The sequence below is a fragment of the Shinella curvata genome (genome assembly GCF_022899935.1).
GTDB lineage: Bacteria > Pseudomonadota > Alphaproteobacteria > Rhizobiales > Rhizobiaceae > Shinella > Shinella curvata.
The window spans coordinates 353720-466596 of sequence record NZ_JALJCJ010000003.1 but is presented as its reverse complement, the minus strand read 5'-3'; the positions used below and the strand labels follow the sequence as shown (position 1 = coordinate 466596).

Genomic DNA, 112877 nt, shown 5'->3' with positions numbered 1-112877 from the left:
GCGGGCGAGGGTGGCAAGGCATTTCGCCTGCACAATGCCGTGATCCCCGCCCGGCCGCTGGAATCGGCGCTCTATCTGGTCGCCACCCCCATCGGCAATCTCGCCGACATCACGCTGCGGGCGCTGGAAACCTTGGCCGGCGCCGACGTGCTGGCCTGCGAGGACACCCGCGTCACCCGCGTGCTGCTCGACCGCTACGGCATCGTCAACCGGCCCTACGCCTATCACGAGCACAATGCCGACGAGGCCGGTCCGCGCCTGATCGCAGCACTTGAGGCCGGCAAATCCGTGGCGCTGGTCTCTGATGCGGGCACGCCGCTCGTCTCCGACCCCGGCTATCGCCTGGCATTGCTGGCCATCGAAGCCGGCTATCGTGTCGTGCCGATCCCCGGCGCCTCCGCACCGCTCGCCGCGCTCGTCGGCTCCGGTCTGCCGAACGATGCCTTCTTCTTTGCCGGCTTCCTTCCGACCAAGGACAAGGCAAAGCGCGACCGTCTCGCCGAACTGGCAAGCGTGCCCGCGACGTTGCTGTTCTTCGAATCGCCGCACCGCATTGCCGCGACTGTTGCCGCCGCCGCTGACGTGCTGGGCGAAGGGCGTGCGGCCTGCGTCAGCCGCGAGCTGACCAAAACCTTCGAGGAGTTCCGCCGCGGCACGCTCGGCGAACTCGCATCCCACTATGGCGACGGCCACACCGTGAAGGGCGAGATCGTCTTTGTCATCGGACCGCCCGGCGAGGCGGCCGCGCCCGAGGCAGAGGATGTCGACCGCCTGCTGACCGCCCTGGTGAAGGACATGTCGGCCGGCAAGGCGGCGACGGAAGCCGCGCGCCAGACGGGCCTGCCGCGCCGCGACCTCTACCAGCGCCTCATCGATCTCAAGGGTGGCGATGCGGAATAGAGCGGCGGACCCCGACAGGCTGAAAGCCTTCCGCCGGGGGCACGTCTCCGAATATCTCGCCGCGCTCTATCTGCTCGCCAAGGGCTACCGCATCCGTGCGATCCGCTACCGCACGAAACTCGGCGAGATCGACATCATCGCGCGGCGCGGCGATCTCGTCGTCTGCGTCGAGGTCAAGGCCCGCCGCGACGTCGACAGCGCCGTCTTCGCCGTTACCGGAACCGCGCAGCACCGCATCCGCGCGGCCAGCGACATCTGGCTTTCCCGCCAGCCGGACGCCCACCGCCTGTCGTTACGATATGATATCGTTGCGGTCTTGCCGTGGCGGCTTCCAAAGCACTTTGTGGATGCGTTTTGAGCAAAAGGAAAATGTAACGAAACTGACATGAAAGCGTAACGCGCCTGTCACGGTCGCTGCTTAGTGCACGCCTCACACCAAGTCCGGTGAAGAGGAGCTCCCATGTTCAAGCCGCTTTCCCTCGCAGGTTTCGCACTCGCTTTTTCCGCCACGGCATCGATGGCCGCCACCAACATTACCTGGTGGCACGGCATGGCCGGCCGCAATGGCGAAGTCATCAACGAAGTCGCCAAGAAGTTCAACGACGCCCAGTCGGCCTGCGCGATCACGCCGGTTTCCAAGGGCACCTATGAAGAGGCGCTCGCTTCGGGCATCGCAGCGTTCCGCGCCGGCGAACAGCCGAACATCCTGCAGGTCTTCGATGCCGGTGCGGCGACGATCATCAATGCGCCGGGCGCCGTCATTGCGGCCGAAGACCTGATCACCCAGGCCGGCTACACATTCGACCGCGAAGCCTTCATCGAAGGCGTTCGTTATTTCTACGCCGCCCCGGATGGCAAGTTCGTCGGCATGCCGTTCAACTCCTCGGCGCCGATCATGTATGTCAACACCGAAGCCCTCGAAAAGGCCGGCGTCGAAGCGCCGAAGACCTGGGAAGACTTCGAGACGATCGCTCCGAAGCTCAAGGAAGCCGGCTACCTGCCGCTCGTCCAGTCGCAGCTGACCTGGCAGTTCACCGAAAACTTCTTCTCGCGCCACAACATCCAGTTCGCGACGAACAACAACGGCTACGACTCGGTCGTCGACACCAAGATCAACATGACGGACCCGAACCTCGTCATGATGTTTACCAAGCTCAAGGCCTGGGCTGACGAAGGCTACTTCGGCTATTACGGCGCCGGCTGGAACGACAACCAGAAGCTCTTCGAAGACGGCAAGGCTGCTTTCTGGATCGGCTCCTCGGGTTCGTTCGGCGGCCTCCAGAAGACCGCGCAGAAGCCGTTCTCGGCAACCTTCCTGCCCTATTGGGGCAGCATCCAGGGTGCCGGCACCAACACCTTCATCGGTGGTGCGGCGCTGTTCGCCATGTCCGGCAAGCCGGAGGCCGAAAACAAGTGCACGGCCGACTTCTTCCAGTTCCTGACCTCGCCGGAAGTGCAGAAGTTCTACCACGAAGCCACCGGCTACGTGGCCATCACCAAGGCAGCTTACGAACTCGCCAAGTCCGAAGGCTACTACAAGGAAAAGCCGGCTGCCGAAGTCGGCATCCAGCAGCTGATGCTCAAGTCCGGTGACTGGTCGAAGGGCTACCGCCTCGGCTTCTACCCGCAGATCCGTGAAATCATGGAACGCGAATATGGCCGTATCTTCGCCGGTGAAACGACTGTCGAAGAGGCTCTGAAGACGATCGAGACCGAAGCGAACGAGCTGCTCGCCCGCTTCGCCAAGACCGCCGGCTGATCCGTCGCTTCTCTGAAATCCGTGCCGGGGGCCAAGGCTCCCGGCACGCCGCTATGAAGGTGGCCCCATGAAGCGCGTGCAGTTTTCCTCGCCCTTTCTGCCCTATCTCTTTATCGCGCCGCAGATGGCGATCATCTTCGTCTTCTTCTACTGGCCGTCCGTACAGGCGATCCAGTCGTCGTTCTTTCTGGAAGACCCGTTCGGCTTCGGCTCGACCTTCGTCGGCCTCTCCAACTATGCCGATGCGCTGGGCTCGGCCCAGTACCAGGCGATTGCCCGCTTCACCGTGGTCTTCACGGCACTGGTGACGTTTCTGTCGCTCGGCATCGGCATGCTGCTTGCCGTGAAGGCCGATGCGGTGCTGAAGGGCAGTTCCACCTACAAGACGCTGCTGATCTGGGTCTATGCCATCGCACCGCCGGTCGCCGGCCTGATGGGCATGATGTTCTTCGACCAGCATATCGGTCCGCTGGTGAAATTCGCCGCGCTCTTCGGCTGGGACATGAAGGTCGGCCTGAACTATTACGACACCGCCTTTGCGATGATCGCCGTCTCGGTCTGGAAGCAGATCCCCTACAATTTCATCTTCATCCTCTCGGGCTTGCAGAGCATTCCCGTCTCGGTGCGTGAGGCTGCCGCCATCGACTGCCGCTCGGGCGTTCGCCGCTTCTGGACGATGACGCTGCCGCTGCTTGCGCCCACCGCCTTCTTCCTGCTCATCATCAACATGACCTATGCGCTGTTCGACACGTTCGGCGTCATCGACGTGATGGTGAAGGACAAGGCCGCCAACAACCCGATCACGCTGGTCTACAAGGTGTATATGGACGGCTTCCGCGGCAACGACCTCGGCGGCTCCTCGGCCCAGTCCGTCATCCTGATGATCGTCGTCTTCGTGCTCACCATCTTCCAGTTCCGCTTCATCGAGCGGCGCGTGCACTACAATTGAGAGGGCGAGACCCATGACCCGCATCCGCCTTTTCGATCATCTCGTGCTCATGCTCGGCGTCTTCATCATGGTGGCGCCCGTCGTGGTCGCCTTCATGACCTCGACGCACGAGGCGGCCGACATCCACCGCAACGGCCTGTCGCTGACCTGGGGTGGCCATTTCACCGAGACCTACGACACGGTCCTGACCCGCAAGGGCGGCTTTACCGGCGAGATCACCGGCGCGCGCATGATCTGGAATTCGCTGATCCTCGGCATCGGCTTCGCCGCCGGCAAGATCGTCCTGTCGATGCTTGCCGCCTATGCCATCGTCTATTTCCGCTTCCGGCTCGGCACGCTGTTCTTCTGGATGATCTTCACCACGCTGCTGCTGCCGCTCGAGGTGCGCATTGTTCCCTCCTACGAGGTGATGAACAAGCTTTCACTCACCAACACCTATACCGGCCTCATCGTGCCGCTTCTGGCATCGGCCACCGGCACCTTCTTCTTCCGTCAGTTCTTCAAGTCCGTGCCGGAGGAACTGCTGGAGGCCGCCCGCATCGACGGGGCGGGGCCGTTCAAGTTCTTCATCGACGTTCTGGTGCCGCTCTCGCGCACCATGATCGCGGCGATCTTCATCATCATGTTCGTCTATGGCTGGAACCAGTATCTCTGGCCGACGCTTATGACGACCGACGAACGCTTCTTCACGCTGGTGCGCGGCATCAAGCAGATCCTGCTCGTCTGGGTCGGTTCCAACATTCCCGATTACAACGAAGCCTTTGCACTGGCGATCCTCGCCATGCTGCCGCCGGTCATGATCGTGCTGATCTTCCAGCGGTGGTTCATCAAGGGCCTCACCGAAAGCGACAAATAAGGAGACAGTCCGATGGCATCGATCGGCATTCGTGACGTATCCAAGATCTACAATGGCGGCGTGACCGCGGTCAGCTCCGTCAATATCGACATTGCCGATGGCGAGTTCATCGTGCTCGTCGGCCCCTCCGGCTGCGGGAAGTCGACGCTGCTGCGCATGGTCGCCGGGCTGGAGACGATCAGCGAGGGGCAGGTGACGATCGGCGGGCGCACCGTCAACGATGTTGATCCGGCCGACCGCGACATCGCCATGGTCTTCCAGAACTATGCGCTCTATCCGCATATGACGGTCTATGAAAACCTCGCCTATGGCCTGAAGAACCGCGGCACGCCGAGATCCGAGATCGACGCGCGGGTGGCGGAAGCCGCCCGCATGCTGGAACTCCAGCCCTATCTGGAGCGCAAGCCGCGGGCTCTCTCGGGCGGCCAGCGCCAGCGTGTCGCCATGGGCCGTGCCATCGTGCGCAAGCCGTCGGCCTTCCTGTTCGACGAGCCGCTGTCCAACCTCGATGCGAAGCTGCGCGTCTCCATGCGCGGCGAGATCAAGCGCCTGCAGCGCCGCGTCGGCACGACCTCGATCTACGTCACCCACGACCAGCTGGAAGCCATGACGCTCGCCGACCGGCTCGTCGTGCTCTCCGGCGGCCGGATCGAGCAGATCGGCCGTCCGCTCGATGTGTATCACCGCCCGGCAACGACCTTCGTCGCGAGCTTCATCGGCTCGCCGGCCATGAACCTTGTCAGCGGCGAGCTGCATGGCAGCAAGCTGGCGCTCGGCCCCGCCCTGATTGATCTCGGCGCCACGGTGCCGACGCAGGGTGCCGTCACGGTCGGCCTGCGCGCCGAAGATCTGCGCCTGCATGAAGGCGCCGGGGGCAGCCTGCCGTTCCGCATCGACTACGTCGAAGAGCTCGGTTCCCAGCGGCTCGTGCATGGCATGGTCGGCGATCAGGCCATGGTCGCAGCCCTCTCATCCGAAATTCCGCTGCCCGAACCGGCCTCGCTCTCGATTGCCCCGTCGCGGCTGCATTTCTTCGACACCGCCAGCGGTCAGCGCATCGACTGGTCGGGCGAGGCTGCGGGGCAGGGCGCCTTGGCCGCTGTTCCGGAGGCCGTCGCATGATGATCCTGACCACCATCGACCGGCTCGCCGCACCAAGCCAGGAGGATCGCGCGGCGATCGCCATGCTGGAGAAATCTATCGCCGCGCATGATGGCCGCATGGCCGAGCTTGCCTGCATGAATGCGGTGGAAGCGGGTGGCCGCGCCGAACGGGCCGAGCCGCTGCCGTTCCCCTTCACCGTGGCCGCCTGGAACCTCGAACGCTGCCTGTTCCCCAAGCCGAGCGCCGAACATCTGGGAATGACAGGCGCGGAGATCGTGCTGCTCTCCGAAATGGACGACGGCATGGCCCGCACGCGTCAGGCACACACCACGGCCGAACTCGCCGACGAACTCGGCATGGCCTATCTCTACGGCGTCGAATTCATCGAGCTCGGCCTCGGTTCCGAAACGGAGCTGGAATTCTGCAAGGACGATTTCAACGGGCGCGGACTGCACGGCAACGGCCTGCTTTCCACCGTGCCGCTGCACCAGCCCTTCCTGCTGCGCCTTGAAGGCGAACGCCTGTGGTTCATGGGGGAGGTCGATCAGCCGCGACTTGGCGAGCGCATGGCGATCGGTGCCGTCATCAACACAGAAGCCGGCCCGCTCGTGCTCGTCTCCACCCATCTGGAAAGCGCCACGACGGCCGCCTATCGCGAGCGGCAGGTGGTTGGTCTGATCGATGCGCTCGACGCCGCCTTCCCCGGTCTGCCCGTTCTCATCGGCGGCGATCTCAACACCGGCAACCATGCCGGCGGCGATTTCGAGGCCGAGGGTCTTTTCGCCCGCGCGGCCGAGCGTGGCTTCACCCGTCACGGTGGCCCGCTGGATATCATGACGACACGCCCGAGCCTCATCACCCGCTGGCCGGAGCGCGCCATGAAGCTCGACTGGTTTCTGTCGCGCGGTCTGGCCGTATCGGAGACGATCATCGTCTCCTCGCTTTCGCCCTCCGGCCGTCCGCTGTCCGATCACGACCTCATCACTTGCCGGATCGATGGTTTCGCCTGAAAGATGGCGGATACTTAAAATGCGACCGATTGCTTGAACGGCACCGTTACGCGTTTCCGGTAGTCTTCCCCCAAGATGTAAGGGGAAAGAAATGGTCTTCAAACTCATGTTTGTCGCGGTGGTCGGCGCCGCCATGCGTTCGCGTTCGACCGAGGAGAAGATGCCTCGGCCGTTGATCGCGGCTTCGCTGGACGATTTGGAAATGGCGCCGAAGCCCATCGAGCCGTCGTGGATTCTGGCGGGAAACCCCGAAGCCCGGCTGTCACTGCATTCGCGGGCCTATGACGAGCAGGCGACGACGGCGATCTGGGATTGCACCGCGGGTACCTTCCGCTGGTATTTCGGTTGGGACGAGACGGTGTTGATCCTCGAGGGCGAGGTCCATATCACCGCCGAGGACGGCAGCCAGCGCACGCTGAGGGCCGGCGACATCGCCTATTTCCCCGGCAAGAGCTGGGCGACCTGGCACATCGATACCTATGTGCGCAAGATCGCCTTCTGCCGCAAGGAGTTCCCGGCGCCCGTCAACATGGCGCTGAAGTGGCGTGACCGGCTGCGCCGTAGCGGTCCTGCCTCGGGCGGGCTGGCGGCCTGACGCCTTTCTGTGCAACCCCATAAATCCGGTATTGCATATTGTCGGCTGCGCTGTAATCCATGCTTACTCAACCCCGGAGAGTGACCCATGGTGATGCAATGGCTCGGTCGGTTGGCAATGGTGCTGCCGTTTTGCGTAGGGCTTTCCGCCCGTGCCGATGATTTCGATCCGGCCCGAATCGCCTCCGACAGCGAATGGCGCGTCATCGTCAGCCCCTATGTCTGGGCCGCCTCGCTGAAGGGGGACGCGACGCTTGCCGGCCGCACCACGGATGTCGATGTGCCCTTCAGCGATGTCCTCGGTCATCTCGATTTTGCCGTGATGGGCAATATCGAGGCGACGAACGGTCAATGGGGTGTCTATTTCGACGGCCAGCATGTCGTCACCAGTCAGGATGAGGAGGTGTTTCACCGCCAGCTCGGCCTCGATATCCAGACGACCATTCTTTCGGCCGGCGCCTTCTACAAGGTTTATGAGGAGCAGCTTGGCGGCGTCACCGTGTTCGGCCAGCCGCGCCGCTTCTCCGTCGAGCCGACCGCCGGCGTGCGGTGGACCCGCCTCAAGGCGACGGTCGATGCCGGTTTCCTGGGAACGACGAAGCGGGCCGACTGGACCGATCCGTTCGTCGGTCTGCGCGTGAACGCCGACCTCGACGACCGCTGGACACTCAATGCCGAGGCGGATGTCGGCGGTTTCGGCATCGGTTCGAAGCTCAGCGTCAATGCCCAGGCCTATCTCGGCTATCGCACCCATATGGGAAGCCTGCCGACCATCCTCCGCGTCGGCTACCGCATGCTGTCGCAGGATTACGAAGGCGACGATTTCACCGGCAACACGTTCAAATGGAACGTGACCCAGCATGGACCGGTCGTCGGCCTGTCCATTCGCTTCTGAGGCAGGGAGAAAACCATGCGACGCACGACACTTCTGAAAACCAAGACGGTCCTCCTGGCGCTCGCCGCGTCCTGCATGGCGCTTGCGCCGGTCGCCGAGGCCTGCACGCGCTTCGTCTATCACGGACCGAACGACAACGTCATCACCGCGCGCTCGATGGACTGGAAGCTGGACGTCGCGACGAACCTCTGGGCCTTTCCGCGCGGCATGGAGCGCAATGGCGAAACCGGCCCGAATTCCCTGAAATGGACCTCGAAATACGGCAGCGTGATCGCAACCGGCTATGACGTCTCGACGACCGACGGCATGAACGAGCGCGGTCTGGTCGTCAATCTGCTCTGGCTGGTGGAATCGAAATATCCGAAATTCGATCAGAATAAGCCCGGCATGTCGATCGCGCTCTGGGGGCAGTACGTGCTCGACAATTTCGCGACGGTGGAGGAGGCGGTTGCCGATCTGCGCACGGAGCCCTTCACGATCGTTTCGGACAGCGTACCCGGCGAGGAACGCCTCACGACGCTGCACCTGTCCATTTCGGATTCCACCGGCGACAGCGCCATCATCGAATATATCGATGGCAAGCAGGTCATCCACCACGACCGCACCTATCAGGTGATGACCAATTCGCCGACCTTCGACCAGCAGCTGGCGCTCAACAGCTATTGGAAGCAGATCGGCGGCACGGTCATGCTGCCGGGTACCAACCGCGCCTCCGACCGTTTTGCCCGCGCCTCCTTCTATGTGAATGCCATCCCAAAGGCCGAGGATCCGAACCGCGCGCTGGCCAGCGTCTTCAGCGTGATCCGCAATGTGTCCGTGCCCTTCGGCATCACGACACCGGACGAGCCGAACATTTCCTCGACGCGCTGGCGCACTGTCGCCGATCACAAGCGCGGCCTCTATTTCTTCGAATCCGCGCTGACGCCCAACACGTTCTGGGTCGATCTGAAGAAGATCGATTTCGCGCCGGAGAGCGGCAAGGTGCTGAAGCTCGATCTCGGCAAGGATCAGGACCACACCTATTCCGGCGACGCCACGGCGGATTTCGTCCGCGCCGAGCCCTTCCGTTTCCTCGGCCTGCAGCCCTGACCCTCTCGCCGGATTGCCGGAGAGGCGCCGATTTCGCTGCTTCGGCGTTGTCTTCGCGCTTGCGGCATCCTAAATGTGTCGGGCATTCCTGAGGGGACTTTCATGGCAAAGATCAAGAACGTCGCGGTCCAGATGGACCACGTGTCGACCATCAACATCGCGGGCGATTCCACCTTCGCCATGAGCCTCGAGGCGCAAAGCCGCGGCTACAAGCTGTTCCACTATACGCCCGATCGCCTGAGCCTGCGCGACGGCAGGGTTTACGCGACCGTCGAGCCGATGGAACTGCGTGACGTCAAGGGCGATCACTATACGCTTGGTGCGCCCGAGCGGGTCGATCTCTCCACGATGGATGTGGTGCTGCTTCGCCAGGATCCGCCCTTCGACATGTCCTATATCACCTCCACACATCTCCTGGAGCGCATCCATCCGAAGACCCTCGTGGTCAACGATCCGGCCTGGGTGCGCAATTCGCCGGAAAAGATCTTCGTCACCGAATTCACCGACCTGATGCCGAAGACGCTGATCACCCGCGATCCCGCCGAAATCCGCCGCTTCCGCGACGAGATGGGCGACATGATCCTGAAGCCGCTCTACGGCAATGGCGGCGCCGGCGTCTTCCATTCCACCAAGGACGACCGCAACCTCTCCTCGCTTCTGGAAATGTTCGGCCAGATGTTCCGCGAGCCCTTCATCGCGCAGCAGTACCTGCCGGATGTGCGCAAGGGCGACAAGCGCATCCTGCTGGTCGATGGTGACCCGGTCGGCGCCATCAACCGGGTGCCGGCGGAACACGATGCGCGCTCGAACATGCATGCCGGCGGCCGGCCCGAGCCGACGGAACTGACGGCGCGCGAAAAGGAAATCTGCGCCCGCATCGGCCCGGCCCTGCGCGAACGCGGTTTCCTGCTCGTCGGCATCGATGTCATCGGCGACTATATGACGGAAATCAACGTGACCTCGCCGACCGGCCTGCGCGAAGTCAGGAAATTCGGCGGTGCCGACATCGCCGCACTTCTGTGGGACGCGATCGAGCGCAAGCGCTGAGCAAACACGCGCACGTGGAAGCCACCCTGCAATGTCCTTGAATTTTGGACATTGCAGGGTGGCTTTTGTGTCTGAGGACGTTTTTGCCGGGCGTTTCGTTCGCAGCCGTCCCGGCTTCGTTCCCGAAATACAACTCAATGCAACCAAGGCGCGGAAATTTCCCGGCAAGTTCCGTCATTGTTCTTGTTTTATTCCAGATTTCATGTCAGGTTTTCAGCTGCAACCCAGAGGCGGGTTGGCGAGCTGTTTTCTGTTTGAAGGTGTTGCAGCGTCATCGCGCTCCACGGCGCTCCGCTGCGGGACAGGCGGGGCAACCATGGTGGCACGGGTCGGTACGATTGCGTTTCAGGGCATCGAGGGCGTCCCCGTCGACGTGCAGGTCATGGTGGCGCCCGGCAAGGTGGGCATGCAGATCGTCGGCCTGCCGGACAAGGCCGTCGCCGAAAGTCGCGAGCGGGTGCAGGCCGCGCTCCATGCCTCCGGCCTCTCGCTGCCACCCAAGCGCGTGACGGTCAATCTCGCGCCGGCCGATCTGCCCAAGGAGGGCAGTCATTACGATCTGGCCATCGCGCTCGGCCTCATGGTGGCGCTCGGCGCCGTGCCGGGCGATGCGCTGGAGGACTTTCTCGTCATCGGCGAGCTCAATCTCGACGGCACGATTTCGCCCGTCGCCGGTGCCCTTCCCGCCGCCATGGGCGCCAATGCGCTCGGCAAGGGCCTCATCTGTCCGGCGGAGAACGGCGCGGAGGCGGCCTGGGCGGGCGGCGGGCTCGATATCCTCGCCCCGCGCAGCCTCATCGCGCTCGCCAACCACTTCAAGGGAACCCAGGCTCTCGGCCGCCCGACGCCGGCGATCCGCGCCGCTCCCGGCGATCTGCCCGATCTTGCGGATATCCGCGGTCAGGAAAGCGCCAAGCGCGCATTGGAGGTGGCGGCGGCCGGCAGCCACAATCTCCTGATGGTCGGGCCGCCCGGCTCGGGAAAATCCATGCTCGCCGCACGGCTCGCCGCCATCCTGCCGCCACTCGCCCCGGCCGAACTGCTGGAAGTGTCGATGATCCATTCCATCGCCGGGCAGCTTTCAGGCGGGCGCCTGTCGGACCGTCGCCCCTTCCGCGCGCCGCACCATTCCGCCACCATGGCGGCGCTGGTGGGCGGTGGCCCGCGGGCACGGCCGGGTGAGGTCTCGCTCGCGCACAATGGCGTGCTCTTCCTCGACGAGCTGCCGGAGTTCACGCCGCAGGCGCTCGATGCCCTGCGTCAGCCGCTCGAAACCGGGGAATGCATCATTGCCCGCGCCAATCACCGTGTCAGCTATCCCGCCGCCGTCCAGCTGGTCGCGGCGATGAATCCCTGCCGCTGCGGCATGGCGGGGGAGCCTGGCCGCAGCTGCGCCCGCGGCCCGCGCTGCATGAGCGACTATCAGGCCCGCGTCTCCGGTCCGCTGATGGATCGCATCGATATCCGCATCGACGTGCCCGCCGTTTCGGCATCCGACCTGATCCGGCCCATGGCCGGAGAATCGAGCGCTGTGGTGGCAAAGCGCGTTGCCCACGCCCGCGCCCTGCAGACCGATCGCTTCGCCCGTCTCGGCATGGCGTCGGTGACGAGCAATGCGCGCGCCTCGACTGCATTGGTGGAGAAAGTGGCCGAACCAGACCCCGCCGGCCTCCAGCTCTTGCGCGATGCCGCGGAGAAGATGCGTTTTTCGGCCCGCGGCTACCACCGCGTCCTCAAGGTCGCCCGTACTCTCGCCGATCTGGACCAGGTCGCAATCGTCGGCCGCATCCATCTGGCGGAGGCGATTTCCTATCGCATTGCAGGTGAGCGGCTTGTAACGGTCTGATTTCTTCACGTCGTCGCTTTAGGACGCAGGCTCGGGCCATTGACAGGCGACGTGCTCTTATTGGGAGATCTGAGCATCCGAGGTGAAGAGAAACGCGCGTGCCACCCGGCCAGGAGTTGCGGGCGGGTGGAGGCAATCATGATCTGTAAAACCATAGATACGGAATAGCAGAGATTGGTAGAACGCCCAGCGTTTATGCTTGGCTTGATGGTCTTGGGAAACCCGCTATCTTGCGGCCATTTGCGGAAAGCCGAAGTGCGGTAACAGTAGCCGTCATCGAAATGTACATTCCAGATTATGTCCTGAAAGACGCTTACGCGCATTCGTCTTGCCATTGGGGCGAACTCTATCACAGCGCGGTCTGTGGCTGCTTTTACTGCTGCGAAACTTTCAGCTTCAATGAGATAGAAGAATGGGTCGATAACGGCGTTACAGCCCTGTGCCCAGAGTGCGGCATCGATTCCGTTATAGGAGATGCGTCAGGCTATCCCATTGAAGAAAGACATTTCCTCAATGCCATGCACGACTATTGGTTTTCCTAAGCAGATCGAGCGCCTGCCATGGCGTTCTCAAATGCCAGCGGCAGGATTCAGGCTTACCATGCAACTGATATTCGAACAGGCCGGACCAGATGCGTGTGTAGGCGAGCGGCGGCGTAGAAGGCAGCTGCACGGTTGATGTCGCGAGCGCCGAGGGAGAAATGATGAAGCATGACGGAGAGGATAATAGCCTGTTTGGCGGTGATCGCCGCATGGCCAAGCCATGCGGCGATCTTGTCATGTAGCCTTTAAGCCGAAGCGCGTTCGGATGATGCGGTAAAGCAAAACGCTTGGCCAAATCCGGCGAGCCAGAGCTTGCCGAGAAGGCCTTAGCTTGCGAGCCCCTCGAAGAGCGCGGTCGAGAGATAGCGCTCGGCAAAGGACGGGATGATGACGACGATGGTTTTTCCGGCGTTTTCCGGGCGGCTGCCCACCTTCGCGGCGGCGGCGAGTGCAGCCCCCGAGGAAATGCCGACCGGCACACCTTCGAGCCTTGCGACAAGACGGGCATTGGCGAAGGCTTCGTCATTGCCGACGGTCACGACCTCGTCATAGACGTCCCGGTCGAGAATGGCGGGCGCGAACCCCGCGCCGATGCCCTGGATCTTGTGCGGGCCGGGATTGCCGCCCGAGAGCACGGGGCTGTCGGCGGGCTCGACGGCCACCACCTTGAAACCGGGTTTTCTGGCCTTCAGCACCTGGCCCGCGCCGGTGATCGTGCCGCCCGTGCCGATGCCCGACACGAGAATATCGACGGCACCGTCGGTGTCGTTCCAGATCTCCTCGGCCGTCGTCTTGCGGTGGATCTCCGGGTTTGCCGGGTTTTCGAACTGCTGGGGGATGACGGCGCCGGGAATGGTGCCGGCCAGCTCCTCGGCCATGGCAATGGCGCCCTTCATGCCCTTCGGCCCCTCGGTCAGCACCAGCTCGGCGCCGAGCAGGGCGAGCATCTTGCGCCGTTCGACCGACATGGTCTCCGGCATGGTCAGGATGAGGCGATAGCCCTTGGCGGCGGCTGCGAAGGCGAGCGCGATGCCGGTGTTGCCGGAGGTCGGCTCGACCAGCGTCGATTTGCCGGGTGTGATCTTGCCCTGGGCTTCCAGCGCTTCGATCATCGCCACCCCGATGCGGTCCTTCACCGAAGCGATCGGATTGAAGAATTCGAGTTTGGCGAGAAGATTGGCGACGACGCCCTTTTCCTTGGCAAACTTGTCGAGCCGCACGATCGGCGTGTCGCCGATGGTCTCGGTGATGGAAGCGTAAATCCGGCCCCGGCCGGGTTTGCGTGTGTCGCTCATCGGGTACTCCCTCGTTTCTCGTCAAGGGAAGATAGGAAGGAATAGGGCGCGAGACGAGTCCGGATTTCGCGACAAAACCGCTTCAGGCGGAATATTCGGTTTGTTCAACGGGAAAAGACGGCGAAACCGTCATGCCGCGCGGGTGGCGATATAGGCTGCGGTGCCCGCAAGAATGCCCGCGGCGACGCGGTTCAGCCGTTGCAGAGCCCTCGGCTGCTTGAGCAGAACGCGGGCGCGCGAGGCGAGCGCGATATAGGGCACGACCACGATGAGCAGAACGACGAAGGTGGCGGCCAGCAGCACGCCGTAATCCTTGAGGCCGATCGCGCCGAGATCGACCAGTGTCGGCACGAGCGCGACATAGAACAGCATGGTTTTCGGATTGCCGAGCGTCACGAACAGGCCGGACAGAAAGGACATGGTGATGCTGGTGGAGCGCTGCTCCTCGATATTCTGCGGCAGTAATCCGCCCGTCCAGAGCTTCCAGGCGATATAGCCGAGATAGAGCGCACCGGCGATCTTGATTATCATGAAGGCGGTCGTGAAGGTCTGGGCGATGAAGGCGAGGCCCAGAATGACCGCGGTCAGATAGACCATGTCGCCGAGAATGAGGCCAAGCCCCATGAAGAAGGTGGGGCGGAAGCCGGAGCCGAGCGCACGGGCGACGATCGCCGTGATGCCGGGACCCGGAATAATGGCGGCAATGAACAGCGCGCCGCTATAGGCGATGAGGACGGCGAGGGTCATGGGGGGCTCCTTGAAGCTTGCCTTTTACGCCCGGCGGCGGCTTCCGGCAATGGCCGCCTTGCACGCGTCAAAAGGAAAAAGGACACGTCCACTGCGGGCAAAGATCCCTCTTGTCACCGGGACAAGTGCCATCCTTGCGACGACAGCGAGTGAAGGATACTCCCTTGTTGTCCATCCAGGGGAGATGATCCGTGCCCGAACCGACCAGCCTTGCCGCCTTCGCCCTCATCGCGCTCGGCATGGTGCTGACGCCGGGGCCGAACATGCTCTATCTCGTCTCCCGCTCGATCTGCCAGGGTCCTGCGGCGGGGCTCGTCTCGCTCGGCGGTGTGGCGCTCGGTTTCGTCTTCTACCTGCTGTCCGCCGCGCTCGGCATCACCGCGCTGCTGATGGCGGTGCCCTATGCCTATGATGCGCTGCGTCTTGCCGGCGCGCTCTATCTCGCCTGGCTTGCCTGGCAGGCGCTGCGTCCCGGCGGGCGCTCGGCCTTCGAAGTGAAAGCCTTGCCGCGTGACAGCAATCGCAAGCTCTTCTTCATGGGGCTTTTGACCAATCTGCTGAACCCCAAGATCGCGGTGCTCTATCTGTCGCTGCTGCCGCAGTTCATCGATCCGGCAAAGGGCGACGTCTTTCTCCAGGCCCTCGTGCTTGGCGGCACGCAGGTCGGCATCAGCGTCAGTGTCAATGCGCTGATCGCCGTTTCCGCCGGCTCGATCGCCGCCCTTCTCGCCGAACGTCCACGCTGGGTGCTGGTGCAGCGCTGGCTGATGGGCACGGTGCTGGCGGGACTGGCGCTGCGCATGGCGACGGAAGCCCGCCGCTGATCAGAATTCCGCCATCGGCGACAATGCGAAGGGCTTTTGCGGTAGCAGGCCTTCTGAACCCCGCAGCATGAGCACCATATCGCCCGCGTCAGCGACGGCTTCAGCACCCCAATCCAGATGGTCGGGCGCAAAATGCACCCGGATTTTGGGCGGGTCGATCTGCAGGCTTGCCAGGATATCGGCGAGAGCAGGTATCCGTGCGCCGGCCACGTCGTACAGCTCGAAGGTTCCGTCCTCGCCCCATTGCCAGGCAATGACGGCGGCGGCTTCTTCCAGGAGGTCGAGCCGGATATCCGCCATCAGCGCGGCGTTGAACAGGAACATCTCGACCTGCCGCAGCGGCGCGAAACGGTCGGAAACCGGTCGGCGGGCGTTCAATAGCCGGCGAAGGAACGTCACATCCGAATCGCTTGCCATATCGAGGCGCCGCGTCGTGCTCATCCGGCCGCCTGTTGGTGGCGAGCCTTCGAAACGATGCTGCGGCAGAACTCTGAAACCATACCGCTCGTAGAGCGCCGGCTTGTCGGTCAGCAGCACCACGGCTTCAAAACCCTCGCTGTCGCAATAGTCGAGGGCGGATTCCATGACGGAGCGGAACAGGCCTTGCCCGCGATATTCTGGTCGCACCGCGCCCGATTGCAGCCCTGCGGCGCGTGTGAAAAGGCCGTTGATGACCAGCGGTATCGAGAAGGCGCTGATATTGGCGATGCAGGTGCCGGATGCGTCGAACCACGCGAAGGGCACGCCGGTCGGGTCCGGCCCGCCAAGCCGGTCGAGGATCGTCACATCGATGCCGAACGTGTCGTCGAGCAGGGCGGCAAGCGCTTGCGAGGCGGCCGGATCGCCGAAATAGTTCGCACGGAAAACGAGCGCGGGGTGGCCCGTCATCGTCTCAGCGCACGCCGGTCGAGCCGAAGCCGCCGGCGCCGCGTGCGGTTTCGCTGGCTTCCGCCGCCTCTTGTACCGCGACCTGCGTGACGGGGGCGATCACCATCTGGGCGATGCGCATGCCGCGCTCGATGACGAAGGGTTCTTCGCCGAGATTGACGAGCAGCACCTTCACCTCGCCGCGATAATCGCTGTCGATGGTGCCGGGCGTGTTGAGGCAGGTAATGCCGTTCTTGAAAGCGAGGCCGGAGCGCGGGCGGATCTGCGCCTCGTAGCCGAAGGGCACTTCGAAGACGAAGCCGGTCGGCACCAGCGTGCGCTTGCCCGGCGCGAGCGTCAGCGGCGCATCGGCTTCGACGGCGGCGCGCAGGTCCATGCCGGCGGCGCCCGGCGTCTCATAGGCGGGAAGCTCGATCCCCGCGCCATGCGGCAGGCGGACGAGCAAGAGCTGGGCTGGAGCGTGTGCGTTCATGCGGCCATAAGCCGGCCGTGGCGGCAGCGCGTCAATTGCATCTTCCCGGCGGAGCCTGTAAAGACGCCGGCAACTCACAGGATATTGCAGAAAAATGGCTGAAACCCTCGCCGAGGCGGTCTCCCGCCGCCGCACCTTCGCGATCATCGCGCACCCGGACGCCGGTAAAACCACGCTCACCGAAAAGCTGCTGCTGTTCGGCGGCGCCATCCAGCTCGCCGGCGAAGTCAAGGCGAAGAAGGACCGCATCCAGACCCGGTCGGACTGGATGAAGATCGAGCGCGAGCGCGGCATCTCCGTCGTGACCTCGGTCATGACCTTCGAATATGACGGCAACGTCTTCAACATCCTCGATACGCCCGGCCACGAAGACTTCGCCGACGATACCTACCGCACGCTGACGGCGGTCGATGCGGCCATCATGGTCATCGACGCCGCCAAGGGTATCGAGCCGCGGACGCTGAAACTCTTCGAAGTCTGCCGCCTGCGCGATATTCCGATCATCACCTTCGTCAACAAGATGGACCGCGAAAGCCGCGATCCGTTCGAAATCCTCGACGAGGTGGAAGAGAAGCTGGCGCTCGATACCGCGCCGGTCACCTGGCCGGTCGGCCGTTCGAAGTCCTTCTGCGGCTCCTATCATCTCGCTGACCGTACCTATCGTGGTTCGGATACGCAGGTGCAGCCGACGAAGATGGACGACATCGCCGAAGTCGCCAAAAACCTGCCGGAAAACGAGCGCGATGCCTTCACCGAGGAACTGGAACTGGCCCGCGAGGCGTGCCGTCCGTTCGACCGCGAAGCCTTCCTCGAGGGACATCTGACGCCGGTATTCTTCGGTTCGGCATTGCGCAATTTCGGTGTGCGTGACCTCATCAACGCGCTTGGCGCCTTCGCACCGCCGCCGCGCGACCAGATTGCCGATGTGCGCAAGGTCCATGCCGCCGAAGACAAGATGACGGCCTTCGTCTTCAAGATTCAGGCCAATATGGACCCGAACCATCGCGACCGCATCGCGTTTGCCCGCGTCTGCTCCGGCATGCTGGAGCGCGGCATGAAGGTGCGCCTTGCCCGCACCGGCAAGACCATCGGCCTCTCGGCGCCGCAGTTCTTCTTCGCCTCGCAGCGCCAGCTGGCTGATACGGCCTATGCCGGCGACGTGGTGGGTATCCCCAACCACGGCACGCTCCGCATCGGCGATACGCTGACGGAAGGCGAGGCGCTGGTCTTCGAGGGCGTGCCGAACTTCGCGCCGGAAATTCTCCGCCGCGTGCGCCTGGAAGACGCGATGAAGGCCAAGAAGCTGAAGGAAGCCCTGCAGCAGATGGCAGAAGAGGGTGTCGTGCAGCTCTTCTCGCCCGAGGACGGGTCGCCCGCTATCGTCGGCGTCGTCGGCGCACTGCAGCTCGACGTTCTGAAGGAACGGCTTCAGGGGGAATACGGCCTGCCCGTCTCCTTCGAAATGTCGCGCTTCTCGGTCTGCCGCTGGGTTTCCTCGGACAGCGCCGCGGAACTCGACAAGTTCGTTACCCAGCGCCGCGGCGATATTGCCCGCGACCTCGATGGCGACCCGGTGTTCCTGGCGCAGGACAGTTTCTCGCTGCGCTACGAGGCGGAGCGCTATCCGGCGATCAAGATGGTCGCCATCAAGGAATACCACGTCACTAAGGCGTAACGCACGCCTGCCATTTTGCCGCCTGTCACTTTCAAGATGACAGGCGGCTTTTCTTTTGCGAAACGTAGCGCCTGGACAGGGGCGTCCGCCGCAAGGCGGGCTGAGAAGCACCCTTTGAACCTGAACCGGATCATGCCGGCGGAGGGAGTCGAACGGGCGCCGTATCGTTGCGCGTCCCAAGGCCGCCTCCGTCGCAAGGAGGCTCCATGGCCGAGACGACCATCGCAAACATCCTCTCCATCGCGGGCTCGGACCCCTCGGGCGGCGCCGGCATCCAGGCCGATCTCAAGACCTTCGCGGCGCGCGGCACCTATGGCATGGCGGTGCTGACGGCGCTGACGGCGCAGAACACGCAAGGCGTGTCCGGCGTGCATCTCGTGCCGGCGGACTTCGTCGCGACGCAGATCAGGGATGTGTTTGCCGATGTGCGGGTTCATGCGGTGAAGATCGGCATGATCGCTTCCGCGGACATCGTCGAGGCGGTGGCCAATGCGCTTGCCACCCATCGGAGCACCCCGCTGGTGCTCGACCCCGTCATGGTCGCCAAGGGCGGCGCCTCGCTTCTGGCGCGCGAGGCGGTCGATGCCCTGACGCGCCGCCTGCTACCGCTTGCCACGGTGCTCACGCCGAACCTTCCGGAAGCGGCCGCCCTGCTGGGCGAGGCAGAGGCAACGGACCGCGACGCGATGGCGGACCAGGCAAGCCGCCTGCTGGCGCTCGGCCCCAGGGCTGTCCTTCTGAAGGGCGGGCATCTGCCTGGCAACCAGAGTCCGGATGTGCTGGCGACGCGCGATCGCCTGCGCTGGTTCGAGGGCGTGCGCGTCCTGACGCGCAACACCCACGGCACCGGCTGCTCGCTGTCGAGCGCCATTGCGGCGGAACTCGGCAAGGGCAGGACGCTGCCGGATGCCGTTGCAGCTGCGAAGAGCTACATCGCCGGCGCCGTGCGCGGGTCGGATGCGCTGGCCGTCGGCTCCGGCCACGGCCCACTGCACCATTTCCATGCGATCTGGAGCTAGCGGTCGGCAAGCGCCAATCGCAGCCCCATCAAACCGAGCGCGGCGGCGAAGCTGCGCTGGGTCCAGACCATGATCCTCGGCCGGCTCAGCACCTGCTGGCGCAGGCCTGCGGCAAGTGCTGCATAGAGCGCGAAGACGAGGAAGGTCATGACCATGAAGACCGCCCCAAGGACGAGCATGCGCGCGGTGACGTCAGGAGCCTGCGCCGGCACGAATTGTGGCAGGAAGGCCAGGAAGAACAGCGACAGTTTCGGGTTGAAGATATTGGTGAGGATGCCTTTCCGCACGATGCGCGGCGCCCGTTCCGCCGGTTGATCCGGCCCGAGATCGAGCGCACTCGAATCCTTCAGGAGGCTCCAGGCGATGAAGAGCAGATAGGCGACGCCGACATAGCGCAGCACTTCGAAGGCGAGCGCACTGGCATGCAGCACCGCGGCAAGGCCGACGACGCTGGCGAGGATATGCGGGATGATGCCGAGCGTGCAGCCGAAGGCAGCAAGCAGCCCAGCGCGAAAGCCGCCGCTGATGCCGAGCGCCAGCGTATAGATGACGCCCGTACCGGGCAGCAGGATGACGACGAGCGAGGTGATGAGGAATTCGGTGGTCATGTGGTGTTCCCATACTCTGAGGAGCGGGCAGGAAACACCGGAGCGGCCAGCGTGGTCTTGAACGAAATTGCAGCCAAGCAATTCCAGCAAAAGTGCGGAGCGGTTTTGCGTCCGGAATTGCGAAAAGTCGCTAGGCGAGGGCGGCGTGATACGCGCCGGGCGTATAGCCGTAGCGGCGGGCGAAATTGCGCGTCATATGGCTCTGGTCGGCAAAGCCTGCTTGCGCCGCGGCTTCGGCGAGCGGCGTTCCCGTGGCGATCAGCCGGCGGGCCAGCTCGGTGCGGCGCTGGATGAGATAGGCATGCGGCGTCAACCCCGTCACGCGGGCGAAGTCGCGCAACAGACGGAAACGGCCAAGCCCGCTTTCCGCTGCAAGGTCTTCGAGTGTGATGGCAGCGGCCGGCGTGCTGTCGAGTTTTTCGCGGGCACGATGAATGGCCGACGCGGCGATGCCGGAGCGTCTTGCCGGTTGTTCGCGCAGCACGGCCGCCAGTAGCAGTAGCAGCCGTTCCTCGTGGCCAAGCGGTGCGGCCTGCGCGTCCAGCAAGGCTGAAAGGGCCGCGGATGCAAGAGCGCCGACGCGCCCATCCGCCAGAACCGGCGCATAAAACTCCTCGCGCGGGCTGCCTTCGAATATGTCTTGCGCCGCCGTCGTGACGATCTCCGGCCGCAGATACAGCATGCGCCAGGCGCGCGGGGCATCACCGAAGGGCACGCCGTCATGCACTTCGCCGGGATTGACGGTGATGGTATTGCCGGCCTCAGCCTCGACCCGGCCGCGCCCACTTGCCGAGGTCTGCGCGCCGCGTTCGATCATGCCGATGCCATAGGTGTCGTGGCTGTGGCGTGCGAAGGTGTGGCTGCTGTCGGCGATGACGGCCTCGATGCCGTCGATGGCGGTGCGCAGGATCTGGAAGCGCCCGGCGGCCATGCTTTACTCCCGCGGCGTGCCGGGAAGGGCGGCGGTCTCGCCGAACCAGTCGGTGGCGGACGCGCACCAGATCTGCCGAACCGGCTTCAGCTCCGCGCGCTGGTTGATGCTGCCCCAGCGGATGCCCCAGGTCGATGCGGCCTCTCCCGTTCCCGTCGAGAAAAGCGGCGTGCCGCATTCGGGGCAGAAGGACAGCAGGCGTGGGCGACCGCTTCCGGCGATCTTGGTGTAGATTTTCGGCGGATTGCCGGTCAGGCGCACGGCCTCGCGCGCTGCACGCACGGTGACGCGGTAGGGCGAGCCCGTCAGCCGCTGGCAATCCGTGCAATGACAGATCGTGACCGCATCGGGGTCGATCTCGGCCTCGTAGCTCACGAAGCCGCAATGGCATTGCCCGTCGATGCGCATGAACAATCCTCCCGCCGTGCGATACGGCGGGAGGATAGAGTTTCACAGACAGGCGTCAATGCGCCGGCTTGATGAAGGTGCCGTTGCGCAGCTCGCGCATCGCCTGTTCCAGCTCGGCCTGCGTGTTCATCACGATCGGGCCGTGCCAGGCGACAGGCTCCTGGATCGGCTTGCCCGAGACGAGCAGGAAGCGGATGCCCTTTTCACCCGCCTGCACCGTCACTTCGTTGCCGGTGTCGAACACGACCAGCGTGCGGTTGCCGGAAAGGTCGCGGATGTTCAGCTCCTCGCCCTGGAACTCCTTCTCCACCTTCACGCCGAACGGCTTGGAGGCATCGCGGAACGTGCCGGAACCGGCGAAGATATAGGCGAAGGCCGAGCGGTAGGTATCGACCGGCAGGCGCTTGGTCTGGCCCGGCGGTACGGAGATGTCGAGATAGACGGGTTCGGCGGCGATGCCGTCGACCGGGCCGGTCTTGCCCCAGAAACTGCCGGCGATGATGCGGGCCACCGTGCCGTCGTCATCGACGACGACGGGGATGTCGCCGGACTTGATGTCCTGGTAGCGCGGCGCGGTCATTTTCAGCGACGAGGGCAGGTTGGCCCAGAGCTGGAAGCCGTGCATCTTGCCGGCGAAATCGCCGCGCGGCATTTCCTGATGCAGGATGCCGCTGCCGGCGGTCATCCACTGCACGTCGCCGGCGCCCATCACGCCGTGATTGCCGAGGCTGTCGCCGTGTTCGACGGAGCCGGCAAGCACATAGGTGATGGTCTCGATGCCGCGATGCGGATGCCAGGGAAAGCCGCGAATGTAGTCCTCAGGATCGTCGTTGCGGAAATCGTCCATCATCAGGAAGGGGTCGGTCATTGACGGATCGCCGAAACCGAAGACGCGGTGCAGCTTCACGCCGGCGCCTTCCATGGCGGGGCGGGCGATGCTTTCGTGTTTGACGGGGCGTATGGACATGGGGAAGTCCTTTCGTTTGGAGTGTTGGAGCCCTTATACGCTCCGCCCATCGTTCACGAAATCTGGCCGCCGCAGAACGGACTGTTCACAAAATCCTGTTCCGCCGGAAACTGCCCGTTGCATCCCCTGTCATCAGAATGACACGCATGGTGTCGTCCCGTTTACATTCGTTAACGCATTTTTACCCATTTGCGTTGAAAATCCGGGCAATGCCATGGTTAATGCGTCGGGGTCTAGCACCGGTTCGCGCCGGTCCAAACAAGCGGGAAGTGTCATGTGCCGTTGGGCAGCCTATCGCGGAGAGCCGCTTTTCCTTGAGGAACTGGTATCCTCGCCCGCGCACTCGCTGATCGAGCAATCCCACTGCGCCACCCGCGCCAAGACGGCCACCAATGGTGACGGTTTCGGCATCGCCTGGTATAGCGAGCGCCCGGAACCTGGGCGCTACCGCGATATTCTGCCCGCCTGGTCGGATTGCAATCTCAGGAGCATTGCAAGCCAGGTCCGCTCACCGTTGTTCCTCGCCCATGTGCGCGCGGCGACCGGCGGCGGCACGCGGCGCGACAATTGCCATCCCTTCGTGCACGGCATCTGGTCGTTCATGCACAATGGCCAGATTGCCGATTTCGAGCATCTGCGCCGGCCGCTTGAGACCATGCTCGACAACGACCTCTACCACGCCCGCACCGGCTCGACGGATTCCGAACTGCTGTTCCTGCTGGCGCTGCAATTCGGTCTGGCGCGCGATCCGCTCGGCGCAATGGCCGAGACCATCGCCTTCGTCGAGCGCCTCGCCGCCCATCTGGAACGCCAGGTGCTGGTGCGCTTCACCGCCGCCTTCACGGATGGCCAGCAGCTCTATGCCGTGCGCTACGCGACGGATTACAAGGCCCCGACGCTCTATGCCGCGCCGATGGGCGAGACGGGTGGTTACTGCCTGGTCTCCGAGCCCTTGAACGACGATACGGAAGCCTGGGTGGAAATCCCCGATGGCAGCGCCGTGGTGCTCGGCGAAAACGGCGTGGACGTGCGCATCTTCTCGCCCGCCGGCCGCCCGGCCAGCGCCATGGACGCGAAGCTCAGCCTCGTCAAGTAAGCCGCGTGGCGATCCAGCCGGCGAGGCGATCCGCTACATCCTCCTTGGAGAGGTCTGGCCAGGCCTCGATACCCTCGGCCGTGATCAGCTTCACGCTGTTGCGCGTGCCGCCCATGATGCCGGTTTCCGGCGAGACGTCATTGGCGACGATCAGATCCGCGCCCTTCTTCTGAAGCTTGACGCGGCCGTTGCTTTCCACGTCCTGCGTCTCAGCGGCAAAGCCGACGACGACCGTCGGGCGCTTGTCGCTGTGGCCGACGGTCTTCAGGATATCGGGGTTTTCCGTCAGCATCAGCGGCGGCGGGCCTTCGCCCGGCTGTTTCTTGATCTTTTCCGTGTTGAGTGTCGCCACGCGCCAGTCGGCGACGGCGGCGACCATCACGGCGATATCGGCGGGCAGCCGGGCCAGCACGGCGTCCAGCATCTCGGCCGCCTGCTCGACATGGATGACTTTCACGCCCTTGGGGTCGGGGATCGTGACAGGGCCGGACACGAGCGTCACATCAGCACCGAGTCGCGCGAGGGCGGCGGCAATGGCATGGCCTTGCCGGCCGGAGGAGCGGTTGGCGATGTAGCGCACGGGGTCGATCGGCTCATGGGTCGGGCCTGACGTCACCACGGCCGTGCGGCCGGCCAGCGGCTTTGCACCGCCGTCGAGCAGGGCCTCGACGGCCGCGACGATCTCCAGCGGTTCGGCCATGCGCCCGAAACCGGCCTCGCCGCTTTCCGCCATCTCGCCGGCATTGGGGCCGATGAAGGTGATGTCGTCATTACGCAGCGTTTCGACATTGCGGCGGGTTGCGGCATGCGCCCACATTTTCGGGTTCATGGCCGGCGCCACCAGCACCGGGCGGTCGGTGGCGAGCAGCACGGTGGAGGCCAGATCGTCGGCAAGGCCATTCGCCATCTTGGCCATCAGATCGGCCGTAGCAGGCGCGACGACGATCAGATCGCAGTCGCGCGCTAGCCGGATATGCCCGACATCCTGCTCGTCTTCGCGGGAAAAGAGGTCCGTATAGACATGGCCCGATGACAGCGCGCCGACGGCCAGCGGTGTGACGAATTGCTGCGCACCCGCCGTCATGACCGGCCGCACCTCCGCGCCGCGTTCGCGCAGGCGGCGGATGAGGTCGAGGCTCTTATAGGCGGCGATGCCCCCTGATATGACGAGAAGAATGCGTTTTTCTGCAAGCGGCATGGCTAGTCCCGGGCTCGAGAGGCGCAAGACCGACCCCGGATAGGACGGTCATCCCGTCCTATCCCGTTGCAGCGGCATTTCCAAGCCTCGGCCGGTGCGGTTGCCTCAGTGGCAGACCTTCACCTTCTTGATGACGAGGTTGCCGTAATAGTCGTATTTCTTGATCTTCTTCCAAAAGCACTTGGGCTTGTGCCCGTAATAATGGGTCACGAATTCCACGGCACCCGGCGAGCGGATACCGGTCGCATCCGGCATCATGCCGGCAAGCGCCGACGCGGACAGGGTACAGAAGGACAAGGCTGCGATGGCGGAAACAAGCATGATCCTGCGCATGGGACGGCTCCCCTTTGGCCCTTGGAGAATACGGTCTTGCATTGCAATGCACCGGTTGATCCGGCTTTGCTAAAGTAACATCTTCGCGCATTGCCGCAAGCGGGCCTCACTGGCAGGGACAAGGGTATTCTTGTATTCAGGCGCCTTCATCGGGAATGTTCAGCACATGGCCGCAGGCCTTGCAGTGCACGGCATCCGCGTCATGCCGCGAAAGGCCGCATTCAGGGCAGGGAAACGTCACTTTGTACGGTCGCACGATTGCCTGTGCGAGACGCACGAAAAGCGAGATGCCAACGATCATGGTGACGATGGAGGTGAGTTTTCCCAGCGTGCCGGGCAGGGTGATGTCGCCGAAGCCCGTCGTCGTGACCGTCGCGACGGAGAAGTAGAGCGCATCGACGAACCCCTCGAAACCTTCGGCGCCATAGAAGAAGTTGCTGTAGACGAAGCCGGTGACGAGGAAGAGGAAGACCAGAAAATTCACGCATGCCTGGATGATGTCTTCCAGATAGCCATAGCCGATGCGTCGCAGCGTCAGGGTCACGAGCTTGCTCTGGCTGATCGCCCAGATCCGCAGGACGCGAAGGAAGGCGAAATTGTGCAGCTGATTGGGAAAGAGCAGCGTACCGAGGATGACGATGTCCACCCAGGTCATCGGCCTGAGCGCCCAGTAGCGCAGGTTCGGCGCAATCAGCGCCCGCGCGGCAAGCTCGAAGGCGATGACCGCCGCAATCGCATAATCGACGATGACATAGGCAGGGCCGGTGCGCAGATACGGTCCGGCGATGAAGAAGACGAGCACGGCGACGTCGATGAACAGCATCGCCAGCTGAAACCGCAGCGCCTCCCGGTCCCGCCCGAAATAGAGCCCGCGCAACTGCCGGCGCGTTCGTTCGAGAAACGGTTGCGGATCGGTCACGCTTGCCTGTTTGTCGGTCATGCCGGAAGACTAGCGCCCGAACGATGGCGGTCAAGTCAGCCTTAGAACCGTGCGGTAATACTCGCGAGGACGGTGCGTCCGGGAGCGGGCAGGCCATCGGCCATATCGATGTCGTTGTTGAAAATGTTGAGCACGCGCAGTCCGGCTTCCAGATGGCCGCTTTCCGATTTCCAGCCGATTGCGGCATCCGTCGTCGAGTAGGGCTTCAACTCGATCCCGACCGGTGCGCCATTTTCGTAGAATTGCGCCCCGATACGGGAGCCGACGATGCTGTGGGCGATCGTCGCCGATATCCGTGACGGGTGGACATAGGTCAGGCCGAACTGGGCCACATAGTCGGGAATGAGCGGCACGCGCAGGGAGGGGTCCCAGAAGTCGGTCGTGTCCTTGCTCTCGTTCCAGGTAAAGGAGCCGAAAGCCCCGAGCCCGTCGCCCAGCAAGTAGTTCACGCTGAAATTCAGACGATCGATGGTCCCTGACCATGTCAGGAAGTCTGCCAGCATATCTTCCGGCGTGAGAGCGAGGCCGTGGAAACGCATATGCTGATATTCGACGGCGGTAAAAAGACGCTCGTTCCACTCGGCATCCCAGCGTACCGCGGTCGTTTCGGTCTGCGTGCCGCCGTAGGACGGAAGCTGCATCGGGGCGAGCCCGACCGTCGATACGGGCGATAGCGTGAAACTGCCCGGAAATTGCGTGTCCTGGCGGTAGTAGGCGCGCAGCCAGTGGTTCTCGTCTGGAGCCCATGATACCCCCACGCGCGTGTCGACCGGCCCCCATTCCGGCGCCTCCCCGTCGAAACGCAGGGAATAAAGGCCGGCCTGGAGCTTGAGATCGGTGGAGATGTCCAGAAGGCCGTCGGCATAAATCCGTGTTGCCGAATTGTCGCCGGAAAGGCTTCCCAGGTAGAAGGTTTCGCCGGTCGAAAGATCCGTGGCGGTTTTCGAGACCGTGAAGCTCGTTTCTGCGGCTTCCGCGCCGTAGCGAAGGGTCACGGGGCCGAGGCCAACGAGGTGACTGAGGCCGTAGACGAAGCTCCGCTGCTCGGATGCCTCGTTGGAACGGTAGACGGTTGGGTCGAGCTCGTCACCGAATTCGCGGTATTGCTGATCCAGATCGGTATCGCTGGCGACCGCAAAGGCCTGCACGATGTTGCGGTCCGAGATGATGTGGCTCCATGCGCCGCCAATCTCGCGCACATATGTTTCCGTTTCGGTGAACGGTGCCGGCGTCCACAGCTGGCCGGGATAGCCTGTCTCCTGTCGGAACGTGTTGCCGAAAATGTAGACATTGTCGGCAAGCGTTGGCCGAAGGCCGATCTCGAACAGACCTCCTTCGAGATTGCTCTCCGAATTCTCGCGTTCCGTGTGCGAGCGGGAGATATCCGCCTGGATATGGTAGCTGAACGGCACCGCCGCATAGGACATGCCTTCGACATTGATGTCGCTCGACCAGCCCAGTTCGCCGTTCTGGTCGAGCAGCGAGCTGCCGATGGTGGTCTCTATGAAATTCCGGTTCTCCAGCGCATTCCGCCCGGCCTCTGATGCGATGGAGAACGGGGAAAGCATGCGGGCTTGCAGTTGCGATGCGTCGAAATTCGATCCGGGCGCAAAGCCGTCGAGCGCTGAAAGCGGCCTGCCGACAAACGGTATGATCCGCCCTTCCGAACTCTCGTCAACGTAGCTCGACGCGACGAAGGGGTCGAAGGCCTTGTCGGCATAGAACCGTCCCCACTCGCGCAGGCCGACATTCTCAAGCGTCAGGCCGAGATAGGACAGCACCTGCTGATTGGCATCGTAGCCGGTATAGTACCCGCCCCTGGCCTGCCGGCGTCGCAGCGCTTCGCGCGCCTGCTGTATGGCATCGTTGGCGCGGTACTCGTCCATCGCTATGCCGGCCCGCATGAGGGAGATGGACGGATTGTCCCGATCAAACCGGTCGGCATTGTCAAGCGCCTGGGCGGCTCCCACGGAAGAGCCGCTCTGATAGTTGGCGATGGCAAGGCCGATCAATGCATCACCATAGGTCGGGTTGACTGCCGCAGCATCCTGCAGGACCTTCTCGCCCTCGGCCGTCTTGCCGAGCCGCAGGAGATAACGCCCCTTTGCGGCGAGCACCGCGTAGGACGTCGGATCGAGAGCTTCGGCTGCGTCGAGTTCCCTCTTCGCCGCGGCCATCTGGTCATTGTCCATCAGGAAACGTGCGTAGTTGGCGCGAACGGCCACGTTTTCCGGATTGAGGCTGGCGGCTCGCCTGTGGGCCGCGTCGGCCTCGATCGGGGCGTTGCGGTCGCTCTGGACGAGACCGATCTCGTCCCAGGCAGCGTCGTCGCCGGGGGCGATCTCGACGGCACGCTTCAGGTCGGCGAGCGCTCCATCGAGGTCGCTCGACATGACGGAGCGGTAGCGGGCATTCGTCGTCAGATAGGCGACGTCGTCGGGATCGATCGATCGGGCACGGTCCAGTGCGGCGCGTGCCTCCTCGCGCCGGTCGAGCTGGAGGGCAAGGCTCGCGCGCATGGCCGGCAGGCCGGCATCGTCCGGAAACCGTCGCTCGGCCTCCTGCAGAAGGGCGATTGCCTCGGTCTGTCCCCGCAGATGCGCGACGACCGAGGCCTGCACGGCGGCTTCGCCGGGCGTGGCGGGCGTGCGGGCGAGATAGGCCGGCACCGTCTTCTTGTCGGGATACGCGAGAGACGAGGCGATCCATTCGCCATAGTCGGCCATCACGCGTCGCTCGCCGGAGAGCTTGGGCCTTGCCTCTCGGAAGAGCCGGATCGCCTCGTCATACTGCAGCGCGTTGCCGGCGATCAGGGCCTCGACCAGAACGGCGCGGGCCTCCAGTGCGCCAGGAAGGGGGCGCGGCAGACGCGACAGCGCGTCTTGCGCCACCCTGCGGCCATCGGCGCCCAGCGCAAGTTCGGCGAGCTTCAGCCAGTCTTCCCGGCTGCGCGAGGCCTCCGGCCTCTCGAGGAGCCGCCGACGCTCGCCCCGTGCATCGACCGTGCTTTCATCCGAGACGGGCAGGGTGATGAAAATGTCGCGGATTTCGCCATAGAGCAGGATCTGCTCGCGTTCTTCGAGATTGACGAGCACATACTTGCGCGGAGCCTCGCCAAGGGTCGCCACGGCCCCTTCGCCCTGGTTGACGACAATGCTGCCATGGGCGTTGCGCAGTTCGACCGTACCTTCCAGCACGGTGAGCGTCGTGCGGTTGCCGGTGGTGTTGAGCGACCAGTCGGTGCCGCGAATGGCTGCCGCCGCCGCCGGCGTGTCGATGACGATGCCGCTGCCGCCGCGTTCGGCGCGGCCCCAGATCGTGCCGCCCTCGAGGTTCAACAGGCTGTCGGAGGTGCCGTCGATCTTGCGCACGCGCAGCACGGTCTCGCGCGCCATGCGCACCAGCGTTTTGTCGGCAAAACGGATGGCGAGGCTGCCCAAAGCATTGGTGCGCAGCGTGTCGCCAGCCAGAAGGTCCTGATTGACCTCGACGCCCTGCCAATCTCTGGTCTCGACGAACTGGACCTCTTCACCGCTTTTGCGCTCGATGACGGCGCCATCTGCTGTGGAGGCGCGCGGAAGCACGTCGGCAAAAGCCGGCACGACACCCCCAACGAACGCCATGGCGGCAACGCCCAGTCTCACAACACGCATGGAATGTTTTATCGTTCACCCTCGAAGGCGACGATATGGATGCAATTGTTCCGCGCTGTCAACGACTGGCGACAACCGGATCAGCCAACCTTCCAGGCGATGTAGACGAGTGTTGCAGCAATGACCCAGAGGGCGATTCGTCCAGAGCGGCCATGACGGGCTTCCGAACGGCCGATGGCTTCGGCGGTTTCCGCATCGAAACGCAGGCCTTTTTCGGCCATGGCGGTCAGGTCCTGCGAGAGTTTTTCCGCTTTGGCAGCGATTTCCGGGGCGGCTTCGGCAAGCCTGAGTGCAGCGTGGGCCCCGTCGCGCAGGTCCGTCAAGAGGCGCTTCGGCCCGAGATTGTCCCGGATCCAGTCGCCGACGACGCCTTCGGAGGCCTTCCACATGTTGAAGCGCGGGTTCAGCGTGCGTGACACGCCTTCCACCACCACCATGGTCTTCTGCAGCATGACGAGTTCGGTGCGGGTCTCCATGTCGAAGAGCTCCGTCACCTCGAAGAGCAGGGTGAGGAGCTTGGCCATGGAGATCGTCTCGGCCGGCTGGCCGTGGATCGGCTCGCCGATGGCGCGGATCGCCTGGGCGAAGCTGGCCGTATCGTGGTGCGAGGGCACGTAGCCGGCCTCGAAATGCACATCGGCGACGCGCTGGTAGTCACGCGTGATGAAGCCGTAGAGGATTTCGGCGAGGAAGCGGCGCTCCTTCTTGCCGAGCCGCCCGACAATGCCCATGTCGACCGCGACGATGACGCCTTGCGGATCGACGAAGAGATTGCCCTGATGCATGTCGGCATGGAAGAAGCCGTCGCGCAGCGTGTGGCGCAGGAACGACTGGATCAGCGTGTCGGCGAGCTTGTCGAGGTCGAGGCCGGCGGCGCGCAGGCCCTCGACATCCGACATCTTGATGCCGTCGATCCATTCCATGGTGACGACGTCGCGTCCGGTGCGCTCCCAGTCGACCTTGGGCACCCGGAAGCCGGGATCGTCATCGGTGTTTTCGCCGAGTTCCGAAAGGGCTGCCGCCTCCAGGCGCAAATCCATCTCGACCTTCGTCGTCTGCTCCAGTGTGCGCGTCACTTCGACGGGCTTGAGGCGGCGCGTGTTGGGCAGGATGGTTTCCTGGAGATGCGCTGCCGCATACATCGCTTCGAGATCATGCGCGAAACGCTGGCGCACACCGGGGCGGATAACCTTCACCGCGACCTTGCGCTCGCCATTGGCATCGCGCACCGTCGCGGGATGGACCTGGGCGATGGACGCAGCGGCAACGGGATCGCCGAACTCCACATAGAGATCGTCGAGCGTGCGGCCGAGCGAGCCCTCGACCGTGGCGACGGCCGCGTCCCGCGGGAAGGTGGCCATGCGGTCCTGCAAGGCGGAAAGCTCCACCGCGATCTCCGCACCCACCACGTCCGGGCGTGTCGCCAGGAACTGGCCCATCTTCACATAGGAGGGGCCGAGGCGCTCGATGGCGCGGGCAAGCCGGTCGCCGCGGTCTTCGCGCGAGGCCTTGCGGCGCTCCAGCAGGCCGGCAAAGGCGTGTGCGGTGCGGGCAAGCGGCGGCATGCCCTCGGTGGGCAGCGCCGAGACGACGCCCTCGCGCACGAGGACCCAGCCCACGCGGGCAAGGCGAAGATAGGCGCCGATCATACTCATGCGGAACGATGCTGTCTGGAGGAGAGGCGGGCCATGCTCAGAGCTTCCAGCCCGAATGCAGCGCGGCGATGCCGCCTGTGTAATTGGTGTAGCTCACGCGCAAAAAACCGGCGGTGCGGATCATCGCGGCGAAATCCTCCTGGTTGGGGAACTTGCGGATCGATTCCACGAGATACTGGTAGGGCTCGGCATCGCCGGTGATCATCTTGCCGAACTGCGGGATCGCGTTGAACGACCAGGCGTCATAGACCTTGTCGAGCAGCGGCATCTCCACCTCGGAGAATTCCAGCACCAGAAGGCGCCCGCCGCGCTTCAGCACGCGATAGGCCTCCGACAGGGCGACATCGATGCGCGGCACGTTACGGATGCCGAAGGCGATCGTATAGGCGTCGAAGCTGTTGGCCTCGAAGGGCAGATCTTCTGCATTGGCCTCGACGAAATCGAGATTGGCGGACAGGCCCTTCTTCGCCGCCCGGTCGGCGCCGACACCCAGCATCGAGCCGTTGATGTCGAGCACCGTGGAGTGGGCCAGGCGATCGGAGGCCTCGATGATGCGGAAGGCGATATCGCCGGTGCCGCCGGCAACGTCGAGCGTCCTGTAGGCGGCATCCTTGCGCGGGTTGAGGCTCGCGATCATCGCGTCCTTCCAGGCCCGGTGCAGGCCGGCGGACATGACGTCGTTCATGATGTCGTAGCGCTTGGCAACCTTGTGGAAGACGTCGTTGACCAGCGCCTGCTTCTCACCCTCGCGAACCTCGCGAAAGCCGTAGGAGGTTGCCATGCCGCCGTCTGCGGATGTGCGCTGTTCCGTCATCGTCGTCTCCATGGGCCGGTCTGTCGCAGCTCTATCGCCACTTAGACCATAGCGATTTGGCTTTGGCCGCGCTATCTGAACGCTTCGCCGGGTATATAGGACATAGATTGCCGAGAGGGAAATGCCGGAGCGCGGCAAATGCGCCCAAGGTTAAATCCCGTTCAAGGAGACGAACATGCCGGAACTGCCGGAAGTGGAAACGGTCAAGCGCGGCCTCGCCCCCGTCATGGAAGGGTCGAGGATTCGCCGGGCAGAGCTGCGGCGTCCGGATTTGCGGTTTCCCTTTCCGCCCGCCTTCGCCGAAAAGCTGGAGGGACGGCGCGTCACATCGCTTGGCCGGCGTGCCAAATATCTGCTGATCGATCTCGAGGGCGGCGATGTCGTCATCGCCCATCTCGGCATGTCCGGCTCTTTCAGGGTGGAGGGGGCAGACGCCGTCGAGGCGCCCGGCGACTTCCATATGCCGCGCAGCAAGGACACGCGCCACGACCACGTCGTCTTCCATCTGGAGACACCGGAGGGCGAGCGCCGCGTCGTCTATAACGACCCGCGCCGCTTCGGCTTCATGGATCTCGCCAAGCGCGAGGACATTGCCGCTCACGCCTTCTTCCGCGATCTCGGCGCCGAGCCGACGGGCAACACGCTCGATGCGGATTACATTGCCGCGAAGTTTCGCGGCCGGCAGACGCCGCTGAAGGCGGCCCTGCTCGATCAGAAGAATATTGCCGGCCTCGGCAACATCTATGTCTGCGAGGCGTTGTGGCGGTCGCATCTGTCGCCGGAGCGTCATGCCGGTACGCTTGTGACGGCGGCGGGCAAGCCCAAGACGGAACTTCTCGCGCTGACCGAGGCGATCCGGCAGGTCATCGCCGATGCCATCGAGGCCGGCGGCTCGACGCTGCGCGACCATATTCGCGCCGATGGCTCGCTCGGCTACTTCCAGCATTCCTTTTCCGCCTACGACCGTGCGGGAGAGCCTTGCCGGACACCCGGCTGCGGCGGCACGATCGGCCGAATCGTGCAGAGCGGGCGATCGACGTTTTATTGTGCCGACTGCCAGAAATAACAGAAAAGAGGAGAGAGACGATGGCCTATGAAACCCTGCTGGTGGAGACGCGCGGACGCGTCGGCCTCATCACGCTCAACCGGCCGCAGGCGCTGAACGCGCTGAACCGCAAGCTGCTGGAGGAGCTGAAGAGCGTTCTCGCCGGCTTCGAGGCGGATGCCGGGATCGGCGCCATCGTGCTCACCGGCTCGGAAAAGGCCTTTGCCGCCGGCGCCGATATCAAGGAAATGCAGCCCTACGGTTTTGCCGAGGCGGTCGTGGAAGACCTTGCCGCGGGCTGGGACGAGGTCGCGGCCTTCCGTAAGCCGATGATCGCCGCCGTCAGCGGCTTTGCGCTGGGCGGCGGCTGCGAGGTCGCCATGATGTGCGATTTCATCATCGCCTCGGAGACGGCGAAGTTCGGCCAGCCGGAAATCACGCTCGGCATCATCCCCGGCATGGGCGGCACGCAGCGCCTGACGCGCGCGCTCGGCAAGTCCAAGGCGATGGACCTGATCCTGACGGGGCGAATGATGGATGCGGCGGAGGCCGAGCGCTGCGGGCTTGTCGCCCGCGTTGTCGCGCCGGAAAAGCTTCTCGACGAGGCGATGGCCGCGGCGGAGAAGATCGCGGGCTTCTCGCTGCCTTCGACCATGATGGCCAAGGAGGCGGTGAGCCGCGCCTATGAAACGGTATTGTCGGAAGGCATGCGTGCCGAGCGCCGGCTGTTCCATGCGCTCTTTGCCACGGAAGATCAGAAGGAGGGCATGACGGCCTTCATCGAGAAGCGCAAGCCGACTTTCGGCAACCGGTGATTCATCCGGGCGGCGTTTCTTGCAGAATCCGCGTTGACGACCCCGCGGTTTCCAGCTATACGCCGCCCACAGTTTGGAAAGCCGAATTCTGAGGTTTTCCGATATTGCTCCCGAATTGCTTGGATGACAGGTCGCAGTGACCCGGCACGGCGAAGGTGGAGTTCGTGTCAGATTTCTGAAGAGAGGCATACATGGCCAATACCAGCTCGGCAAAGAAGGCGACCCGCAAGATCGCCGCGCGCACCGCAGTCAACAAGTCGCGCCGTTCGCGCGTCCGCAACTTCATCCGCAAGGTCGAAGAAGCCATCGCTTCCGGCGACCAGGCTTCCGCTGCTGCCGCCCTCAAGGCTGCCCAGCCGGAACTGATGCGCGCTGCCACCAAGGGCGTGCTTCATTCCAATACGGCTTCCCGCAAGGTTTCGCGCCTCGCGAACCGCGTCAAGACGATGATGGCCTGATCAGCTCACAACCAGAGCTATGCAATATTAGCAAAAGCCCGGCGCCTGCGCCGGGCTTTTTGTTTTGTTTTTCGGCCCCGCTATGGTTAACGTGCAAGGCTCGATCGTGTCAAAAGAGTGACGAAGAAAACTCTTTAAATTCAGTTACTTGCTGGAGGTTATCCCGCCTTGGTGCCCCTTTCGTAGCGGGAGTTTGACAGCAATTTGAGTCAAGCGAATTTTTATTTTTTTCGTTTTTCGAACGTCGCGAAACCCACCCGAAAACAAAGCCATTGATTCCTAACGGATTCTGTTGCGAGGGGGGCTTTCCGAGTCAAAAACGCCCTTCCGAGTCAACGCCCGGCCCTTAATTTTGCGTAAAATTCGTGATTGATCTTGGGGCATGATCCTGCCTAAATGCTTTCCACAGGGGGCGCGGACATATCCCGAAAATGATCGCCGGCAAGACTGTCTCACAAGGCAGCGGTGGTTGTTTGTTCCCTGTAACGGAGCCGCCCACGCTTCGTAAAATCATCCAACCGGCAAAGCTTGCCCCAGATGCCCCTGGCACTCTGGCAGGGCTTTTTGTGACCTTGGTTGCGCCGGATGAAAGCCGTTGAGGACGGTCGGATGAACGCGGGCATGCCTGCCGGACGCTCAACGAGGGAGCGGATGGCATGGCTCACAAACGGACCAAGCGGATCGGGCATGACGCCGGATCTTTCGAGGCCCGACTTGTGTTTGACAAACAGGATGGTGCTGAAGGTAGGGGGTCGGCACTGTCAGGGACACCAGAACCCGTTCGGGCGATTGGCTCGATACGGACGGGGGATGGCAAACATGGAAGGCGTCGGCAGGACTGCCGGCGTGGCGAAGAAGCATGAAAGAAGGCGGCAAGATGCAGATGAATACGGCCAGGACGACTGGTGCATTCGCGAACGGGGAAAATGCACTCAAGGCGCTTCCGACAGAAGAAGCGACCGTGGCGGGGGTCTCATCCGATATGAAGCAGGACGCGATTTTCGAACGGGTCAGCGCGCGCCTGAAGGCGCAGGTCGGTCCGGACGTCTTCGCAAGCTGGTTCGGTCGACTGAAGATTCATTCCGTCTCCAAGAGCGTCGTGCGCCTGTCGGTGCCCACGACCTTCCTGAAGTCGTGGATCAACAACCGTTATCTCGATCTCATCACCAGCCTGTTCCAGCAGGAGGATGCCGAAATCCTCAAGGTGGAAATCCTGGTGCGCACCGCGACCCGCGGCGTGCGTCCCGGCAGCCTCGACGAGGCCGTCGCTGTTGCCGAACCCGCACCGCAGGCCCAGCCGCGCCGCGCCGCCTCCGGTCCGCAGCCCGTCGCCAACGCCATTGCGTCCATTGCGCCTGCCGCCCAGCCGCGCGCCCAGCATACCGGCCCGCTCTTCGGTTCGCCGCTCGACCAGCGTTATACGTTCGATGCCTTCGTCGAGGGCACCTCGAACCGCGTTGCCCTTGCCGCCGCCCGCACCATTGCGGAAGCCGGCGCCGGTGCCGTGCGCTTCAACCCGCTCTTCGTCCATTCCAGCGTCGGCCTCGGCAAGACGCATCTTCTGCAGGCCATCGCGCTTGGTGCACTCTCCAGCGCCCGAAATCCGCGCGTCGTCTATCTGACCGCCGAATATTTCATGTGGCGCTTCGCGACCGCGATCCGCGACAATGACGCGCTCTCCCTCAAGGAGACGCTGCGCAACATCGATCTCCTGATCATTGACGACATGCAGTTCCTGCAGGGCAATTCGATCCAGAACGAATTCTGCCATCTGCTCAACATGCTGCTCGATTCCGCCAAGCAGGTCGTCGTCGCCGCCGACCGTGCGCCGTGGGAACTGGAATCGCTTGACCCGCGCGTTCGCTCGCGTCTCCAGGGTGGCGTTGCCATCGAGATGGAAGCGCCCGACTACGAGATGCGCCTCGAAATCCTCAAGCGCCGCCTTGCGGCTGCCCAGCAGGAAGATGGTTCGCTCGACATCTCGCCGGAAATTCTGAGCCATGTCGCCCGCAATATCACGGCCAGCGGCCGCGAACTGGAAGGCGCCTTCAACCAGCTGCTGTTCCGTCGCTCTTTCGAGCCGAACCTGACGATCGAGCGCGTCGACGAACTGCTCGGCCATCTCGTCGCTGCCGGCGAGCCGCGCCGCGTACGCATCGAAGACATCCAGCGCGTCGTTGCCAAGCACTACAACGTCTCGCGCCAGGAACTGGTCTCGAACCGCCGCACCCGCGTCATCGTCAAGCCGCGCCAGATCGCCATGTATCTGTCGAAGACGCTGACGCCGCGTTCCTTCCCGGAAATCGGTCGCCGTTTCGGCGGACGCGATCACACCACGGTTCTGCATGCCGTGCGCAAGATCGAGGAACTGATCTCGGGCGATACCAAGCTCAGCCACGAGATCGAGCTTCTGAAGCGCCTGATCAACGAATAGACCCTATCCCTCTAGCGTGACGCCGTGCCATCCTCTGGATGTGCGCGGCGTTCGTATTCCGGACATCGGCATGCGCCTGCTCGTCACCTACATGGAACTGCGGGAGCCGCTGGCGAGCCGTCCGGCGCTGCCGGTGCCGGCTGCCCATCTGTCAGTCCAGCCGGAACGTCTCTCCGTCGAAGACTATCTGCTTCTCTACCGGGAGATCGGCACGCCGCTCACCTGGGATTCCCGCCTGCACATGTCACAGGCGGCGCTGGCGGCTTTTCTGTCGGCGCCCTCGACGGTGACCTTGGTCCTGCGCGAAGCGGGGCGGGCGATCGGTCTCTGTGAATTCGATGCCGCCGATGCCGATGAGATCGAGCTCACGCATTTCGGCCTCGTGCCTGCTGCCTATGGCCGGCGCATCGGCCCCTGGCTGCTCGATACGGCGCTGCGGACCGTCTGGCGCGAGACGATGCGGCGGATCTGGCTGCATACGGATACCAACGACCATCCGAAGGCGCAGGCAACCTACAGGCGGGCAGGGTTCGAAATCTACAAAGAGCAGATGGAAGATTTTCCGGACTAGCTTCCACGCACGGCGCGGGCCTCTTCCGTCAGCCATTGCCGCAGGGTCGCGACGGCCGGGCGGTCCAGCGCGCCGGGCGGATAGACGATGTAATAAGCAAGCCCTGTTGCAACACCCTTTGAAAAGGGCGCGATCAGCCGGCGTTCCTGGATTTCCCGGGCCACCAGTGACAGCCGCACCAGCACCACGCCATCGCCCGCCTTCGCCGCTTCGATCGCGCCATTGCTGTCGGTAAAGACGGGGCCGCGCTGGGCGTCGATCTCGGTGATGCCGTTGGATTCCAGCCAGAGCCGCCAGTCCTGCCGGTGCACGTCGTGAATCAGCACATGTTTTCTGAGGTCACCAGGCTCATCGAGCGGTATCCGCTCGCGCAGGGAAGGGGCGATGACGGGCACGAGATCGTCATCCAGCAGCCGTTCGCTCACCAGTCCTTCATAACGGCCAAAGCCGTGGCGGATCGCGATATCGACACCGTCGCGCGCGAAGTCGACGAGGCGGTTGGAGGCGCTGATGCGGATATCGGCGCCGGGCAGACGCTCTTCGAATTTCGGCAGGCGCGGCACCAGCCATTGCGCCGCGAAGGTCGGCGTGCAGCTGATCAGCAAGGTCGCCGGTGAGCGTGCCCGGATCAGCAATTCTTCCGTCGCCTCGCGCATCAGCCGGAAGGCCGAGCGCATGGCCTTGAAGTAGCCTTCGCCATCGTCCGTCAGGATCAGCCGGCGCGGCTTGCGCTCGAAGAGCCGCACACCGAGCGCCTCCTCGAGATCGCGGATCTGCAGGCTGACGGCGCCAGGCGTGACCGAGAGCTCGTCGGCGGCAAGCGTGACGGAGAGATGCCGTGCCGTCGCCTCGAAGGCGCGCAGGCCGGACAGGGAGGGGAGACGGCCGTTCATGGTTTAGTTTTTCTCGCTGATATCGGGAAATATGATCGTTTGTCTCAGGCGGAAATTCCCGGAATGATAGCGCAAATTCCGGTGTTTCACATCGAGCCCTTTCATCCGGTTTAGAAAAAATCTCTGAGGAACCTATCATGGCAAACCGTCCCATGACGACGATCGAATGGGGTCTGCTCATCGCGCTTTCGGCGCTGTGGGGCGGCTCGTTCCTGTTCAACGGCATTCTCGTGCGTGAGCTGCCGCCACTCACCATCGTCGCCGCCCGCGTGGCGCTGGCGGCGATTGCGCTCTGGACCATCGTGCGGCTTTCCGGTCATTCGGTGCCGCGCAGCCGCGAGGTCTGGCTCGCCTTTCTCGGCATGGGCGTGCTCAACAATGTCATCCCCTTCTCGCTGATTGTCTGGGGCCAGACGCATATTGCCAGCGGCCTAGCCTCGATCCTCAATGCCACGACGCCGCTCTTCGCGGTCATCGTCGCCCATGTATTGACGGAGGACGAGAAAATGACGGGCGGTCGGCTGGTCGGCGTGCTCGTCGGTTTTGCCGGGGTGGCGCTGATGATTGGCCCTTCGGTCCTGTCGGATCTCGGCACGAATGTGCTGGCGCAGCTCGCTGTGCTCGGGGCTGCCGTATCCTATGCCTTTGCCGGCATCTGGGGGCGTCGTTTCCGCCGCATGGGCCTGCCGCCGCTCCTGCCGGCGGCCGGACAGGTCACGGCCTCGGCGCTCATCATGCTGCCGGTGGCGCTGGTCGTCGATCGTCCCTGGACGCTGGCCATGCCCTCGCAGGAGGCCTGGCTCGCCCTGTTCGGGCTTGCCGTGCTCGCCACAGCACTCGCCTACGTCATCTTCTTCCGCATCCTTGCGACGGCGGGGGCGACGAACCTGATGCTAGTGACCTTCCTTATCCCCGTCAGCGCCATCCTGCTCGGCGCGCTCGTTCTGGGCGAGGTGCTGGCGCCGAAGCATTTTGCCGGCATGGCACTGATCGCCATCGGCCTTGCAGCTATCGACGGGCGGGTCTCGAGGATGTTTGCGGGTAAACGCCGGTCGGCAGATGCCTGAAGCAATTCCAGCAAAAGTGCGAAGCGGTTTTGCGTCCGGAATTGCGTGAAATGCTAGCAGGCGAGATCGGCGACGACAGCATCGAGGATCAGCATTCCCGCCGGCGTGCAGCGCAGGCGGGAATTGCCGAGGCGCTCGATGAAGCCGTGCTCGATGAGGAACTGTTCGCGATCCGGATCCGGCTCGCGGCCGGACAAGGCCTGCCAGCGCACGAGATCGATGCCTTCCTTAAGGCGCAGCCCCATCAGCAGCAGTTCGTCGGCCTGCGCCTCGCGCTCCAGCAGCTCCTGGTCCACCATGCCATGGCCTTCGGCCTCGACGAGGCTCAGCCAGCCCTCCGGCTTGCGTTCCGTGGCGGTGGCGATCTTCGCGCCGCCGGTCGTCAGCCGCCCATGGGCGCCGGGGCCGATGCCGACATAGTCGCCATAGCGCCAGTAGGTCAGGTTATGGCGGCTCTCGGAGCCGGGGCGGGCATGGTTGGAGACCTCGTAGGCCGGCATGCCCTCGCGCTCGGTGATCTCCTGCGTCGCCTCGTAGAGTACGGCGGATTGTTCGCCATCCGGCACGATCAGCTTGCCGGCCTTGTGCAGGCCGTAGAAGGGCGTGCCCTCCTCGATGGTGAGCTGGTAGAGCGAGAGGTGATCGACGGCGTAGGAGACGGCCTCCTTCAACTCGCGGTCCCAGTCCTCGACGGTCTGGTTCGGACGGGCATAGATCAGGTCGAAGGACATGCGCGGAAAAATGTCGCGCGCTAGCCGGATGGCCTTCAAGGCATCGGCGACGTCATGCAGGCGTCCCAGGAATTTCAGGTCGCGGTCGTTCAGCGCCTGAACGCCGAGCGAGACTCGATTGACGCCGGCGGCGCGATAGCCGCGAAAACGCTCGGCCTCGACGCTGGAGGGATTGGCCTCCATGGTGATCTCGATACCATCGGGCACATGCCAGTGGCGGGCGATGCCGTTGAGGATGGCATCCACCGTCTCCGGCGCCATCAGCGAGGGCGTGCCGCCGCCCATGAAGATGCTGGTGACGGTGCGCGAGCCGGTCATCCGGCGCATCGTCGCCATTTCCTTCAAAAAGGCCTGCACGAAGCGCGGCTGGTCGACCGGCTGGTGGCGCACATGGCTGTTGAAGTCACAATAGGGGCATTTGGCGGCACAGAACGGCCAGTGCACATAGATGCCGAAGCCGGGATCGGAGAGATCCGGCGTAAAGCTCGGCCGCATGTCGAAAGGCACTGCCGTCATGTGTCTTTTACGCTTTCAGGCAGGTTTCGACGAAAATCTTGAAGGCACGCGCCCGGTGCGACAGCGCCGTGGCATCACCGGGCTTCCAGCCGTGTTTTTCCTCGGCGCTCATCTCGCCGAAGGTCGTCGCGTAACCTTCGGGCTGGAATACCGGATCGTAACCAAAGCCCTTTTCGCCGCGCGGCGGCCAGACGACGGTGCCTTCGACTTCGCCGCGGAAGAGTTCGGTGTGGCCATCCGGCCAGGCAAGGCAGAGCACGGAGACGAAGCGTGCGGTACGGTCCTTGGCCTCGCTCGCCCCCTTCTCGGCCAGCGCCTTTTCGACCTTTTCCATGGCCATCGCGAAATCGCGCGTGCCGTCTGCCTTTTCCGCCCAGTTGGCGGTGTAGACGCCCGGCGCGCCGTCGAGCGCATCGATCACGAGGCCAGAATCGTCCGAAAGGGCCGGCAGGCCCGAGGCCCTGGCGGAGGCGAGCGCCTTGATCGCGGCGTTTTCCTCGAAGGTCGTGCCGGTTTCATCCGGCTCGTCGAATTTCAGTTCGGCGGCGGACTTGGCGGAAAAGCCGAAGGGGCCGATCAGGTCCTCGATCTCGCGGATTTTTCCGGAATTGTGGCTGGCGACGACGATCGTCTTGGTATCAAGCTTGCGCATAAGGCTTCCTAAGCGATGGTCCACAGACCCGGCTCGGCACATTCGAGGCTGTTGCCGGCGGGGTCGCGAAAATAGATCGAGCGGGCGCCGTTCGGCCAGCGAAAGTCCGCTTCGATGGTGATGCCGGCTTCTATGAGCTTTTTCACCCAGAAATCAAGCTCTGGCCCCGGAACGCGGAAGCAGGCGTGTCCCGCACCCGTCGCCCCGTGCACTGGCACGGGGAAGGCGTGGGGCGGCGGCGGGTGGATTGTCTCCTGCGGGTTGAAGATCAGGAGAACGCCAGGGCCGCAACGGAAGAAGACGTGACGGTCAGCTTGCCGGGTGATCTTTTCCAGCCCCAGGATGCCGCCATAGAAAGCTTCCGCCGCGTCGAGGTCGTCAGCATAGAGCGCTGTTTCGAGAATGCCTTCGATCGCGGCGGTCATGGTCGTGCCTTATCCGGCGATCGCCTGCTTCTGCAGGGCGACGAGTTCGGCAATGCCGTTGCGGGCAAGCGTCATCAGGCTGGAGAATTCCTCTTCCGTGAACGGCTTGCCTTCGGCAGTACCCTGGATCTCGACGATGCCGCCCGAGCCGGTCATGACGAAATTGGCGTCGGTCTCGGCGGCGGAATCCTCGAGATAATCGAGATCGATCACCGACTGGTTGGCGAAGATGCCGCAGGAGATCGCGGCGATATGATCCTTCAGGACCTTCTCCGTCTTGATCATGTTGCGCGCTTCCATCCATTTCAGGCAGTCGTGCAGGGCGATGAAGGCACCGGTGATCGAGGCCGTGCGCGTGCCGCCATCGGCCTGGATGACGTCGCAGTCGATGGTGATCTGGCGTTCGCCGAGTGCTTCGAGATCGACGATCGCGCGCAGCGAGCGTCCGATCAGACGCTGGATTTCCTGCGTGCGGCCGCCCTGCTTGCCGCTGGCGGCCTCGCGCTTCATGCGGTCGCCGGTGGCGCGCGGCAGCATGCCGTATTCGGCCGTCACCCAGCCCTTGCCGCTGTTGCGCAGCCACGGCGGCGTCTTGTCTTCAAGGCTTGCCGTTACCAGCACATGCGTGTCGCCGAACTTGACGAGACAGGATCCCTCGGCATGTTTGGATACGTTGCGCTCGAAAGAAACCTTGCGCATCTGATCGGTTTTTCTGCCGGACGGCCGCATGACGAACTCCTGTCTCATGATATCTGGGAAGGTGCTTTAGACCAGTTCGCCGGAGGAGGGAATGGCGCGGCCGCGCTAGCGCTGATTTCTCGGCATGGTGTGCCGCGAAAATCCGTTTTGCGCTGGCAGCCGAAATCACTATATTCTCAGGGAATAACAAGGTTGCTGATGAAAGATGGTTTTGAGGTCTCCGGGTCCTGATATTCATTCGTCGCTCGATGAGCGGTCGGGCGAGATCTTCCGCCGCATCGTGGAGAGCTATCTGGAAAGCGGCGAACCACTCGGCTCGCGCAACCTGTCGCGCATTCTGCCCATGTCGCTGTCGCCCGCCTCCGTGCGCAATGTGATGAGCGATCTGGAGGAACTGGGCCTCATCTATTCCCCGCATATCAGCGCCGGCCGCCTGCCGACGCAGCTCGGCCTGCGCTTCTTCGTCGATGCCTTCATGCAGGTCGGCAATATCTCGCCGGAGGATCGCGCCTCGATCGAGCGGCATGTGCGCCCGCACGGCCAGAAGCACACGGCCGTCGAAACCATGATGAACGAGGCGAGCCAGGCGCTGTCGGGCATGTCGCGTGGCGCCGGGCTGGTCATCACCACCAAGAACGACGCCGTGCTCAAGCATGTCGAGTTCATCCGGCTGGAGCCGACCAAGGCGCTTGTCGTGCTGGTCGGCGATCACGACCAGGTGGAAAACCGTATCATCGAGCTGCCGGCCGGCATCACAGGCTCGCAGCTCACCGAGGCTGCCAATTTCCTCAACGCGCATCTCGCCGGCAACACGCTGGTCGAGGCGCGCTCGCAGCTGGAGCGGCTGCGCGGCGAAATCAGCGGCGAGCTGGACAAGCTGTCGCAGGATCTCGTCGAGCGCGGCCTTGCCGTCTGGTCCGGCGGTTTCGAGGCGGGCAAGCCGACGCGGCTCATCGTGCGCGGCCGGGCGAACCTGCTCGAAGGTCTTGCCGGTGCCGACGATATCGACCGTCTGCGCATGCTGTTCGACGATCTCGAACGCAAGGACGGCCTGATCGAGCTCTTGAACCTCGCGGAAACCGGGCCGGGCGTGCGCATCTTCATCGGGTCGGAGAACAAGCTGTTTTCGCTGTCCGGCTCCTCGCTCATCGTCGCGCCCTACCGCGACAGCGACGAGAAGATCGTCGGCGCCGTCGGCGTCATCGGTCCCACACGGCTCAATTATTCGCGGATCGTGCCGATGGTGGACTATACCGCGCAGCTGATGTCGCGGCTTTCACGCTGAAGTGGCCATCAACCCTTGATTTTTCGGGCTCAAAGCTCGATATCGGGCCCAAACCCAGGATACATGCAATTCGGAGACCGTCATGACCGACGAGAGCAAGAAACACGGACCTGACGACGTGGTGGATATCAGCCTGGCTGCGGATGCAGCGGCAGACGCCGCCGTCGAGGCCGACACCCCGTACGAGCCGGATCCGCTCGACGTGCTGCGCACGGAGAATTCGGACCTGCGCGACAAATACCTGCGCCTTGCCGCGGAAATGGACAATCTGCGCCGCCGTACCGAACGCGACGTGAAGGACGCCAAGTCCTATTCGGTTGCCGGCTTCGCCCGTGACATGCTGGCCGTCTCCGACAATCTGCGCCGCGCGCTCGACGCGATCCCGGCGGACGCGCTGGCGACCGACGACAGCGTCAAGACGCTGGCCGAAGGCGTGGAGATGACCGAGCGCTCGATGCTCGCTGCCCTCGAGCGTCACGGCGTGCGCAAGCTCGAGCCGGTCGGCGAGAAGTTCGATCCGAACTTCCATCAGGCGATGTTCGAAGTGCCGAACCCCGAGGTTCCCAACAACACGGTCGTCCAGGTCGTGCAGGAAGGTTACGTCATCGGCGAACGTGTGCTGCGCCCGGCCATGGTCGGTGTCGCCAAGGGCGGCCCGAAGGCGCCGGCAGGCGACGCGGGTGCCACGCAGGCCTGATCGAAGGCTTTTACGGACAAAGAAAAACCGGCGGTCGCAAAACCGCCGGTTTTTTCATGCGAATTCGAAAGCCTCAGGCCGCGTTCGATGCGTGTTCTTCGCTGAGGCAGGCATAGATCGCGCTTTCGCTGTCGGAAGCGCGCAGCTTTGCGACCATGGTGGGGTCGCGCAGCACGCGGGCGATGCGGGACAGGGCCTTCAGGTGGTCCGCACCCGCACCTTCCGGCGCGAGCAGCAGGAAGACGAGGTCGACCGGCTGGTCGTCCAACGCTTCGAAATCCACGGGGGTCTCGAGCCTCGCGAAGAGGCCCGTGATCTGTGAAAGTTCCTTCAGCTTGCCGTGCGGGATGGCGATGCCATTGCCCACGCCGGTCGAACCGAGTCGCTCGCGCTGAAGGATGACGTCGAAGATCTCACGTTCCGGAAGCCCGGTGATCTTTGCCGCTTTAACCGCCAGCTCCTGAAGCAGCTGCTTCTTGGAGTTGGCTTTCATCGCCGGAATAATCGCACTCTGCTGCAGTAGACCTGCCAATGCCATGCTTTTGTCCTCGTGCGCTGGGTGAAGGTTTGAAGAAGCGTGGCGCCCGTCCCGGCACCACGCCTCCATCACTCAGCTTTTGATATTGGCTGCATCAATCCAGCCAATATTGCCGTCGTTGCGTCGGTAGACGATATTGAGCTGCTCCGACCCGGCGCTGCGGAACAGAAGAACCGGATCATCCGTCATGTCGAGCGCCATGACGGCGCCTGCGACAGACATTGTCCGCAGTTTCTTCGTGCTTTCCGCAACGATGGTCGGTGCGTAGTCCTCGGGAAGCTCATCGTCTTCGTCGGGGACCGAATCCATCACCGTGTAGGCCACTTCTGCAAAGGCGTCGTGACCGTTGCCATTGTGGTGGGCCTTGAGTTTGCGCTTGTACCGACGCAGGCGCTTCTCGATCCGTTCCGAGGCCGATTGAAAGGCCACGAGGGGATCGTTTGCTTCGCCATTGGCTTGCAACGCCATCCCGGTGTCGAGATGGACCTTGCAGTCGGCACTGTACCGCGATCCCGCTTTTTCCACGGTGACCTGGCTCGAATATCCTCCGTCAAAATATTTGGTTACGGCTAGTTCCACCTGCTCTTCAATGCGCTGGCGGAAGCTGTCACCGATTTCCATATGTTTACCGGACACACGCACACTCATGGAGGCTACCTCTCTTTCATGATTTGCGCGCACCAGTCTATTCCAACCTCATCTGTGTTCCAAGCTTTTCACGCATGCGCTGTTTGCTGCACCGCACGCTAGAGAAAACCGGGGATATGTTTGGAAGTCCGGTATTTCTTCCCTTCGGAATTGGGGCGCGCATTAGCCCTTCCCGTTTGCGAAGTCAATCAGTGGATTCAGGCATTGTTAACTTCCGTCAACCGGAAGCGCCGGTTTTCCAGCGTTTTCGTCAGGATGCGGCGGCCTTGGCGAGCGCCCGTTTTTCCCGCCGCCGCTGCACGGAGGAGGGAATATTCATCGCCTCGCGATATTTTGCGACCGTGCGGCGAGCGAGCTCGACGCCGCCCTTGCGAAGAATGTCGACGATATCGTCATCCGAAAGCACGGCGTCGGGTAATTCTTGCGTGATCATGGCGCGAATGCGGTGACGCACGCTTTCGGCCGAATGGGAATCGCCGCCCTCCGCCGAGCCGATCGAGACGGTGAAAAAGTATTTGAGCTCGAACAGGCCGCGCGGGGTCAGCATGTATTTGTTCGAGGTAACGCGGCTCACCGTCGATTCATGCATCTTGATCGCTTCGGCGACGGTTTTCAGGTTCAGCGGGCGCAGATGGTCGACGCCGTGCATCAGGAAGGCGTCCTGCTGGCGCACGATCTCGGCCGCCACCTTCATGATGGTACGGGCGCGCTGGTCGAGGCTGCGCGTCAGCCAGTTCGCCGTCTGGAGGCATTCGTTGAGGAAGGTATAGTCCTCACTGTTGCGGTCCGTGTGGCGCGAGACCGCCGCATGATACTCGCGGTTGACGAGAACGCGCGGCAGCGTGTCGGCGTTGAGTTCGATGTGCCAGGTGCCATCGGGGGCCGCCCGCACGAGGATATCGGGCACCACGGCCTCGGACGGGCTCGTCTCGTAACGCGTGCCGGGCTTCGGATCGAGCTTGCGGATTTCCGCGAGCATGTCGAGCAGATCCTCCTCGCCCACACCGCAGAGCTTCTTCAGCGTCGAAAAATCGCGACGCGCGAGCAATTCGAGATTGTCGACGAGCATGGCCATCGCGGGGTCCAGCCGGTCGCGCGCCCTCAGCTGAATGGCAAGACATTCGCTGAGCGAGCGGGCGAAGACGCCGGGTGGGTCCAGTTCCTGCAGGCGGGCCAGAATGCGCTCGATCTCGACGACGGGCTTGCCGAGTTTCAGCGCCGTCTCCGTGGTGCCGCCCTGGAGATAACCGGCCTCGTCGAGCTGGTCGACGAGGTGCTGGGCGATCAGCCGGTCGATGGCATCTGGCAGAACAAAGGGGATCTGTTCGTTGAGCACGTCGGCGAGCGTCTTGCGGCTTGCCACGAAGTCATCGAGGTCATAGCCCTCGCCATCCTCGCCGCCACCCGGCATGGATTTCCACTGGCCGATAAGCTCGGGTGCATCCGCGTTGCGCGGGCCGGCGTCGTCGGGGAAGACATTGTCGAGGCCGCCGTCGAAAATCTCCGGCGCACTGCCGGCACTGCCCTGGGTGGCGGAATCGTAGAGGTCCGGCTGGAAGCCTTCGTCGCTGCCCAGGTTCTCGGCATGCAGAGGGTCGCCGTTGCCGCCGGAATAATCGTCGGCGCCGCGCTCTCGCACGCCGTCCTCGCCGGAGGCGATTTCGAGCAGCGGATTTTTTTCGACTTCCTGCTCGATGAACTGATTGAGCTCGACATGCGTCATCTGCAGCAGCTGAATCGACTGCATCAGTTGCGGTGTCATCACCAGCGACTGGCTTTGGCGCAGAAAAAGGCTTGCGGCGAGGGCCATGCGGACGCGCTACTCCTGGAAAAATCCGCGTCAACCCTCACGGTCCGGCGGCTAAAATCCAACTGGCCCAAAAATTGCTTTTTTGAGGGGTTTGGTCAAGCGCCAGCCGTCAACTTGGTGAAGACGGCGGCGATGCGCCTCAGAGGCTGAAATTGTCACCGAGATAGAGGCGGCGCACATCCGGGTTGCTGACGATGTCGTTTGCCCTTCCATGCGTGAGCACCTCGCCGGCATGGATGATATAGGCGCGGTCGATCAGGCCGAGCGTTTCGCGCACATTGTGGTCGGTGATCAGCACGCCGATGCCGCGCGAGGTGAGGTGGCGCACCAGCGCCTGGATATCCGCCACCGAAATCGGATCCACGCCGGCAAACGGCTCGTCGAGCAGCATGAAGGTCGGATCGGTGGCAAGCGCGCGGGCGATTTCGAGGCGACGGCGTTCACCGCCCGACAGCGCGATGGCCGGTGACTTGCGCAAATGCGAGATCGAGAATTCGGCAAGCAGGCTGTCGAGCTTCTGCTCGCGCCGTGCCTTGTCCTTGTCGTGCACTTCGAGCACGGCGCGGATGTTTTCCTCGACCGTCAGGCCGCGAAAGATCGAGGCTTCCTGCGGCAGGTAACCGACGCCGAGACGCGCACGACGATACATTGGCATCGTCGTCACGTCGTTGCCGTTGATCTCGATCGACCCCTCGTCGACCGGCACGAGGCCGGTGATCATGTAGAAACACGTCGTCTTGCCCGCGCCGTTCGGACCGAGCAGGCCGACGGCCTCCCCCCGGCGCACCACGAGCGAAACACCATTGACGACGCGGCGGTCGCGATAGGTCTTGGTCAGGCCGCGCGCGATCAGCGTTCCCTCGTAGCGCGAGAGATCGGTGCTGTGATGGGCGTCCTGAGCGGCCTTTTTCGGACGGCGCTTCAGCCGGGAGAGGAGGGGCAACGACACGGGCAGCTTATCAGTTGGTTGTCTTGCGCGACTTCGGGTCGAGCTGGATCATGACACGGCCGCCACAGGCGTCGAGCTTGGCTTCGCCGGTGCGCATGGTCACGGCGAGCTGGCAGCCGACGAAGACGTTCTTGCCCTCCGACAGCACGACCTTGTCGCCCTTCAGGAGCAGCGTTTCGTTGACGAGGTTGAACGTGCCGGTATCGGCCGTCGCCTCCTGCGTGCCGGACTTGAGATAGACCTTGCCGGACACGTCGATCTTCTCGATATCCGCATCGCCGCTGGCCACCGAACCGCCGCCCGACTTGTAGTAGACCACCATATTGCCGGCCTGCAGCGTCGTCGTGCCCTGCACGACTTTCACATTGCCGCTGAACTCGGCCTTGTTCTGCTGATCCTGAATCTCGAGCTTGTCGCTCTGGATCTGGATCGGCTGATCGTTCGAGAGCTGCATGCCCTTCATGCGGCTGGTGGTCTGCTGCGCGCCTGCAGGGACCGAGGCCAGCGCGAGGCCGGCGGCAAGAGCGAAAATGCTGGCGGCCCGGACGGGGGCGGAGAGACTGGCGAACATGGCGCTCTTACTTTTCTCGGTTGCGGATGGCGGCGGGATCAACGTCGACGACGACCTTGCCTTCAAAAACGACGGTCCGGCCTTTATCCGTCATTCGCAGCGACTGCGCAACAATGGATGCTTCCGGTGAACGGATGGAAACTGGCTCTGTCGTTTGCATGCTGCCGCCGTTGATATCGAGATGGGCGGAACGGAAGGCGGCTTCGAGACCGGTGTTGAGTGTGATGGTAAAAGGCGCGACCATGTCGAGCAGGTTCTTGCCGCGGTCGTAGATGCCGGTTGCGGCCACCACTTCGGCAACCGTCGTCTCGTTGACCGGCATCTTCGCCTTGATGTTTTCGAGTGTGATGACGTCGGGCTGCTTCATGTCCTGCAGCGCCCGTTCGGCCTTCATGGAATAACTGATGCCGGCGTCGTTGCGGCCCGATATCGCCGGATTGCGCATGACGATCTTGCCGTCCTCGATGGAGGCGCTTTCGACTTGCAGGTCGGCCGGCACCCAAGTGCGCACGATCGAGACGACGACGAAGATGGCCCCGATGAAAAGGGCAGCGGCCGGCAGCGCCACCTTGAGGAAACGCACGCGCGAGGAATGCCGCGTCGCGAGGCGATATGCCTCGGCGGAAACACTCATGCCCGGTGCACCCGTCGGTGCCTCTGTCACGCTGTTCAGCATTCTGCCTGCTTGGTTCTATCCGTCCGACCTTCGCTCGCGGAAGCGACGGGCCGCATGCATAACGGGGCTCATATGGCGATTATTCCTGAACAAACAATGGATGTGCAAGAAACTTCAGCGACGATTTGCCATTTGCGCCGGGAATGCCATATCGATAGGGCCTTCGGCAAGCCAAGACTTGGCCGAACCAGGACATCGAGGACAGGGAATGGATCAATCCGCCATCGCCGACCGCCGGCACCTGCGACGCAAGCTGACCTTCTGGCGCGTCGCTGCCATCGTGATCGCGCTCGCCGCCGTTTTTGCCGCCGCAAGCTGGGGCTGGAAAGACAGGGGCGCGGTCAATCACATCGCCCGCGTCAGCATTTCCGGCATCATCCAGGATGACAGCGAGCTTCTCGAGCGTCTCGACCGGATCGCGAAGAACGACAGGGCCAAGGCGCTTGTCGTGACGATTTCTTCGCCGGGCGGCACGACCTATGGCGGGGAAGTCATCTTCAAGGCGTTGCGCAAGGTGGCGGAAAAGAAGCCTGTCGTTTCCGATGTGCGCACGCTTGCGGCTTCGGCCGGCTACATGATCGCGACGGCCGGCGACACGATCATCGCCGGCGAGAGCTCGATTACCGGTTCGATCGGCGTGCTGTTCCAATATCCGCAGATGAAGGACCTGATGGACAAGATCGGGGTGTCCCTGGAGGAGATCAAGTCGGCGCCGCTGAAGGCTGAACCCTCGCCCTTCCATCCGGCAAGCGAGGAGGCCAAGACAATGATCCGCGCCATGGTGATGGACAGCTACGACTGGTTCGTCGACCTCGTCGTGGAGCGTCGCAAATTGCCGCGCGATCAGGTTTTGCGTCTTGCCGACGGCAGTATCTTCACCGGTCGCCAGGCGCTTGCCGCGAAGCTGGTCGATACGCTCGGCGGCCCGGAGGCGATCCGCGCTTATCTCGATGAACGCAAGGTGGCCGAAGATCTTCCCTTCGTCGACTACGACGCGCCGCGGCGGTCAGGCTTGCCGTTCCTCGGCGGCAGCATCCGGGAATTTGCTCGCTCCATCCTCGGCCTGCCGCTCGATCTTCAGCCGACGATTGAAAAGCTGACCGGGGAAAAGTTGTTTCTTGACGGTCTTGTCTCGGTTTGGCAGGTTGATCACGATTGAAAAACAAGAATTTTTGAGGGGGATACAGTGATCAAGTCGGAACTGGTTCAGATTGTCGCCGCGCGCAATCCCCACCTCTATCACCGCGACGTCGAGAACATCGTCAATGCGGTGCTCGACGAGATCACCGATGCGCTGGCCGCCGGAAACCGCGTCGAACTGCGCGGCTTCGGCGCCTTCTCCGTCAAGAACCGCCCGTCGCGCTCCGGCCGCAACCCGCGCACGGGCGATGCCGTGTTCGTCGAGGAGAAATGGGTGCCCTTCTTCAAGACCGGCAAGGAACTGCGCGAACGTCTCAATCCCGGTCAGGCCGACCAGGACGACTGAGGGCTTCGCGCCAGACAGGTGACGCCATGATCAAGAGAATAGTCAACGTCCTCGTGCTGCTTCCGATCGCTATCGTGCTGATCGTGCTGTCGGTGGCGAACCGCCAATCCGTGACGCTGGCGCTCAATCCCTTCCGTCCTGAGGACAGCGTGCTGTCGGTGACCGCGCCCTTCTTCGTCTATCTCTTCCTCGCCGTGATCTTCGGCCTCGTCATCGGCTCGCTGATCACGTGGTTTGCCCAGGGCAAACACCGCAAACGTGCCCGCGTCGAGGCAGTCGAGGCGGTAAAATGGCATACCGAGGCTGAGAAGCACCGCAACCGCGCCGAGGCCATTGCCTCGCAGGCTGTGCTCCCCGCGAAATAAGTCAGGGCGCGCCGTTCAGCCTTGCGCCAAAATCCGCGAAAAACTGGGTGGCGAGTTTCTTCGACGAGGAATCGATGAGGCGCGAGCCGAGCTGCGCGAGCTTGCCGCCGATCTGCGCCTTGACGTCATAGGCGAGGATCGTGCCGTCGCCGTCTTCGGTGAGGCGCACATCCGCGCCGCCCTTGGCAAAGCCGGCAATGCCGCCCTTGCCCTCGCCTGAAATCGTGTAGCTCTCGGGCGGGTTGAGGTTGGAGAGCGTCACTTCGCCGCTGAAGCTCGCCGAAACCGGGCCGATCTTGATCTTCACGGTCGCTTCGAGTTCCGTCGGTGATTTCAGGATCAGCGACTGACAGCCCGGAATACAGGCTTTCAGGATTTCCGGGTCGTTGAGCGCGGCCCAGACGGCGTCGCGCGGGGCGGCAATGCGTTCTTCGCCGGTCATGTCCATGATCGATCCTCCCTGACCGGTTCGATTTATCGCAATCGGAAAGCGCTTTGCCAAGTGGGGGAGGGATGGTATGGGAGCCGCTTGTTTTCCGGCACTGCCGGCATCCCATCCACCCGATGACGGACGACCCATCGTGAAGGACAGACCCCGCCGGCCGAAGAGCGGCCCCGCCGCGCCCGTGAAAGCCCGTACGCCTTCCAGCGCGCAGGCCTACAGACCGCCGGCCGCCAAAACGCCCGCCTTGAAGCCCGCTTCCGGCAAGGAGACGCGCCCGGCCCCTGAGCTGCCCGCCCGTCCCTTGATGCGCCGTGAGGGCGCAAAGCCGGCCGAACGCCTACCGGTCATTCTCGAGACCGCCGGCTCCGATCAGTATCGTCTGATCGACAGCGGTGCCGGCGAGAAGCTGGAGCAATACGGCCCCTATCGCATCGTGCGCCCCGAGGCCCAGGCGCTCTGGCAGCGCAGCCTGCCGGACAGCATCTGGGACAAGGCCGACGCGCTCTTCACCGGCGATACGGATGAAGACGGTATGGGGCGGTGGAAGTTCCCAAGGGCGGCGCTTGGCGAGACCTGGCCGATGCAGCTGCTCGGCGTCGATTTCCACGGCCGCTTCACCGCCTTCCGCCATGTCGGCGTCTTCCCCGAGCAGCTCGCCCACTGGAGCTGGATGAAGGAGAAGGTCGAGACGGCGGGCCGCCCGGTCAAGGTGCTGAACCTCTTCGGCTATACCGGCGTGGCCTCGCTGGTGGCTGCCTCCGCCGGTGCGGAAGTCACCCATGTCGACGCCTCCAAGAAGGCCATCGGCTGGGCGCGCGAAAACCAGACTTTGGGGCGCATGGACAAGCTGCCGATCCGCTGGATCTGCGAGGATGCGATGAAGTTCATCCAGCGCGAGGAGCGTCGCGGCAGCAAATATGACATCATCCTCACCGATCCGCCGAAATTCGGCCGTGGCCCGAACGGCGAGGTCTGGCATCTCTTCGATCACCTGCCGCTGATGCTCGACATCTGCCGCGAGATCCTGTCGCCCAGGGCGATCGGCCTGGTGCTGACGGCCTATTCGATCCGGGCGAGCTTCTATTCCATCCACGAGCTGATGCGCGAAACGATGCGCGGTGCCGGCGGTACGGTGGAATCCGGCGAACTCGTCATCCGCGAGAGCGGCACGGACGGCAAGGAAGCCGGCCGCGCGCTCTCCACCTCCCTCTTCAGCCGATGGATCAGCGCATGAGCCAGGAACATCACGGGAGCCGCCGCGTCGGTCAGGTGAAGGAGGTCACGAGCCTTTCGAACCCCATCGTCAAGGACATCAAGGCGCTCGCCAACAAGAAGGACCGCGACGAGACGAAGAGTTTCATGGCCGAGGGCCTGAAGCTCGTCATCGACGCACTGGAACTCGGCTTCGAGATCAGGACGCTGGTCTATGCCAAGAACGTGAAGGACAAGCCGCAGGTCGTGCAATGCGCGACGAAGACCGTTGCACGCGGCGGTCTGGTGCTTGAGGTGAGCGAGAAGGTTCTCGCCTCGATCACGCGGCGCGACAATCCGCAAATGGTCGTCGGCATTTTTTCGCAGCGCTGGACCAATCTCCGCGACCTCAGGCCCGGAAACGGCGAGACCTATGTGGCGCTCGACCGCGTGCGCGATCCCGGCAATCTCGGCACGATCATCCGCACGGCCGATGCGGCGGGCGCCAGCGGCGTCATCCTCGTCGGCGAAAGCACCGATCCGTTCTCGATGGAAACCGTGCGCGCCACCATGGGCTCGGTCTTCGCCGTGCCGCTGGTGAAGACCAGCGTGGCGGATTTCCTCGGCTGGAAGAAGGGTGCCGGCGTCTCCGTCGTCGCGACCCATTTGGCCGGCGCCGTCGATTACCGCACCATCGATTACAAGAAGAAACCTGTCGTGCTCCTCATGGGCAACGAACAGTCCGGCCTGCCGGAAGAGCTTGCCCGCGAGGCCGATGCGCTCGCCCGCATCCCGCAGGTCGGCCTTGCGGATTCGCTCAATCTCGCGATCGCGACGGGCGTCATGCTCTTCGAGGCGCGCCGCCACCTGCTGACGCTGGACGCGCGCGCATGAACGACCGCATTCCCCTGATGTCGCGGCCGCTTCCGGTCGTCTCCTTCATCCTGCTCGCGCTTCTCCTCGATCAGGCCGTGAAATTCGCCGTCGAGATGTGGCTGCCCTTCCAGGAAGCGGTGCATGTCTTGCCGATGCTGGCGCTCTACCGCACCTACAATTACGGCGTCGCCTTCTCCATGCTGTCGGGCATGGAGGGCTGGTTCATCGTCACGCTCCGGCTCTTCGTCGTCGGTTTCGTCATCTGGCTGTGGCGCCAGACGCCGAAGCAGCGCGGCTTTGCCCATGCGGGCTATGCCTTCATCATCGCCGGCGCCTTCGGCAATCTCATCGACCGAGCGCTGTTCGGCTATGTCATCGACTACATACTCTTCTACACCGAGACCTGGTCGTTTGCCGTCTTCAATCTCGCCGACAGTTTCATCACCATCGGCGCCGGCCTTGTCATCCTCGACGAGCTGCTCTTGCTGCGCCGCCGGGATCGCTAAGATTTTAGCGACTTGCTGAAGCGGATTTGAACGGTCCGCGTGATAAGCGGATCGTCATGAGCGAACCCGTCAAGCTACAGAACCGGCTCCAGGCCGAATTTGCGGAAGCGTCGCGCCGTTCCGCCCGCACCGGATTCCAGGCGGATAGGGTGCCCGAACCCTCCGACGTGGACGTTGATATCGTCGCGCCGCGCCCGGAGCCGGAAAGCCATGCGACGGTTCGAAGTGTGATCGCCGGTGTTGGCCTGCTTTCGGCCGCACTTGTCCTGGCGACCGGCATGGTGACGGGCTTCTACATCGCTGCCGCCGTGCTCGGCCTTGCCGGCATTGCAGGGGGCGTGTTTCTCTACCGTACCCGTCGCCCGACCGCTGCCGAGACCGATCACGACCGGTCCTGGGAGCGCAGCGAGACCTCGCAAATCCTCTCCGCCATTCATGACGTTCTCGGCGATATCGTCGTCATGCGCGCACTCGATGGCCGAATCCTGCGGGCCAATGCTGTTCTGTCCGATCTTACCGGCGTGTCCGATCTGGAAGGGAAGACCTGCGAGGACATCGGCCTTACCTTCCGATCGCAGGCGATCGCCCATCGCTACGATGTCGACGTGAACGGCCCGGCCGGAAAGCGCATCTATTCCTGGCATGACGTCACTGTGCGCGATCCTTCGTCTGGCGACCTGGTCGTGCATTCCATCGCCCGCGACGTGACGGAAGAGCGCCGCGCGGAAGGCGAGCGCGAACGCGCCCGCCAGCGCGCCGAGGAGGCGAGTGCCGCCAAGTCGCGTCTGCTCGCCACCGTCAGCCACGAAATCCGTACGCCTTTGTCAGGCATTCTCGGCATGTCGCACCTCATCGGGCAGACGCGCCTGACGGCCGAGCAGAAGAATTATCTGGCCGGTATCCGCCAGTCCGGCCATGCGCTGGTACAGCTCGTCGACGATCTCCTGGATTTTTCCACCATCGAGGCGGGCCGATTCCAGCTGCGCCCGTCGGAGGAGCCGGTGCGCCCGATGCTGGAAAGCGTCGTGGAAATGCTGTCGCATCGCGCCCACGACAAGGGTATCGAGATCGGCTCCTTCGTCTCGCCCGAGGTGCCGGGCCTTTTGACCTATGACGCGCCGCGCCTGCGCCAAGTGCTCTACAATGTCGTCGGCAATGCCGTGAAATTCACCCATACCGGCGGCGTTTCGCTGGAAACGACGCTGGAGCGCGGCGCCGTCGTCATCCGCGTCGCGGATACCGGCCCCGGCATGAATGCCGAGGAGCAGGCGCGCATCTTCGAAGAGTTCGAGCAGACCGGCAGCGCCGCGCAGCGCAGCGGCGGCACGGGTCTCGGCCTTGCCATATCCGCCCGCATCCTCAGCGAGGCTGGCGGTGCGCTGACGCTGGAAAGCACGCCCGGCAAGGGCTCGACCTTCACCATCCGCATGCCGGTCGATGCCCGAAAAACCGTTGGCGGCACCTCCCGCAAGGGCGTGCTGAAGGGCAGTCTCGTCTTCCTGCTGGCGCCTGCGGGGCCTGCCTCCACAGCGCTGGTGCGTACCATCGATGCGCTCGGTGGCCGTTGCCATCTTGCCGGTTCCGTGGACGAGGCTTTCGATGTGTTGCAGGGCCTTTCCGGCCGCAAGGCCGAATTGACGGATATCATCGTCGACAACCGGCTTGCCGGCGTCTTCCGTCGCGAGCTCGCCGATCTCAACTATATCAAGGAGAGCCGCGCCCGCCGCATCTACCTTGTCAATCCGGAGGAGCGGACCGGCCGCGCCATCGGCAATGGCGAAGGCTACGATTCCTGGCTGATCCGCCCGTTGCGCGAGCGCTCGCTCGTCGAGGTTCTGCGCGGCCGCATGAAGGGCATCGAGGTGCGCGATGCGATCAACGACAACAGGCCGATCCTGAAGGACCTGCCGCAACTGGCCGAGCCCACCCCGTCATCAGCCACGGGCGCGCGCATCCTGCTTGCGGAGGACGATCCGGTCAATGCCATGCTGGTGCGCGCGGTTCTGGAGCGTGCCGGCCATACGGTGCGCCATGTGCCCGATTATCCTGCGCTCGTCTCGGCACTGGCCGGCGCCACCGATGCCGGGCCGTTTGCGGCCGATCTCATCGTAACCGACCTCGGCATGCCCGGCGGTGACGGCAGGGACATGATCGCCCGTATCGTGCAGCGTGACTACGGCAACGCCCGCCTGCCGGTCATCGTGCTCACGGCCGACAGCCGGGCGGGGCTTGCCGAGGACCTGCTTTCCGTCGGGGCCGACGCGGTGCTCGCCAAGCCGGCCGACCCCGCGCAGCTCATCGCGGAAATATCGCGCCTCGCCCGTTATGTGACAGCTTGATCTTCTCAAGCCGTCCCTGCGTCATTATCTTGTTGCAGAATCGTGGTTAAACCCACGGAGTTCCTGATAACGGGTATACTGCCATGACGCTCGACCTTGCCCAGACCATCGCCCCGGTGGAGATCGCCCAGAAGACCGTTCCGGTCGCGGGACGTTCGGGAACGGACGTGCTCGGCCGCATCGGCAACCTGGAAACGCGCATCGCCCGCTCCGTAACCGAGATCGACGCCGCCCAGGCCGTGCGCTACCGCGTTTTTGCGGAGGAAATGAATGCCCGGCTGTCGTCGGATGCCGTGCGCCGCAAGCGCGACATCGATGCCTGGGACATGGTCTGCGACCATCTGCTCGTGCTCGACACCTCGATCGAGGGCGACGCGGAAGAGCAGATCGTCGGCACCTATCGTCTGCTCCGCCAGGATGTCGCCGCCGTCTCCGGCGGCTTCTATTCCCAGTCGGAATTCGATGTCGATACGCTGATCGCCCGCCATCCGGAAAAGCGTTTCATGGAGCTCGGCCGTTCCTGCGTGCTTCCGGCCTATCGCACCAAGCGCACGGTCGAACTGCTCTGGCAGGGCAACTGGGCCTATGCGCTGAAGCACGGCATAGATGTGATGTTCGGCTGCGCCTCCTTCCATGGCGTCGTGCCGGAGGAGCATGCGCTGGCGCTCTCCTTCCTGCATCACAATGTGCAGGCGAAGGATGAATGGGATGTCCTGGCGCGTCCTGAACTCTTCCGCACCATGGATCTGATGCCGCCCGAAGGCATCGATGCGCGCAAGGCGCTCTCCGCCATGCCGCCGCTCATCAAGGGCTATCTGCGCCTCGGCGCCACCGTCGGCACCGGCGCCGTCGTCGATCATGGCTTCAACACGACGGACGTTCTCATCGTGTTGCCGATCGGCAAGATTTCCGGCCGCTATCTCAATTACTACGGCGCGGACGCCGGACGGTTTGCAAGCTAGAGGATTGCCGGTGAGTTCTGGTTCACCGGAAATGCTCAGGCGATCGCCTTGCTGCAAGGTTTCATGAAGGTCGGCACACTCCGATTTGCCGCCCGTCCCGGTCTGCGGGGCGGGCGGTTTTTTCAGATAGGCTCAGCCGGCATTATGGGCGGCTAGCGTCGCCATGTTGACGATGTCGCTGTCCTTCGCGCCCATCGAGACAATCTGCACGGACTTGTCGAGGCCGACGAGCATCGGGCCGATGACCGTCGAGCCGCCGAGTTCCTGCAGCATCTTGGTCGAAATCGACGCCGAGTGGAATGCCGGCATGACGAGCACGTTGCCCGGCCCGGAGAGCCGGCAGAACGGATACTGTTCCATGATGCGGGCGTTCAGCGCCACATCCGCCGCCATCTCGCCATCATACTCGAAATCGACGCGCCGGCGGTCGAGGATTTTCACGGCTTCCCGCACCCGCTCGGACCGTTCCCCCGAGGGATGGCCGAAGGTCGAGTAGGCGAGCATCGCGACACGCGGCTCATAGCCGAGGCGGCGCGCGAGACCTGCCGCTTCCTCGGCGATGTCGGCGAGTTCTTCCGACGACGGCATGTCGTGTACCGCCGTGTCGGCAACCAGCACCGCACGACCCCGGCAGAGAGCCAGCGAGGCGCCGATGACCCGGTGGCCGGGCTTGGCGTCGATGCAGCGGCGCACGTCCTCGAGCGCGGTGGAGTAGTTGCGCGTCAGGCCGGTGACCATAGCGTCCGCATCCCCCAGCGCCACCATGCAGGCGGCGAAATGATTGCGGTCGTTATGGATCAGGCGCTGGGCATCGCGGTACAGGAAGCCGTTTCGCTGAATGCGGGCGTAGAGGTAGTCGATATAGACATCGTTGCGCGTCGAGATGCGCGCATTGAGAAGCTCGATGCCCGGCCGGTCGAGATCGATGCCGGCGCGTTCGGCGACTTCCCGCATCCGGTCGTCGCGGCCGACGAGGATCGCGGTGCCGAGCTGCTGGTTGGCATAGGAAACGGCGGCGCGCATCATCTGCTCTTCCTCGCCCTCGGCGAAGACGACCCGCTTGGGATGGCGGCGCACGCGGGCATAGATCTGCTGCAGCGTCGAGGCGATGGGGTCCCGGCGCGCCCTGAGATCGCGCGCATAGGCGTCGAGGTCGGGAATGTTCTTGCGTGCGACGCCGGTGTCCATCGCGGCCTTGGCGACGGCGACGGGGATCGCCGAGATCAGGCGCGGATCGAAGGGCACGGGAATGATGTACTGTGCGCCGAACCGCGGGCGAACCCCCTGATAGGCGGCGGCGACATCGTCGGGCACGTCTTCCTTGGCGAGCTTGGCGAGCGCCTCGGCGGCGGCGATCTTCATCGCGTCGTTGATCGTGGATGCGCGCACGTCGAGCGCACCGCGGAAGATATAGGGGAAGCCGAGCACGTTGTTGACCTGGTTCGGATAGTCCGAACGGCCGGTTGCAACGATCGCGTCATCGCGGATCCGGGCGACTTCTTCCGGCGTGATTTCCGGATCGGGGTTTGCCATCGCGAAGATGATCGGGCGCGGCGCCATGGCGCGGATCATGTCTTCCGTGAATGCGCCCTTGGCCGAGAGGCCGAACACCACGTCGGCGCCTTCCATCGCCTCGGCCAGTGACCGCCGGTCGGTCTTGACGGCATGGGCGGACTTCCACTGATTCATGCCGTCTTCACGGCCCTGGTAGATTACGCCCTTGGTGTCGCAGAGGATGACGTTGTCGGGGGCGAAGCCCATCGACTTGATGAGTTCGATGCAGGCGATGGCGGCCGCACCCGCGCCATTGCAGACGAGCTTGGTCGTCTTGAAGTCGCGGCCGGTCAGCGCCAGCGCATTGATCAGGCCGGCGGCGGCGATGATGGCGGTGCCGTGCTGGTCGTCGTGGAAGACCGGGATGTCCATCAGCTCGCGCAGACGCTGCTCGATGATGAAACAGTCGGGCGCCTTGATGTCCTCAAGGTTGATGCCGCCGAAGGACGGGCCGAGATAGCGCACGCAGTTGATGAATTCGTCGACATTTTCCGTGTCGACCTCGAGGTCGATGGAATCGACGTCGGCAAAGCGCTTGAAGAGGACGGACTTGCCTTCCATGACGGGCTTGGAGGCCAGCGCCCCGAGATTGCCGAGACCGAGAATGGCGGTGCCGTTCGAGATGACGGCGACCATGTTGCCGCGCGTCGTGTAGTCGTAGGCAGTCGACGGGTCTTCCGCGATCGCCTTCACCGGCACGGCGACGCCGGGCGAGTAGGCAAGCGACAGGTCGCGCTGTGTCGCCATCGGCTTGGTGGGCGTGATCTCGAGCTTTCCGGGGCGGCCGGACGAATGGAAGTCCAGCGCTTCCTGGTCCGTGACGGTTGCTCTCTTGCGATCTGTTTTGTCGGTTCCCGGCATATTCCCCCCTTCACACTCCTGTGGGCGATAGGCCCATAGCTTCTTACAGCTGTTGTTTTCTATATCGCTGCATGGCTAGGGTGACACCTCTTTTTTAGGAAGAACAGACTCTCCGTGAACGATCAGATCGCGCGCCAAAACGATATCCTCACGACATCCGAGCTTGCCAGCGACGAAAGCCGCGCATCGGCGACGCCGATGATGGAGCAATATATCGAGATCAAGGCTGCCAATCCCGACAGCATGCTGTTCTACCGCATGGGGGATTTCTACGAGCTGTTCTTCCAGGATGCGGTGGATGCGTCGCGTGCGCTCGGCATCACGCTGACGAAGCGCGGCCAGCATATGGGCCTCGACATTCCGATGTGCGGCGTGCCGGTCCATGCGGCCGACGATTATCTCCAGAGACTGATCGCCGTCGGCTTTCGCGTCGCGGTCTGCGAGCAGGTGGAAGATCCGGCCGAGGCGAAGAAGCGTGGCTCCAAGTCCGTGGTGCGCCGCGATGTCGTGCGCCTCGTCACACCCGGCACGTTGACCGAGGAAAAGCTGCTCTCGCCGTCGGATGCCAACTATCTCATGGCCGTCTCGCGCATCCGCGGCGGCTCGGAGCCCTCCATGGCGCTTGCCTGGATCGATATTTCCACCGGCATCTTTCGTCTGTCCGAAACCGCCCAGGGGCAGCTTCTCGCCGATATCCTGCGCATCGATCCGCGCGAACTGATCGTGCCGGATACGCTGTTCTACGATCCCGAGTTCCGTCCGGTCCTCGATGTGCTGGGCCGCGTCGCCGTGCCCCAGCCGGCCGTGCTGTTCGACAGCGCGACGGCGGAAGGCCGCATCGCCCGTTATTTCGGTGTCTCGACGCTCGATGGCTTCGGCAGCTTCTCCCGAGCAGAGTTTGCGGCCGCCTCTGCCGCCATCGCCTATGTCGAGAAGACGCAGATCGCCGAGCGCCCGCCGCTCGGCCGGCCGGAGCGCGAAAGCTCCGCCTCGACGCTGTTCATCGACCCCGCCACCCGCACCAATCTTGAGCTCGTGCGCACGCAATCGGGCGATCGCAATGGCACGCTGCTGAAGGCCATTGACCGCACCGTGACGAGCGGTGGCGCGCGTCTGCTCGCCGAGCGTCTGATGTCGCCGCTGACCGACCCTGACGTCATCAATGTCAGGCTCGATTCCATTGCAAAGCTCGCCGACCGTCCCTCCTTCTGCGAGGATCTGCGCCGGACGCTGAAACGGATCCCGGATATGCCGCGCGCGCTGTCACGCATCGCGCTCGGCCGGGGCGGCCCGCGCGATCTCGGCGCCATTCTGCAAGGTCTGTCCAGCGCTGCGGACATCGCGGGGTTGATGGCGGCCGAAGAGCTGGAGGGGGAACTCGCCGCCGCCCGTACAGCCATCGCGGCACTGCCGGTCGACCTCTCGCACCGCCTGTCCTTCATGCTTGCCGACGAGCTGCCGCTCCTGAAGCGCGACGGTGGCTTCATCCGGGAAGCGGCTGATAGCGAGCTGGACGAGGTCCGGGCGCTGCGCGACCAGTCCCGCCGCGTCATCGCCGGCCTGCAACTGCAATATGCCGAGGAAACGGGCGTCAAGTCGCTGAAGATCAAGCACAACAATGTGCTCGGCTATTTCATCGAGGTCTCCGCGGGCAATGCATCTGCGCTGACTGACGGTGACGAGGCGAAGGCCCGCTTCATCCACCGCCAGACCATGGCGGGCGCGATGCGCTTCACCACGACAGTGCTGTCGGAACTCGAAACCAAGATCGCCAATGCCGCCGACCGGGCGCTTGCCATCGAGCTTGCGGCCTTCGACGGCCTGGTCGAGGCCGTCGTTTCCGAGGCGGAAGCCATCAAGGCGGCCGCCCGCGCGCTTGGCATCGTCGATGTCTCGGTGGGGCTCGCAGCACTTGCCGAGGAGCAGGCCTATTGCCGCCCGGTTGTCGACAGTTCCACCATGTTCGCCATCGTCGGCGGGCGCCACCCCGTCGTCGAGCAGGCGCTGCGCCGCCAGCATGCCGCCGCCTTCGTCGCCAATTCCTGCGACCTCTCGCCTGCGGACGGCAAGAGCCATGGCGCGATCTGGCTTCTGACCGGCCCGAACATGGGCGGTAAGTCGACCTTCCTGCGCCAGAACGCTCTCATCGCCATCCTTGCGCAGATGGGGTCCTACGTGCCGGCCGAGAGCGCCCATATCGGTATAGTCGATCGTCTCTTCTCGCGCGTCGGTGCTTCGGACGATCTGGCGCGCGGCCGCTCCACCTTCATGGTGGAAATGGTCGAGACGGCGGCGATCCTCAACCAGGCGACCGACCGTTCGCTCGTCATTCTCGACGAAATCGGCCGCGGCACCGCCACCTTCGACGGCCTGTCCATCGCCTGGGCGTCGGTCGAGCACCTGCACGAGGGCAATCGCTGCCGCGGTCTTTTCGCCACGCATTTCCATGAGCTGACCGTGCTTTCGGAAAAGCTAGCCCGCCTTTCCAACGCCACAATGCGCGTCAAGGAGTGGGATGGCGACGTGATCTTTCTGCACGAGGTCGGGCCGGGGGCGGCGGATCGTTCCTACGGCATCCAGGTGGCGCGGCTTGCCGGCCTTCCCGCCTCGGTCGTTGCGCGTGCAAAGGATGTGCTGGCCAAGCTCGAGGATGCCGACCGCAAGAATCCGGCAAGTCAGCTCATCGATGATCTGCCGCTGTTTCAGGTTGCGGTGCGCCGCGAGGAGATGAAGCGCGACGCAGCGCCGTCGAAAGTCGAGGGGCTCGTCAGAGACCTCAACCCTGATGATATGACGCCGCGTGAGGCGCTGGATGCGCTCTATGCGCTGAAGAAAGAACTTGGCAATCGCTAACGGCTAGGATCATTGTCCTCGCGTGCTGAAAGGGTCTATAGGCATGCGAACCGAACGGGCGATGGACGAGAAGCGGGACGCAGGCCGGCATTCAATGGAACACAAGCTCTTGGCGCCGGCTCAGTCCGGTCTTCTCGACGTGCCGGCGCTGCGCGCCAAATGCGAATTCATCGCCAGCACCAATGCCGATTACCGTGACCGCATGCGCAGCGCGTTGCTGGCCGAATTCAAGGCGGCCAACGCCGCCGGCCGCGAACGCGCCCGCGAACTGCTTTTCGCCGATGGCAGCGGCCTGCAATGCGCTGCCCGCATTTCCTGGCTGCAGGACCAGCTGATTGCCGTCCTGCATGATTTTGCGCTCAACCATGTCTTCAGTGCCGGCCAGGCGTCACCGGCAACGCGCATCACGGTGACGGCGGTCGGCGGCTATGGCCGCGGCACGCTGGCGCCGGGCTCGGATATCGATCTGCTCTTTCTGCTGCCGGTAAAACCTGCCGCCTGGAGCGAGCCGGCGATCGAGTTCATGCTCTACATCCTGTGGGATCTGGGCTTCAAAGTCGGCCACGCCACCCGCAATCTGGAAGAGTGCATCCAGCTCTCCAAGAGCGACATGACGATCCGCACCGCGATCCTCGAAGCGCGCTATATCGGCGGCTCGGTCGCGCTGTTCGAGGAACTGGCGGTGCGTTTCGACCGCGAGATCGTGCGCGGCACCGGGCCGGAATTCATCGCCGCCAAACTTGCCGAGCGCGACGAGCGCCACCGCAAGGCCGGGGATACGCGCTACCTCGTCGAACCGAACGTCAAGGAAGGCAAGGGCGGGCTTCGCGACCTGCACACGCTGTTCTGGATCGCCAAATATTTCTATCACATCAAGGATCCGGCGGAGCTGGTGAAGCTCGGCGTGCTTTCCAGGCAAGAATACAAGCTCTTCCAGAAAGCGGACGATTTCCTCTGGGCCGTGCGCTGCCACATGCATTTCCTGACAGGCAAGGCGGAGGAGCGCCTGTCCTTCGACATCCAGCGCGAGATTGCCGAATGCCTTGGCTACCAGCCGCATCCGGGCCTCTCCGCCGTCGAGCGCTTCATGAAGCACTACTTTCTCGTCGCCAAGGATGTCGGTGATCTCACGCGCATCTTCTGTGCCACGCTGGAAGACCAGCAGGCCAAAGAGGCGCCCGGCATCACGGCGGTCATCAGCCGCTTCACCCGGCGCACGCGGAAAATCGCCGGCACGCTGGACTTCCTTGAAGACCGCGGCCGCATCACGATCGCCGATCCCGACGTCTTCAAGCGCGACCCCGTCAATATCATCAGGCTCTTCCATATCGCCGATCTCAACGGTCTGGAGTTCCACCCGGACGCGCTGAAGCTGGTGACGCGCTCGCTTGCGCTGATCAACGGCGCGGTGCGCGAAAACGACGAGGCTAACCGCCTCTTCCTGTCCATCCTGACGTCGCCGCGCGATCCGGCGCTCCTTCTGCGCCGTATGAACGAGGCCGGCGTGCTCGGCCGGTTCATTCCGGAATTCGGCAAGATCGTCGCGATGATGCAGTTCAACATGTATCATCACTACACGGTCGATGAACATCTGATCCGCTCTGTTGGCGTACTGGCCAATATCGACCAGGGGCGCGAGAAGGATGCCCACCCGCTGAGCTACCAGCTCATGCCCTCGATCGAGGACCGCATCCCGCTTTATGTCGCCGTGCTGCTGCATGACATCGCCAAGGGCCGGCCGGAGGATCACTCCGAGGCGGGCGCCAAGGTAGCGCGAAAACTCTGCCCGCGCTTCGGCCTGTCGCCCAAGCAGACGGAGCTGGTCGTCTGGCTGATCGAGGAACACCTGACCATGTCGATGGTCGCGCAGACGCGTGACCTCAACGACCGCAAGACCATCGTCGATTTCGCCGAGAAGGTGCAGTCGATGGAGCGGCTGAAGATGCTGCTGGTTCTGACGGTCTGCGATATCCGTGCCGTTGGCCCCGGCGTGTGGAACGGCTGGAAGGGGCAGCTGCTGCGCACGCTCTACTACGAAACGGAATTGCTGATTTCCGGCGGTTTTTCCGAGTTGTCGCGGAAGGAGCGCGCCCAGGCGGCCCGCGAGATCCTGTCCGATGCGCTGCCGGCCGACTGGAGCCAGAAGGACCGCAAGATCTATACGAAGCTGCACTACGATCCCTACCTGCTGACGGTCTCGCTGGAGGATCAGGTGCGCCACGCGAACTTCATCCGCGAGACGGACAAGGCCAGGCAGACGCTGGCGACGATGGTGCGCACCCATTCTTTCCACGCCATCACCGAAATCACGGTGCTCTCGCCGGACCATCCGCGCCTGCTGACGGTGATTGCCGGCGCCTGCGCTGCCGCCGGCGCCAACATCGTCGATGCGCAGATTTTCACCACATCGGACGGTCGCGCGCTCGACACGATCCTCGTCACCCGCGAATTCCCCAACGACGCCGACGAGACCCGTCGGGCCGGCACGATCGGCCGGATGATCGAGGACGTGCTGTCGGGGCGCAAACGTCTGCCGGAAGTGATCGCGACCCGAACCAGGAGCCGCAAGCGCAGCCGCACCTTCACCGTCTCCCCGGCCGTCACCATCTCCAACACGCTGTCGAACAAGTTCACCGTCATCGAGATCGAGTGCCTCGACCGTCCGGGTCTGCTCTCGGAGGTCACGGCCGTGCTGTCCGACCTCTCGCTCGACATCGCCTCGGCGCATATCACCACCTTCGGCGAGAAGGTGATCGATACCTTCTACGTCACCGACCTCGTCGGCCAGAAGGTCACCAATGAGAGCCGGCACGCCAACATCGTCGCCCGGTTGAAGGCCGTGATGGCCGACGAGGCGGACGAGCTGCGCGACCGCATGCCGCCCGGCATGATCGCGCCGGTCGCGCCGACGCCAAGAAGGGTCAAGGCACAACAATGAGTCTGGTCAAGAAATTCGCGACCGTCGGCGGCGCGACGCTCGGCAGCCGCGTGCTCGGCTTTGCCCGCGAAACGCTGATGGCCGCAGCGCTCGGCACCGGTCCGATGGCCGACGCCTTCTACGCCGCCTTCCGCTTCCCCAACCTCTTCCGCCGCCTCTTCGCCGAGGGTGCCTTCAACGCCGCCTTCGTACCGCTCTTCGCCAAGGAGATCGAGGACGGTGGTCTGGACGGCGCAAAGCGCTTCTCCGAAGAGGTCTTCGGCGTCCTATTTTCCGTGCTCCTGATGCTGACCGTCGCGATGCAGCTGCTCATGCCGCTCATCGTCGCCTGGATCATCGCGCCCGGCTTCGTTGGCGATGCGGAAAAGTTCGATGTGACGGTCAAGCTCGCCGTCGTCATGTTCCCCTATCTCATGTGCATGTCGCTGACGGCGATGCTGTCGGGCATGCTGAACTCGCTGCACCACTATTTCGCCGCCGCCATCGCTCCCGTCTTCCTCAACGTCGTGCTGATCGGCGCGCTTGGTTATGCGCTTTGGGACGGCGCCTCGCCGCTGGAGACGGCCTGGTATCTTTCGTGGGGCGTGCTCGTCTCCGGTCTTCTGCAGATGGCCGTTCTCTATGCCGGCGTGCGCCAGGCCGGCATGAGGATCGGTTTTCGCCGCCCGCGCATCACGCCCAACGTCAAGCGCCTGCTGTGGCTCGCCTTCCCGGCGGCCATCACCGGCGGCATCACCCAGATCAACCAGTTGATCGGCCAGATGATCGCCTCCACCAGGGACGGTGCGATCTCGGCCCTGCAATATGCCGACCGCGTCTACCAGCTGCCGCTCGGCGTCGTCGGCATCGCCGTCGGCGTGGTGCTTCTGCCGGAACTGGCGCGTGCGCTGAAGGGGGGGCACGAGCGCGAGGCCGGCAATCTGCAGAACCGCTCGATGGAATTCGTGCTGTTCCTGACGCTGCCCGCTGCCGCCGCGCTGTGGGTTATCTCCGATGAGATCGTGCGCGTGCTGTACGAGCGTGGCGCCTTCAGCCCGGAAACCACCTCCGTCGTTGCCGGAACGCTCGCCATCTATGGCCTTGGCCTGCCCGGTTTCGTGATGATAAAGGCGCTCAATCCAGGCTTCTTCGCCCGCGAGGATACCAAGACGCCGATGCGCATCACCCTGCTGTCGGTGGTCATCAACTGCGTGCTCGCCGTCTCGCTCTTCCCATTGTTCCATGAGCGTGGCATCGCCACCGCCGAAACCGTCTCCGGCTGGCTGACGGCGGTGCTGCTCTTCGTGACGCTGGTGCGTCGCGGCCATTGGCCGCTGGAGATGGCGCTGCTGTGGCGCGTGGCGCGCCTGCTGATCTCCGCGATCATCATGGCCGTTGCGCTGGAATATGCCTCCGGCTATCTCGCGCATCGCCTGGCGCCGACCTCGTCGCTCTACGAGCAACTGTCGGCCCTCGGCCTGTTGATCGGTCTGGCCATGGTCGTCTATTTCTCGATCGCGTTCCTCATCGGCGGCGCCGATCTCGGGATGATCCGCCGCAACATGAAGCGCCGGCCGCGCACCGAGAACGCGCCGCCGGATGGCGGATCGGCGGAGTAGGCCACAGATCAGCGTGCAGCAAGCTTCGCACGCGCCTTCAACCGTGCCAGTCCGCGGCAATGATGCCAGCTCCGCTTCGGGCCGACATCGACATGGACGATGCCGTTGCAGTAGGTCCCGACGCCGCCGACGGCGGGTGCGGATCGCGCTGCGGCGATGATCCTCTTCACGGAGACGCCGGGCACGCGGATATCCGCCGCCAGGCATTTGCGATGATAGGATCCCCTGCGGCCGTGTGATCGATGCCCCGATGTGACGAGTGGCCGACGCCCGACGGCACGGGCGATGTGGGCGAGAACCGCGCGCAGCTTGCCGGGAAAACATCGGTGCCGCACGCGCGGCGTCTGGATCGCGTAAACTTTCGTCACGATCCCTTTGTCGTTTCTGTGTTTGTGGTTGCGGCCTGCCTCGGTCTCGCTCGCGAACAGGGATATCAGCGCCAGGACGCAGGCAAGCAGAATGGAACCGTTCTTTCGCACGGGTCAACTCCGTCTTGTGCCCCTTCGTCACAAAACGGCCGATCGGGACCGGCCTTCCCCTCCAAATCCCCGAGGGGAGGGAACGACCGGAAAATGTCTTTTATAAGGGCTTTCTCATGCGCTCGAGCCCTGGGGCCCGGCCCCCTTGATCGGCACTGCGGTGGCGTGCATAAGCGCCACGTATTTTCTTACGCAGTTCCGGCCGGGAGGCCGCATCGGACTTTTACCGGAATTGCTCGTGCAACAGGGACCAGGCCCTCCACCCGCCTGAAGGAAAACCGTCATGAGCGCATTCAAGCCTCTCGTCTTCTCCGGCGTCCAGCCGACCGGCAATCTTCATCTCGGCAATTATCTCGGCGCGATCCGCAAGTTCGTGGCGCTGCAGGCAGACAACGACTGCATCTACTGCGTCGTCGATCTGCACGCGCTGACCGCGCAACTGGTGCACGAGGACATGCGGAGCCAGATCCGCTCGATCGCCGCAGCCTTCATCGCCTCGGGCATCGACCCGAAGAAGCATATCGTCTTCAACCAGTCCGCCGTGCCGCAGCATTCCGAGCTCGCCTGGATCTTCAATTGCGTCGCGCGCATCGGCTGGATGGAGCGCATGACCCAGTTCAAGGACAAGACGGGCGGCAAGAATGCCGAACAGGTCTCGCTCGGCCTGCTGGCCTATCCGAGCCTGATGGCCGCCGACATCCTCGTCTACCGGGCAACGCATGTTCCCGTCGGCGACGACCAGAAGCAGCATCTGGAGCTGACCCGCGACATCGCGCAGAAGTTCAACATCGACTTCGGCGACCATATCCGCAAGGCGGGTACCGGCGTCGACATCGTCGTGGGCGAAGAGCCTGTCCATGCCTATTTCCCGATGGTCGAACCGCTGATCGGCGGCCCGGCGCCGCGCGTCATGAGCCTGCGTGATGGCACCAAGAAGATGTCGAAGTCGGACGCATCCGATCTCTCGCGCATCAACCTCACCGACGATGCCGACACGATCTCCAAGAAAATCCGCAAGGCCAAGACCGATCCGGACGCGCTTCCGAGTGAAGTCGAAGGCCTGAAGGGGCGTCCGGAGGCCGAAAATCTCGTCGGCATCTATGCTGCGCTGTCGGACAAGACCAAGGCGGACGTGCTCGCCGAATTCGGCGGCCAGCAATTCTCGGCCTTCAAGCCGGCGCTGATCGACCTCTCGGTCAATGTGCTCGCGCCGATCACCGACGAGATGCGCCGCCTGATGGACGACACCAGCCATATCGACGCGATCCTCAGGGACGGCGGCGAAAGGGCGCGGGCGCGGGCGGAAAAAACCATGAAGGAAGTCCGCGACATCATCGGTTTTGTGCAGTAAGGTCGCCGCGAAACGTCCTTGAGATAAGGGGGCCATATGGTTTCTCGACGACTTTCCCGCCTTGAAGGCCACCGCCGGAAATTTCTGGCGGTCATCGACGACACGCCGGAATGCCAGCGCGCCGTCCACTATGCGGGAATGCGGGCGAAGAATTCCAATGGCGCCGTCGTGCTGCTCTATGTGATTGCCAATGGCGATTTCCAGCAATGGCTGGGAGTCGAGGAGATCATGCGGGCGGAGGCGCGCGAGGCGGCGGAAGCTGTGCTCGCCAAGGCCGGCCAGGCGCTTCGCGAAGCCATCGGCATCGAACCGGAAACGGTGATCCGCGAGGGCGTCGCGAGCGAGGCGATCAACGGCCTGATCGAGGAGGATCGCGACATCGCGATCCTCGTTCTCGCGGCAGGCTCCGCCAAGGAAGGGCCGGGGCCGCTGGTCACATCGCTCGCCAGCCGTGCACACGCGTTCCCGATCCCCGTCACGGTGATCCCGGATCTGTTGAGCGACGAGGAACTGGACGCGCTGAGCTGATTTCGCAGCCTTGAAGAGCGGCGCCAAAACGCCTATCTTCTTTTGAACCATTCTAAGATTTTGGCTGACGACAGCGTCTGGCCGGACGGAGAAGACCATGTTCATCCAGACCGAATCGACACCGAACCCGTCGACCCTGAAGTTTCTGCCGGGCAAAGTGGTGCTGGAAACCGGCACGGCCGAGTTCCGCGACGAGACGGAAGCGCGTGCGGCATCCCCGCTCGCTGCCCGCCTTTTCGGTGTTCCCGGCGTCACTGGCGTGTTCCTCGGCTACGATTTCATCACCGTCACCAAGGACAATGCCGACTGGCAGCATATGAAGCCGGCGATCCTCGGCAACATCATGGAACACTTCATGTCGGGCCAGCCGATCCTCGCCAGCGGCGCCTTCGGCGGCAGCGACGAGGACGACGGCGAGTTCTTCGAGGAAGGCGACGAGACCATCGTTGCCACCATCAAGGAACTGCTCGACACGCGCGTTCGTCCGGCCGTGGCCCAGGACGGTGGCGACATCACCTTCAAGGGTTTCCGCGATGGTGTCGTCTATCTCAACATGAAGGGAGCCTGCTCCGGCTGCCCGTCCTCGACGGCGACGCTCAAGCATGGCGTACAGAACCTTCTTCGCCATTTCGTACCGGAAGTGCAGGAAGTTGAAGCCGTCGCATAAGGTCCGCTCGGCAAGTCGCAGGTGCCCGGCATGATCGTCCTTGCGATCGATACGGCGGGAACCGGCTGTTCGGCCGCCCTCTATGATGCCAATCGGGATATTGTGCTCGGCGCTGCCGGCGAGGATATCGGCCGCGGCCATGCCGAGCGGCTGATGGAATTCGTCGACGGTGCGCTGGAGGCTGCCGGCCTCGATCTTCCTGCAGTCGATCGTATCGCCGTCACTATCGGTCCCGGTTCCTTCACCGGCATCCGCGTCGGCGTTGCTGCCGCGCGCGGTCTGGCGCTGGCGCTCGGCGTTCCTGCTGTCGGTGTGAGCACGCTCTCGGCGCTGGCTGCTGGCCGAAAAGGCCCTCTGCTTGTGGCGATCGATGCCAAGCGCGACGAGGTCTACTGGCAGGCATTCGCGGCCGATGGCAACGAAGCCACGCCGCCGGCCATTGCTACCGTTGAAGAGGCGCGCGCCATCGCACAGGCGCATGATGGCGATATCGCCGGTTCGGCTTCGGCCCTGCTGCGTGAAGGTGCGGCAGCGGAGACGGACGGAGTGGATATCGTCACCGTCGCTCGCCTCGGCGCCCGCCTCGATCCACAAAACCATCTGCCGAAGCCGCTCTATCTGCGCGGTCCCGATGCCAAGCCGCAGGCGGGTTTCGCGATCCGCCGAGCTTGATGCCATGTCCCTGAGCGACTATTTCACCCGCAAGCCCGCCTTCGAAATCTTTCCGCTCGAGACCGCCGACGCCGGTCTGGCCGCGACGCTGCACCAGTTGCGGTTTCCCCAGCCGTGGAATGACGGCGAATTCCATTCGCTGCTGTCGCAGGAGCCGGTTTTCGGCTTTCTGGCGGTGAAGCAGGGCGTGCTTGGCCGTACCGCCGGCGGTTTCGTTCTCGCGCGTGCTGCGGCAGGCGAAGCGGAAATTCTGACGATCAGCGTGGATCAGCGCTTCGGCCGGTCGGGCCTTGGCTGGCGCCTGATGCTCGCCGCGCTGCGCGAAGCCAAGATGCGCGGCGCGGAGGATGTTTTTCTCGAGGTCGACGAAGTGAATCATGCCGCGCGCGGCCTCTACGGCAAGCTCGGTTTCGTCAAGGCCGGTGAGCGCAAGGCCTATTATGCCGCCCCCGATGGCAGCCGTTCCTCGGCGCTTGTCATGCGGCGCGATCTTCGCTAGTCCCCTAGCGGGGGCGACAAGAGAAGGGCAGACGGTATGGCGGACGCGGAAAAATCGCTGGAAGAGCTTTGTGTCGAGCGCGGCATGCGCATGACCGAGCAGCGCCGCGTGATCGCGCGCGTGCTCGAATCCTCTGCCGATCATCCCGATGTCGAGGAACTCTACCGCCGTTCGTCCGCCGTCGATTCGCGCATTTCCATCTCCACCGTCTATCGCACCGTCAAACTCTTCGAGGATGCCGGCATCATCGAGCGCCACGATTTCCGCGATGGCCGCTCGCGCTATGAGACGGTGCCGGACGAACATCACGATCATCTGATCGACCTGAAACACGGCCAGGTCATCGAATTCCATTCGCCCGAAATCGAGGCATTGCAGGAGCGTATCGCCCGCGAGCACGGTTTCAAGCTCGTCGGCCATCGGCTGGAACTCTATGGCATTCCCCTCAAGGAGGGCGAGTGAGGCGCATCGCCACTCTCCCCCTGATCATGGACCGGTGAGCGCTTGATCACCTGGCTGCGCATTGCCATCGCCCTCACCGTGCTTGTCACGGTCACGCTCGTATTGCTGCCGATCCAGCTCGTCGGCCTGCGCTTCAATCTCAAAATTCGCCGCCGCCTGCCACGCCTGTGGCATCGCGTCGCCTGCTGGGCGCTCGGCCTGCGCGTGCGCGTGCATGGCACGCTCGAGCCGAAGCGGCCGCTGCTGCTTGCCGCCAACCACGCCTCCTGGAAGGATATCCTGGTGCTCGGCTCGGTGGCCGATGTTGCGTATATCGCCAAGGCCGAGGTGCGCGGCTGGCCGGTCTTCGGCCTGCTCGCCCGCCTGCAGGCGACGATCTTCGTCGAGCGCGAGCAGCGCCAGAAGACGGGCGATCAGGTGAACGAGATTGCCGAACGCCTGACGGCCGGCGAGATCATTGTGCTCTTCCCGGAGGGCACGACCTCCGACGGCAACCGCCTGATGGAGATCAAGACCTCACTGTTCGGCGCCGCCGCCTCGGCCGTGCCGCATGCGCCCGATGGCGTCGTGTTCATCCAGCCGGTCTCGATTGCCTATACCGGCGTGCACGGCATGGCGATGGGCCGCTTCCACCGGCCGCTCGCCGCCTGGCCGGGTGATATCGCGCTCGGGCCGCACCTGCTCGGTGTGATGCGCGAGGGTGCGGTCGATGTGGATGTCGATTTCGGCGAGCGGGTGGACTATTCGCGGGCGAGCAACCGCAAGCAGGTGAGCCGCGAAGTCGAGACGCGCATCCGCGCCATGCTGGGTGCGCGGCTGCGCGGCAGATAAGCGCGCAGCAGTTTTGCGTCCGGGCGTGCCAAACAAAGAGACACTTCAAATTCGAGGACTTTTCCACTATGGAAGCGGCCATGAGCGAACAGTCCCTTTCCCTGCCCGAAGCCCCCGTGGCCACGCCGAACACCCGAAAGGTCTTTGTGAAGACCTATGGCTGTCAGATGAACGTCTACGACAGCGAGCGCATGACCGACGCCCTGTCGAAGGACGGTTATGAGGCGACGGAGGTTCTGGAAGAGGCCGACCTCGTTCTCCTCAATACCTGTCATATCCGCGAGAAGGCGGCGGAAAAGGTCTATTCCGAACTGGGCCGTCTGCGCGACATGAAGAAGGCCCGCGCCAGGGACGGCCGCGAGATGGTGATCGGCGTCACCGGCTGCGTCGCCCAGGCGGAAGGCAAGGAAATCCTGCGCCGCGCGCCGGCCGTCGATCTCGTCATCGGTCCGCAGACCTATCATCGGCTGCCCGAGGCGCTGCGCCGCGCCAAGGGCGGCGAGCGTGTCGTCGAGACGGATTATGCGATCGAAGACAAGTTCGAACATCTTCCCGCACCGGAAAAGGCCAAGACGCGTGCTCGCGGCGTCACCGCGTTTCTTACCGTGCAGGAAGGCTGCGATAAATTCTGCACCTTCTGCGTGGTGCCCTATACACGCGGCTCGGAGGTCTCTCGCCCCGTCGCGCAGATCGTCGCCGAGGCCGAGCGCCTCGTCGAAGGCGGTGTGCGCGAAATCACGCTGCTCGGCCAGAACGTGAATGCCTGGCACGGCCTCGGTCCTGACGGCACCGAATGGAGCCTCGGCGATCTCCTCTGTCGGCTCGCCGAAATCGAAGGTCTTGCGCGCCTGCGCTACACGACGAGCCATCCGCGCGACATGGATGACCGGCTGGTCGAGGCGCATCGCGACCTGCCCAAGCTGATGCCCTATCTGCATCTGCCGGTGCAGTCCGGCTCCGACCGTATCCTGAAGGCCATGAACCGACGCCATACGGCAGCCGAATACATCGCCCTCATCGAACGCATCCGCGCCGTCCAGCCCGACCTCGCCATCTCGGGCGATTTCATCGTCGGTTTCCCCGGAGAGACGGACGAGGACTTCGAAGACACGATGCGTCTCATCGAGGCCGTTGGTTATGCACAGGCATTTTCGTTCAAATATTCCATCCGTCCCGGCACGCCCGGTGCCGAGATGGGCGGCCATGTCGATGAGAGCGTGAAGTCCGAACGCCTTGAAAGATTGCAGGCTTTGCTGTTCCGCCAGCAACGGGAGTTCGCGGTGGGCTGCATCGGCAAGGAGATCGACCTGCTTCTGGAGAAGCCTGGCCGCATGCCCGGCCAGCTCGTGGGCCGCTCGCCCTGGCTGCAGCCTGTGAATGTTGATGCAAAAGGTTCTGAAATCGGTGACATTATACGGGTACGAATCACCGATGCCGGGCCCAACAGCCTCTTCGCGGAAGCGATCGGGTGAGGGGCGGATCGACAAGGAGCTTGACCGCTTGAACGGACACGAACTGATGACGTCCTCGCCGCGCCAGTCGAAAAAAGAGACCGACGCCAATCAATTCGTGCTCACTTTCGAGAACAATCGATACGCAAGCGAGCTCTTCGGACAGTTCGACCAGCATCTGAAGCTGCTCGAGCAACGTCTCCACATCGACGCGCGTGCCAGGGGTAACTCCGTTTCCATTTCTGGTGACGTGGTTGCCACCAACCAGGCCCGCCGCGCGCTAGACTATCTCTATGACCGTCTCCAGAAGGGCGGCTCGATCGAGGTGTCCGACGTGGAGGGCGCGATCCGCATGGCGATCGCCGCCGACGATCAGCTTTCGCTGCCGACCATGGAGCGCAAGGCCAAGCTCACCATGTCGCAGATCTCCACCCGCAAGAAGACCATCGTCGCCCGCACGCCGACGCAGGATACCTATATCCGCGCCCTGGAGCGTTCCGAGCTGGTCTTCGGCGTCGGCCCGGCCGGCACGGGCAAGACCTATCTTGCCGTCGCCCATGCCGCACAGCTGCTGGAGCGCGGCGCGGTCGACCGTATCATCCTGTCGCGCCCGGCCGTCGAAGCCGGCGAGCGCCTCGGCTTCCTGCCCGGCGACATGAAGGAGAAGGTCGATCCCTATCTGCGACCGCTCTATGACGCGCTCTACGACATGATGCCTGGCGACAAGGTCGAACGCGCCATCACCGCCGGCGTCATCGAAATCGCGCCGCTCGCCTTCATGCGCGGCCGCACGCTCGCCAACGCCGCCGTCATCCTCGACGAGGCGCAGAACACGACGTCGATGCAGATGAAGATGTTCCTGACGCGTCTTGGCGAAAACGGCCGCATGATCGTTACCGGCGATCCGAGCCAGGTCGACCTGCCGCGCGGTGTGAAATCCGGCCTCGTCGAAGCGTTGCAGATCCTCAAGGGGGTCGAAGGCGTTTCCGTGGTGCGCTTCAAGGACGTTGACGTGGTGCGCCACCCGATGGTCGCCCGCATCGTCCGGGCCTATGAAGCCACGACCGCTGTGCAGGACGAAAGCGAGCAGACCGACCGCTGAGCGGTCCCGATCCTTATGAGCGACCTCGATATCCAGATTTCCATAGAGGAGGGCCAGTGGCCCTCCGAAGAACGCCTCGCCGAAATGAGCGCGCGCGTGCTCGGTGCCGCCGCGGACTATCTGCGCAAGACGGAAAAGCAGCCCTTCCCCGAGACGGGGGCGCCGGAAGTGTCCCTTGTCTTCACCAATGATGCCGAAATCCGCGGTATCAATGCGGAATGGCGCAGCCAGGACAAGCCGACCAACGTTCTGTCCTTCCCCGCCTTCCCGGTGACACCAGGGAAAATGCCGGGTCCGATGCTTGGCGACATCATCTTCGCGGAGGAAACATTGATCCGCGAGGCAGCCGAACTCGGCAAGTCCTTCGACGACCATCTCACGCATCTCATGGTGCATGGATTTCTGCATCTCTTCGGCTATGATCACATGGAAGACGAGGAAGCGGAAAAAATGGAGGGGCTCGAGACTCGCATTCTTGCCGGGCTTGGCCTATCTGACCCCTACGGGGATGACCCCGATTAACCAGTTTGGACCAATGAGCGACTTCAGAAATCAGTCGGCAACGACGGAAAAGCACGAGGCGGATGCCTCAAGCCAGGACGAGGCGGGCAGTAGTAGCAGCGCGCCAAAGCAGGAAAGCGGGGGCCGGACATCCTTCTGGTCCCGTGCGACACGGCTTTGGCGCATGACGGGCGCCTCCACGCTGCGCAAGGACCTCGCCGAGGCCCTGATGACGGAAGATACCGGCGGCGAGCCGGCCTTCCTGCCCGAAGAGCGGGCGATGCTGCACAACATTCTCCGCTTCCGCGAAGTGCGGGTCGAGGACGTCATGGTGCCGCGCGCCGATATCGAGGCCGTCGATCAGGACATCACGATTGCCGAACTGATGGTGATCTTCGAGGATTCCGGCCGCTCGCGCATGCCGGTCTACAATGAAAGCCTCGATGACCCGCGCGGCATGGTGCATATCCGCGACCTGCTCGCCTATGTCACCAAGCAGGCCCGCAACAAGCGCCGCACCGGCGCCAAGGCTGCGCCCGCCAACGGGGAAAAGCCCGCCCGCGCGCCAAAAGCCGAATTCGACCTCGGTCGTGTCGATCTCTCGAAAACCGTCGCCGAAGCGGGCATCATCCGCCAGGTTCTGTTCGTGCCGCCGTCCATGCTCGCCGCCGACCTGATGGCGCGCATGCAGGCCGACCGTACCCAGATGGCGCTCGTCATCGACGAATATGGCGGCACGGATGGCCTCGCCTCGCTGGAAGACATCGTCGAGATGGTCGTCGGCGATATCGAGGACGAGCACGACGATGAAGAAGCGATGATTCAGCGCGTCAGCGACGACGTGTTTATCGCCGATGCCCGTGTCGAGCTGGAAGAGCTGGCCGAAGCCATCGGCCCGGATTTCGACATTCGCGAACAGCTGGAAGATGCCGATACGCTCGGCGGCCTGATCTTCGCCTCGCTGGGCCGTATTCCGGTGCGTGGCGAGGTCGTTCAGGCCGTGCCGGGTTTCGAATTCCATGTGCTCGATGCCGATCCGCGCCGCGTGAAGCGCGTGCGTGTCACCCGCAAGCGCGCCGGCTCGGTACGCCGCCGCGAGCGCCGGCCGGAGGGCGAGGCGGTAAACGTTGCCGCTGATCGCGAGAAGGTGCCGGAGCAGCAGGCCGGCAAGGCAAACGCCGACTGACACCATTTGCCCGATCCCTAAAATGATCTGCGCCTTGTCCTGTGTTACGGCGGGACAAGGCGTTGGTTTTTTGGAAGACTGGCGCGGCTGATTCGGGGACATCAAAACAAAGGGGACGGCATGGAGCGGCTCGCGGGCACGGTCATGCTCCTGTCTGGAACGAGACGGGCGCTTGTGGCATTTCTTGCGGGTCTGATCGGAGTGCTGGCGCTGCCGCCCTTCGGTTTCTTCGCCGCTCTCTTCCTCTCGTTTACTCTGCTCGTCTGGCTGCTGGACGGTGCCAGTGCTGCGCCGGGGGCAGGTTTCGTCCGTCGCCTGGCGCCAGCCTTCCGCATCGGCTGGTTCTTCGGCTTCGGCTATTTCGTCGGTGGGCTCTGGTGGCTCGGCAATGCGCTTCTGGTGGAGGCCGACGATTATGCCTGGGCGCTGCCGCTCGCCATTCTCGGTCTGCCGGCTTTCCTGGCGCTTTACTACGGCCTTGCCGCAGCCATCGCGCGCCTGCTCTGGTCGGATGGCATGGGCCGCATCGCGGCGCTTGCCTTCGCCTTCGGTGTCGCGGAATGGCTGCGCGGCACGCTGTTCACCGGCTTTCCCTGGAATGCGGTCGGTTATGGCGCCATGCCCGTGCCGCTCCTCATGCAGTCCAGCGGCGTGCTCGGCATTGCCGCCATCAATGCGCTCGCGGTCTTCGTCTTCGCGGCACCCGCCCTGATCGGCACGCGGCGTGGCCGGGTCGCCGGCTTGACGGTCGCCATCCTGCTGTTTGCGGCCCATGTCGGCTATGGCTACTATGCACTGCACATCGTGCCGCCACCGCAAAACGAGGCCACCGTGGTGCGCCTCGTCCAGCCGGTCATCGACCAGGCGATGAAGCTCGACGATTCCGCACGGGCGGAGATTTTCGAACGGCATCTGAAGCTGAGCGCCGAAAAGCCGGCGGATGGTGGCAAGCGGCCCGATATCGTCGTCTGGCCGGAAACCTCCATTCCTTTCATCCTGACGGACAATCCAGACGCGCTGGTGCGCATCGCCGACGTGCTCGAGAACGACCAGGTGCTGATCGCCGGCGCGGTTCGCACGGAAAGTGCGGGCTCGGGCAAGGCGCCACGCTACTACAATTCGATCTATGTGATCGACGGCAAGGGCCAGATCGTCGCCGCTGCCGACAAGGTGCACCTTGTCCCCTTCGGCGAATACATGCCCTTCGAGGAGGTTTTCGAAAGCCTTGGCGTCGCGGCTGTCGCGGCCATGCCTGGCGGTTTCTCCGCCGCCCGTGAGCACCAGCTCCTGGAGGCCGCCGGCAAGGGCTTTTATCCGCTGATCTGCTACGAGGCGATCTTCCCGTCGGAGATCAATGCCTCCGCCGAGGAAGCCGCAGCGCTCCTCAATGTCACCAATGATGCATGGTTCGGCAACACGCCCGGTCCGTATCAGCACTTCCTGCAGGCCCGTCTGCGTGCCGTGGAGCGCGGCCTGCCACTGATTCGCGCCGCCAATAACGGTATCTCTGCGGTCGTGGACGGAAGGGGGGCTATCGTCACGGGCCTGTCATATGATACGCCCGGATTCATCGATGCAACCCTTCCGGGAAGATTTGCCGGCGGCGACCGGGTGAAACGACAGAATTGGTCGTTTCTGGCGACGCTCGCTGTTTTCTTCGCGGTGGGCGGCATTTCTCGCATTGGTTTTAGAAACAGGACGAATTGACCCAAAACCCCTAAAATAGCATAGTGCACTCTGCCGGCCGTTCTCCTGTATTGTCGCTACCTTAAGAGGTCGCGCATACAACGTGACGTTAAGTCCCGTTGAGACTGCCGGAAGGGTGGGGCCATTCCGCGTTAGGACGAAAGTGATGATGGAAAATAAAAAGAAGCCGAATCCGATAGATATTCATGTCGGCAGCCGGATCCGGCTTCGCAGGACCATGCTTGGCATGAGCCAGGAGAAGCTGGGCGAAAGCCTCGGCATCACCTTTCAGCAGATTCAGAAATACGAGAAAGGCACGAACCGCGTCGGCGCCAGCCGCCTGCAGAACATTTCGAGCATTCTCAACGTACCCGTCTCCTTCTTCTTCGAGGATGCGCCGGGCGAGCAGGCGGACCTTCAGTCCGGTCTTGCCGAGGCGTCGAGCTCCAATTACGTGGTCGATTTCCTGTCATCTTCCGAAGGCTTGCAGCTTAACCGCGCTTTCGTGAAGATCAACGACCCTAAGGTCCGCCGCAAGCTTGTCGATCTCGTCAAGGCGCTGGCTGCCGAAATGGAAGTCGAATAATTCTTTCCAGCTTCGGCATGGATAAAAGGGCGGCGGGCAGGCCGCCCTTTTTTCGTTGCGCATCGTGATTTTCGACAGGGCGGATCGCCCGGAAAGCCGGGACATAAAGACATTCTTATGTCCTTGTGTGCTTGTCTTTCCCCGGCGAACTGAATAACAACGTCGAAGTCATCTTTCTTTGAGGGGAATTCCCGCATGCGCAGCAGCTATCTCTTCACCAGCGAGTCCGTTGCCGAAGGCCATCCGGACAAGGTTTGCGACCGTATCTCCGACGAAATCGTCGATCTGGTCTATCGCGAAGCCGTGAAGTCGAAGGTCGATCCCTGGTCGGTCCGTATTGCCTGCGAGACGCTTGCGACGACCAACCGCGTCGTTATTGCCGGTGAAGTGCGCCTGCCGCCGAGCCTCCTGAAAAAGGACAAGGACGGCAAGGACGTCATCAACCCCTCCAAGTTCAAGTCGGCCGCCCGCAAGGCGATCCGCGACATCGGCTATGAGCAGGACGGTTTCCACTGGAAGACGGCGAAGATCGACGTGCTCTTGCACTCGCAGTCCGCCGATATCGCCCAGGGCGTCGACAACGCCGCCGACAAGCAGGGCGACGAAGGTGCCGGCGACCAGGGCATCATGTTCGGTTATGCCTGCCGCGAAACGTCGGAACTCATGCCTGCGCCGCTCTATTATTCGCACCGCATCCTCCAGCTACTCGCTGCCGCCCGCAAGAAGGGCGAGGGCGATGCCGGCAAGCTCGGCCCCGATGCCAAGAGCCAGGTGACCGTGCGCTACGTCGATGGCAAGCCGGCCGACGTCGCTTCGATCGTGCTTTCCACCCAGCATCTCGATGACAGCTGGGATTCAAAGAAGGTGCGCGAGGTCGTCGAACCCTACATCTGCGAAGCCCTGCACGACATCAAGATCGCCGACGATTGCGTCTGGTACATCAACCCGACCGGCAAGTTCGTCATCGGCGGTCCGGATGGCGACGCGGGCCTCACCGGCCGCAAGATCATCGTCGATACCTATGGCGGTGCGGCCCCGCATGGCGGCGGCGCCTTCTCCGGCAAGGACACGACCAAGGTCGACCGTTCGGCTGCCTATGCTGCGCGCTACCTCGCCAAGAACGTCGTGGCCGCCGGCCTTGCCGATCGCTGCACGATCCAGCTGTCCTACGCCATCGGTGTCGCCCAGCCGCTCTCGGTCTATGTCGATTTGCACGGCACTGGCAAGGTCAGTGAAGATGCGGTGGAAGATGCGATCCGCAAGGTCATGGACCTGTCGCCGTCGGGCATCCGCCGCCATCTCGATCTCAACAAGCCGATCTATGCCAAGACGTCCGCTTACGGCCATTTCGGCCGCAAGGCCGGTCGCGACGGCTCGTTCTCCTGGGAACGCGTCGATCTCGCCAAGGCCCTCAAGGACGCCGTGAAGAACTGAGACCCGATATGAGCGATGCCGAGCACCCCACCCGCGCAAGCGAGGCCTTTTTCGGCCGACGCAAGGGCAAACCCCTGCGCGAGCGGCAGGTGCAGCATCTCGAGACCCTGCTGCCGGAGCTGAAGGTCGACCTGTCGACCGAGGCTCCGGCTGATATCACCACACTCTACGGCTTCAAGCCGGAGCGCATGCGCCTCGAAATCGGCTTCGGCGGCGGCGAACATCTCATCCACCGCGCGCTGGAAACGCCCACGACCGCCTTCATCGGCGTCGAGCCCTTCGTCAATTCCATGGCGAAGCTGATCGGCCGCGTCGAGGAAACGGGCGCGAAGAACATCCGCCTTTACGATGATGATGCTACGGAGCTGCTCGACTGGTTGCCTGCGGCCTCGATCGATCAGATCGACCTGCTCTATCCGGATCCGTGGCCGAAGAAGAAGCATTGGAAGAGGCGGTTCGTCTCCAGGGTCAATCTGGACCGCTTTGCCCGGGTTTTGAAGCCGGGCGGGCTCTTCTGCTTCGCGTCCGACATCGACACCTATGTCAACTGGACGCTTATGCACTGCGGGGCTCATCCCGCTTTCGTGTGGACCGCTGAAAACGCGGCCGATTGGCTGACACCCTATGCCGGCTGGCCGGGCACGCGCTACGAGGCCAAGGCCAAGCGCGAAGGCCGCAAGTCGGCCTATCTCACCTTCCGTCGGCTCTGACGGAAGGCCTGATCTTCAGACTTAGTGCAGGCTGACAGTGCGCAGCTCGTCCTCGGCAGCCTTGTAGAAGGTGCTCGAACGGTTGTCGGTCAGAAGGATCGGCGTGCCGTCGGCACCGAATAGGGCCCAGAGGTCCAGGCTCGGGTCGATTTCCGGGGCTTCCGGGAAGACACGCGACACTTCGTCGGCCTTCATCTTCCTGATGTAACCGACTTCCCCGGCGCCGAGATGCGCAAGGTCTGCCTTCGAGACGGTGGTCGGGGTTGCGATTTTCAGTCCCATCTTTGCCTCCATGGCAATGCCGGCATCTGCCGGCCGCTGGGCGCCCGCGGCCACAATGGCGCTCGGTGCGTCAGCGATCAGGTTACGCTCGAGACGGTCCGGCGGTTGTTCCCGCAGGAACGGCTCATGATCTAGTCTGATACGGAAATGTTAATTTTCTTTACCATTCGAACCGGCTCGGGCCGGACGAGGTCCACCGACAGGAGACCGTTCTTCAGTTCGGCGCCCTGGACGCGCATGCCGTCGGCAAGCACGAAGGTGCGCTGGAACTGGCGGGCGGCGATACCGCGGTAAAGATAATCCCGCTCGCCGCTATCGACCTGGCGGCCGCGAATGACGAGCTGGTTTTCCTCCGTCGTCACGTCGAGTTCCTCTTCGGAGAAACCCGCGACGGCGAGTGTGATGCGCAGGCGCTCGGGCGCTCCGGTATCGCCATTTGGACGGAGACGTTCGATATTATAAGGGGGATAGCCATCATTACCCTTGGCGATGCGCTCGAGGGTCTTTTCCATGGCGTCGAAACCCAGCATCAGCGGGCTGGCAAAAGGGGTCATGCGTGTCATCGTCTAGTCCTTGGCTTTCAAGCGACTGTGGCGGGACCCGGTCTCGGCATCCCGATGGCTGCAATATGGTGATTGCGCGTCTGCGGCGCAAGACGCTTGCGAACGGCGATTTCGCAAATATAGTCGCCGCTTCGCCCGCGCGAGACGCGCCACGAATCATAAGAAACACGGGATGGAAACGGCATGTCCGAGCCACGGAAAATCATCATCGACACGGATCCGGGGCAGGACGATGCCGCCGCGATCATGCTGGCGCTCGGCAGCCCGGAACTCGAAATCCTCGGCATCACGACGGTGGCCGGCAACGTGCCGCTGTCGCGCACCTCGACCAATGCCCGCATCATCCTGGAATTCTGCGCACGCACGGATGTGAAGGTTTTTGCCGGCGCCGACAAGCCGATCGCCCGTCCGCTCATCACCGCCGAGCATGTGCACGGCAAGACCGGCCTCGATGGCCCGGAACTGCACGAGCCGCAAATGCCGTTGCAGGCGCAACACGCCGTCGATTTCATCATCGAGACGCTGCGCGGCGAGCCCGCTGGCACCGTGACGCTCTGCACGCTCGGCCCGCTCACAAATATCGCGACGGCCATCCAGAAAGCGCCTGACATTGCCGGCCGCGTGCGTGAACTCGTCATGATGGGCGGCGGCTTCTTCGAGGGCGGCAACATCACGCCGGCCGCCGAATTCAACATCTATGTCGATCCGGAGGCGGCCGCCGTCGTCTTCCAGTCCGGCATCCCCATCGTCATGATGCCGCTCGACGTCACCCACAAGGTGCTGACGCTGAAGAGCCGCGTCGCCAGGCTGCGCGAAATCGGCAATCGTCCGGCGACCGCCCTCGTCGAGATGCTCGAATTCTTCGAGCGCTTCGACGTGGAGAAATACGGCTCCGATGGCGGCCCGCTGCATGACCCGACGGTTATCGCCTATCTGCTGAAGCCGGAGCTTTTTGCCGGGCGCGATTGCAATGTCGAGGTCGAGACGGCCTCGCCGCTGACGGTGGGCATGACGGTCGTCGACTGGTGGCAGGTCACCGGCCGCAAGCACAATGCGCGCGTCATGAAGGATGTCGATGCCGACGGTTTCTTCGCGCTGCTCACCGAGCGCGTCGGCCGCCTGTGATGCGCGGCCCGCGCAGCGTAAGCCCTGCCGTGGAAGCCCGTTTCCACAAGGAGATGATGGGCCTCTACGACCGCTTCGCCGAACTCGGCTTCCGCCCGGTGCTGCTGCGTCGCTTTGTGTTGTTGAACGGCGGTGTGGCCGCTGCGAAGGACCTCGTCTTCAAGCCCGGCACGACCGGGCTTGAGCGCCTGCTCGATGCGGGCAAGGCCGAGCTTTCCATGGAAGCGCTGATGCTGCGGCCGGACTATCAGCCTCTGTTCACCGAGCTCGAGCTGAAAGAGGCGACGCAGCGCCTCGCCAGTGCGGCGCGCTCAAGGTCGCGCGGCCGACTGCAGGCACAGCCGACCGAACGCAAGTAGGCGGGGGCGGAGCGCCTCAGCCGTGCGCGGCAGCCGCGTGTTCGGCTTCCATCTTCTCGTAGAATTTCACGATGATGTCCCAGGCTTCGTCGGCGGTCTCGACGAACTGCATCAGCTCGACATCGCCGGGCGCGATCGTGCCGAAGGCGGCAAGCGCGTCGAAGTCGATGATCTTATGCCAGAAGTCCTTGCCGAACAGGATGAGCGGCACCAGTGCCATGCGGCCGGTCTGCATCAAGGTCACCGTCTCGAACAGTTCGTCCAGCGTGCCGAAACCGCCCGGAAACACCGTGACGGCCTTGGCGCGCAGCAGGAAATGCATCTTGCGGATCGCGAAATAGTGGAAGTTGAAGCTCAGCTCGGGCGTCACATAGGGGTTCGGTGCCTGCTCGTGCGGCAGGACGATGTTGAGGCCGATCGAGGGGGCGCCGACATCGGCCGCGCCGCGATTGCCTGCCTCCATCACGCCCGGTCCGCCGCCGGTCACGACGACATATTCCTTGTAATCGAGCTCCGCCGACTTTTCAGAGCAGAGCCGGGCGAACTTCTGCGCCTCCGTATAATAGACCGAGGCGGCCTCGAGATTGGCGCGCTGCGTCTCGTTGCGCGCGGCCCAGGCTTCCTGGCCGGGGGCAGGGATGCGCGCACCGCCGAACATCACGACGGTCGACTTGATGCCGCGCTCGGCCAGCATCATCTCGACCTTCAGGAGTTCGAGCTGCAGGCGCACCGGGCGCAGTTCCTCGCGGCAGAGGAAGTCGTCATCGACATAGGCAAGCCTGTAGGCGGGATGGGCCGATTGCGGCGTCTGCGGCACCACGGCGGCGCGGTGCTTGTCCTGCGCGCTGTCGGCCAACGGATCCCACACGCCGTCCTTGCGGCGCAGGCTCTTCTTCTTCAGTCTTGCCATGTCATGTCCTGCTTTCTTCGCCCACGGGATTACCATTTCGCCCGTGCGACAGTATCTGCCGGAAAGGGGCTTCATCTTTCCCGGCACTTGCTCTAGAGCATCTTGCAGATTGATGAAATCGACCTTCCGGTATCCCGACAATCAAAAATAAGTGTCGAAGTTTAAGGAATTCCGATGAGCACGTCCAACCTGTCCGCATTGTCCGCAACCATCGACCGCGCCTTCGAGGAACGCGACAGCATCTCGACCTCCACGCGCGGTGAATTCCGCGATGCGGTGGAGACGTCGCTGAACCTGCTCGATACCGGCAAGGTGCGTGTCGCTGAGCGCGGCGAGGATGGCAACTGGACGGTCAACCAGTGGCTCAAGAAGGCCGTGCTGCTCTCCTTCCGCCTCAACCCGATGGAAATCGTCAAGGGCGGCCCGGGCGAATCCTCCTGGTGGGACAAGGTGCCGTCCAAGTTCGACGGCTGGAGCGTCAACGAATTCGAGAAGGCCGGTTTCCGCGCCGTGCCGAACTGCGTCGTGCGCCGCTCGGCCTATATCGCGCCGAACGCCATCCTGATGCCTTCCTTCGTCAATCTCGGCGCCTATGTCGGCGAGGGCACGATGGTCGATACCTGGGCCACCGTCGGCTCCTGCGCGCAGATCGGCAAGCATGTGCATCTCTCGGGCGGTGTCGGCATCGGCGGCGTGCTGGAGCCCATGCAGGCCGGCCCGACCATCATCGAGGACAATTGCTTCATCGGCGCCCGCTCGGAAGTCGTCGAAGGCTGCATCGTGCGTGAGGGCTCCGTGCTCGGCATGGGCGTCTTCATCGGCAAGTCGACCAAGATCGTCGACCGCGCCACCGGCGAAGTGACCTATGGCGAAGTGCCGCCCTATTCGGTCGTCGTCGCCGGCTCCATGCCGTCGGACAAGACCATGCCGAACGGCCTGCCGGCGCCCGGCCTTTACTGTGCCGTCATCGTCAAGCGCGTCGATGCCCAGACCCGCTCGAAGACCGGCATCAACGAACTGCTGCGAGACTAAGCCATGGCGACAGTCGAGGAGCAGGGGCCGAGCCTCACCTGGCTCTTCTTCGGCTGGTCCGGCCGTCTTAGCCGTGCGCCCTTCGCGCTCGGCTGGGCCTTCTGGCTGATGCTGCTCTCGGCCGCGCTGACGCAGATCGTCATGGTGCCCAAGGAAGACCCGTCCTTCCTGTTCTGGTCCTTCGTCTTCGTCGGCGTCGGCATCGCTTCGACAGTCTCTTCCATCCTGTTGACGATCAAGCGGCTGCACGACATGAACCTGCCGGTGGCGCTGATCATCTGCCTGTTCATACCCGCCATTTCCTTCTTCGCGCTCATCGCTTTCCTCGTCTGGCCCGGCACGAATGGCGCCAATGACTATGGCCGCGTGCCCAACCGTCCGAAGGACTGACGCTCGCTGCCCTTGGCCGCACGTGACAAATCCCCGGCCGGTCGCTACATCTCGATTCTTCCTGTTCTCATGCCGTGACCGCGTGCCTCATGACCTCTGCCGATCCGATCCAAAATCTCGCCACGCTCATCCGTTGCCCCTCCGTGACGCCAGCCGAAGGCGGCGCGCTGACCGCGCTTGCCGCCATGCTGGAGCCGCTCGGCTTCACGGTGGAGCGCATGGTCGCGACAGAACCCGGCATGCCGGATATCGAGAACCTCTATGCCCGCATCGGCACCGAGGGACCGCACCTGATGTTCGCCGGCCATACGGATGTCGTGCCGGTCGGCGATGCGGCCGCCTGGACGCATGACCCGTTCGGCGCCGAGATCGCCAATGGCGAGATGTACGGCCGTGGCGCCGTCGACATGAAGGGCGGCATCGCCTGCTTCGTCGCCGCCGTCGCCCGCCATATTGAAAAACACGGACCGCCGAAGGGCTCGGTCTCCTTCCTCATCACCGGCGACGAGGAAGGTCCTGCCGTCAACGGCACGATCAAGCTCCTGCAATGGGCCGCCGAACGCGGCGAGCGTTGGGACGCCTGCCTCGTCGGCGAGCCGACCAATCCCGACCAGCTCGGCGACATGATCAAGATCGGCCGGCGCGGCTCCGTCTCCGGCACGATCACCGTGCAGGGCGTGCAGGGCCATGCCGCCTATCCGCATCTGGCCGACAATGCCGTGCGCGGCGTCGTCGCTCTGACGGACGCCCTGATGTATCCGCCCTTCGATGCGGGCACGGAGAGCTTCCAGCCGTCGAACCTCGAAGTCACGACCATCGACGTCGGCAACCGCGCGACCAATGTCGTGCCGGGCAAGGCGACGGCGAGCTTCAACATCCGCTTCAACGACACCTGGACGGCCGAGACCGTGATGGGTGAGATCGTGCGCCGGCTCGATACCGCGGCCGCCGACGAGAAGATGCGTCCCGGCCGCGCGCCGCTTTCCTACGACATCACCTGGGCCGAGCGCCCGAGCCATGTCTTCCTGACGCGCAACAACAGCCTGATCGCCTCGATGTCCGGCGCCGTTGAAGCCGTCACCGGCCGCGCGCCGAAACTGTCCACGACGGGCGGCACGTCGGATGCGCGCTTCATCAAGGACTATTGCCCGGTGCTGGAATTCGGCCTCGTCGGCCAGACCATGCATATGGTGGACGAGCGTGTCGCTGTCGCCGATCTGGAAACGCTGACCGTGATCTATGAGACCTTCCTCCAGCGCTGGTTCGGCGATGCCCGGACTTGATGAAGTCCTTTACTATCTGACTGGCGTCCTGCTGCTTTTGAAACAGAAGCAGGAGGGGTTCGGCTGGCTGGATCTGACGATGCGCGGCTTTGCCCGCTCGTTCTGGGCGGTCGTCTGGTGCCTGCCCGCCTTCGCGGTCATCTGGGCCTCGTGGCGGCTCTATTACCTCGCCGGCATGCCGGCGGAGACGGCTGCGGGTGCCAATTTCTTCGTGAAGCTCGCTTTCATCGATCTCGTCGGCTGGCTGCTGCCGCTGGTGTTGCTGGCCGTGCTCGCCCGCCCCCTGGGCTACGGCAAGTATCTCGCGACCGTCGTGACGGCAAGCAACTGGATTGCCGTGCCCTTCGCCTATGCTGCGGCCGTACCCTTCGCATTGACGCTGGTCCTGCCGGCCAGCGCGCCCTTTGCCGGCCTGCTGCTCTATGTGGTCTTCGGCGCAAGCGTCGTGCTGCAATTCCGGCTGGTCTGGATGTGCGTCGGCAAGCAGACGCTGCTGGCCGCGGCCATCACGGCGATCTTCGTGCTGCCACCGATGATCGCTGGGCAGGAATTGCAGGGTCTGCTCGGCACGCTGCCGGCTTAGTAATCCACAGCCATGAAGTAGAGCCCATCCGGCGGCGCTACGGGGCCGCAGGCCTTGCGGTCGCGCGCTTCGAGTGCCGTGCGCACATCGTCCGCCGTCCATTTGCCTTCGCCGGCCAGTTTCAGTGTGCCGGCAAAGGAGCGGATCTGGTTGTGCAGGAAACTCTGGGCCGAGACGCGCATCTCGATCAGATCGCCGCTGCGCGTCACCTCCAGCCGGTCGATGGTGCGGATCGGGCTGTTCGCCTGGCACTGCGCGGCGCGAAAGGTCGTGAAGTCGTGCCGACCGACCAACATCTGCCCGGCTTCATGCATCGCCTCGTGGTCGAGCTCTTTCGCGACGAACCAGGCGCGGTTCGCTTCCAACGCCAGCGGCGCCTTGCGGGAGATGATGCGATAGAGATAGTGCCGCTTCTTTGCGGAAAACCGCGCGTCGAAATCATCGGGCACTTCCGCCGCATCGAGAATGGCGACGCGCTCGCCCGCCATGCCGAGATGGGCGTTCAGCGCGTTGCGCAGCGTGTGTTCCTTCCAGTCGCGGGAAAGATCAGCATGGGCGACCTGTCCCATGGCATGCACGCCGGAATCCGTGCGCCCCGCGCCGCGGATCGAAACGGTCTCGCCCGTCAGCGACAGGATTGCCGCCTCGATGGCGCCCTGCACGGAGGGACCGTTGTCCTGCCGCTGCCAGCCGACATAGGGCGTGCCGTCATATTCGATGCGCAGGCGATAGCGCGGCATCAGGCGAGGACCTGACCGGCCGCGACCGGCGTGCCGCGCAGGAAGTCGCCGGCATCGAGCGGCTTGCCGCCGGCCTTCTGCAAGCGCACGAGCCGTACCGTGCCGCCATCGCCGCAGGCGACGGTCAGATGGTCGTCGACCACTGTGCCGGCCGGCTTGGCGGTCGTTTCAGCGGCAAGCGCGCTTGCCAGAACCTTCACGCGTTCCGGCTTGCCGGCAATCGGCAGCTCGAACCAGGCACCGGGGAAGGGCGAGAGGCCGCGGATATGGTTGTGCACGTCCCTGGCCGAACGGGAGAAATCGATGCGCGTCTCGGCCTTGTCGATCTTGGCGGCATAGACGACGCCGTCGTCGGCCTGCGGCGTTAGCGGCAGGTCACCGGCCTCGAGCTTGCCCATGGCTTCCGCCATCAGCTTTCCGCCCGCCTGCATCAGCTTGTCGTGCAGCTCGCCCGCCGTCATCGTATCGGTGATGGCGATACGGCTGGTCATCGCGACGGGACCGGTGTCGAGCCCTTTGTCCATCTTCATGACCATCATGCCGGTTTCGGCATCGCCGGCCATGATCGCCCGCTGGATGGGAGCAGCGCCGCGCCAGCGCGGCAGGAGAGAGGCATGGCCGTTGTAGCAGCCGAGGCGCGTGCCCGAGAGGATCGCCTCCGGCAAGAGTAGCCCATAGGCGACGACGACGGCGACATCGGCATCCAGTGCGCGAAACGCTTCGCGGTCGGCCTCTTCGCGGAAATTGACGGGCGTGCGGACGGGAATGCCGAGCAGTTCGGCGGCTTGATGCACCGGCGATTTCACCAGTTCCAGGCCGCGCCTGCCGGCGGGGCGGGGTGGCTGCGAATAGACGGCGACGATCTCGTGGCCGGCTTGCTTCAGGGCCGCTAGCGTCGGAACGGAAAAGTCCGGCGTGCCCATGAAGATGATGCGAAGGGCCATAGGTCAGCCTCCGTTCTATAAAAGGCGAAAGTGCCTTAGAGCGCCTTGCTGCCGCGCATCTTCGCCGCCTTGGTGAATTTGCGGATCACCATTTCGCGCTTCAGCTTGGAAATATGGTCGATGAACAGAACGCCGTTCAGGTGGTCGATCTCGTGCTGGAGGCAGGTCGCGAGCAGGCCGTCGGCTTCCGTCAGCTGCTCCTTGCCATCGCGGTCGAGATGCTTGACGGTGATGCCGGCGGGGCGCTCGACCTCGGCATAATAATCCGGGATCGACAGGCAGCCTTCCTCATAGACCGAACGTGCATCCGTGGAGGCGACGATTTCCGGGTTGATGAAGACGAGCGGCTGCTTGTCCTCGCCATCCTTCGACACGTCGAGCACGAGCATGCGGCGCGCGACACCGATCTGGATCGCGGCAAGGCCGATGCCGGGGGCATCGTACATGGTTTCCAGCATGTCGTCGGCGAGCTTCTTCACCTCGCTGTCGATGGTCTCGATTGTGCTCGAAATCTGGCGAAGGATCGGATCGGGAAGGATAATCAGCGGCTTGATGGTCATGCGCCTCCTTAGCGCGGTTTTTTTGCGCTTTCAATCGGCTTGGCTGCTCCAGCGCGGCCGATGCTTTGAATTTGTTCACGTTATGATCTGGTTTCCGCGCCAAGCCATGGTATGGTCGCCGCATGATTGATCCTTCCTTCGATAGTCTCGTCGCCTCTCTGCTCGCACGGCTCGGTGGTCCCGGCCCGGTGCTGGCGCTGCTTGCGGCCTTGCTTCTCGGCATTTTCGGCCTGCTGTCGGCGCGCCGCAGCCAGGCGCGCCAGCGCGCAGAGGCCGCGATGGCGGAGCTGCGGTTCACCGAGCTTCTGAAGGCGCAGACGGAAATGCAAGGGCGTGTCGCCGCCATGGCCGAGGTCTTCGGCGCCAAGCAGTCGGAGACCAATCAGGCGATCAACACGCGGCTCGACGGGCTGACCCAGCGCCTCGGCCAGTCGATCTCCGAACAGACCCGCGCGACGCATGAGAATCTGCGCCGCCTGCAGGAGCGTCTTGCCGTCATCGACACGGCCCAGACCAACATCCAATCGCTGGCGAAGGATGTCGTCGGTTTGCAGGCCATTCTCTCCAACAAGCAGACGCGCGGCGCCTTCGGCCAGTCGCGCATGGAGACCATCATCGCCGACGCCCTGCCGTCGGGCGCCTACCAGTTCCAGGCGCAGCTTTCCAACGGCGTTCGCCCCGACTGCACCATCCGCATGCCGAACGGCCAGCCGCCGCTCGTCGTCGATGCGAAATTTCCGTTGGAAGCCTGGAACGCCATGTCGGACGGGCGTTCGCCGGAGGCGGCCAAGGTTGCCGCCCAGCAGTTTCGCCGTGATATGGAAATCCATATCCGCGATATCGCCGAAAAATATCTGCTGACCGGCGAGACGCAGGACACCGCCTTCCTCTTCGTGCCCTCTGAATCGATCTTCGCCAGCATCCACGAGAATTTCGAGGCTGTGGTGCAGAAGGCGCACCGCGCCCGCATCGTCATCGTCTCGCCCTCGCTGCTGATGCTCTCCGTGCAGGTGCTGCAGGCGCTGCTGAAGGATCAGCGCATGCGCGAGCAGGCCCACGTCATCCAGGGCGAGGTCGTCAGGCTGATGGACGATTTGACGCGGCTCGACGACCGGGTGCGCAAGCTGCACGGTCATTTCACCTCGGCACAGAAGGATGTGGATCTGATTCTCACGTCGACGGAGAAGCTTGCGCGTCGCGGCGCACGCATCGGCGAGCTGGAATTCGAGGCGATTTCAGTGCCTTCTCCACAGGCGGAAACAACAGTTGAAAGCCGGTCGGGCCAGTTGCGCCTGAGGATAGTTGACGAAGACTGACCGCCTCGGGCAGTGTCCGGCGGAAACAACAGGGGCAACGCTCATGATCACCGTCTTCGGCTCCATCAACATGGACCTCATCGCCACGCCAGAACGCCTGCCGAAGCCCGGTGAAACCGTCATGGGCACCAGCTTCACCACCGCTGCCGGCGGCAAGGGCGCCAACCAGGCGCTCGCCGCCCGTCGTGCCGGCTCGATGGTGCGCATGGCCGGCGCCGTCGGCGACGACCGCCTCGGCAGTCAGGCACTCGCGCTGCTCGCCGATGCCGCCGTCGATCTCAACGGTGTGCGTTATGCCGCCGATGCCACCGGAACGGCCCATATTCTTGTCGCTGAAGATGATGGCGAGAACGTCATCGTCGTGGTGCCCGGTGCCAACGGTACGGTGACCGAAGACGATGCCAGGCGCACCGTTGGTGGCATGACGCGCAGCGACTACCTGATGCTCCAGTTCGAAATCCCGCACACCTCCATCGAGGCGGCCCTTGTCGCCGCCAAGCAGAAGGGCGTCACCTCGATCGTCAACATCGCCCCCTTCGGCGCGGAAGCCCGCCGCCTCGGCGCCATGGCCGATATCCTTGTCGCCAACGAGACCGAATTCGATCTGTATGTCGGCAATGGAGAATTGTCGGACGAGGCGCGCGAGGCGACCCTGCGCGCGTTGCACGCCGAAAGCAGCCAGACGATCATCGTGACGCTCGGTGCAGATGGTGTCATCGCCATCCGCAAGGGGGAGATTTTCCGCGCCGCCGGCCTCGCCATCGAGCCGGTCGATACGGTGGGGGCGGGCGATACGTTCTGCGGCTATCTTGCCGCGTCGCTCGACGCCGGCCTTGCTTTCAAGGATGCGTTGCGTCGCGCCTCCGTCGCAGGATCGCTCGCCTGCCTCAAGCCCGGTGCTCAGCCCTCGATCCCGTTTGCCGCAACCGTCGATGCAAAGATCTAGAAGCGTTACACAACTGTTACGGCAGTAGAATTTCGCAGATGGAAAATCAGGTGTCGCATGCGCTGCGACGCCTGATAATTCAATCGCTTGAGCCATTTCGTGGCGTTAGCGCTTGGTTATTTATTAATATTTTATCGGTTACTGAAGTCTTCAGACACCGCACCTTGAAGGGAGCGGGCCGTCTCTGGCGCTGGTCCTGCGCCCCGCCCTCCATGATGGAGATCCCCAAGCCCAAGTGCATGTGCTTCTTCGCGGCCGTCCGCCGCGGACGTCTATCATCGTGAGGATTTCATGTTCAAGTTCAAGGCCAAGTCGCTTGCGACGAAGCTCATCGCCGTCACCGGCGGCACGATCGCCCTGGTGATGCTCGCCTCCAACACCGTTCTCATCAGTCAGACCCAGAGCCGCGTGTCCGATCTCGTCTATGCGCAGGCCGATACCGAGGCGAAGGCGATCGCATCCGACATCGCCGCCGATATCGGCGCGCTCGCGGGGGCGGCCCGCGCCATGGGGGGCGTGATCGAGCAGGGCCACGCGGCCGGCTTCCTGGAACGCAAGGACGTCGTCGCCATCCTCAAGGCCAACACCGAAAAGAACAGCTTCGCGCTCGGCAGCTGGTTCGCCGAGGAGCCGAACGCCTTCGACGGCAAGTCGCGCGAGACCGCGGAGCAGCTGGAGACGGGCACGTTCAAGGACGGCTCGTTCAACCCCTACTGGACGAAGCGCAAGGACGGCTCGATCACGCTGTCGACCTTCGAATCCGACTACAAGGCCGATTGGTACGGCCTCGCTGCCAAGAGCGGCAAGGGTGCCATGAGCCAGCCCTATCAGGAAACATCCACCGGCGACGGCCTGACGATGGCCTCCATCGCCTATCCGGTTAATGTGAACGGCAAGATGATCGGCGTCACCGGCGTCGACGTGTCGCTGAAGACCCTCTACGAGAAGCTCAGCCAGCTGAAGCCTTTCGGTGAAGGCCGCGTCATGCTGGTTTCCCAGGGCGCCAAGTGGATCGTCGCGCCGACGGTCGAGCTGCTGATGAAGGAGTATGACGGCGAAGGCAACGAGGTCGTCAAGGATTCGCTGGCAACCGGCAAGGTCGGCCATATCGCCAACCTCACCTTCGGCGAACTCGCGTCCTTCGACCGCGTTGTCTATCCGTTCGCGCTGCCTGACATCAACACGACCTGGGCGGTCATTGTCGACGTGCCGCGCGCCGCGATCAACGCGCCGGTGCAGGATCAGACCTTTATGATGATCATCGGCGGCCTGATCGTTCTCGGCGCCGTGCTCGCGGGCCTCTACTTTGCCGTACGCGCCTTCGTTCAGAAGCCGCTTGCTGGGCTGGTTGCCGACGTCGCAACGCTGAGCAACGGCGTCTATACCCAGCCGATCGCCGGTCAGGATCGCTCGGACGAGACGGGTTCGGTTGCCAAGGCACTGGAAGGCTTCCGCCACCAGCTGGCCGACACCAAGCGCCTCGAAGCCGAAGCCAACAGCCAGCGCCAGCTGACGGAGGCCGAGCGTGGCCGTTCGGAAGCCGAGCGTGCCGAGTCGAGCGCCTTGCAGCGCGACATCGTCGCCCGCCTTGGCGATGGCCTCGCGCAGCTTTCCTCCGGCAACCTGACGTTCCGCCTTTCCGGAGATTTCCCCGGCGAGTACGGCAAGCTCAAGACCGACTTCAACTCGGCCATCGCCAGCCTCGAGGAGACGATCCAGACGGTCAACGCGTCGGTCGGCAATATCGGCGGCGGCACCGGCGAAATCTCCAAGGGCGCGGCCGATCTTTCGCACCGCACCGAGCAGCAGGCCGCAAGCCTGGAAGAAACCGCCGCGGCGCTCGACGAGCTGACCTCACAGGTCAATTCCAGCGCCGACAACGCCCGCGTCGCCGCAAAGTCCGTCGAGACGGCCAGCAACGACGCCAGCAAGTCGGGCGAGGTCGTGCAGAAGGCGATCGCCGCCATGCACGGCATCGAACACTCGTCGCGCGAAATCTCCAACATCATCGGGGTGATCGACGATATCGCCTTCCAGACCAACCTGCTGGCGCTCAATGCCGGCGTCGAAGCGGCGCGCGCCGGTGAGGCGGGCAAGGGGTTTGCGGTTGTCGCGCAGGAAGTGCGGGAGCTTGCCCAGCGTTCGGCCAATGCGGCCAAGGAGATCAAGACGCTGATCAACACCTCCGAGGTGCAGGTCCGCGATGGTGTCGATCTCGTCGGCAAGGCCGGATATGCGCTGGAAAACATCGCCGAACAGGTCATCCAGATCAATGGTCTGATCCGCCAGATCTCGTCGTCGGCTTCCGAGCAGGCCGTCGGCCTCAAGGAGATCAATTCGGCGGTCAACCAGATGGACCAGGTGACGCAGCAGAACGCCGCGATGGTGGAGGAGACCACAGCCGCCTCCATGGCACTGAACGACGAGGCCCAGACGCTGAAGTCGCTGGTTTCCCGCTTCCGCGCCGGCGCTGCCGCCATGGCCGCGCACCAGCCCGTGCAGCAGGCCAGCCGCCCGCAGGCTGTGTCGCGCAGCAGCTATCAGGCCCCGCGCCAGGCCGCCCGTTCCATCCCGCAGGTCGCCGGCAACACGGCACTCGCACAGGATGAGTGGGAAGAATTCTGAGCCGTGGCATTAATGAACGAAAAGGCCGGCGGAGACGCCGGCCTTTTTTGTTGGCGATGCATTCTGACCGGTAGCCGATGCAGCTTCGGCCGAACCGTACTCTTGCTGAAAAAAGACGCCCCGGTTTCAAAGCCGGGGCGTTCCAGTTGGACGTGCTCTGCCAGGAATGGTCACCGGTTGTGGCGTTTGCCGATTTCGTCCTGTGTGAGGAAGCCGTCGCCGTTGCGGTCGCGCTGTTTGAACAGCGTGGCGGCGGCGGTCTCCATTTCGGCCTTGGTCAGCGTGCCGTTCTTGTCGGCGTCAGCGCGCTCGAACATACGGGCGCCCATGCGGTCCATACGGGCTTCGCCAAGCGCTTCACGAGCGGCCTTGCGGGCTTCGTCGTCGGTCGACTTCACCTCGCGGAACGCCTTGCGGGCATCGCGGAAAGCGTCCCGTCTGGCATCGACTTCCGCCTTGGAAACCTCGCCGTTCTTGTCGGTATCGAAGCGCTCGAAGGTCTTGTTGGCCTGAGCCAGCATTTCGGCCTGCGAGACCTTGCCGTCGCCATCGGCATCGAGGCGCTTCAGCATGCGTTCGGCGCGCTCTTCGCCACCCTTGCTGTGGCCCTTTCCGGGATGGCCCTTGCCCTTCACCGCGCCGGCATCCGCCGTATCGAGGGCGCCGTCCTTGTTGCTGTCACGGCGCGCGAAGATTGTGTCCGCCGCGGCGAGCACTTCGGCTTGCGAGAGCGAGCCATTCTTGTCCGTATCGGTCCGGCTGAACATCTTGCCCATGCCGGGCAGCATGAAGGGGCCGGCGGCATGAAGTGCCTGGAGGGCCTTGTCCTTGTCGGCGTCAGCAGCATCGCGAACGGCCTTGCGGGCCTCCTTGAAGGTCGCGTGACGCGCCTTGATCTCGTCCTTCGTCACCTGGCCATTGCCATCGGCATCGAAGGCCTTGAAGGCGGCGGAGACATTGGCCTTGAACTCGTCGAGCGAGACCTTGCCGTCGTTGTTGGTATCGAGGCGCTCGATCATCGCGGCATGGCGCGGATGGTGTTTGCCTTCGCCCTTGGCGGCGAAAGCGGGTGCCGCAGCACCGGAGAGAAGAAGGCCGGCGGCGACGGCGCCGAGAAGAAGTTCCTTTTTAGCCATGGTCGTTCCTTTCATCCATCATGTCCCTTGAAAGACAGGATAGAGGGAACGCCGGCTGGGGCCAGTTACAAATTGGTAATTCAACCCTTTGGTCGAAAAGGGTTTTTTACGTGTCCGGAATGTGTCGGGCTTAATTAGAGAAGCGCGTTGAGGAAGGCCGTGAGGTTGGAGGTCGCATAGTCGATATGCTGGTCTCCGTCGGTCCGCTTTTCCCAGGCATCGACGAATTCGTGGTTGTCGTCCTGCGGCACGAGTAGCACGGTTTTCATGCCGAGCGTCTTCGGCACGACGAGGTTGCGCGGCAGGTCCTCGAACATGACGGCGTGGCGGGTATCGACCCGGTGCAAAGCCATGAACTTGTCATAGGTCGCGCCTGCCGGCTTCGGCACATATTCGGCCGCCACGATATCGAAGACATCGTCGAAATGGTGGAAGATGCCGAGCGCCTTCGCTGCCATTTCGGCGTGTTTCACACTGCCATTGGTGAAGATGAACTTGCGACCGGGCAGCGCCTGGATCGCCTCGCCGAGCGGCAGATCTGGCGACAGCACGCCGTAATTGATGGCATGCGCCTTTTCCAGGAAGTCGGCCGGATCGATCTTGTGGTGGATCATCAGGCCGTTCAGCGTCGTGCCGTGATCGTAATAATATTGCTTCTGAAGCGCGCGTGCATCCTCGCGCGACAGGCCGAGCAGAGCCGAGACGTAACCCGTCATGTTCTGGTCGATCTGGGCGAAAAGATCGACGTGGTGCGGATACAGCGTGTTGTCGAGGTCGAAAACCCAGTCACGCACGGCGGAAAAATCGGCTTTGTTCGGAAGATCGCTCATAGGGCGTCTTATGGCACGGAGGATCGTCGAGGAAAACGGAATTTTCGCGGTCGGGCCATGCAGATGATGGATTTGCGGCAACCTGCATGCTAGCGGCAAGGCATGGAACTCTGGATCCCCATCACCATCGCCGCCGCCTTCCTGCAGAACCTGCGCTCGGCCTTGCAAAAACACCTTCAGGGCAAGCTCGGCACGCGCGGCGCGAGCTTCGTGCGCTTCGGCTACGGCTTTCCACTGGCGATCCTCTATGCCGTCGTGCTGCACTGGGGTGTGGGGCTTGCTTTTCCGACGCTCAACTGGAGCTTTGCCTTCTGGGCTGTGATCGGCGGTCTGGCGCAGATTTTCGCGACCATGCTGCTGGTCTATCTTTTCTCGCTCCGCAACTTCGCCGTCGGCACGGCCTATTCCAAGACCGAGCCGGTGCAGGCGGCGATCTTCGGTTTCGTGCTGCTTGGCGAGCGCATCACTTTCGGCGCCGTCATCGCCATCGTCGTCGGCGTCATCGGGGTGATGCTGATCTCGATTGCCCGCGCGCCGCTCTCCTGGCGCAACACGTTTGCGGCGCTGACCAGCCGCACCGCGCTGATCGGTATCGCCTCGGGCGCGGTCTTCGGTGTCTCGGCCGTCGCCTATCGCAGCGCGTCCCTGTCGCTCGACGGTCCCGGTCCGATCATGAACGCGGCCGTGACGCTCGCCTGCGTCACCACCTTCCAGACGGCCTTCATGCTGGTCTGGATGCTGTGGAAGGACAAACAAGAGATCGTGCAGGTGCTGCGGAGCTGGCGTTCGTCGGCGCTGGTGGGCATTGCCGGGGTGCTGGGCTCTGCCTGCTGGTTTACCGCGATGAGCCTGCAGCAGGTCGCTTATGTGCGCGCGCTCGGCCAGATCGAGCTCGTCTTCACCTTCATGGCCTCCTACTTCCTGTTCCACGAGCGGGTGAACCGCACGGAAGTGGTGGGATGCCTGCTGATCGTCTGCGGCATCCTCGGCCTGCTCTTCTGGTAGGACACCGGCGGCGCAGGGCCGCCGGCAGAGCGTATCAGGGCACGATCAGCGTGCCGGCGCCGTGCTCTGTGAAGATTTCGAGCAGCACGGAATGGGCGGTCTTGCCGTTCAGGATGACGACGCCCTGCACGCCGGCCTTGATGGCGTCGATGCAGGTCTCGACCTTCGGGATCATGCCGCCGGAAATCGTGCCGTCCTTGATGAGTTCGCGGGCCTCTCCGACCGACAATTCCTTGATGAGCTGGCCGTTCTTGTCGAGCACGCCGGGAACGTCGGTCAGGAACAGCAGGCGCGTGGCGTTCAGCGCACCTGCAATGGCTCCGGCGAAGGTGTCGGCATTGATGTTGTAGGTATGACCGTCGCGGCCGGGTGCGACGGGGGCGATGACCGGGATCATCTCGGACTTGGCGAGCAGGTCGATCAGCGTGCGGTCGACTTCCACCACCTCGCCGACGAAACCGAGATCGAGGATACGTTCGATATTGCTGTCGGGATCGACGACGGTCTTCTTGGCCTTCTCGGCGAAGACCATGTTGCCGTCCTTGCCGCACAGGCCGATCGCCCATTCGCCGGTCTGGTTGATGAGGGCGACGATCTCCTTGTTGATGGAGCCGGCGAGCACCATCTCGACGATCTCGACCGTCTTCTGGTCGGTGACGCGCAAGCCGCCTTCGAACTTCGATTCGATGCCCATCTTCGTCAGCATTGCGCCGATCTGCGGGCCGCCGCCATGCACGACGATCGGGTTGACGCCCGACTGCTTGAGAAGCGCGATATCGCTGGCGAAAGCCTTGCCCAGTTCCGGATTGCCCATGGCGTGGCCACCGTATTTCACCACGATGGTCTTGTTCTCGTAGCGCTGCATATAGGGCAGGGCCTGGGCGAGAAGGCGGGCTTGGGTTTCGCTTTCGGATAGGGACATGGCGGCCTCGTCGGATTGGATGGGCGCCTGTTTAACGCATGTTTTGTGACGATGGAATGATCCGCCGGCCACATTGCTGCGTAGGGCGTGAAAAAGGCTTTGCCCCAAGCAAACGGGAGCCGCATGTGGTCGGCAGCGACATATCCTATCTGATTGGCCGTGTGTCCCTGAAGGACCGCAAGGCGTTCGCCGTGCTCTATGAAAAAAGCGCGTCGAAACTTTTCGGCATCTGTCTCCGTATTCTGCGGGATAGAAGCGAGGCGGAAGAGGCATTGCAGGACGTCTATGTGAAAATCTGGCAGCGCGCCGACCGCTATGTGGAAAGCGAGACCAACCCGATGGCATGGCTTGCGGCGATTGCGCGAAATCAGGCGATCGATCTCGTCAGGGCGCGAAGACCGGTGGCATCGGATATCGATGCAGCCTATGATATCGCCGACCCGCTCATGACGCCGGAGGAGGCGGTCGTGCTCAGGTCGGAGGGCCGCCGGATCGATGGTTGCATGGAAACGCTGGAGCCCGACCGGGCATTGGCGGTTCGGCGTGCCTATATAGAGGGTCTGAGCTATGAAGAGCTTGCCGAAATCCACGGCGTGCCCTTGAACACGATGCGAACCTGGCTTCGTCGAAGCCTGCTGAAACTGAGAGAGTGCATGAGCCGATGACGGCGCCCGACAAAGAGATGAGAGACCCCCGCCGCGACGAGGTGATCGCCGGCGAATATGTGCTCGGGGTGCTTTCGGCCGAAGACCGCCGCAACGTAGAGGCGCGGCTTGCGAAGGACCGCCAGTTTGCCGCCATGGTGAACCGCTGGGAAGAAAACCTCTCGACCTTCAACGACGATTACGAGGCGCTGCAACCGCCGCCGCGCGCCTATTCCGCCATCGAGCAGCGTATCCTGGGTGCTGCGCCGCCAGATGCGGCCTTCTCCGGCAAGGTGGCCGGCGGGTTCTGGAATTCGCTGGCGTTGTGGCGCTCGCTCGCCCTTGCCTCGCTGGTGACGTCCATCGGCCTTGCGCTGTCGATGAGCACGCTGTTGGCGCCGCGCCCGATGAGCGGTGGCCGGCTGGTGGCGGATCTCGCAGGCGAGAACGCGACGATTAATCTCGTTGCCCGCTACGACGAGGCCAATGGCGCGCTGCGCATCACGCCCGTCGCGGCCGGCAAGGAGAAGGAAAAGTCGCTCGAGCTGTGGCTCGTCGAGGACGGCAAGTCGCCGGTCTCGCTCGGCGTGCTGCCGCAGACCGGCGAGGGAGAGCTGGCCGTGCCCGCCGTCATGCGTGGCCGTTTGGTGCAGGGCGCCGTGCTGGCCGTCAGCGTCGAGCCCTTCGGTGGGTCGCCGACGGGCGCCGTGACCGGCCCCGTCATTGCCTCAGGCGCTGCCCGCTTCGACTGACGGGATATAGCCTCCCCCAAAGCCGCGCCTTGCGCGGCTTTTTTGTTTTGAAACCAGACATTTCCAAAAAAGATCGCCCGGTCTGAAACTCTTTTTCCGAAACGCCCGTTGCTCACAAGGATCGCCTGATGGGCATCGCAATCGGGAGGACCCGCATTCCGCGGGCCGAAAAGAAGGACCACCCACCATGATCCGTTTCACGCTCCGCACCGCCGCCATTGCTTCGGTCCTCGCACTCGGCACCTTTGCCGCCCATGCCGAGAACCCGATGGTCGGCGGTGCGCCGATGTTCGCGGAAAAGAACATCGTCGAAAACGCCGTCAATTCGAAGGATCACACGACGCTGGTCGCCGCCGTGAAGGCCGCCGGCCTCGTCGAAACGCTGTCCGGCAAGGGTCCGTTCACGGTCTTCGCGCCGACCAACGAAGCCTTCGAGGCGTTGCCGGCCGGTACGGTCGATACGCTGCTTAAGCCGGAAAACAAGGACCAGCTCACCAAGGTACTGACCTGCCATGTCGTGGCGGCCGATGCGATGTCGGATGCGATCGGCAAGATGATCAAGGACGATGGCGGTGCGCATCCGGTCAAGACGGTCGGCGGCTGCATGCTGACGGCCAAGATGGACGGCGACAAGATTACCCTGACCGACGAAACGGGCGGTGTCGCGACCGTGACGATCGCCGACGTCAAGCAGTCGAATGGCGTCATTCACGTCATCGACAAGGTTCTGCTGCCGAAGGCCTGAGCCTCAAGGTCCCGCGCTTAACGGACCCACGCGGGATAACCAGTCCTTTGCCAGCCCTGGCCGCCGGTCTTCCGGCGGCCTTTTTCATGCGTATGGCCCTTCTTAACGCTCAATGGCGGTCAGGATGGCGTTGCGCAATTCGTCGAGGCCGCGGCCCTTTTCCGAGGATGTCGAGAGCACTTCCGGGAAGGCAGCCGGCCGCTTGACGATCTTCAGCCGGGTTTCCTCGATGAGGCGCGGTACGCCGGCATCCTTGATCTTGTCGGTCTTGGTCAGCACGACCTGATAGGAGACTGCGGCCTTGTCGAGCAGGGTCAAGACCTCCTCGTCGTTCTTCTTGATGCCGTGGCGGCTGTCGATCAGCACATAGACGCGCTTCAGCGTGGAGCGGCCGCGCAGATAGTCGAAGACCAGTTTGGTCCAGGCATCGACATGCTCCTTCGGCGCCTGGGCATAGCCGTAGCCCGGCATATCGACCAGCGCCATCGGTGGCATGTCACCTTCCTCGCCGGAAAAGCCGTCGGGCACGAAATAGTTGAGCTCCTGGGTGCGGCCGGGCGTGTTGGAGGTGCGCGCCAGCCCCTTGTGGCCGACCAGCGCATTGATCAGCGACGACTTGCCGACATTCGAGCGGCCGGCAAAGGCGATCTCCGGCGGGCCCTCCGGCGGCAGGAATTTCATGGCCGGCACACCGCGGATGAAGATCCACGGCCTGCCGAACAGCGGCTTGTCGCCCGGTATGGTCGTCTCGGTCATTGCTTCGGCCTTTGTTGTCAGGGCCCCGGCTTCCGGGTTTTGACCGCGAAAGTCAAGCGCGGCGCTGTCGCCAGAGCTCGACGCCGAGATAGCAGATGAGAGCGGTCAGCACGATGATACCGCCGACGACCGTGTAGGTGCTCGGGATTTCGCCATGGATGAGCGCCACCCAGAAGGGTGCCAATACCGTCTCGGACGTGCCGAGCAGAGCGGCGAGCGCCGAGGGGATGAGCCGGGCGCCGGTGACGAAGAGGGCGAGGCCGAGACCGAAATTCAGCGCGCCGAAGACGACGAGGATGCCAAGCTCGCTCGTCGTGATGGCGAAGCCGGAGGCCTGGCTTGCTGCGGTCGCGCCGGCGATGACCGTGCCGAGGAAGACGGCGGGCGTCATGCGCACATGGGCGAAGCGGCGGGTGATGATCGTCGCGGTGGCAAAGGCGAAGGCGATGAGGAGGGCGAGCGCATCGCCGATCATCGAGGTGCCGCCGCCAAGCGATTCCGACACCATGATGGCGACGCCGCCGATGACAGCGGCAATGGCGATCCAGGTGTGCGTGGCAACCGTCTCGCGAAACAGCATCCAGGCCATCAGCGCCGCGATCAGCGGCACGCCCGCCTGGATCAGCATGACATTGGCGACGGTCGTATAGGCGAGCGCCAGGATGAAGGAGGTGGAGGCGGTGGCAAAACAGATGCCGACGGCAATGCCCGCAAGCCCCATGCCCCTGAAGAGTTGCACGGTGCCGCGCGGCCCGTCGCGCAGCAGCATGAAGCCGAGCAGGAACAGCGCGGCGAAGAGCGAGCGCCAGAACACGACCGTCCAGCCGTCCTCGATATGCAGGAAACGCGCCAGCGTGCCGCCGAAGCTCCAGGCAACGGCCGCGCCCAGCACCAAGGCCGCGCCAAAACCCTGGCCGCGGCTTTCCGGGAGGGTGGGGGTGACCGGAAGGGTAGGGGCGGAGGACATGGGCGCTCACAGAAAAGGGGTTGTCGCGAGCATGACAGGGATGCGCCCGCACCGCTTCCATGCCAGCGACGAGGCGATGTCGCAAGCGGGCTTGGCGGATAGATCGAGGGAGAAGCAGGGCGACGTTCGACAGTCGGAAGCTCGCCTCCGTCATGGTCGGGCCTGACCCGACCATTCGCGCCACAGGCACGCCATGAAGATAGATCCGCAGGAGGAGTCAGAGGGGGCGAGAGGTGTGTGGTGTGCGGCTGCGTTAGGGGCGGCCAAAGGAAAGCCCAAAAACAAAACCCCGGCGCTGGGCCGGGGTTCGTGTCTCAATCCTGAAATCGTCAGGACGATGGTTTGGGCTTCTTGGCGAACAATCCCTTGAGATTGTCGAAGAGCTCGATCTTGACACCCTGGCGCTTCATGATGATCGCCTGCTGGATGATCGAGAGCGTGTTGTTCCAGGCCCAGTAGATCACGAGGCCGGCCGGGAAGGTCGCCAGCATGAAGGTGAAGATCAGCGGCATCCAGGTGAAGATCATCGCCTGGGTCGGATCCGGCGGCGTCGGGTTCATGCGCATCTGCAAGAACATGGTGACACCCATGATGAGCGGCCAGACGCCGATCATCAGGAAGTGCGGCACGTCGTAGGGCAGAAGACCGAAGAGATTGAACAGCGACGTCGGATCGGGCGCGGACAGGTCGTGAATCCAACCGAAGAACGGGGCATGGCGCATTTCGATGGTGACGTAGATCACCTTGTAGAGCGCGAAGAACACCGGGATCTGCAGAAGGATAGGCCAGCAGCCCGCGAGCGGATTGATCTTCTCTTCCTTGTAGAGCTGCATCATCGCCTGCTGCAGCGCCATGCGGTCGTCGCCGTGCTTGGCCTTCAGCTCCTCCATCTTCGGCTGCATCTTCTTCATGTTCGCCATGGAAGCGTACTGCTTGTTGGCGAGCGGGAAGAACAGGGCCTTGACGATGATCGTGGTGATCAGGATCGCGACGCCGAAATTGCCGAAATAGCGGTAGATGAAGTCCATCAGCTGGAACATCGGCTTGGTGAAGAACCAGAACCAGCCCCAGTCGATCATCAGGTCGAACTGCGGGATCGCATAGGATGTCTTGTACTGGTCGATGACGGGCACTTCCTTGGCGCCGCCGAAGAACAGGTTCTTGACGTCGGCCTTCTGGCCAGGTGCGATGGTGATCGCATCCTGGCGGTAGTCCGCCTGGTAGCGCGGGCGGCCGTCGGTGAAGTACGAGAAGCGTGTCTCGTAGGGGGTGGCCTGGGGCGGCACGAGCGCAGTCGCCCAGTACTTGTCGGTGATGCCCAGCCAGCCGCCGGTCGCCTTGCCGGGCGCGACGGTCGTGTCCTCCTCGGTGGCCGAGTACTTCACTTCGTGCAGGCCGAGATCGCCGAGCACGCCGATGAAGCCTTCGTGCAGCACGTAGACCGAGGGATCCTTCGGCTTGAAGAAGCGCGTCGCACGGCCATAGGGCGACAGTGCAACGGCCGTGTCCGTTGGGTTCTCGATGCTGTCGGCGACAGTGAACATGTAATGCTCGTCGACCGAGATGGTTCGGACGAAGACGATGCCCTTCTCGTTGGTGAAGGTAAGCGTCACGGGGCTTGTCTGCGTCAGCTTGCCGGTGCCCGTCTGCGTCCAGACGGTCTGCGGACCGGGAACCGTGCCGGTCGCATCGCCGCCGACATAGCCGATTTCGGCGAAGTAGCCGTGTTCGGTCTCGGCGGGGCTGAGCAGCGTGATGATCGGGCTCGTCTTGTCGACGGTCTCGTGGAATTCCTTGAGCCTCAGGTCGTCGAAGCGCGCGCCGGTGAGATTGATCGAACCGGAAAGCGAGGGCGTGTCGATCTCGATGCGGGCAGACCGGGCGAGCGCGGCTTCGCGCGTCTCCATCGTCGTGGTTGTCGCCGCGCCGCCGGGCAGGGTGCCGTTCACGGTCGTCGCGGTGCCGTCAGCGGCCGTCGTCTGCTGCGTCTGGGCGGCCTGCTGCGCTTCGAGCGCGGCGCGGTCTTTTTCCAGCTTGGGGTTCACATAAAGGAACTGCCACGCGACGAGGATCAGCACGGACAATGCGATCGCCACGAAATAATTGCGGTTTTTTTCCATCACTCTTTCCCGGGAGCAGCAGGGCGCTGCTGCTTCTGTTTCTGCCGCGCCGCGATCCGATCCTTCAGACCGGCCTGCAAAGATTTGAAGGACGCACCGAGCACGTCCCGTCTGGCGACAACCACATAGTCGTGTCCGGGCTCCATTGCAAACCCGGCCGATAGCCGCACCGCCTCTTTCAGGCGTCGGCGCATGCGATTGCGTTCCACGGCGTTGCCGTGCTTCTTGGTAACGGTGAAGCCGACGCGGGGCTGTTCGTCCGGCATCTGCCGGTCGCGCACTTCGAGAAGGAACAGTGGTCCCTTGCGCTTCTCGCCCTCACGCACAAAAAGAAACTGCGGACGGCTTTTCAGCCGTCCGACAGCAGATTGTCTAACTTTTTTCGTCATATGCCCGTCGCCTCTGTTCGGGCACAAACGGCCTTAGGCCGAGAGGCTTGCGCGGCCGCGTGCACGGCGTGCGGACAGGACCTTGCGGCCGCCCTTGGTTGCCATGCGGGCACGGAAGCCGTGACGACGCTTGCGAACAAGCTTGGAGGGTTGGTAGGTACGCTTCGTCATTTATTTAATACCGCGGTGTGCGGCCCTTCTTGGGTTTTGCTTTACGCAATCAGCGTTGAAAGTCCGACATAGGCTTGCCCTCGCGGGAAGCCAGGCTGTCCGGACGTGCGCGGCTTATAAGGGCAAAGGCGGCCAGAAGTCAATTGCGGCTTTGACGTGGGGCCGACTGTCACACTCGTTAAGGCCGCAGCCATCTGCGGTTGCGTAGCTCCTTCGCTTTGTCGCTTGTGGCTAACGTAGCGTCAGGCCTTATTCTTGATTTTCCTCAATATTTTTCGCGGCCGCAGTGTGAGCAGAGCCTTAAATGCCGTGTGTCAGGGTGGTTGTATCAAAATCTAATTAACCTTTAGCGTTTACCGTTATTTCCATGGGGGATAGCGGCCAGCCCGTTTTCCCGGTGGTTGCTTGTGCCTTTGGAGTGTGACGTGAAGATACGCGGCAAGATTTACCTCATCGTGGGCGTGATGGGTTTCATTTCCGTCCTGATCGGCGCCATCGCCGTTCATGTGGTTTCGGAATACAGTGAGAAGCTGCATCAGTACGAAAATGCCGCGGACCGCGCGTTCCTCGGTGAACATCTGAACCGCCAGGTCACTGCCGTCGTCATGGAAGCCCGCGGCGTCTATGCCGCCAAGGACACCGACGGCGCCAAGAAATTTGCCGAAGGTATTTCCAAGGAGCTCGACGGCATCGACGCGACGCTCAAGCAGTGGCAGCCGATCGTTCCTGAAGCTCAGAAGGCCGCCTTCGACGCCGTGGTTTCGCGCGCCGCCGAATTCCGCACCTTCCGCATGGAAACGGCGCGCCTCGGCACGACGGAATCCATTGCTGCCGCCAACGAGCAGGGTAACAACGAGCTGAACCGCGCCAACCGCAAGGCCTTCCAGCAGGAAATCGACGCCGTCGTGAAGACGGACTATGAGAATCTGGCCTCGATCAAGGCAGATGTCGCGGCCTTCGAGACCTTTATGCTGACGTTGGTTCTCGGCACGGTCGGTGCCGGCCTCGTGCTCGGCGGCGGCATCGCCTTCTATATCGCGACCAACGAACTCAGCCGCCCGATCCAGAAGGTTACCGACACGATGAACCGCCTTGCCGGCGGCGATCTCGAGACGGAAGTGCCCTATGCCGGTCGCCAGGACGAGATTGGCGAAATGGCCGCTGCCGTTGCCGTGTTCCGCCAGAACGCCATCACCGTTCGCGATCTCAATGCCCAGGAGCAGGTTCTGCGCGAAAAGAGCGCGGATCTCCAGTCCTCCATCGCGACGGTCGTGCATGCGGCTGCTGCCGGCGACTTCTCCTCGCGCATCAACAAGGACTATCACAACGAGGACCTCAACCGCTTTGCCCGCTCCGTCAACGAGCTGGTCGCCGGCGTCGAAGAGGGCATTGCCGAAACCCGCCGCGTGATCGGCTCGCTGGCAGACGGCGACCTGACGCAGACCATGAACGGTTCGTTCCGTGGCGCCTTCGCCGAGCTTCAGCAGAACGTCAACGCGACGCTTGCCACGCTCCAGCGCACCATGCGCGAAGTGCGCGGCTCGACGGATGCCATCAATGCCAACTCCGGCGAGCTGCGCAGCGCCTCGGATGACTTGTCCAAGCGCACCGAGCAGCAGGCCGCGGCGCTGGAGGAAACCTCCGCCGCGCTGGAAGAGATCACCGCCGCCGTCAAGAATTCGACGGAGCGGGCCAACGAGGCGACCTCGATGGTCGGCGAGGCGACGCAGAGCGCAAAGCAGTCGGGCGCCATCGTGCGCAACGCCATCGACGCCATGGGGCGCATCGAGCAGGCTTCCAGCGAGATCAGCCAGATCATCTCCGTCATCGACGAGATCGCCTTCCAGACCAACCTTCTCGCGCTGAATGCCGGCGTGGAAGCCGCCCGTGCGGGCGAAGCTGGCAAGGGCTTCGCGGTCGTCGCACAGGAAGTGCGTGAACTCGCCCAGCGCGCCGCCAGCGCCGCCAAGGATATCAAGGGCCTGATCACCAAGTCGGGCAGCGAAGTGGCCGTCGGCGTGAAATATGTGCAGGAGACGGGTTCGGCGCTCTCCGACATCGAAACCCGCGTCGTCACCATCAACGACCGCATCCATGCGATCGCCACTGCCGCCCGCGAACAGGCGACCGGCCTGCAGGAAATCAGCACCGCCATCAACCAGATGGACCAGGTGACGCAGCACAATGCCGCGATGGTCGAGGAAACCTCGGCTGCCACGCACAAGCTGAAGGGCGAGGCCGACAGCCTTGCCGATCTCGTCGCCCGGTTCCGCACCGGGGATGCCGCGCAGTATGTGGCGCCCGCCCGCGCCGAAAGCCGCCCGGTCGAATCGCCAGCCCGCCGCATGATGGGCAATGTCGCCCGTGCCTTCGGTGGCAACCGTGCCGTGGCGACGGCCGCCGTCGCCCAGGACAATTGGGAAGAGTTCTGATCCTTTCAGGGATCGCAAGAATGAAAACGCGGCGGTGGCGACACCGCCGCGTTTTGCATTTCGAACCGGCGTTGGAAAAATCGCCGCAATCTCTTATAATTACCGCATTGCAAGGCGGGTGGAGCGGGATGTGCTTCCCGCCCCCTGCCATTGGCCGAGCACTGTGCCGCCGGGAGTTGAGAGATGATGGACAGAGACGCATCCGCGTCCTTGACCGAGACGCCGGTGCCGGCGGCCGGATATCTGTCCGGACTGTCGGGTAGGCTATTGCTGCTCACCGCCGCCTTCGTGATGATCGCGGAGGTGCTGATCTTCGCCCCTTCGGTTGCCAATATGCGCCTGCAATGGCTGCGCGACCGCCTGAACACGGCGGCGGCCGCCAGCGTCGTCATAGAGGGGCTGCCGGATCAGGAACTGCCGCGCTCCGTGCAGCAGGAAACGCTGATGGCGACGGGCGCCAAGGCAATCGTGCTGAAGAAGGCCGATGCCTCGCGCATGGTGGCAGCGCTCGACATGCCGCCGAGCATCGACGCGCAGTTCGACCTGTCCGATGTCTCGCTGCCGACGGCGATCTACGACGCTTTCGACACGCTGCTGTTCGGCGGCAAGCGCGTCATCCGGGTCTATGGCCCGGTCGGCGAGACGAGCACGCGCATCGAACTCCTGCTCGACGAGCAGAAACTGCGCCGCGCCATGCTCACCTATGCCCGCAATGTCTTCGTCCTCTCGATGATCATCTCCATCGTCACCGCAAGCCCGATCTTCTTCGCGCTCAACCGCCTGCTGATTCGGCCGGTGCGCCGGATGACGGAAAATATTCAGGCCTTCACCGCCGATCCCGCCAATCCGGCGCGCGTGCTGGTGCCCTCGGGCGGGCGCGACGAGATCGCCGTCGCCGGCATCCATCTGGCCGCCATGCAGCAGACGCTGCAGCGCACGCTGAAGGAACAGAAGAACCTTGCCGATCTCGGGCTGGCCGTGTCGAAGATCAACCACGACATGCGCAATATCCTGGCTTCGGCACAGCTGATGTCCGACCGCCTCTCCGACGTGGACGATCCGGTGGTCAAGCGCGTGGCGCCGAAACTGCTGCGCAGCATCGACCGGGCGGTGGGCTATACCAACGAAGTGCTCTCCTATGGCCGCATGCGCGAGCCGGAGCCACGCCGCCGCTTCGTGGCGCTGCGTCCCCTCGTGCAGGAGGTGTCGGAGGTTCTGGCGCTCGATGCGCGCGGTGATATCGATTTCGTGGTGCAGATCGAGCACGCCCTGGAGGTCGATGCCGACGGCGAGCAACTCTTCCGCGTCATCCACAATCTCTGCCGCAACGCCGTGGAGGCACTGGCGCAGGATCTCGGCGACGAACGCCGCGCCGTCATGGTGACAGGCCTGCGCACCGGCGCGGTCGTGTCCATCGCCATCGACGACAACGGCCCCGGCATGCCCGCCAAGGCGCGCGAAAACCTCTTCGCCGCCTTCCGCGGCTCGGTGCGCTCCGGCGGCACCGGATTGGGGCTCGCCATTGCCCGCGAACTCGTGCTCGCCCATGGCGGCACGATCGCGCTCGTCGAAAAGGCGACCCCCGGCACGCTCTTCCGCATCGAGCTGCCCGACCGCCCCGTCCCCCTCGACGCCTTCCGTCACCGCGCCTGATTTCTCAGGCGCTTGCCGGCCGGATATGACGGGACGGTGAAAAAAGTACATTTTTTCTGAGAAAGACGCTTGCAATAACCCGGAGTACCCTTTAGTGAACCGCCTCACAGACGGGCACCAAACGCCCCGCTGTCAGCGCACCCGTAGCTCAGCTGGATAGAGCACCAGACTACGAATCTGGGGGTCAGGAGTTCGAATCTCTTCGGGTGCGCCATTCTTTTCAATAAGATCCTGTAGCTACTTCGTTTTGCGGCGGCGTGTTCGTTTTTCCCGAACTTGCGCCGGCAGGAGATTGGCCTCGCATATGCCGGGCGATATGTAACTCGGCAGCACCCCCATTTCTGCGAAAAATCCCGGCTGGCGCATATCTCCCGTGGCGGGCCGCGCATTGATCCTGCCATTGCGGGCAAAATTCCAATGCCGTCGCCGTTGTCGGTAGCGACAGCCGCCAGCTCTTCAACCTGCTCGGTGGCATACGTCTGTTCGCCTACCATCCGCTGGTTGCGTAAAATGGCCGCTCTTCAGTCGTCGTTAACGAATTGCCAACCATAATGGGATGCTTGGCTGCCAAGAGCCTGCCGACCGCATGAGGCGTCTCGACCGGATTTGTTTCGAAGACACGCACGTAGCGTCTGAAGTATCAGCGTAACGACAGCATACGGTGCACCAGCCTGTTGGGGCATTCTGTGAAGAAGAACAAGCGCTCATTCAATCGTCGCCCGATCGTCATGCGGCTGCTTTCGAGTGTCGCACTCATCCCCCATGTCCTGACGATAACGCTGCAGATGGAACGTTCGGCGATGGCCGGCAGCTGCACGGTGGGTGCAGTATCCGTTTGCTCGGGTGCGGCCTCGGGCGCCGATGTCATGCCTTTCTTCGACGAGAGCGGGCCGCTCACGATCACGACGGATCCAGGCTTCGGGTTGAGCATCACGAACGGCGACTACGGAATGTCCATTTCCGCAGACGGCGGCCTCTCCTTCACGGATGGCTATGCATCCACGATCGAGACGAACGGCGATTACGGCATTTACATCGAAAATGATATCAGCGGGAACCTCAACCTCGTGTCGACCGGGTCCGTGACCTCGACAGGTGCCGACGGCGACGGCATCCGTGCCTACAACTACGGAGAGGATACTGACATCCAGGTGCATGACGCACAGGGCGAAAACAACGGCATCAACATCATTCACTACGGCACCGGCGCCATCAAAATCGTTGCGACGGGGACCGTCACGGGTTTCGGGACAGCCGGCATCTTCGCCGAGGGGGGCTCCGGGACCAGCCTGACAGTCGAAGCGGTTGATACGGAAGGGCCGGTCCAGGGCATCTTTGCCAGAAACAACACCACGGGCGTGCTCGACATCACATCGACCGGTTTGGCACGCGGGACAGACGGAGACGGGATTCGCGCCGACAATTATGGCACCGATATCCGCGTCACGGCCGCAGACACCCATGGTCAGGACATTGGCATCATTGCGCAGAATTGGGGCACCGGCTCGCTTCAGATCGATTCGACCGGCAGTGCAACCGGTGACGATGCCGATGGAATTTACGTCTACAGCGTCGCGTCGAGCACGGACGCGACGATAAATGCGGTTGATGCTACCGGCGGATCGTCCGGCATTTTCGTTCTCAATCTGGGGAGCGGATCAACGACGATCAACGCCACCGGGACAATCATAGGCTCGGACAGCAACGGCGCCAGCATTCGGACAGGGAGCGACGGCACGACTGTCGATGCGACGTTCAACAACGTGCAGGGCGGCGACAACGGCATCAAGATCGACCATCAGAGCCTTGCCGGCGCATCCTCGAATGCGGCAGCGATTTCGGTCACGGGCCACATTCTTGGCGGCACCGGCTATGGTATCCGGACGGAGACGCTTGCCGGCGTGCTGACGACCATCGACGTCGAGGCCGGCGCCTTGGTCGAGTCGACCGCCGGCAATGGCATCGCCAACGGCGATGGCGATAGCGATGTCACGGTCGCCGACGGTGCAACGGTCAATGGGCGTATTGATCTGGGGCTGGGCAGCGACACGCTTTCCCTGCGAGGCGGCCTCTCCGGCACGACCGTCCTCGATGGCGGTGGTGGCGGGATCGATAAACTGAATGTCTACGGCGCCGTGGATGAGACCCGCGCGACCAGCGACATTGCCAACTGGAGTGTGGTCAATCTCGACGACAGCGACCTGACCCTCACCGGCGGCACGATGACCGTCGGAACGGCGGGCGACATGACGACCGGCATCTTCCTGACCGGCGGCTCGGTCCTCGATGGGAGCAACGACAACTTCTCCCTCTTCGGCAATCTTTCACTGGCGGCGGGCACGCGGTTTCTTGCATCCGGCAATGGCAGCGGGACGAGCAGCGTTAGCGGCAATCTGGTCAATGCCGGAACCATCTCTGCGGTGGGTGGCGGTGCGGGCGATACCGTGACGATTGCTGGTGACTATTCCGGGAACGACGGGATCGTCGAGCTTGAAACGACCCTCGGCGGCGACACATCGGCAACCGACCGGCTGGATATCCAGGGCGATACATCAGGCACATCGACATTGCGCGTGACCAATGTCGGCGGCGTGGGGGCAGCAACGAGCGAGGGCATCGAGCTCATCGCCGTCGGCGGTGTCTCGAACGGGACCTTCATCCTTGATGGCGACTACGAGATCAGTGGCGTATCGGTGGTGGTCGCTGGCGCCTATTCCTATCGGCTGTTCAAGGGCAACCGGACCGGCACAGAGACTGACAACTGGTATCTTCGCTCCGAGCTCACCGATCCCACGGATCCCGAGGACCCGACCGACCCGACCGATCCAGAGGACCCGACCGACCCGGAGGATCCTACTGACCCAACGGACCCCGAGGATCCGACTGACCCGACCGATCCCGAGGACCCGACTGACCCGACCGATCCCGAGGACCCGACTGACCCGACCGATCCCGAGGACCCGACTGACCCGACCGATCCCGAG

108 protein-coding genes, 1 tRNA gene and 1 riboswitch (1 of these 110 cut by a window edge) are annotated in these 112877 nt (G+C 63.5%); of the genes, 67 read left to right on the top strand and 42 right to left on the bottom strand.

The window, feature by feature from the left end; all coding sequences use genetic code 11:
* The 12 genes from rsmI to MUU55_RS13715 all read left to right on the top strand — a co-directional run.
* A protein-coding gene (gene rsmI / locus MUU55_RS13770; protein ID WP_244761311.1) for a 16S rRNA (cytidine(1402)-2'-O)-methyltransferase crosses the window boundary here: on the top strand, nt 1-900 show its 3' portion. Its footprint begins 27 nt before the window's first position; 900 of the gene's 927 nt are visible here — the last part of the coding sequence; its start codon lies off the left edge, out of view; it ends in the stop codon at nt 898-900.
* Nucleotides 890-1258, top strand: a complete 369-nt coding sequence (locus MUU55_RS13765; protein WP_244761310.1) for a YraN family protein — start codon at nt 890-892, stop codon at nt 1256-1258. The genes rsmI and MUU55_RS13765 overlap by 11 nt, the downstream gene beginning before the upstream one ends.
* A gap of 102 nt (nt 1259-1360) precedes the next feature.
* A complete protein-coding gene (locus tag MUU55_RS13760; protein WP_244761309.1) occupies nt 1361-2659 on the top strand; it encodes an extracellular solute-binding protein in 1299 nt (432 codons plus the stop codon).
* Nucleotides 2660-2726: 67 nt separating this feature from the next.
* The gene (locus MUU55_RS13755) at nt 2727-3608 is read left to right on the top strand and encodes an ABC transporter permease subunit (protein WP_244761308.1); all 882 of its coding nucleotides are present in this window, start codon (nt 2727-2729) and stop codon (nt 3606-3608) included.
* Between the two features lie 13 nt (nt 3609-3621).
* Nucleotides 3622-4464 (top strand): sn-glycerol-3-phosphate ABC transporter permease UgpE, encoded by an 843-nt coding sequence (gene ugpE / locus MUU55_RS13750; RefSeq protein WP_244761307.1) that lies wholly within the window; start codon nt 3622-3624, stop codon nt 4462-4464.
* Between the two features lie 12 nt (nt 4465-4476).
* The gene (locus MUU55_RS13745) at nt 4477-5586 is read left to right on the top strand and encodes an ABC transporter ATP-binding protein (RefSeq protein WP_244761306.1); all 1110 of its coding nucleotides are present in this window, start codon (nt 4477-4479) and stop codon (nt 5584-5586) included.
* Nucleotides 5586-6578, top strand: coding sequence for an endonuclease/exonuclease/phosphatase family protein (locus MUU55_RS13740; protein ID WP_244761561.1), 993 nt, complete (start codon nt 5586-5588; stop codon nt 6576-6578). The genes MUU55_RS13745 and MUU55_RS13740 overlap by 1 nt, the downstream gene beginning before the upstream one ends.
* Before the next feature lie 91 nt (nt 6579-6669).
* Nucleotides 6670-7173 carry a cupin domain-containing protein gene (locus tag MUU55_RS13735; RefSeq protein ID WP_244761305.1) on the top strand — a complete coding sequence of 168 codons (504 nt, stop codon included), beginning with the start codon at nt 6670-6672 and terminating at the stop codon, nt 7171-7173.
* A gap of 93 nt (nt 7174-7266) precedes the next feature.
* Entirely contained in the window at nt 7267-8067 is an 801-nt protein-coding gene (locus MUU55_RS13730; RefSeq protein WP_425314179.1) for a porin family protein, read from the top strand.
* 15 nt (nt 8068-8082) lie between these two features.
* The gene (locus tag MUU55_RS13725; protein WP_244761303.1) at nt 8083-9156 is read left to right on the top strand and encodes a linear amide C-N hydrolase; all 1074 of its coding nucleotides are present in this window, start codon (nt 8083-8085) and stop codon (nt 9154-9156) included.
* A 102-nt stretch (nt 9157-9258) separates the two neighbouring features.
* Nucleotides 9259-10203, top strand: a complete 945-nt coding sequence (gene gshB, locus MUU55_RS13720; RefSeq protein WP_244761302.1) for a glutathione synthase — start codon at nt 9259-9261, stop codon at nt 10201-10203.
* Nucleotides 10204-10519: 316 nt separating this feature from the next.
* Nucleotides 10520-12049 (top strand): YifB family Mg chelatase-like AAA ATPase, encoded by a 1530-nt coding sequence (locus MUU55_RS13715; RefSeq protein WP_244761301.1) that lies wholly within the window; start codon nt 10520-10522, stop codon nt 12047-12049.
* An 868-nt stretch (nt 12050-12917) separates the two neighbouring features.
* On the opposite strand, the gene cysK is transcribed toward MUU55_RS13715, so the two are convergent.
* Nucleotides 12918-13886: a cysteine synthase A gene (gene cysK / locus MUU55_RS13710; protein WP_244761300.1), complete on the bottom strand. Its 969-nt coding sequence runs from the start codon at nt 13884-13886 to the stop codon at nt 12918-12920.
* Between the two features lie 129 nt (nt 13887-14015).
* Complete coding sequence (locus MUU55_RS13705) at nt 14016-14633, bottom strand: LysE family translocator (RefSeq protein WP_244761299.1); 618 nt, start codon at nt 14631-14633, stop codon at nt 14016-14018.
* A 191-nt stretch (nt 14634-14824) separates the two neighbouring features.
* Here MUU55_RS13705 and MUU55_RS13700 point away from each other — a divergent pair, with 191 nt between their 5' ends.
* The gene (locus tag MUU55_RS13700; RefSeq protein WP_244761298.1) at nt 14825-15457 is read left to right on the top strand and encodes a LysE family translocator; all 633 of its coding nucleotides are present in this window, start codon (nt 14825-14827) and stop codon (nt 15455-15457) included.
* Here MUU55_RS13700 and MUU55_RS13695 read toward each other — a convergent pair whose 3' ends face one another.
* Together MUU55_RS13695 and dut are read right to left on the bottom strand one after the other, a co-directional pair.
* A complete protein-coding gene (locus MUU55_RS13695) occupies nt 15458-16345 on the bottom strand; it encodes a GNAT family N-acetyltransferase (RefSeq protein WP_244761297.1) in 888 nt (295 codons plus the stop codon).
* 4 nt (nt 16346-16349) lie between these two features.
* Nucleotides 16350-16817, bottom strand: coding sequence for a dUTP diphosphatase (gene dut / locus MUU55_RS13690; RefSeq protein ID WP_244761296.1), 468 nt, complete (start codon nt 16815-16817; stop codon nt 16350-16352).
* A 94-nt stretch (nt 16818-16911) separates the two neighbouring features.
* Between dut and MUU55_RS13685 the strand changes: the two genes are divergently transcribed.
* Nucleotides 16912-18492 (top strand): peptide chain release factor 3, encoded by a 1581-nt coding sequence (locus MUU55_RS13685; protein WP_244761295.1) that lies wholly within the window; start codon nt 16912-16914, stop codon nt 18490-18492.
* Nucleotides 18493-18559: 67 nt separating this feature from the next.
* A riboswitch (TPP riboswitch) is annotated at nt 18560-18656 on the top strand.
* A gap of 42 nt (nt 18657-18698) precedes the next feature.
* Nucleotides 18699-19511: a bifunctional hydroxymethylpyrimidine kinase/phosphomethylpyrimidine kinase gene (gene thiD / locus MUU55_RS13680; RefSeq protein WP_244761294.1), complete on the top strand. Its 813-nt coding sequence runs from the start codon at nt 18699-18701 to the stop codon at nt 19509-19511.
* On the opposite strand, the gene MUU55_RS13675 is transcribed toward thiD, so the two are convergent.
* The 4 genes from MUU55_RS13675 to MUU55_RS13660 form a co-directional block, all read right to left on the bottom strand.
* Complete coding sequence (locus MUU55_RS13675) at nt 19508-20119, bottom strand: LysE family translocator (RefSeq protein WP_244761293.1); 612 nt, start codon at nt 20117-20119, stop codon at nt 19508-19510. The genes thiD and MUU55_RS13675 overlap by 4 nt on opposite strands.
* A gap of 130 nt (nt 20120-20249) precedes the next feature.
* Complete coding sequence (locus MUU55_RS13670) at nt 20250-21050, bottom strand: AraC family transcriptional regulator (protein ID WP_244761292.1); 801 nt, start codon at nt 21048-21050, stop codon at nt 20250-20252.
* A gap of 3 nt (nt 21051-21053) precedes the next feature.
* Nucleotides 21054-21458, bottom strand: coding sequence for a GFA family protein (locus tag MUU55_RS13665; RefSeq protein ID WP_244761291.1), 405 nt, complete (start codon nt 21456-21458; stop codon nt 21054-21056).
* A gap of 55 nt (nt 21459-21513) precedes the next feature.
* Nucleotides 21514-22425, bottom strand: a complete 912-nt coding sequence (locus MUU55_RS13660; RefSeq protein WP_244761290.1) for a pirin family protein — start codon at nt 22423-22425, stop codon at nt 21514-21516.
* Between the two features lie 274 nt (nt 22426-22699).
* Between MUU55_RS13660 and MUU55_RS13655 the strand changes: the two genes are divergently transcribed.
* Complete coding sequence (locus MUU55_RS13655) at nt 22700-23521, top strand: class II glutamine amidotransferase (protein WP_244761289.1); 822 nt, start codon at nt 22700-22702, stop codon at nt 23519-23521.
* Here the strand turns inward: MUU55_RS13655 and coaBC are convergent.
* From coaBC to ubiE, 6 genes are all read right to left on the bottom strand, one after another.
* Entirely contained in the window at nt 23514-24719 is a 1206-nt protein-coding gene (coaBC, locus tag MUU55_RS13650; RefSeq protein ID WP_244761288.1) for a bifunctional phosphopantothenoylcysteine decarboxylase/phosphopantothenate--cysteine ligase CoaBC, read from the bottom strand. The genes MUU55_RS13655 and coaBC overlap by 8 nt on opposite strands.
* Before the next feature lie 105 nt (nt 24720-24824).
* On the bottom strand, nt 24825-25052 hold the full coding sequence (locus tag MUU55_RS13645) for a hypothetical protein (RefSeq protein ID WP_244761287.1): 228 nt from the start codon (nt 25050-25052) through the stop codon (nt 24825-24827).
* 136 nt (nt 25053-25188) lie between these two features.
* Nucleotides 25189-25992, bottom strand: coding sequence for an ion channel (locus tag MUU55_RS13640; protein WP_244761286.1), 804 nt, complete (start codon nt 25990-25992; stop codon nt 25189-25191).
* A gap of 41 nt (nt 25993-26033) precedes the next feature.
* On the bottom strand, nt 26034-29645 hold the full coding sequence (locus tag MUU55_RS13635) for a tetratricopeptide repeat protein (protein WP_244761285.1): 3612 nt from the start codon (nt 29643-29645) through the stop codon (nt 26034-26036).
* Nucleotides 29646-29725: 80 nt separating this feature from the next.
* Nucleotides 29726-31300 (bottom strand): 2-polyprenylphenol 6-hydroxylase, encoded by a 1575-nt coding sequence (ubiB, locus tag MUU55_RS13630; protein WP_244761284.1) that lies wholly within the window; start codon nt 31298-31300, stop codon nt 29726-29728.
* A gap of 37 nt (nt 31301-31337) precedes the next feature.
* Entirely contained in the window at nt 31338-32114 is a 777-nt protein-coding gene (gene ubiE, locus MUU55_RS13625) for a bifunctional demethylmenaquinone methyltransferase/2-methoxy-6-polyprenyl-1,4-benzoquinol methylase UbiE (RefSeq protein WP_244761283.1), read from the bottom strand.
* A 175-nt stretch (nt 32115-32289) separates the two neighbouring features.
* Between ubiE and mutM the strand changes: the two genes are divergently transcribed.
* From mutM to MUU55_RS13600, 5 genes are all read left to right on the top strand, one after another.
* Nucleotides 32290-33180, top strand: a complete 891-nt coding sequence (mutM, locus tag MUU55_RS13620; RefSeq protein ID WP_244761282.1) for a bifunctional DNA-formamidopyrimidine glycosylase/DNA-(apurinic or apyrimidinic site) lyase — start codon at nt 32290-32292, stop codon at nt 33178-33180.
* Between the two features lie 20 nt (nt 33181-33200).
* Nucleotides 33201-33974, top strand: coding sequence for an enoyl-CoA hydratase (locus MUU55_RS13615; protein ID WP_244761281.1), 774 nt, complete (start codon nt 33201-33203; stop codon nt 33972-33974).
* A gap of 191 nt (nt 33975-34165) precedes the next feature.
* Nucleotides 34166-34432, top strand: a complete 267-nt coding sequence (gene rpsT, locus MUU55_RS13610) for a 30S ribosomal protein S20 (protein ID WP_244761280.1) — start codon at nt 34166-34168, stop codon at nt 34430-34432.
* Nucleotides 34433-35309: 877 nt separating this feature from the next.
* Nucleotides 35310-36866 (top strand): chromosomal replication initiator protein DnaA, encoded by a 1557-nt coding sequence (gene dnaA, locus MUU55_RS13605; RefSeq protein ID WP_244761279.1) that lies wholly within the window; start codon nt 35310-35312, stop codon nt 36864-36866.
* A 70-nt stretch (nt 36867-36936) separates the two neighbouring features.
* A complete protein-coding gene (locus tag MUU55_RS13600) occupies nt 36937-37437 on the top strand; it encodes a GNAT family N-acetyltransferase (protein ID WP_244761278.1) in 501 nt (166 codons plus the stop codon).
* Here the strand turns inward: MUU55_RS13600 and gcvA are convergent.
* Nucleotides 37434-38330: a transcriptional regulator GcvA gene (gene gcvA / locus MUU55_RS13595; RefSeq protein ID WP_244761277.1), complete on the bottom strand. Its 897-nt coding sequence runs from the start codon at nt 38328-38330 to the stop codon at nt 37434-37436. The two genes, MUU55_RS13600 and gcvA, sit on opposite strands and share 4 nt — an antisense overlap.
* 137 nt (nt 38331-38467) lie before the next feature.
* Here gcvA and MUU55_RS13590 point away from each other — a divergent pair, with 137 nt between their 5' ends.
* Nucleotides 38468-39397, top strand: a complete 930-nt coding sequence (locus MUU55_RS13590; RefSeq protein WP_244761276.1) for a DMT family transporter — start codon at nt 38468-38470, stop codon at nt 39395-39397.
* 53 nt (nt 39398-39450) lie between these two features.
* Here MUU55_RS13590 and hemW read toward each other — a convergent pair whose 3' ends face one another.
* Genes hemW through rph form a run of 4 tightly spaced genes read right to left on the bottom strand, consistent with a single transcriptional unit; the run spans nt 39451 to nt 42450 of the window.
* A complete protein-coding gene (gene hemW, locus MUU55_RS13585; protein ID WP_244761275.1) occupies nt 39451-40644 on the bottom strand; it encodes a radical SAM family heme chaperone HemW in 1194 nt (397 codons plus the stop codon).
* Nucleotides 40645-40651: 7 nt separating this feature from the next.
* Nucleotides 40652-41296: an RdgB/HAM1 family non-canonical purine NTP pyrophosphatase gene (gene rdgB / locus MUU55_RS13580; protein ID WP_244761274.1), complete on the bottom strand. Its 645-nt coding sequence runs from the start codon at nt 41294-41296 to the stop codon at nt 40652-40654.
* A gap of 8 nt (nt 41297-41304) precedes the next feature.
* Complete coding sequence (locus MUU55_RS13575; RefSeq protein WP_244761273.1) at nt 41305-41721, bottom strand: VOC family protein; 417 nt, start codon at nt 41719-41721, stop codon at nt 41305-41307.
* 9 nt (nt 41722-41730) lie between these two features.
* Entirely contained in the window at nt 41731-42450 is a 720-nt protein-coding gene (gene rph, locus MUU55_RS13570) for a ribonuclease PH (protein ID WP_117368410.1), read from the bottom strand.
* A gap of 175 nt (nt 42451-42625) precedes the next feature.
* Here rph and hrcA point away from each other — a divergent pair, with 175 nt between their 5' ends.
* Nucleotides 42626-43705, top strand: coding sequence for a heat-inducible transcriptional repressor HrcA (hrcA, locus tag MUU55_RS13565; protein WP_244761272.1), 1080 nt, complete (start codon nt 42626-42628; stop codon nt 43703-43705).
* An 82-nt stretch (nt 43706-43787) separates the two neighbouring features.
* On the top strand, nt 43788-44402 hold the full coding sequence (gene grpE / locus MUU55_RS13560) for a nucleotide exchange factor GrpE (protein WP_244761271.1): 615 nt from the start codon (nt 43788-43790) through the stop codon (nt 44400-44402).
* 73 nt (nt 44403-44475) lie between these two features.
* Here grpE and ptsN read toward each other — a convergent pair whose 3' ends face one another.
* The 6 genes from ptsN to lptC all read right to left on the bottom strand — a co-directional run bounded on the left by ptsN (nt 44476) and on the right by lptC (nt 49594).
* Nucleotides 44476-44940, bottom strand: coding sequence for a PTS IIA-like nitrogen regulatory protein PtsN (gene ptsN, locus MUU55_RS13555; protein WP_244761270.1), 465 nt, complete (start codon nt 44938-44940; stop codon nt 44476-44478).
* A gap of 72 nt (nt 44941-45012) precedes the next feature.
* Nucleotides 45013-45588 (bottom strand): ribosome hibernation-promoting factor, HPF/YfiA family, encoded by a 576-nt coding sequence (gene hpf / locus MUU55_RS13550; RefSeq protein WP_244761269.1) that lies wholly within the window; start codon nt 45586-45588, stop codon nt 45013-45015.
* 250 nt (nt 45589-45838) lie between these two features.
* Nucleotides 45839-47398: an RNA polymerase factor sigma-54 gene (gene rpoN, locus MUU55_RS13545; RefSeq protein ID WP_244761268.1), complete on the bottom strand. Its 1560-nt coding sequence runs from the start codon at nt 47396-47398 to the stop codon at nt 45839-45841.
* A gap of 139 nt (nt 47399-47537) precedes the next feature.
* Nucleotides 47538-48323: an LPS export ABC transporter ATP-binding protein gene (gene lptB / locus MUU55_RS13540; RefSeq protein WP_244761560.1), complete on the bottom strand. Its 786-nt coding sequence runs from the start codon at nt 48321-48323 to the stop codon at nt 47538-47540.
* A 34-nt stretch (nt 48324-48357) separates the two neighbouring features.
* A complete protein-coding gene (locus MUU55_RS13535) occupies nt 48358-48918 on the bottom strand; it encodes an LptA/OstA family protein (RefSeq protein ID WP_244761267.1) in 561 nt (186 codons plus the stop codon).
* Nucleotides 48919-48925: 7 nt separating this feature from the next.
* Complete coding sequence (lptC, locus tag MUU55_RS13530; protein WP_244761266.1) at nt 48926-49594, bottom strand: LPS export ABC transporter periplasmic protein LptC; 669 nt, start codon at nt 49592-49594, stop codon at nt 48926-48928.
* Nucleotides 49595-49802: 208 nt separating this feature from the next.
* On the opposite strand from lptC, the gene sppA reads away from it, so the two are divergent.
* The 3 genes from sppA to MUU55_RS13515 are packed head-to-tail and all read left to right on the top strand — an operon-like array spanning nt 49803 to nt 51445.
* Entirely contained in the window at nt 49803-50753 is a 951-nt protein-coding gene (sppA, locus tag MUU55_RS13525; protein WP_244761265.1) for a signal peptide peptidase SppA, read from the top strand.
* A gap of 9 nt (nt 50754-50762) precedes the next feature.
* The gene (locus tag MUU55_RS13520) at nt 50763-51080 is read left to right on the top strand and encodes an integration host factor subunit beta (RefSeq protein WP_158565422.1); all 318 of its coding nucleotides are present in this window, start codon (nt 50763-50765) and stop codon (nt 51078-51080) included.
* Nucleotides 51081-51106: 26 nt separating this feature from the next.
* Complete coding sequence (locus MUU55_RS13515; protein ID WP_244761264.1) at nt 51107-51445, top strand: DUF1049 domain-containing protein; 339 nt, start codon at nt 51107-51109, stop codon at nt 51443-51445.
* Nucleotide 51446: 1 nt separating this feature from the next.
* Here the strand turns inward: MUU55_RS13515 and MUU55_RS13510 are convergent, their stop codons facing one another.
* Nucleotides 51447-51893, bottom strand: coding sequence for an SRPBCC family protein (locus MUU55_RS13510; RefSeq protein WP_244761263.1), 447 nt, complete (start codon nt 51891-51893; stop codon nt 51447-51449).
* Between the two features lie 133 nt (nt 51894-52026).
* On the opposite strand from MUU55_RS13510, the gene MUU55_RS13505 reads away from it, so the two are divergent.
* The 5 genes from MUU55_RS13505 (at nt 52027) to olsB (ending at nt 57764) form a co-directional block, all read left to right on the top strand.
* Nucleotides 52027-53124, top strand: coding sequence for a class I SAM-dependent methyltransferase (locus tag MUU55_RS13505; protein WP_425314174.1), 1098 nt, complete (start codon nt 52027-52029; stop codon nt 53122-53124).
* Nucleotides 53121-53975, top strand: coding sequence for a TrmH family RNA methyltransferase (locus tag MUU55_RS13500; RefSeq protein WP_244761262.1), 855 nt, complete (start codon nt 53121-53123; stop codon nt 53973-53975). The genes MUU55_RS13505 and MUU55_RS13500 overlap by 4 nt, the downstream gene beginning before the upstream one ends.
* Complete coding sequence (gene lspA, locus MUU55_RS13495) at nt 53972-54463, top strand: signal peptidase II (RefSeq protein ID WP_244761261.1); 492 nt, start codon at nt 53972-53974, stop codon at nt 54461-54463. The genes MUU55_RS13500 and lspA overlap by 4 nt, the downstream gene beginning before the upstream one ends.
* Before the next feature lie 56 nt (nt 54464-54519).
* A complete protein-coding gene (locus tag MUU55_RS13490) occupies nt 54520-56802 on the top strand; it encodes a hybrid sensor histidine kinase/response regulator (RefSeq protein WP_244761260.1) in 2283 nt (760 codons plus the stop codon).
* A gap of 83 nt (nt 56803-56885) precedes the next feature.
* Nucleotides 56886-57764 carry a l-ornithine N(alpha)-acyltransferase gene (olsB, locus tag MUU55_RS13485; protein ID WP_244761259.1) on the top strand — a complete coding sequence of 293 codons (879 nt, stop codon included), beginning with the start codon at nt 56886-56888 and terminating at the stop codon, nt 57762-57764.
* Between the two features lie 132 nt (nt 57765-57896).
* Here olsB and MUU55_RS13480 read toward each other — a convergent pair whose 3' ends face one another.
* The gene (locus tag MUU55_RS13480; protein ID WP_244761258.1) at nt 57897-60179 is read right to left on the bottom strand and encodes an NADP-dependent malic enzyme; all 2283 of its coding nucleotides are present in this window, start codon (nt 60177-60179) and stop codon (nt 57897-57899) included.
* Between the two features lie 114 nt (nt 60180-60293).
* Here MUU55_RS13480 and mutS point away from each other — a divergent pair, with 114 nt between their 5' ends.
* The 3 genes from mutS (at nt 60294) to murJ (ending at nt 67568) form a co-directional block, all read left to right on the top strand.
* A complete protein-coding gene (gene mutS, locus MUU55_RS13475) occupies nt 60294-63032 on the top strand; it encodes a DNA mismatch repair protein MutS (protein WP_244761257.1) in 2739 nt (912 codons plus the stop codon).
* Between the two features lie 94 nt (nt 63033-63126).
* Nucleotides 63127-65970, top strand: a complete 2844-nt coding sequence (locus MUU55_RS13470; protein ID WP_244761256.1) for a [protein-PII] uridylyltransferase — start codon at nt 63127-63129, stop codon at nt 65968-65970.
* Nucleotides 65967-67568: a murein biosynthesis integral membrane protein MurJ gene (murJ, locus tag MUU55_RS13465; RefSeq protein ID WP_244761255.1), complete on the top strand. Its 1602-nt coding sequence runs from the start codon at nt 65967-65969 to the stop codon at nt 67566-67568. The genes MUU55_RS13470 and murJ overlap by 4 nt, the downstream gene beginning before the upstream one ends.
* Before the next feature lie 8 nt (nt 67569-67576).
* Here the strand turns inward: murJ and MUU55_RS13460 are convergent, their stop codons facing one another.
* Entirely contained in the window at nt 67577-68047 is a 471-nt protein-coding gene (locus tag MUU55_RS13460) for a YcbK family protein (RefSeq protein WP_425314173.1), read from the bottom strand.
* Between the two features lie 283 nt (nt 68048-68330).
* On the opposite strand from MUU55_RS13460, the gene trpS reads away from it, so the two are divergent.
* From trpS to trmB, 15 genes are all read left to right on the top strand, one after another.
* On the top strand, nt 68331-69398 hold the full coding sequence (trpS, locus tag MUU55_RS13455) for a tryptophan--tRNA ligase (RefSeq protein ID WP_244761254.1): 1068 nt from the start codon (nt 68331-68333) through the stop codon (nt 69396-69398).
* Between the two features lie 36 nt (nt 69399-69434).
* Complete coding sequence (locus tag MUU55_RS13450) at nt 69435-69926, top strand: universal stress protein (protein WP_244761253.1); 492 nt, start codon at nt 69435-69437, stop codon at nt 69924-69926.
* A 97-nt stretch (nt 69927-70023) separates the two neighbouring features.
* On the top strand, nt 70024-70593 hold the full coding sequence (locus tag MUU55_RS13445) for a NifU family protein (protein WP_244761252.1): 570 nt from the start codon (nt 70024-70026) through the stop codon (nt 70591-70593).
* Between the two features lie 30 nt (nt 70594-70623).
* Nucleotides 70624-71265, top strand: a complete 642-nt coding sequence (gene tsaB / locus MUU55_RS13440; protein WP_244761251.1) for a tRNA (adenosine(37)-N6)-threonylcarbamoyltransferase complex dimerization subunit type 1 TsaB — start codon at nt 70624-70626, stop codon at nt 71263-71265.
* Nucleotides 71266-71269: 4 nt separating this feature from the next.
* Nucleotides 71270-71764, top strand: a complete 495-nt coding sequence (locus MUU55_RS13435) for a GNAT family N-acetyltransferase (RefSeq protein WP_244761250.1) — start codon at nt 71270-71272, stop codon at nt 71762-71764.
* Between the two features lie 36 nt (nt 71765-71800).
* A complete protein-coding gene (locus MUU55_RS13430; protein ID WP_117367711.1) occupies nt 71801-72226 on the top strand; it encodes a Fur family transcriptional regulator in 426 nt (141 codons plus the stop codon).
* Between the two features lie 42 nt (nt 72227-72268).
* The gene (olsA, locus tag MUU55_RS13425) at nt 72269-73057 is read left to right on the top strand and encodes a lyso-ornithine lipid O-acyltransferase (protein WP_244761249.1); all 789 of its coding nucleotides are present in this window, start codon (nt 72269-72271) and stop codon (nt 73055-73057) included.
* An 80-nt stretch (nt 73058-73137) separates the two neighbouring features.
* Entirely contained in the window at nt 73138-74529 is a 1392-nt protein-coding gene (gene miaB, locus MUU55_RS13420) for a tRNA (N6-isopentenyl adenosine(37)-C2)-methylthiotransferase MiaB (protein WP_244761248.1), read from the top strand.
* A 28-nt stretch (nt 74530-74557) separates the two neighbouring features.
* Nucleotides 74558-75610: a PhoH family protein gene (locus MUU55_RS13415; RefSeq protein ID WP_244761247.1), complete on the top strand. Its 1053-nt coding sequence runs from the start codon at nt 74558-74560 to the stop codon at nt 75608-75610.
* 15 nt (nt 75611-75625) lie between these two features.
* Nucleotides 75626-76132 carry an rRNA maturation RNase YbeY gene (gene ybeY / locus MUU55_RS13410; protein ID WP_244761246.1) on the top strand — a complete coding sequence of 169 codons (507 nt, stop codon included), beginning with the start codon at nt 75626-75628 and terminating at the stop codon, nt 76130-76132.
* Nucleotides 76133-76145: 13 nt separating this feature from the next.
* A complete protein-coding gene (locus MUU55_RS13405; RefSeq protein ID WP_244761245.1) occupies nt 76146-77297 on the top strand; it encodes a hemolysin family protein in 1152 nt (383 codons plus the stop codon).
* A 120-nt stretch (nt 77298-77417) separates the two neighbouring features.
* Nucleotides 77418-79004 carry an apolipoprotein N-acyltransferase gene (gene lnt / locus MUU55_RS13400; RefSeq protein ID WP_244761244.1) on the top strand — a complete coding sequence of 529 codons (1587 nt, stop codon included), beginning with the start codon at nt 77418-77420 and terminating at the stop codon, nt 79002-79004.
* 145 nt (nt 79005-79149) lie between these two features.
* Nucleotides 79150-79569, top strand: coding sequence for a helix-turn-helix domain-containing protein (locus MUU55_RS13395; protein ID WP_244761243.1), 420 nt, complete (start codon nt 79150-79152; stop codon nt 79567-79569).
* Nucleotides 79570-79764: 195 nt separating this feature from the next.
* Nucleotides 79765-81003 (top strand): methionine adenosyltransferase, encoded by a 1239-nt coding sequence (gene metK / locus MUU55_RS13390; RefSeq protein ID WP_244761242.1) that lies wholly within the window; start codon nt 79765-79767, stop codon nt 81001-81003.
* Between the two features lie 8 nt (nt 81004-81011).
* Nucleotides 81012-81713 carry a tRNA (guanosine(46)-N7)-methyltransferase TrmB gene (gene trmB, locus MUU55_RS13385; protein ID WP_244761241.1) on the top strand — a complete coding sequence of 234 codons (702 nt, stop codon included), beginning with the start codon at nt 81012-81014 and terminating at the stop codon, nt 81711-81713.
* A 21-nt stretch (nt 81714-81734) separates the two neighbouring features.
* On the opposite strand, the gene MUU55_RS13380 is transcribed toward trmB, so the two are convergent.
* The gene (locus MUU55_RS13380; protein WP_117368422.1) at nt 81735-81995 is read right to left on the bottom strand and encodes a BQ00720 family protein; all 261 of its coding nucleotides are present in this window, start codon (nt 81993-81995) and stop codon (nt 81735-81737) included.
* Between the two features lie 131 nt (nt 81996-82126).
* The gene (locus MUU55_RS13375) at nt 82127-82558 is read right to left on the bottom strand and encodes an Hsp20 family protein (protein WP_244761240.1); all 432 of its coding nucleotides are present in this window, start codon (nt 82556-82558) and stop codon (nt 82127-82129) included.
* Between the two features lie 183 nt (nt 82559-82741).
* On the opposite strand from MUU55_RS13375, the gene MUU55_RS13370 reads away from it, so the two are divergent.
* A complete protein-coding gene (locus tag MUU55_RS13370; protein ID WP_244761239.1) occupies nt 82742-83683 on the top strand; it encodes a nucleoside hydrolase in 942 nt (313 codons plus the stop codon).
* Nucleotides 83683-84042 carry a hypothetical protein gene (locus MUU55_RS13365; protein ID WP_244761238.1) on the top strand — a complete coding sequence of 120 codons (360 nt, stop codon included), beginning with the start codon at nt 83683-83685 and terminating at the stop codon, nt 84040-84042. The genes MUU55_RS13370 and MUU55_RS13365 overlap by 1 nt, the downstream gene beginning before the upstream one ends.
* Before the next feature lie 16 nt (nt 84043-84058).
* On the opposite strand, the gene MUU55_RS13360 is transcribed toward MUU55_RS13365, so the two are convergent.
* On the bottom strand, nt 84059-84952 hold the full coding sequence (locus MUU55_RS13360; protein ID WP_244761237.1) for an LOG family protein: 894 nt from the start codon (nt 84950-84952) through the stop codon (nt 84059-84061).
* A 174-nt stretch (nt 84953-85126) separates the two neighbouring features.
* Here MUU55_RS13360 and dapD point away from each other — a divergent pair, with 174 nt between their 5' ends.
* From dapD to MUU55_RS13340, 4 genes are all read left to right on the top strand, one after another.
* Nucleotides 85127-85984, top strand: coding sequence for a 2,3,4,5-tetrahydropyridine-2,6-dicarboxylate N-succinyltransferase (gene dapD, locus MUU55_RS13355; protein ID WP_244761236.1), 858 nt, complete (start codon nt 85127-85129; stop codon nt 85982-85984).
* A 3-nt stretch (nt 85985-85987) separates the two neighbouring features.
* Nucleotides 85988-86374 (top strand): DUF805 domain-containing protein, encoded by a 387-nt coding sequence (locus MUU55_RS13350; protein ID WP_244761235.1) that lies wholly within the window; start codon nt 85988-85990, stop codon nt 86372-86374.
* Nucleotides 86375-86463: 89 nt separating this feature from the next.
* Nucleotides 86464-87657 carry a succinyl-diaminopimelate desuccinylase gene (gene dapE, locus MUU55_RS13345; RefSeq protein WP_244761234.1) on the top strand — a complete coding sequence of 398 codons (1194 nt, stop codon included), beginning with the start codon at nt 86464-86466 and terminating at the stop codon, nt 87655-87657.
* The gene (locus MUU55_RS13340) at nt 87644-88240 is read left to right on the top strand and encodes a hypothetical protein (protein ID WP_244761233.1); all 597 of its coding nucleotides are present in this window, start codon (nt 87644-87646) and stop codon (nt 88238-88240) included. The genes dapE and MUU55_RS13340 overlap by 14 nt, the downstream gene beginning before the upstream one ends.
* Here MUU55_RS13340 and truA read toward each other — a convergent pair.
* The 3 genes from truA to def are packed head-to-tail and all read right to left on the bottom strand — an operon-like array spanning nt 88237 to nt 90484.
* Nucleotides 88237-88980: a tRNA pseudouridine(38-40) synthase TruA gene (truA, locus tag MUU55_RS13335; protein WP_244761232.1), complete on the bottom strand. Its 744-nt coding sequence runs from the start codon at nt 88978-88980 to the stop codon at nt 88237-88239. The two genes, MUU55_RS13340 and truA, sit on opposite strands and share 4 nt — an antisense overlap.
* Nucleotides 88980-89924: a methionyl-tRNA formyltransferase gene (fmt, locus tag MUU55_RS13330; RefSeq protein ID WP_244761231.1), complete on the bottom strand. Its 945-nt coding sequence runs from the start codon at nt 89922-89924 to the stop codon at nt 88980-88982. Before fmt ends, truA begins: the two co-directional genes overlap by 1 nt.
* Nucleotides 89925-89959: 35 nt before the next feature.
* On the bottom strand, nt 89960-90484 hold the full coding sequence (def, locus tag MUU55_RS13325; protein ID WP_244761230.1) for a peptide deformylase: 525 nt from the start codon (nt 90482-90484) through the stop codon (nt 89960-89962).
* Between the two features lie 122 nt (nt 90485-90606).
* Between def and MUU55_RS13320 the strand changes: the two genes are divergently transcribed.
* From MUU55_RS13320 to MUU55_RS13310, 3 genes are all read left to right on the top strand, one after another.
* Complete coding sequence (locus MUU55_RS13320) at nt 90607-91800, top strand: DNA recombination protein RmuC (protein WP_244761229.1); 1194 nt, start codon at nt 90607-90609, stop codon at nt 91798-91800.
* Between the two features lie 43 nt (nt 91801-91843).
* Nucleotides 91844-92746, top strand: a complete 903-nt coding sequence (locus tag MUU55_RS13315) for a ribokinase (protein ID WP_244761228.1) — start codon at nt 91844-91846, stop codon at nt 92744-92746.
* A 291-nt stretch (nt 92747-93037) separates the two neighbouring features.
* Nucleotides 93038-95371, top strand: a complete 2334-nt coding sequence (locus MUU55_RS13310; protein ID WP_244761227.1) for a methyl-accepting chemotaxis protein — start codon at nt 93038-93040, stop codon at nt 95369-95371.
* 170 nt (nt 95372-95541) lie between these two features.
* Here MUU55_RS13310 and MUU55_RS13305 read toward each other — a convergent pair whose 3' ends face one another.
* Both MUU55_RS13305 and MUU55_RS13300 read right to left on the bottom strand, forming a co-directional pair.
* The gene (locus MUU55_RS13305; protein WP_244761226.1) at nt 95542-96507 is read right to left on the bottom strand and encodes an EF-hand domain-containing protein; all 966 of its coding nucleotides are present in this window, start codon (nt 96505-96507) and stop codon (nt 95542-95544) included.
* A 134-nt stretch (nt 96508-96641) separates the two neighbouring features.
* Nucleotides 96642-97337, bottom strand: coding sequence for a pyrimidine 5'-nucleotidase (locus tag MUU55_RS13300; RefSeq protein WP_244761225.1), 696 nt, complete (start codon nt 97335-97337; stop codon nt 96642-96644).
* A gap of 102 nt (nt 97338-97439) precedes the next feature.
* Here MUU55_RS13300 and MUU55_RS13295 point away from each other — a divergent pair, with 102 nt between their 5' ends.
* Complete coding sequence (locus MUU55_RS13295; RefSeq protein WP_244761224.1) at nt 97440-98342, top strand: DMT family transporter; 903 nt, start codon at nt 97440-97442, stop codon at nt 98340-98342.
* A gap of 34 nt (nt 98343-98376) precedes the next feature.
* Here MUU55_RS13295 and argB read toward each other — a convergent pair whose 3' ends face one another.
* Nucleotides 98377-99264 (bottom strand): acetylglutamate kinase, encoded by an 888-nt coding sequence (gene argB, locus MUU55_RS13290; protein ID WP_244761223.1) that lies wholly within the window; start codon nt 99262-99264, stop codon nt 98377-98379.
* 125 nt (nt 99265-99389) lie between these two features.
* Between argB and MUU55_RS13285 the strand changes: the two genes are divergently transcribed.
* The 3 genes from MUU55_RS13285 (at nt 99390) to MUU55_RS13275 (ending at nt 101405) form a co-directional block, all read left to right on the top strand.
* Nucleotides 99390-99929 carry a sigma-70 family RNA polymerase sigma factor gene (locus MUU55_RS13285; RefSeq protein ID WP_244761222.1) on the top strand — a complete coding sequence of 180 codons (540 nt, stop codon included), beginning with the start codon at nt 99390-99392 and terminating at the stop codon, nt 99927-99929.
* The gene (locus tag MUU55_RS13280) at nt 99926-100660 is read left to right on the top strand and encodes an anti-sigma factor (protein ID WP_244761221.1); all 735 of its coding nucleotides are present in this window, start codon (nt 99926-99928) and stop codon (nt 100658-100660) included. Before MUU55_RS13285 ends, MUU55_RS13280 begins: the two co-directional genes overlap by 4 nt.
* Before the next feature lie 187 nt (nt 100661-100847).
* Nucleotides 100848-101405 (top strand): fasciclin domain-containing protein, encoded by a 558-nt coding sequence (locus tag MUU55_RS13275; protein WP_244761220.1) that lies wholly within the window; start codon nt 100848-100850, stop codon nt 101403-101405.
* Between the two features lie 102 nt (nt 101406-101507).
* Here MUU55_RS13275 and yihA read toward each other — a convergent pair whose 3' ends face one another.
* The 5 genes from yihA to rpmH form a co-directional block, all read right to left on the bottom strand.
* Entirely contained in the window at nt 101508-102161 is a 654-nt protein-coding gene (gene yihA, locus MUU55_RS13270) for a ribosome biogenesis GTP-binding protein YihA/YsxC (protein WP_244761219.1), read from the bottom strand.
* Between the two features lie 52 nt (nt 102162-102213).
* On the bottom strand, nt 102214-103128 hold the full coding sequence (locus MUU55_RS13265; protein WP_244761218.1) for a DMT family transporter: 915 nt from the start codon (nt 103126-103128) through the stop codon (nt 102214-102216).
* A 329-nt stretch (nt 103129-103457) separates the two neighbouring features.
* Nucleotides 103458-105248: a membrane protein insertase YidC gene (gene yidC, locus MUU55_RS13260; RefSeq protein WP_244761217.1), complete on the bottom strand. Its 1791-nt coding sequence runs from the start codon at nt 105246-105248 to the stop codon at nt 103458-103460.
* Nucleotides 105248-105637, bottom strand: coding sequence for a ribonuclease P protein component (gene rnpA / locus MUU55_RS13255; protein WP_244761216.1), 390 nt, complete (start codon nt 105635-105637; stop codon nt 105248-105250). Before rnpA ends, yidC begins: the two co-directional genes overlap by 1 nt.
* A gap of 33 nt (nt 105638-105670) precedes the next feature.
* Nucleotides 105671-105808: a 50S ribosomal protein L34 gene (gene rpmH, locus MUU55_RS13250; RefSeq protein ID WP_083242913.1), complete on the bottom strand. Its 138-nt coding sequence runs from the start codon at nt 105806-105808 to the stop codon at nt 105671-105673.
* A gap of 425 nt (nt 105809-106233) precedes the next feature.
* On the opposite strand from rpmH, the gene MUU55_RS13245 reads away from it, so the two are divergent.
* From MUU55_RS13245 to MUU55_RS29315, 4 genes are all read left to right on the top strand, one after another.
* On the top strand, nt 106234-108240 hold the full coding sequence (locus MUU55_RS13245; protein ID WP_244761215.1) for a methyl-accepting chemotaxis protein: 2007 nt from the start codon (nt 106234-106236) through the stop codon (nt 108238-108240).
* Between the two features lie 183 nt (nt 108241-108423).
* Nucleotides 108424-109893, top strand: a complete 1470-nt coding sequence (locus MUU55_RS13240) for a sensor histidine kinase (protein WP_244761214.1) — start codon at nt 108424-108426, stop codon at nt 109891-109893.
* Between the two features lie 137 nt (nt 109894-110030).
* Nucleotides 110031-110107: transfer RNA gene (locus MUU55_RS13235), tRNA-Arg, on the top strand.
* A gap of 472 nt (nt 110108-110579) precedes the next feature.
* Nucleotides 110580-112877: autotransporter outer membrane beta-barrel domain-containing protein (locus MUU55_RS29315; protein ID WP_244761213.1), on the top strand; the 2298-nt coding region annotated here is incomplete at its 3' end.

Bases quoted from the DNA above. Each gene is read 5' to 3' on its own strand.
- MUU55_RS13510 (WP_244761263.1), bottom strand. From the start codon at position 51,893: ATGGACATGACCGGCGAAGAACGCATTGCCGCCCCGCGCGACGCCGTC.
- trpS (WP_244761254.1), top strand. From the start codon at position 68,331: ATGAGCGCATTCAAGCCTCTCGTCTTCTCCGGCGTCCAGCCGACCGGC.
- olsB (WP_244761259.1), top strand. From the start codon at position 56,886: ATGACGCTCGACCTTGCCCAGACCATCGCCCCGGTGGAGATCGCCCAG.
- tsaB (WP_244761251.1), top strand. From the start codon at position 70,624: ATGATCGTCCTTGCGATCGATACGGCGGGAACCGGCTGTTCGGCCGCC.
- MUU55_RS13320 (WP_244761229.1), top strand. From the start codon at position 90,607: ATGATTGATCCTTCCTTCGATAGTCTCGTCGCCTCTCTGCTCGCACGG.
- MUU55_RS13370 (WP_244761239.1), top strand. From the start codon at position 82,742: ATGTCCGAGCCACGGAAAATCATCATCGACACGGATCCGGGGCAGGAC.
- rnpA (WP_244761216.1), bottom strand. From the start codon at position 105,637: ATGACGAAAAAAGTTAGACAATCTGCTGTCGGACGGCTGAAAAGCCGT.
- coaBC (WP_244761288.1), bottom strand. From the start codon at position 24,719: ATGCCGCTTGCAGAAAAACGCATTCTTCTCGTCATATCAGGGGGCATC.
- trmB (WP_244761241.1), top strand. From the start codon at position 81,012: ATGAGCGATGCCGAGCACCCCACCCGCGCAAGCGAGGCCTTTTTCGGC.
- gcvA (WP_244761277.1), bottom strand. From the start codon at position 38,330: ATGAACGGCCGTCTCCCCTCCCTGTCCGGCCTGCGCGCCTTCGAGGCG.
- MUU55_RS13685 (WP_244761295.1), top strand. From the start codon at position 16,912: ATGGCTGAAACCCTCGCCGAGGCGGTCTCCCGCCGCCGCACCTTCGCG.
- rpmH (WP_083242913.1), bottom strand. From the start codon at position 105,808: ATGACGAAGCGTACCTACCAACCCTCCAAGCTTGTTCGCAAGCGTCGT.
- mutM (WP_244761282.1), top strand. From the start codon at position 32,290: ATGCCGGAACTGCCGGAAGTGGAAACGGTCAAGCGCGGCCTCGCCCCC.
- MUU55_RS13575 (WP_244761273.1), bottom strand. From the start codon at position 41,721: ATGACCGCCGCGATCGAAGGCATTCTCGAAACAGCGCTCTATGCTGAC.
- MUU55_RS13615 (WP_244761281.1), top strand. From the start codon at position 33,201: ATGGCCTATGAAACCCTGCTGGTGGAGACGCGCGGACGCGTCGGCCTC.
- MUU55_RS13275 (WP_244761220.1), top strand. From the start codon at position 100,848: ATGATCCGTTTCACGCTCCGCACCGCCGCCATTGCTTCGGTCCTCGCA.
- MUU55_RS13490 (WP_244761260.1), top strand. From the start codon at position 54,520: ATGAGCGAACCCGTCAAGCTACAGAACCGGCTCCAGGCCGAATTTGCG.
- MUU55_RS13470 (WP_244761256.1), top strand. From the start codon at position 63,127: ATGGAACACAAGCTCTTGGCGCCGGCTCAGTCCGGTCTTCTCGACGTG.
- dnaA (WP_244761279.1), top strand. From the start codon at position 35,310: ATGCAGATGAATACGGCCAGGACGACTGGTGCATTCGCGAACGGGGAA.
- MUU55_RS13635 (WP_244761285.1), bottom strand. From the start codon at position 29,645: ATGCGTGTTGTGAGACTGGGCGTTGCCGCCATGGCGTTCGTTGGGGGT.
- MUU55_RS13740 (WP_244761561.1), top strand. From the start codon at position 5,586: ATGATCCTGACCACCATCGACCGGCTCGCCGCACCAAGCCAGGAGGAT.
- grpE (WP_244761271.1), top strand. From the start codon at position 43,788: ATGACCGACGAGAGCAAGAAACACGGACCTGACGACGTGGTGGATATC.
- MUU55_RS13675 (WP_244761293.1), bottom strand. From the start codon at position 20,119: ATGACCACCGAATTCCTCATCACCTCGCTCGTCGTCATCCTGCTGCCC.
- rdgB (WP_244761274.1), bottom strand. From the start codon at position 41,296: ATGCGCAAGCTTGATACCAAGACGATCGTCGTCGCCAGCCACAATTCC.
- MUU55_RS13715 (WP_244761301.1), top strand. From the start codon at position 10,520: ATGGTGGCACGGGTCGGTACGATTGCGTTTCAGGGCATCGAGGGCGTC.
- MUU55_RS13760 (WP_244761309.1), top strand. From the start codon at position 1,361: ATGTTCAAGCCGCTTTCCCTCGCAGGTTTCGCACTCGCTTTTTCCGCC.
- MUU55_RS13640 (WP_244761286.1), bottom strand. From the start codon at position 25,992: ATGACCGACAAACAGGCAAGCGTGACCGATCCGCAACCGTTTCTCGAA.
- fmt (WP_244761231.1), bottom strand. From the start codon at position 89,924: ATGGCCCTTCGCATCATCTTCATGGGCACGCCGGACTTTTCCGTTCCG.
- MUU55_RS13745 (WP_244761306.1), top strand. From the start codon at position 4,477: ATGGCATCGATCGGCATTCGTGACGTATCCAAGATCTACAATGGCGGC.
- MUU55_RS13730 (WP_425314179.1), top strand. From the start codon at position 7,267: ATGCAATGGCTCGGTCGGTTGGCAATGGTGCTGCCGTTTTGCGTAGGG.
- MUU55_RS13450 (WP_244761253.1), top strand. From the start codon at position 69,435: ATGGTTTCTCGACGACTTTCCCGCCTTGAAGGCCACCGCCGGAAATTT.
- MUU55_RS13735 (WP_244761305.1), top strand. From the start codon at position 6,670: ATGGTCTTCAAACTCATGTTTGTCGCGGTGGTCGGCGCCGCCATGCGT.
- miaB (WP_244761248.1), top strand. From the start codon at position 73,138: ATGAGCGAACAGTCCCTTTCCCTGCCCGAAGCCCCCGTGGCCACGCCG.
- MUU55_RS13590 (WP_244761276.1), top strand. From the start codon at position 38,468: ATGGCAAACCGTCCCATGACGACGATCGAATGGGGTCTGCTCATCGCG.
- cysK (WP_244761300.1), bottom strand. From the start codon at position 13,886: ATGAGCGACACACGCAAACCCGGCCGGGGCCGGATTTACGCTTCCATC.
- lptC (WP_244761266.1), bottom strand. From the start codon at position 49,594: ATGCTGAACAGCGTGACAGAGGCACCGACGGGTGCACCGGGCATGAGT.
- MUU55_RS13360 (WP_244761237.1), bottom strand. From the start codon at position 84,952: ATGGCAAGACTGAAGAAGAAGAGCCTGCGCCGCAAGGACGGCGTGTGG.
- MUU55_RS13310 (WP_244761227.1), top strand. From the start codon at position 93,038: ATGTTCAAGTTCAAGGCCAAGTCGCTTGCGACGAAGCTCATCGCCGTC.
- ybeY (WP_244761246.1), top strand. From the start codon at position 75,626: ATGAGCGACCTCGATATCCAGATTTCCATAGAGGAGGGCCAGTGGCCC.
- MUU55_RS13660 (WP_244761290.1), bottom strand. From the start codon at position 22,425: ATGTCCATACGCCCCGTCAAACACGAAAGCATCGCCCGCCCCGCCATG.
- hrcA (WP_244761272.1), top strand. From the start codon at position 42,626: ATGGTTTTGAGGTCTCCGGGTCCTGATATTCATTCGTCGCTCGATGAG.
- yidC (WP_244761217.1), bottom strand. From the start codon at position 105,248: ATGGAAAAAAACCGCAATTATTTCGTGGCGATCGCATTGTCCGTGCTG.
- rpsT (WP_244761280.1), top strand. From the start codon at position 34,166: ATGGCCAATACCAGCTCGGCAAAGAAGGCGACCCGCAAGATCGCCGCG.
- MUU55_RS13665 (WP_244761291.1), bottom strand. From the start codon at position 21,458: ATGCGCATCGACGGGCAATGCCATTGCGGCTTCGTGAGCTACGAGGCC.
- lnt (WP_244761244.1), top strand. From the start codon at position 77,418: ATGGAGCGGCTCGCGGGCACGGTCATGCTCCTGTCTGGAACGAGACGG.
- MUU55_RS13445 (WP_244761252.1), top strand. From the start codon at position 70,024: ATGTTCATCCAGACCGAATCGACACCGAACCCGTCGACCCTGAAGTTT.
- gshB (WP_244761302.1), top strand. From the start codon at position 9,259: ATGGCAAAGATCAAGAACGTCGCGGTCCAGATGGACCACGTGTCGACC.
- murJ (WP_244761255.1), top strand. From the start codon at position 65,967: ATGAGTCTGGTCAAGAAATTCGCGACCGTCGGCGGCGCGACGCTCGGC.
- argB (WP_244761223.1), bottom strand. From the start codon at position 99,264: ATGTCCCTATCCGAAAGCGAAACCCAAGCCCGCCTTCTCGCCCAGGCC.
- ptsN (WP_244761270.1), bottom strand. From the start codon at position 44,940: ATGGCATTGGCAGGTCTACTGCAGCAGAGTGCGATTATTCCGGCGATG.
- ubiE (WP_244761283.1), bottom strand. From the start codon at position 32,114: ATGACGGAACAGCGCACATCCGCAGACGGCGGCATGGCAACCTCCTAC.
- def (WP_244761230.1), bottom strand. From the start codon at position 90,484: ATGACCATCAAGCCGCTGATTATCCTTCCCGATCCGATCCTTCGCCAG.
- dut (WP_244761296.1), bottom strand. From the start codon at position 16,817: ATGAACGCACACGCTCCAGCCCAGCTCTTGCTCGTCCGCCTGCCGCAT.
- MUU55_RS13725 (WP_244761303.1), top strand. From the start codon at position 8,083: ATGCGACGCACGACACTTCTGAAAACCAAGACGGTCCTCCTGGCGCTC.
- MUU55_RS13340 (WP_244761233.1), top strand. From the start codon at position 87,644: ATGCCCGGACTTGATGAAGTCCTTTACTATCTGACTGGCGTCCTGCTG.
- MUU55_RS13305 (WP_244761226.1), bottom strand. From the start codon at position 96,507: ATGGCTAAAAAGGAACTTCTTCTCGGCGCCGTCGCCGCCGGCCTTCTT.
- sppA (WP_244761265.1), top strand. From the start codon at position 49,803: ATGGATCAATCCGCCATCGCCGACCGCCGGCACCTGCGACGCAAGCTG.
- MUU55_RS13655 (WP_244761289.1), top strand. From the start codon at position 22,700: ATGTGCCGTTGGGCAGCCTATCGCGGAGAGCCGCTTTTCCTTGAGGAA.
- hemW (WP_244761275.1), bottom strand. From the start codon at position 40,644: ATGACGGCAGTGCCTTTCGACATGCGGCCGAGCTTTACGCCGGATCTC.
- MUU55_RS13705 (WP_244761299.1), bottom strand. From the start codon at position 14,633: ATGACCCTCGCCGTCCTCATCGCCTATAGCGGCGCGCTGTTCATTGCC.
- ugpE (WP_244761307.1), top strand. From the start codon at position 3,622: ATGACCCGCATCCGCCTTTTCGATCATCTCGTGCTCATGCTCGGCGTC.
- dapE (WP_244761234.1), top strand. From the start codon at position 86,464: ATGACCTCTGCCGATCCGATCCAAAATCTCGCCACGCTCATCCGTTGC.
- MUU55_RS13435 (WP_244761250.1), top strand. From the start codon at position 71,270: ATGTCCCTGAGCGACTATTTCACCCGCAAGCCCGCCTTCGAAATCTTT.
- lspA (WP_244761261.1), top strand. From the start codon at position 53,972: ATGAACGACCGCATTCCCCTGATGTCGCGGCCGCTTCCGGTCGTCTCC.
- MUU55_RS13365 (WP_244761238.1), top strand. From the start codon at position 83,683: ATGCGCGGCCCGCGCAGCGTAAGCCCTGCCGTGGAAGCCCGTTTCCAC.
- truA (WP_244761232.1), bottom strand. From the start codon at position 88,980: ATGCCGCGCTATCGCCTGCGCATCGAATATGACGGCACGCCCTATGTC.
- thiD (WP_244761294.1), top strand. From the start codon at position 18,699: ATGGCCGAGACGACCATCGCAAACATCCTCTCCATCGCGGGCTCGGAC.
- MUU55_RS13315 (WP_244761228.1), top strand. From the start codon at position 91,844: ATGATCACCGTCTTCGGCTCCATCAACATGGACCTCATCGCCACGCCA.
- MUU55_RS13430 (WP_117367711.1), top strand. From the start codon at position 71,801: ATGGCGGACGCGGAAAAATCGCTGGAAGAGCTTTGTGTCGAGCGCGGC.
- dapD (WP_244761236.1), top strand. From the start codon at position 85,127: ATGAGCACGTCCAACCTGTCCGCATTGTCCGCAACCATCGACCGCGCC.
- MUU55_RS13645 (WP_244761287.1), bottom strand. From the start codon at position 25,052: ATGCGCAGGATCATGCTTGTTTCCGCCATCGCAGCCTTGTCCTTCTGT.
- MUU55_RS13300 (WP_244761225.1), bottom strand. From the start codon at position 97,337: ATGAGCGATCTTCCGAACAAAGCCGATTTTTCCGCCGTGCGTGACTGG.
- MUU55_RS13670 (WP_244761292.1), bottom strand. From the start codon at position 21,050: ATGGCCGCCGGGCGCTTCCAGATCCTGCGCACCGCCATCGACGGCATC.
- ubiB (WP_244761284.1), bottom strand. From the start codon at position 31,300: ATGAGTATGATCGGCGCCTATCTTCGCCTTGCCCGCGTGGGCTGGGTC.
- MUU55_RS13755 (WP_244761308.1), top strand. From the start codon at position 2,727: ATGAAGCGCGTGCAGTTTTCCTCGCCCTTTCTGCCCTATCTCTTTATC.
- MUU55_RS13240 (WP_244761214.1), top strand. From the start codon at position 108,424: ATGATGGACAGAGACGCATCCGCGTCCTTGACCGAGACGCCGGTGCCG.
- MUU55_RS13535 (WP_244761267.1), bottom strand. From the start codon at position 48,918: ATGTTCGCCAGTCTCTCCGCCCCCGTCCGGGCCGCCAGCATTTTCGCT.
- MUU55_RS13405 (WP_244761245.1), top strand. From the start codon at position 76,146: ATGAGCGACTTCAGAAATCAGTCGGCAACGACGGAAAAGCACGAGGCG.
- yihA (WP_244761219.1), bottom strand. From the start codon at position 102,161: ATGACCGAGACGACCATACCGGGCGACAAGCCGCTGTTCGGCAGGCCG.
- rph (WP_117368410.1), bottom strand. From the start codon at position 42,450: ATGCGGCCGTCCGGCAGAAAAACCGATCAGATGCGCAAGGTTTCTTTC.
- MUU55_RS13600 (WP_244761278.1), top strand. From the start codon at position 36,937: ATGCGCCTGCTCGTCACCTACATGGAACTGCGGGAGCCGCTGGCGAGC.
- MUU55_RS13265 (WP_244761218.1), bottom strand. From the start codon at position 103,128: ATGTCCTCCGCCCCTACCCTTCCGGTCACCCCCACCCTCCCGGAAAGC.
- rpoN (WP_244761268.1), bottom strand. From the start codon at position 47,398: ATGGCCCTCGCCGCAAGCCTTTTTCTGCGCCAAAGCCAGTCGCTGGTG.
- MUU55_RS13500 (WP_244761262.1), top strand. From the start codon at position 53,121: ATGAGCCAGGAACATCACGGGAGCCGCCGCGTCGGTCAGGTGAAGGAG.
- MUU55_RS13395 (WP_244761243.1), top strand. From the start codon at position 79,150: ATGATGGAAAATAAAAAGAAGCCGAATCCGATAGATATTCATGTCGGC.
- hpf (WP_244761269.1), bottom strand. From the start codon at position 45,588: ATGAGTGTGCGTGTGTCCGGTAAACATATGGAAATCGGTGACAGCTTC.
- MUU55_RS13375 (WP_244761240.1), bottom strand. From the start codon at position 82,558: ATGACACGCATGACCCCTTTTGCCAGCCCGCTGATGCTGGGTTTCGAC.
- MUU55_RS13380 (WP_117368422.1), bottom strand. From the start codon at position 81,995: ATGGGACTGAAAATCGCAACCCCGACCACCGTCTCGAAGGCAGACCTT.
- MUU55_RS13765 (WP_244761310.1), top strand. From the start codon at position 890: ATGCGGAATAGAGCGGCGGACCCCGACAGGCTGAAAGCCTTCCGCCGG.
- MUU55_RS13350 (WP_244761235.1), top strand. From the start codon at position 85,988: ATGGCGACAGTCGAGGAGCAGGGGCCGAGCCTCACCTGGCTCTTCTTC.
- MUU55_RS13280 (WP_244761221.1), top strand. From the start codon at position 99,926: ATGACGGCGCCCGACAAAGAGATGAGAGACCCCCGCCGCGACGAGGTG.
- MUU55_RS13480 (WP_244761258.1), bottom strand. From the start codon at position 60,179: ATGCCGGGAACCGACAAAACAGATCGCAAGAGAGCAACCGTCACGGAC.
- MUU55_RS13695 (WP_244761297.1), bottom strand. From the start codon at position 16,345: ATGACGGGCCACCCCGCGCTCGTTTTCCGTGCGAACTATTTCGGCGAT.
- MUU55_RS13515 (WP_244761264.1), top strand. From the start codon at position 51,107: ATGATCAAGAGAATAGTCAACGTCCTCGTGCTGCTTCCGATCGCTATC.
- MUU55_RS13295 (WP_244761224.1), top strand. From the start codon at position 97,440: ATGGAACTCTGGATCCCCATCACCATCGCCGCCGCCTTCCTGCAGAAC.
- metK (WP_244761242.1), top strand. From the start codon at position 79,765: ATGCGCAGCAGCTATCTCTTCACCAGCGAGTCCGTTGCCGAAGGCCAT.